Source organism: [Clostridium] scindens ATCC 35704 (genome assembly GCF_004295125.1).
Classification (GTDB): domain Bacteria; phylum Bacillota; class Clostridia; order Lachnospirales; family Lachnospiraceae; genus Clostridium_AP; species Clostridium_AP scindens.
Window position 1 is genome coordinate 952,005 of the sequence record NZ_CP036170.1, and the last position, 115,343, is coordinate 1,067,347.

At 45.0% G+C, this 115,343-nt stretch carries 114 protein-coding genes (2 of these 114 cut by a window edge); 37 read left to right on the forward strand and 77 right to left on the reverse strand.

Annotation, left to right across the window (positions count from 1 at the left end; translation table 11 throughout):
- The 8 genes in view from HDCHBGLK_RS04900 to HDCHBGLK_RS04935 are tightly spaced (at most 44 nt apart) and all read right to left on the reverse strand, a layout consistent with a single transcriptional unit that may run on beyond the window.
- On the reverse strand, nt 1–1,323 hold the 5' portion of the coding sequence (locus HDCHBGLK_RS04900; protein ID WP_004606603.1) for a V-type ATP synthase subunit B. It extends 66 nt beyond the left edge of the window; the window shows 1,323 of its 1,389 coding nt (coding positions 1–1,323); its start codon is at nt 1,321–1,323; its stop codon lies off the left edge, out of view.
- 14 nt (nt 1,324–1,337) lie between these two features.
- Nucleotides 1,338–3,149, reverse strand: coding sequence for a V-type ATP synthase subunit A (locus tag HDCHBGLK_RS04905; protein ID WP_044941794.1), 1,812 nt, complete (start codon nt 3,147–3,149; stop codon nt 1,338–1,340).
- Complete coding sequence (locus HDCHBGLK_RS04910) at nt 3,103–3,690, reverse strand: V-type ATP synthase subunit E (protein ID WP_009248364.1); 588 nt, start codon at nt 3,688–3,690, stop codon at nt 3,103–3,105. Before HDCHBGLK_RS04910 ends, HDCHBGLK_RS04905 begins: the two co-directional genes overlap by 47 nt.
- Before the next feature lie 44 nt (nt 3,691–3,734).
- Nucleotides 3,735–4,043, reverse strand: a complete 309-nt coding sequence (locus tag HDCHBGLK_RS04915) for a V-type ATP synthase subunit F (RefSeq protein WP_004606606.1) — start codon at nt 4,041–4,043, stop codon at nt 3,735–3,737.
- A 1-nt stretch (nt 4,044) separates the two neighbouring features.
- On the reverse strand, nt 4,045–4,479 hold the full coding sequence (locus tag HDCHBGLK_RS04920) for an ATP synthase subunit C (protein WP_004606607.1): 435 nt from the start codon (nt 4,477–4,479) through the stop codon (nt 4,045–4,047).
- Between the two features lie 28 nt (nt 4,480–4,507).
- The gene (locus HDCHBGLK_RS04925; RefSeq protein WP_004606608.1) at nt 4,508–6,448 is read right to left on the reverse strand and encodes a V-type ATP synthase subunit I; all 1,941 of its coding nucleotides are present in this window, start codon (nt 6,446–6,448) and stop codon (nt 4,508–4,510) included.
- The gene (locus HDCHBGLK_RS04930) at nt 6,445–7,491 is read right to left on the reverse strand and encodes a V0D/AC39 family V-type ATPase subunit (protein WP_004606609.1); all 1,047 of its coding nucleotides are present in this window, start codon (nt 7,489–7,491) and stop codon (nt 6,445–6,447) included. The genes HDCHBGLK_RS04925 and HDCHBGLK_RS04930 overlap by 4 nt, the downstream gene beginning before the upstream one ends.
- 3 nt (nt 7,492–7,494) lie before the next feature.
- A complete protein-coding gene (locus tag HDCHBGLK_RS04935; protein ID WP_004606610.1) occupies nt 7,495–7,806 on the reverse strand; it encodes a hypothetical protein in 312 nt (103 codons plus the stop codon).
- Nucleotides 7,807–8,009: 203 nt separating this feature from the next.
- Between HDCHBGLK_RS04935 and trmB the strand changes: the two genes are divergently transcribed.
- The 5 genes from trmB to HDCHBGLK_RS04955 all read left to right on the forward strand — a co-directional run bounded on the left by trmB (nt 8,010) and on the right by HDCHBGLK_RS04955 (nt 12,503).
- The gene (gene trmB, locus HDCHBGLK_RS04940; protein ID WP_039909636.1) at nt 8,010–8,678 is read left to right on the forward strand and encodes a tRNA (guanosine(46)-N7)-methyltransferase TrmB; all 669 of its coding nucleotides are present in this window, start codon (nt 8,010–8,012) and stop codon (nt 8,676–8,678) included.
- A 46-nt stretch (nt 8,679–8,724) separates the two neighbouring features.
- A complete protein-coding gene (locus HDCHBGLK_RS18910) occupies nt 8,725–8,862 on the forward strand; it encodes a hypothetical protein (protein WP_004606612.1) in 138 nt (45 codons plus the stop codon).
- Between the two features lie 29 nt (nt 8,863–8,891).
- On the forward strand, nt 8,892–9,215 hold the full coding sequence (locus HDCHBGLK_RS04945; protein WP_009248367.1) for a thioredoxin family protein: 324 nt from the start codon (nt 8,892–8,894) through the stop codon (nt 9,213–9,215).
- Nucleotides 9,216–9,357: 142 nt separating this feature from the next.
- On the forward strand, nt 9,358–10,590 hold the full coding sequence (locus HDCHBGLK_RS04950) for a DUF1002 domain-containing protein (protein WP_004606614.1): 1,233 nt from the start codon (nt 9,358–9,360) through the stop codon (nt 10,588–10,590).
- Nucleotides 10,591–10,748: 158 nt separating this feature from the next.
- Nucleotides 10,749–12,503 (forward strand): IS1182 family transposase, encoded by a 1,755-nt coding sequence (locus HDCHBGLK_RS04955; RefSeq protein WP_330578474.1) that lies wholly within the window; start codon nt 10,749–10,751, stop codon nt 12,501–12,503.
- Nucleotides 12,504–12,725: 222 nt separating this feature from the next.
- Here HDCHBGLK_RS04955 and glgB read toward each other — a convergent pair whose 3' ends face one another.
- The 3 genes from glgB to HDCHBGLK_RS04970 all read right to left on the reverse strand — a co-directional run bounded on the left by glgB (nt 12,726) and on the right by HDCHBGLK_RS04970 (nt 19,262).
- Nucleotides 12,726–14,636, reverse strand: a complete 1,911-nt coding sequence (gene glgB / locus HDCHBGLK_RS04960) for a 1,4-alpha-glucan branching protein GlgB (protein ID WP_004607660.1) — start codon at nt 14,634–14,636, stop codon at nt 12,726–12,728.
- 111 nt (nt 14,637–14,747) lie between these two features.
- The gene (locus tag HDCHBGLK_RS04965; protein WP_050755147.1) at nt 14,748–17,639 is read right to left on the reverse strand and encodes a hypothetical protein; all 2,892 of its coding nucleotides are present in this window, start codon (nt 17,637–17,639) and stop codon (nt 14,748–14,750) included.
- Between the two features lie 171 nt (nt 17,640–17,810).
- The gene (locus tag HDCHBGLK_RS04970; RefSeq protein WP_233440738.1) at nt 17,811–19,262 is read right to left on the reverse strand and encodes a bifunctional diguanylate cyclase/phosphodiesterase; all 1,452 of its coding nucleotides are present in this window, start codon (nt 19,260–19,262) and stop codon (nt 17,811–17,813) included.
- Nucleotides 19,263–19,554: 292 nt separating this feature from the next.
- On the opposite strand from HDCHBGLK_RS04970, the gene istA reads away from it, so the two are divergent.
- From istA to HDCHBGLK_RS04985, 3 genes are read left to right on the forward strand one after another with little or no spacing between them, the layout of a single operon-like run.
- The gene (gene istA / locus HDCHBGLK_RS04975) at nt 19,555–21,087 is read left to right on the forward strand and encodes an IS21 family transposase (RefSeq protein WP_004605483.1); all 1,533 of its coding nucleotides are present in this window, start codon (nt 19,555–19,557) and stop codon (nt 21,085–21,087) included.
- Nucleotides 21,080–21,853: an ATP-binding protein gene (locus tag HDCHBGLK_RS04980; RefSeq protein ID WP_004605482.1), complete on the forward strand. Its 774-nt coding sequence runs from the start codon at nt 21,080–21,082 to the stop codon at nt 21,851–21,853. Before istA ends, HDCHBGLK_RS04980 begins: the two co-directional genes overlap by 8 nt.
- On the forward strand, nt 21,846–22,088 hold the full coding sequence (locus tag HDCHBGLK_RS04985; RefSeq protein WP_004604852.1) for a hypothetical protein: 243 nt from the start codon (nt 21,846–21,848) through the stop codon (nt 22,086–22,088). Before HDCHBGLK_RS04980 ends, HDCHBGLK_RS04985 begins: the two co-directional genes overlap by 8 nt.
- A gap of 23 nt (nt 22,089–22,111) precedes the next feature.
- Here the strand turns inward: HDCHBGLK_RS04985 and HDCHBGLK_RS04990 are convergent, their stop codons facing one another.
- Nucleotides 22,112–22,495, reverse strand: a complete 384-nt coding sequence (locus HDCHBGLK_RS04990) for a nuclear transport factor 2 family protein (protein WP_130574559.1) — start codon at nt 22,493–22,495, stop codon at nt 22,112–22,114.
- Nucleotides 22,496–23,673: 1,178 nt separating this feature from the next.
- Between HDCHBGLK_RS04990 and HDCHBGLK_RS04995 the strand changes: the two genes are divergently transcribed.
- A complete protein-coding gene (locus HDCHBGLK_RS04995; RefSeq protein ID WP_004607657.1) occupies nt 23,674–24,243 on the forward strand; it encodes a biotin transporter BioY in 570 nt (189 codons plus the stop codon).
- Between the two features lie 18 nt (nt 24,244–24,261).
- On the opposite strand, the gene HDCHBGLK_RS05000 is transcribed toward HDCHBGLK_RS04995, so the two are convergent.
- From HDCHBGLK_RS05000 to HDCHBGLK_RS05015, 4 genes are all read right to left on the reverse strand, one after another.
- On the reverse strand, nt 24,262–26,202 hold the full coding sequence (locus HDCHBGLK_RS05000) for a beta-propeller domain-containing protein (protein ID WP_004607656.1): 1,941 nt from the start codon (nt 26,200–26,202) through the stop codon (nt 24,262–24,264).
- A gap of 18 nt (nt 26,203–26,220) precedes the next feature.
- Nucleotides 26,221–26,697 (reverse strand): RNA polymerase sigma factor, encoded by a 477-nt coding sequence (locus HDCHBGLK_RS05005; RefSeq protein WP_004607655.1) that lies wholly within the window; start codon nt 26,695–26,697, stop codon nt 26,221–26,223.
- Between the two features lie 156 nt (nt 26,698–26,853).
- Nucleotides 26,854–29,133, reverse strand: a complete 2,280-nt coding sequence (locus HDCHBGLK_RS05010) for a hydratase (RefSeq protein WP_009248372.1) — start codon at nt 29,131–29,133, stop codon at nt 26,854–26,856.
- Nucleotides 29,134–29,146: 13 nt separating this feature from the next.
- Nucleotides 29,147–30,232 (reverse strand): PucR family transcriptional regulator, encoded by a 1,086-nt coding sequence (locus tag HDCHBGLK_RS05015; protein ID WP_009248373.1) that lies wholly within the window; start codon nt 30,230–30,232, stop codon nt 29,147–29,149.
- A 207-nt stretch (nt 30,233–30,439) separates the two neighbouring features.
- Between HDCHBGLK_RS05015 and HDCHBGLK_RS05020 the strand changes: the two genes are divergently transcribed.
- Nucleotides 30,440–30,757 (forward strand): FCD domain-containing protein, encoded by a 318-nt coding sequence (locus HDCHBGLK_RS05020; protein ID WP_009248374.1) that lies wholly within the window; start codon nt 30,440–30,442, stop codon nt 30,755–30,757.
- 77 nt (nt 30,758–30,834) lie between these two features.
- Here the strand turns inward: HDCHBGLK_RS05020 and HDCHBGLK_RS05025 are convergent, their stop codons facing one another.
- The 10 genes from HDCHBGLK_RS05025 to HDCHBGLK_RS05070 form a co-directional block, all read right to left on the reverse strand.
- Entirely contained in the window at nt 30,835–31,947 is a 1,113-nt protein-coding gene (locus HDCHBGLK_RS05025) for an ABC transporter ATP-binding protein (RefSeq protein ID WP_004607651.1), read from the reverse strand.
- Nucleotides 31,948–32,090: 143 nt separating this feature from the next.
- On the reverse strand, nt 32,091–32,927 hold the full coding sequence (rsmI, locus tag HDCHBGLK_RS05030; RefSeq protein WP_004607650.1) for a 16S rRNA (cytidine(1402)-2'-O)-methyltransferase: 837 nt from the start codon (nt 32,925–32,927) through the stop codon (nt 32,091–32,093).
- Nucleotides 32,928–32,955: 28 nt separating this feature from the next.
- Complete coding sequence (locus tag HDCHBGLK_RS05035; protein ID WP_004607649.1) at nt 32,956–33,696, reverse strand: tRNA1(Val) (adenine(37)-N6)-methyltransferase; 741 nt, start codon at nt 33,694–33,696, stop codon at nt 32,956–32,958.
- Nucleotides 33,686–34,597, reverse strand: coding sequence for a PSP1 domain-containing protein (locus tag HDCHBGLK_RS05040; RefSeq protein WP_004607648.1), 912 nt, complete (start codon nt 34,595–34,597; stop codon nt 33,686–33,688). Before HDCHBGLK_RS05040 ends, HDCHBGLK_RS05035 begins: the two co-directional genes overlap by 11 nt.
- Before the next feature lie 4 nt (nt 34,598–34,601).
- The gene (gene holB / locus HDCHBGLK_RS05045; RefSeq protein WP_004607647.1) at nt 34,602–35,591 is read right to left on the reverse strand and encodes a DNA polymerase III subunit delta'; all 990 of its coding nucleotides are present in this window, start codon (nt 35,589–35,591) and stop codon (nt 34,602–34,604) included.
- Complete coding sequence (locus tag HDCHBGLK_RS05050; RefSeq protein ID WP_004607646.1) at nt 35,578–36,165, reverse strand: nucleoside/nucleotide kinase family protein; 588 nt, start codon at nt 36,163–36,165, stop codon at nt 35,578–35,580. Before HDCHBGLK_RS05050 ends, holB begins: the two co-directional genes overlap by 14 nt.
- Complete coding sequence (locus HDCHBGLK_RS05055) at nt 36,158–37,612, reverse strand: aminotransferase class I/II-fold pyridoxal phosphate-dependent enzyme (protein ID WP_004607645.1); 1,455 nt, start codon at nt 37,610–37,612, stop codon at nt 36,158–36,160. Before HDCHBGLK_RS05055 ends, HDCHBGLK_RS05050 begins: the two co-directional genes overlap by 8 nt.
- On the reverse strand, nt 37,612–38,961 hold the full coding sequence (locus tag HDCHBGLK_RS05060) for a glucose-6-phosphate isomerase (protein ID WP_039909835.1): 1,350 nt from the start codon (nt 38,959–38,961) through the stop codon (nt 37,612–37,614). Before HDCHBGLK_RS05060 ends, HDCHBGLK_RS05055 begins: the two co-directional genes overlap by 1 nt.
- 73 nt (nt 38,962–39,034) lie before the next feature.
- Nucleotides 39,035–39,979, reverse strand: coding sequence for a hypothetical protein (locus HDCHBGLK_RS05065; protein ID WP_004607643.1), 945 nt, complete (start codon nt 39,977–39,979; stop codon nt 39,035–39,037).
- A 129-nt stretch (nt 39,980–40,108) separates the two neighbouring features.
- Nucleotides 40,109–40,801, reverse strand: coding sequence for a 5'-methylthioadenosine/adenosylhomocysteine nucleosidase (locus tag HDCHBGLK_RS05070; RefSeq protein ID WP_004607642.1), 693 nt, complete (start codon nt 40,799–40,801; stop codon nt 40,109–40,111).
- Between the two features lie 226 nt (nt 40,802–41,027).
- On the opposite strand from HDCHBGLK_RS05070, the gene HDCHBGLK_RS05075 reads away from it, so the two are divergent.
- Nucleotides 41,028–41,270 carry a TIGR03905 family TSCPD domain-containing protein gene (locus HDCHBGLK_RS05075; protein WP_004607641.1) on the forward strand — a complete coding sequence of 81 codons (243 nt, stop codon included), beginning with the start codon at nt 41,028–41,030 and terminating at the stop codon, nt 41,268–41,270.
- A 367-nt stretch (nt 41,271–41,637) separates the two neighbouring features.
- On the opposite strand, the gene HDCHBGLK_RS05080 is transcribed toward HDCHBGLK_RS05075, so the two are convergent.
- The gene (locus tag HDCHBGLK_RS05080) at nt 41,638–42,120 is read right to left on the reverse strand and encodes a hypothetical protein (protein WP_004607640.1); all 483 of its coding nucleotides are present in this window, start codon (nt 42,118–42,120) and stop codon (nt 41,638–41,640) included.
- A 74-nt stretch (nt 42,121–42,194) separates the two neighbouring features.
- Nucleotides 42,195–43,055, reverse strand: a complete 861-nt coding sequence (locus HDCHBGLK_RS05085) for a DUF4367 domain-containing protein (protein WP_130574560.1) — start codon at nt 43,053–43,055, stop codon at nt 42,195–42,197.
- A gap of 177 nt (nt 43,056–43,232) precedes the next feature.
- On the opposite strand from HDCHBGLK_RS05085, the gene HDCHBGLK_RS05090 reads away from it, so the two are divergent.
- A complete protein-coding gene (locus HDCHBGLK_RS05090) occupies nt 43,233–44,300 on the forward strand; it encodes an undecaprenyldiphospho-muramoylpentapeptide beta-N-acetylglucosaminyltransferase (RefSeq protein ID WP_004607638.1) in 1,068 nt (355 codons plus the stop codon).
- A gap of 55 nt (nt 44,301–44,355) precedes the next feature.
- Here the strand turns inward: HDCHBGLK_RS05090 and HDCHBGLK_RS05095 are convergent, their stop codons facing one another.
- On the reverse strand, nt 44,356–44,913 hold the full coding sequence (locus tag HDCHBGLK_RS05095) for an RNA polymerase sigma factor (RefSeq protein ID WP_004607637.1): 558 nt from the start codon (nt 44,911–44,913) through the stop codon (nt 44,356–44,358).
- Nucleotides 44,914–44,941: 28 nt separating this feature from the next.
- The gene (locus HDCHBGLK_RS05100; protein WP_009248382.1) at nt 44,942–45,349 is read right to left on the reverse strand and encodes an HIT family protein; all 408 of its coding nucleotides are present in this window, start codon (nt 45,347–45,349) and stop codon (nt 44,942–44,944) included.
- A gap of 87 nt (nt 45,350–45,436) precedes the next feature.
- Here HDCHBGLK_RS05100 and HDCHBGLK_RS05105 point away from each other — a divergent pair, with 87 nt between their 5' ends.
- A complete protein-coding gene (locus HDCHBGLK_RS05105; protein WP_004607635.1) occupies nt 45,437–46,189 on the forward strand; it encodes a sensor histidine kinase in 753 nt (250 codons plus the stop codon).
- Here the strand turns inward: HDCHBGLK_RS05105 and HDCHBGLK_RS05110 are convergent.
- From HDCHBGLK_RS05110 to HDCHBGLK_RS05170, 13 genes are all read right to left on the reverse strand, one after another.
- Nucleotides 46,130–46,744: a rhomboid family intramembrane serine protease gene (locus HDCHBGLK_RS05110; protein WP_004607634.1), complete on the reverse strand. Its 615-nt coding sequence runs from the start codon at nt 46,742–46,744 to the stop codon at nt 46,130–46,132. The two genes, HDCHBGLK_RS05105 and HDCHBGLK_RS05110, sit on opposite strands and share 60 nt — an antisense overlap.
- A gap of 103 nt (nt 46,745–46,847) precedes the next feature.
- Nucleotides 46,848–47,738, reverse strand: a complete 891-nt coding sequence (locus HDCHBGLK_RS05115) for an Rpn family recombination-promoting nuclease/putative transposase (RefSeq protein ID WP_004607633.1) — start codon at nt 47,736–47,738, stop codon at nt 46,848–46,850.
- 62 nt (nt 47,739–47,800) lie between these two features.
- Nucleotides 47,801–48,520, reverse strand: a complete 720-nt coding sequence (locus HDCHBGLK_RS05120) for a DUF6382 domain-containing protein (RefSeq protein ID WP_039909833.1) — start codon at nt 48,518–48,520, stop codon at nt 47,801–47,803.
- A gap of 2 nt (nt 48,521–48,522) precedes the next feature.
- The gene (locus tag HDCHBGLK_RS05125; protein WP_004607631.1) at nt 48,523–48,963 is read right to left on the reverse strand and encodes a TadE family protein; all 441 of its coding nucleotides are present in this window, start codon (nt 48,961–48,963) and stop codon (nt 48,523–48,525) included.
- Complete coding sequence (locus HDCHBGLK_RS05130; RefSeq protein ID WP_004607630.1) at nt 48,964–49,395, reverse strand: prepilin peptidase; 432 nt, start codon at nt 49,393–49,395, stop codon at nt 48,964–48,966. It lies immediately after the preceding gene.
- On the reverse strand, nt 49,383–50,189 hold the full coding sequence (locus HDCHBGLK_RS05135) for a TadE family protein (protein ID WP_039909832.1): 807 nt from the start codon (nt 50,187–50,189) through the stop codon (nt 49,383–49,385). The genes HDCHBGLK_RS05130 and HDCHBGLK_RS05135 overlap by 13 nt, the downstream gene beginning before the upstream one ends.
- 84 nt (nt 50,190–50,273) lie before the next feature.
- Complete coding sequence (locus HDCHBGLK_RS05140) at nt 50,274–51,623, reverse strand: DUF5702 domain-containing protein (RefSeq protein ID WP_039909831.1); 1,350 nt, start codon at nt 51,621–51,623, stop codon at nt 50,274–50,276.
- An 11-nt stretch (nt 51,624–51,634) separates the two neighbouring features.
- Nucleotides 51,635–51,811: a Flp1 family type IVb pilin gene (locus tag HDCHBGLK_RS05145; RefSeq protein WP_082210554.1), complete on the reverse strand. Its 177-nt coding sequence runs from the start codon at nt 51,809–51,811 to the stop codon at nt 51,635–51,637.
- Nucleotides 51,812–51,891: 80 nt separating this feature from the next.
- Nucleotides 51,892–53,040: a type II secretion system F family protein gene (locus HDCHBGLK_RS05150; RefSeq protein WP_004607627.1), complete on the reverse strand. Its 1,149-nt coding sequence runs from the start codon at nt 53,038–53,040 to the stop codon at nt 51,892–51,894.
- Between the two features lie 59 nt (nt 53,041–53,099).
- Complete coding sequence (locus HDCHBGLK_RS05155) at nt 53,100–53,855, reverse strand: type II secretion system F family protein (protein WP_039909830.1); 756 nt, start codon at nt 53,853–53,855, stop codon at nt 53,100–53,102.
- Complete coding sequence (locus HDCHBGLK_RS05160) at nt 53,782–55,014, reverse strand: CpaF family protein (RefSeq protein WP_004607625.1); 1,233 nt, start codon at nt 55,012–55,014, stop codon at nt 53,782–53,784. Before HDCHBGLK_RS05160 ends, HDCHBGLK_RS05155 begins: the two co-directional genes overlap by 74 nt.
- Nucleotides 55,011–55,928, reverse strand: coding sequence for a P-loop NTPase family protein (locus tag HDCHBGLK_RS05165; protein ID WP_004607624.1), 918 nt, complete (start codon nt 55,926–55,928; stop codon nt 55,011–55,013). Before HDCHBGLK_RS05165 ends, HDCHBGLK_RS05160 begins: the two co-directional genes overlap by 4 nt.
- A 187-nt stretch (nt 55,929–56,115) precedes the next feature.
- The gene (locus tag HDCHBGLK_RS05170; RefSeq protein ID WP_004607623.1) at nt 56,116–56,358 is read right to left on the reverse strand and encodes a pro-sigmaK processing inhibitor BofA family protein; all 243 of its coding nucleotides are present in this window, start codon (nt 56,356–56,358) and stop codon (nt 56,116–56,118) included.
- A gap of 87 nt (nt 56,359–56,445) precedes the next feature.
- On the opposite strand from HDCHBGLK_RS05170, the gene HDCHBGLK_RS05175 reads away from it, so the two are divergent.
- The gene (locus HDCHBGLK_RS05175; protein WP_004607622.1) at nt 56,446–56,685 is read left to right on the forward strand and encodes a YaaL family protein; all 240 of its coding nucleotides are present in this window, start codon (nt 56,446–56,448) and stop codon (nt 56,683–56,685) included.
- An 83-nt stretch (nt 56,686–56,768) separates the two neighbouring features.
- On the opposite strand, the gene HDCHBGLK_RS05180 is transcribed toward HDCHBGLK_RS05175, so the two are convergent.
- From HDCHBGLK_RS05180 to HDCHBGLK_RS05205, 6 genes are all read right to left on the reverse strand, one after another.
- A complete protein-coding gene (locus HDCHBGLK_RS05180) occupies nt 56,769–57,257 on the reverse strand; it encodes a deoxycytidylate deaminase (protein WP_009248393.1) in 489 nt (162 codons plus the stop codon).
- A gap of 30 nt (nt 57,258–57,287) precedes the next feature.
- Nucleotides 57,288–57,917, reverse strand: coding sequence for a uracil phosphoribosyltransferase (gene upp, locus HDCHBGLK_RS05185; protein WP_004607620.1), 630 nt, complete (start codon nt 57,915–57,917; stop codon nt 57,288–57,290).
- 40 nt (nt 57,918–57,957) lie between these two features.
- The gene (locus tag HDCHBGLK_RS05190) at nt 57,958–59,016 is read right to left on the reverse strand and encodes an L-threonylcarbamoyladenylate synthase (protein WP_004607619.1); all 1,059 of its coding nucleotides are present in this window, start codon (nt 59,014–59,016) and stop codon (nt 57,958–57,960) included.
- Nucleotides 59,017–59,027: 11 nt separating this feature from the next.
- Nucleotides 59,028–59,708, reverse strand: coding sequence for an N-acetylmuramoyl-L-alanine amidase (locus HDCHBGLK_RS05195; RefSeq protein ID WP_004607618.1), 681 nt, complete (start codon nt 59,706–59,708; stop codon nt 59,028–59,030).
- Between the two features lie 71 nt (nt 59,709–59,779).
- On the reverse strand, nt 59,780–61,816 hold the full coding sequence (locus HDCHBGLK_RS05200; protein ID WP_130574561.1) for a glycosyl hydrolase family 18 protein: 2,037 nt from the start codon (nt 61,814–61,816) through the stop codon (nt 59,780–59,782).
- 54 nt (nt 61,817–61,870) lie between these two features.
- Nucleotides 61,871–62,143 carry a hypothetical protein gene (locus tag HDCHBGLK_RS05205; protein ID WP_004607615.1) on the reverse strand — a complete coding sequence of 91 codons (273 nt, stop codon included), beginning with the start codon at nt 62,141–62,143 and terminating at the stop codon, nt 61,871–61,873.
- 433 nt (nt 62,144–62,576) lie between these two features.
- On the opposite strand from HDCHBGLK_RS05205, the gene HDCHBGLK_RS05210 reads away from it, so the two are divergent.
- A complete protein-coding gene (locus HDCHBGLK_RS05210; RefSeq protein ID WP_173695194.1) occupies nt 62,577–63,314 on the forward strand; it encodes an adaptor protein MecA in 738 nt (245 codons plus the stop codon).
- A gap of 93 nt (nt 63,315–63,407) precedes the next feature.
- Here the strand turns inward: HDCHBGLK_RS05210 and HDCHBGLK_RS05215 are convergent, their stop codons facing one another.
- A complete protein-coding gene (locus HDCHBGLK_RS05215; RefSeq protein WP_009248398.1) occupies nt 63,408–63,608 on the reverse strand; it encodes a DUF1858 domain-containing protein in 201 nt (66 codons plus the stop codon).
- A gap of 421 nt (nt 63,609–64,029) precedes the next feature.
- On the reverse strand, nt 64,030–64,932 hold the full coding sequence (locus HDCHBGLK_RS05220) for a C40 family peptidase (RefSeq protein ID WP_004607610.1): 903 nt from the start codon (nt 64,930–64,932) through the stop codon (nt 64,030–64,032).
- Nucleotides 64,933–65,203: 271 nt separating this feature from the next.
- On the opposite strand from HDCHBGLK_RS05220, the gene HDCHBGLK_RS05225 reads away from it, so the two are divergent.
- The 3 genes from HDCHBGLK_RS05225 to rbr all read left to right on the forward strand — a co-directional run bounded on the left by HDCHBGLK_RS05225 (nt 65,204) and on the right by rbr (nt 66,911).
- A complete protein-coding gene (locus tag HDCHBGLK_RS05225) occupies nt 65,204–65,599 on the forward strand; it encodes a Fur family transcriptional regulator (protein WP_009248399.1) in 396 nt (131 codons plus the stop codon).
- A 111-nt stretch (nt 65,600–65,710) separates the two neighbouring features.
- Entirely contained in the window at nt 65,711–66,253 is a 543-nt protein-coding gene (locus tag HDCHBGLK_RS05230; RefSeq protein WP_004607608.1) for an NADH peroxidase, read from the forward strand.
- Between the two features lie 121 nt (nt 66,254–66,374).
- Nucleotides 66,375–66,911 (forward strand): rubrerythrin, encoded by a 537-nt coding sequence (gene rbr, locus HDCHBGLK_RS05235; RefSeq protein WP_009248400.1) that lies wholly within the window; start codon nt 66,375–66,377, stop codon nt 66,909–66,911.
- A 78-nt stretch (nt 66,912–66,989) separates the two neighbouring features.
- Here rbr and HDCHBGLK_RS05240 read toward each other — a convergent pair whose 3' ends face one another.
- Nucleotides 66,990–67,592, reverse strand: a complete 603-nt coding sequence (locus HDCHBGLK_RS05240) for an ECF transporter S component (RefSeq protein ID WP_004607606.1) — start codon at nt 67,590–67,592, stop codon at nt 66,990–66,992.
- A 226-nt stretch (nt 67,593–67,818) separates the two neighbouring features.
- On the opposite strand from HDCHBGLK_RS05240, the gene trhA reads away from it, so the two are divergent.
- Nucleotides 67,819–68,481, forward strand: coding sequence for a PAQR family membrane homeostasis protein TrhA (trhA, locus tag HDCHBGLK_RS05245; RefSeq protein ID WP_004607605.1), 663 nt, complete (start codon nt 67,819–67,821; stop codon nt 68,479–68,481).
- A 32-nt stretch (nt 68,482–68,513) separates the two neighbouring features.
- On the opposite strand, the gene HDCHBGLK_RS05250 is transcribed toward trhA, so the two are convergent.
- The 8 genes from HDCHBGLK_RS05250 to lepB all read right to left on the reverse strand — a co-directional run bounded on the left by HDCHBGLK_RS05250 (nt 68,514) and on the right by lepB (nt 79,218).
- Entirely contained in the window at nt 68,514–68,777 is a 264-nt protein-coding gene (locus HDCHBGLK_RS05250; protein ID WP_009248402.1) for a GIY-YIG nuclease family protein, read from the reverse strand.
- Nucleotides 68,778–68,877: 100 nt separating this feature from the next.
- Nucleotides 68,878–69,630 carry a M23 family metallopeptidase gene (locus tag HDCHBGLK_RS05255; protein WP_004607603.1) on the reverse strand — a complete coding sequence of 251 codons (753 nt, stop codon included), beginning with the start codon at nt 69,628–69,630 and terminating at the stop codon, nt 68,878–68,880.
- Between the two features lie 44 nt (nt 69,631–69,674).
- On the reverse strand, nt 69,675–70,559 hold the full coding sequence (locus HDCHBGLK_RS05260) for a SpoIID/LytB domain-containing protein (RefSeq protein ID WP_004607602.1): 885 nt from the start codon (nt 70,557–70,559) through the stop codon (nt 69,675–69,677).
- A 42-nt stretch (nt 70,560–70,601) separates the two neighbouring features.
- A complete protein-coding gene (locus HDCHBGLK_RS05265) occupies nt 70,602–71,222 on the reverse strand; it encodes a hypothetical protein (RefSeq protein ID WP_004607601.1) in 621 nt (206 codons plus the stop codon).
- 2 nt (nt 71,223–71,224) lie between these two features.
- Nucleotides 71,225–73,687 (reverse strand): glycogen/starch/alpha-glucan phosphorylase, encoded by a 2,463-nt coding sequence (locus tag HDCHBGLK_RS05270; RefSeq protein WP_039909845.1) that lies wholly within the window; start codon nt 73,685–73,687, stop codon nt 71,225–71,227.
- 35 nt (nt 73,688–73,722) lie between these two features.
- The gene (ileS, locus tag HDCHBGLK_RS05275) at nt 73,723–76,872 is read right to left on the reverse strand and encodes an isoleucine--tRNA ligase (RefSeq protein ID WP_004607599.1); all 3,150 of its coding nucleotides are present in this window, start codon (nt 76,870–76,872) and stop codon (nt 73,723–73,725) included.
- Between the two features lie 343 nt (nt 76,873–77,215).
- Nucleotides 77,216–78,589 carry a D-alanyl-D-alanine carboxypeptidase family protein gene (locus HDCHBGLK_RS05280; RefSeq protein WP_233440740.1) on the reverse strand — a complete coding sequence of 458 codons (1,374 nt, stop codon included), beginning with the start codon at nt 78,587–78,589 and terminating at the stop codon, nt 77,216–77,218.
- Between the two features lie 71 nt (nt 78,590–78,660).
- Nucleotides 78,661–79,218, reverse strand: a complete 558-nt coding sequence (gene lepB, locus HDCHBGLK_RS05285) for a signal peptidase I (RefSeq protein ID WP_004607596.1) — start codon at nt 79,216–79,218, stop codon at nt 78,661–78,663.
- A 119-nt stretch (nt 79,219–79,337) separates the two neighbouring features.
- Between lepB and HDCHBGLK_RS05290 the strand changes: the two genes are divergently transcribed.
- Genes HDCHBGLK_RS05290 through HDCHBGLK_RS05330 form a run of 9 tightly spaced genes read left to right on the forward strand, consistent with a single transcriptional unit; the run spans nt 79,338 to nt 85,985 of the window.
- A complete protein-coding gene (locus HDCHBGLK_RS05290; RefSeq protein WP_039909826.1) occupies nt 79,338–80,018 on the forward strand; it encodes a GGDEF domain-containing protein in 681 nt (226 codons plus the stop codon).
- Nucleotides 80,019–80,045: 27 nt separating this feature from the next.
- Nucleotides 80,046–81,032 carry an RNA polymerase sigma factor gene (locus HDCHBGLK_RS05295; protein ID WP_004607594.1) on the forward strand — a complete coding sequence of 329 codons (987 nt, stop codon included), beginning with the start codon at nt 80,046–80,048 and terminating at the stop codon, nt 81,030–81,032.
- A gap of 26 nt (nt 81,033–81,058) precedes the next feature.
- Nucleotides 81,059–81,985, forward strand: coding sequence for a transglutaminase-like domain-containing protein (locus HDCHBGLK_RS05300; RefSeq protein WP_050755144.1), 927 nt, complete (start codon nt 81,059–81,061; stop codon nt 81,983–81,985).
- A 26-nt stretch (nt 81,986–82,011) separates the two neighbouring features.
- Nucleotides 82,012–83,061: a type II secretion system F family protein gene (locus tag HDCHBGLK_RS05305; RefSeq protein WP_004607592.1), complete on the forward strand. Its 1,050-nt coding sequence runs from the start codon at nt 82,012–82,014 to the stop codon at nt 83,059–83,061.
- Nucleotides 83,062–83,074: 13 nt separating this feature from the next.
- Nucleotides 83,075–83,407 (forward strand): hypothetical protein, encoded by a 333-nt coding sequence (locus HDCHBGLK_RS05310; RefSeq protein ID WP_009248410.1) that lies wholly within the window; start codon nt 83,075–83,077, stop codon nt 83,405–83,407.
- A gap of 2 nt (nt 83,408–83,409) precedes the next feature.
- Nucleotides 83,410–83,895, forward strand: coding sequence for a DUF4860 domain-containing protein (locus HDCHBGLK_RS05315; RefSeq protein WP_004607590.1), 486 nt, complete (start codon nt 83,410–83,412; stop codon nt 83,893–83,895).
- Nucleotides 83,892–84,362: a type IV pilus modification PilV family protein gene (locus HDCHBGLK_RS05320; RefSeq protein WP_004607589.1), complete on the forward strand. Its 471-nt coding sequence runs from the start codon at nt 83,892–83,894 to the stop codon at nt 84,360–84,362. Before HDCHBGLK_RS05315 ends, HDCHBGLK_RS05320 begins: the two co-directional genes overlap by 4 nt.
- Nucleotides 84,363–84,410: 48 nt before the next feature.
- The gene (locus tag HDCHBGLK_RS05325) at nt 84,411–84,905 is read left to right on the forward strand and encodes a hypothetical protein (protein ID WP_004607588.1); all 495 of its coding nucleotides are present in this window, start codon (nt 84,411–84,413) and stop codon (nt 84,903–84,905) included.
- A gap of 18 nt (nt 84,906–84,923) precedes the next feature.
- On the forward strand, nt 84,924–85,985 hold the full coding sequence (locus tag HDCHBGLK_RS05330; RefSeq protein ID WP_004607587.1) for a type IV pilus twitching motility protein PilT: 1,062 nt from the start codon (nt 84,924–84,926) through the stop codon (nt 85,983–85,985).
- 348 nt (nt 85,986–86,333) lie between these two features.
- Here HDCHBGLK_RS05330 and HDCHBGLK_RS05335 read toward each other — a convergent pair whose 3' ends face one another.
- The 3 genes from HDCHBGLK_RS05335 to HDCHBGLK_RS05345 all read right to left on the reverse strand — a co-directional run bounded on the left by HDCHBGLK_RS05335 (nt 86,334) and on the right by HDCHBGLK_RS05345 (nt 88,863).
- Complete coding sequence (locus tag HDCHBGLK_RS05335) at nt 86,334–86,648, reverse strand: GGDEF domain-containing protein (protein WP_039909825.1); 315 nt, start codon at nt 86,646–86,648, stop codon at nt 86,334–86,336.
- 33 nt (nt 86,649–86,681) lie between these two features.
- Nucleotides 86,682–88,448, reverse strand: coding sequence for a diguanylate cyclase domain-containing protein (locus HDCHBGLK_RS05340; RefSeq protein ID WP_004607584.1), 1,767 nt, complete (start codon nt 88,446–88,448; stop codon nt 86,682–86,684).
- A 154-nt stretch (nt 88,449–88,602) separates the two neighbouring features.
- Complete coding sequence (locus HDCHBGLK_RS05345; RefSeq protein WP_082210553.1) at nt 88,603–88,863, reverse strand: hypothetical protein; 261 nt, start codon at nt 88,861–88,863, stop codon at nt 88,603–88,605.
- A gap of 82 nt (nt 88,864–88,945) precedes the next feature.
- Here HDCHBGLK_RS05345 and HDCHBGLK_RS05350 point away from each other — a divergent pair, with 82 nt between their 5' ends.
- Nucleotides 88,946–89,221, forward strand: coding sequence for a hypothetical protein (locus tag HDCHBGLK_RS05350; RefSeq protein ID WP_009248418.1), 276 nt, complete (start codon nt 88,946–88,948; stop codon nt 89,219–89,221).
- A 464-nt stretch (nt 89,222–89,685) separates the two neighbouring features.
- On the opposite strand, the gene HDCHBGLK_RS05355 is transcribed toward HDCHBGLK_RS05350, so the two are convergent.
- The 5 genes from HDCHBGLK_RS05355 to HDCHBGLK_RS05375 all read right to left on the reverse strand — a co-directional run bounded on the left by HDCHBGLK_RS05355 (nt 89,686) and on the right by HDCHBGLK_RS05375 (nt 92,346).
- Nucleotides 89,686–89,922: a hypothetical protein gene (locus tag HDCHBGLK_RS05355; protein ID WP_039909824.1), complete on the reverse strand. Its 237-nt coding sequence runs from the start codon at nt 89,920–89,922 to the stop codon at nt 89,686–89,688.
- 15 nt (nt 89,923–89,937) lie between these two features.
- Nucleotides 89,938–91,326, reverse strand: coding sequence for a tyrosine-type recombinase/integrase (locus HDCHBGLK_RS05360; protein WP_039909823.1), 1,389 nt, complete (start codon nt 91,324–91,326; stop codon nt 89,938–89,940).
- Nucleotides 91,327–91,339: 13 nt separating this feature from the next.
- Nucleotides 91,340–91,555: a helix-turn-helix domain-containing protein gene (locus tag HDCHBGLK_RS05365; protein ID WP_004607578.1), complete on the reverse strand. Its 216-nt coding sequence runs from the start codon at nt 91,553–91,555 to the stop codon at nt 91,340–91,342.
- The gene (locus tag HDCHBGLK_RS05370) at nt 91,528–91,962 is read right to left on the reverse strand and encodes a helix-turn-helix domain-containing protein (protein WP_004607577.1); all 435 of its coding nucleotides are present in this window, start codon (nt 91,960–91,962) and stop codon (nt 91,528–91,530) included. Before HDCHBGLK_RS05370 ends, HDCHBGLK_RS05365 begins: the two co-directional genes overlap by 28 nt.
- Before the next feature lie 141 nt (nt 91,963–92,103).
- A complete protein-coding gene (locus HDCHBGLK_RS05375; RefSeq protein ID WP_004607576.1) occupies nt 92,104–92,346 on the reverse strand; it encodes a helix-turn-helix domain-containing protein in 243 nt (80 codons plus the stop codon).
- A 257-nt stretch (nt 92,347–92,603) separates the two neighbouring features.
- On the opposite strand from HDCHBGLK_RS05375, the gene HDCHBGLK_RS05380 reads away from it, so the two are divergent.
- The gene (locus HDCHBGLK_RS05380; RefSeq protein ID WP_039909206.1) at nt 92,604–93,782 is read left to right on the forward strand and encodes an IS110 family RNA-guided transposase; all 1,179 of its coding nucleotides are present in this window, start codon (nt 92,604–92,606) and stop codon (nt 93,780–93,782) included.
- 120 nt (nt 93,783–93,902) lie between these two features.
- Here HDCHBGLK_RS05380 and HDCHBGLK_RS05385 read toward each other — a convergent pair whose 3' ends face one another.
- Entirely contained in the window at nt 93,903–94,295 is a 393-nt protein-coding gene (locus HDCHBGLK_RS05385) for a type II toxin-antitoxin system PemK/MazF family toxin (protein ID WP_039909822.1), read from the reverse strand.
- A 584-nt stretch (nt 94,296–94,879) separates the two neighbouring features.
- Nucleotides 94,880–95,080 carry an ECF-type sigma factor gene (locus HDCHBGLK_RS05395; protein WP_004607574.1) on the reverse strand — a complete coding sequence of 67 codons (201 nt, stop codon included), beginning with the start codon at nt 95,078–95,080 and terminating at the stop codon, nt 94,880–94,882.
- A gap of 485 nt (nt 95,081–95,565) precedes the next feature.
- Here HDCHBGLK_RS05395 and HDCHBGLK_RS05405 point away from each other — a divergent pair, with 485 nt between their 5' ends.
- From HDCHBGLK_RS05405 to HDCHBGLK_RS05425, 5 genes are all read left to right on the forward strand, one after another.
- A complete protein-coding gene (locus HDCHBGLK_RS05405; RefSeq protein WP_004607573.1) occupies nt 95,566–96,906 on the forward strand; it encodes an ATP-binding protein in 1,341 nt (446 codons plus the stop codon).
- A gap of 53 nt (nt 96,907–96,959) precedes the next feature.
- Nucleotides 96,960–99,833 (forward strand): DNA adenine methylase, encoded by a 2,874-nt coding sequence (locus HDCHBGLK_RS05410; RefSeq protein ID WP_004607572.1) that lies wholly within the window; start codon nt 96,960–96,962, stop codon nt 99,831–99,833.
- Nucleotides 99,833–102,184: a restriction endonuclease gene (locus tag HDCHBGLK_RS05415; protein ID WP_004607571.1), complete on the forward strand. Its 2,352-nt coding sequence runs from the start codon at nt 99,833–99,835 to the stop codon at nt 102,182–102,184. Before HDCHBGLK_RS05410 ends, HDCHBGLK_RS05415 begins: the two co-directional genes overlap by 1 nt.
- Before the next feature lie 75 nt (nt 102,185–102,259).
- Nucleotides 102,260–104,248: an ATP-dependent nuclease gene (locus tag HDCHBGLK_RS05420; protein ID WP_039909821.1), complete on the forward strand. Its 1,989-nt coding sequence runs from the start codon at nt 102,260–102,262 to the stop codon at nt 104,246–104,248.
- A gap of 14 nt (nt 104,249–104,262) precedes the next feature.
- Nucleotides 104,263–106,008, forward strand: coding sequence for a UvrD-helicase domain-containing protein (locus HDCHBGLK_RS05425; protein WP_004607569.1), 1,746 nt, complete (start codon nt 104,263–104,265; stop codon nt 106,006–106,008).
- A gap of 267 nt (nt 106,009–106,275) precedes the next feature.
- Here the strand turns inward: HDCHBGLK_RS05425 and HDCHBGLK_RS05430 are convergent, their stop codons facing one another.
- A complete protein-coding gene (locus tag HDCHBGLK_RS05430; RefSeq protein WP_039909820.1) occupies nt 106,276–106,704 on the reverse strand; it encodes an ECF-type sigma factor in 429 nt (142 codons plus the stop codon).
- 406 nt (nt 106,705–107,110) lie between these two features.
- On the opposite strand from HDCHBGLK_RS05430, the gene HDCHBGLK_RS05435 reads away from it, so the two are divergent.
- Entirely contained in the window at nt 107,111–108,292 is a 1,182-nt protein-coding gene (locus tag HDCHBGLK_RS05435; protein ID WP_039909242.1) for an IS91 family transposase, read from the forward strand.
- Between the two features lie 35 nt (nt 108,293–108,327).
- Entirely contained in the window at nt 108,328–108,522 is a 195-nt protein-coding gene (locus HDCHBGLK_RS05440; RefSeq protein ID WP_004607984.1) for a hypothetical protein, read from the forward strand.
- Between the two features lie 172 nt (nt 108,523–108,694).
- Here the strand turns inward: HDCHBGLK_RS05440 and HDCHBGLK_RS05445 are convergent, their stop codons facing one another.
- The 6 genes in view from HDCHBGLK_RS05445 to HDCHBGLK_RS05470 are tightly spaced (at most 12 nt apart) and all read right to left on the reverse strand, a layout consistent with a single transcriptional unit that may run on beyond the window.
- Nucleotides 108,695–109,114, reverse strand: coding sequence for a metal-dependent transcriptional regulator (locus HDCHBGLK_RS05445; RefSeq protein WP_004607567.1), 420 nt, complete (start codon nt 109,112–109,114; stop codon nt 108,695–108,697).
- A 12-nt stretch (nt 109,115–109,126) separates the two neighbouring features.
- Nucleotides 109,127–110,836 carry an ABC transporter ATP-binding protein gene (locus tag HDCHBGLK_RS05450; RefSeq protein ID WP_004607566.1) on the reverse strand — a complete coding sequence of 570 codons (1,710 nt, stop codon included), beginning with the start codon at nt 110,834–110,836 and terminating at the stop codon, nt 109,127–109,129.
- A complete protein-coding gene (locus tag HDCHBGLK_RS05455) occupies nt 110,829–112,592 on the reverse strand; it encodes an ABC transporter ATP-binding protein (RefSeq protein WP_004607565.1) in 1,764 nt (587 codons plus the stop codon). Before HDCHBGLK_RS05455 ends, HDCHBGLK_RS05450 begins: the two co-directional genes overlap by 8 nt.
- 3 nt (nt 112,593–112,595) lie before the next feature.
- Nucleotides 112,596–114,068 (reverse strand): ABC transporter ATP-binding protein, encoded by a 1,473-nt coding sequence (locus HDCHBGLK_RS05460; protein ID WP_004607564.1) that lies wholly within the window; start codon nt 114,066–114,068, stop codon nt 112,596–112,598.
- Nucleotides 114,065–114,790, reverse strand: a complete 726-nt coding sequence (locus HDCHBGLK_RS05465) for an energy-coupling factor transporter transmembrane component T (RefSeq protein ID WP_004607563.1) — start codon at nt 114,788–114,790, stop codon at nt 114,065–114,067. Before HDCHBGLK_RS05465 ends, HDCHBGLK_RS05460 begins: the two co-directional genes overlap by 4 nt.
- Nucleotides 114,787–115,343, reverse strand: partial view of an MptD family putative ECF transporter S component gene (locus HDCHBGLK_RS05470; protein WP_039909819.1) — the 3' portion only. Its footprint extends 55 nt past the window's final position; only the last 557 of its 612 coding nucleotides appear in the window; its start codon lies beyond the right edge, outside the window; the stop codon is at nt 114,787–114,789. The genes HDCHBGLK_RS05465 and HDCHBGLK_RS05470 overlap by 4 nt, the downstream gene beginning before the upstream one ends.

Consider the following 115,343-nt stretch of genomic DNA (forward strand, 5'->3'; position numbering starts at 1 on the left):
CTCTTTTGGTAGTAGCCCTAAAAGCTCCCACCCAAGATCTAGGGTATCCTGAATTGTACGGTTCTCGGTAGGGCCCTGGCCGATATAGCGGTGCTCGAACTCCTCTCCAAACTTCAGATACTGCTTATCAATAGGCGACAGTTCATCCTCACCGATAACAGAAGCCAGATTCCTGGCCTCGCCTACTTTTGCATAAGCAGAGAAGAGCTGGTTTGCCAGATCCTGATGATCTTCCCTCGTGTAGCCTTCGCCGATCCCATCCTTCATCAGACGTGAAAGGGACGGAAGGATGCTGATGGGCGGATAGATGGCCTGGCCATGCAGGTTCCGGTCCAGAACCACCTGTCCTTCCGTAATGTACCCGGTAAGATCAGGAATCGGATGGGTAATGTCGTCATTTGGCATGGTCAGGATCGGAAGCTGGGTCACCGAGCCGTTCGCCCCTTCTACAATTCCCGCACGCTCATATATGGTGGCCAGCTCGCTGTACAGATAACCCGGATATCCCTTTCTTGACGGAATCTCTCCCTTCGAGGAAGACACCTCCCTCATCGCCTCCGCAAATGAAGTCATATCCGTCAGGATGACCAGGATGTGCATATTACACTCGAAAGCCAGATACTCGGCAACCGTCAGCGCCACCTTCGGCGTGATCAGCCGCTCTACTACCGGATCATTGGCCAGGTTAAGGAACATGCAGACGTGGTCCGACACGCCGCTTTCCTCGAAAGTCTTCTGGAAGAACTCGGCGACATCATGTTTTACGCCCATCGCTCCGAATACCACCGCGAACTCTCCTTCTGCATTATCTCCCAGCGATGCCTGCTTTACTATCTGCGCGGCAAGCTGGTCATGAGGAAGGCCATTTCCAGAGAATATTGGCAGTTTCTGACCACGGATCAATGTCGTCAGCCCATCAATCGCAGATATACCCGTACGGATATAGTTCCTCGGATATTCCCGGCGAACCGGATTCAGGGGCAGCCCGTTTACATCCCGCCTGTCCGTCGAGGTAATCGGCCCCAGCCCGTCAATCGGCTCCCCGATTCCGTTAAACGTACGCCCCAGCATATCCGGCGATACCGCAACTTCCATCGGATGGCCGGTCAGTTTCGTATGGGTATTGGTAAGAGACATATTCTCCGTCCCTTCAAATACCTGTATAATAGCCTTGTCTTCGTCCAGTTCTACGATACGGCCCATCTTTCTCGTGCTGCCTTCTACCACAAACTCTACAATCTCGTCGAAAAAGGCATCCTGTATTCCTTCCAAGACAACGAGAGGGCCGTTAATATTGCTTAATCCAAGATATTCTATTGCCATGTCCGCTCCCTCCCTTATGCATTCTTCTCAATCACGCGATGGTAGAAATCATCAATATCCTTTTTATATAGATCCAGCAGCTGCAGATTGTCATTCGGTACATCGTACTTGATAGCAATCACTTTTTCATATATGCCTTCCGCCTTCAATACCGACATTGGCATTCCCATAGCCACCAACTGTCTGGACTTCTTATACAGATACAGGATTACATCCATCATCTTGAACTGCTTCTCCATGGACACGCAAGTATCGTCCTTGTGAAACGCATTCTGCTGCAGGAATCCCAATCGGATGACCTTGGCAATCTCAAGTACCAGCTTCTGGTCATCCGGAAGAACGTCCCCTCCGATCAGCTTTACAATCTCCATCAGGCTGCTCTCCTGATTTAGAAGAGCCATCAGGCGATTCCTGTAATCTACGAACTTCGGCGATACATAATCTGAGTACCAGCCGCTTAAGTCATTCAGATACTCGCTGTAACTGGACAGCCAGTGGATTGCCGGAAAATGCCTGGAGTAAGCCAAAGTTTTATCCAGCCCCCAGAAGCACCTGACAAATCGCTTCGTATTCTGCGTAACCGGCTCGGAGAAGTCTCCGCCTTGCGGGGATACCGCGCCGATAATAGATACGGATCCGGTCGACCCATTCAGCGTCTGCATCATTCCTGCCCGCTCATAGAACGCAGAAAGACGGGATGCCAGGTATGCCGGGAATCCTTCTTCTGCCGGCATCTCTTCCAGACGTCCGGACAGTTCTCGCAGAGCCTCCGCCCACCTGGAGGTAGAGTCCGCCATGATCGCCACGTCATATCCCATATCCCGGTAGTATTCCGCCAGCGTAAGCCCTGTATATATAGACGCCTCGCGGGCCGCCACCGGCATGTTGGACGTATTGGCGATCAGCGTCGTCCGGTCCATCAGCTGGTTGCCTGTTCTGGGATCCACCAGCTGGGAGAATTCTTCCAGAACCTGTGTCATCTCGTTGCCACGCTCGCCACATCCGATGTACACGATAATATCTGCGTCAGACCACTTTGCGATCTGATGCTGGGTCATCGTCTTTCCCGTTCCGAATCCCCCGGGGATTGCAGCTGTACCTCCTTTGGCGATCGGGAACATGGTATCCAGTATTCGCTGGCCGGTAATCAATGGCACGCTGGCCGGATATCTGTGATGTACCGGCCTGGGAACGCGGATTGGCCACTTCTGCATCATGGTCAATTCCTTCCTGCTGCCATCCAATAGTTCCATCGTCACGATCACGTCATTAATTGTATACTGGCCATCCGAGACAACCGAGATTACCGTACCTTCCATGTCCGGCGGCACCATACATTTATGCAGGATCGCATGCGTCTCCTGAACCTCCGCGATTACTGTACCTCCATGTAGAACCTCGCCTGGCTTCACGGTAATGTGGGTATCCCATAATTTCTGCGTATCCAGGGAATCTACGCTGACGCCTCGGGTAATGAACGCTCCGCCAGAATCGGCAATCTTCTCCAAAGGCCGCTCAATACCGTCAAATATATTGTTCAAGATACCGGGAGCAAGCGTAACTGATACTGCGGCACCCGTTGCCTCCACTTCTTCCCCTGGCGTAAGGCCGGAAGTTTCCTCATATACCTGGATTGTTGTCAGATCCTTATCCAGGGAAATGACTTCGCCTACCAGTTTTTCCTTTCCCACATATACCATCTCTGACATCTTGAATCCAGTCTTGCCTTTCAGATAGATAACGGGGCCATTGATGCCGTAGATCTTTCCAGTCTTTACACTATTCAACTCCCGCACCTCCCTTAAATACGAATTTATGGTACTCATTGTCTATCGCGCCCTTGAATGCGCGGTCGATCAGAATATTGCGCTCATGAATGACTGCGCGCACCCCTCCGATAAAATCCTCTTTGCTTATGGTCAGCGTCATGCCGGTATGTTCCTCCAGATACTCCTTTTTATCGGCATCCGTAGGATTGATATATATAGTCATAGCTTCCCCGCCCGCGAATCTTGCAGCCTTCTCAATGTACGCAACCAGAAGATGCTTATAATCTTCCGTCTTCATATACTCCTGCACCTTTTCGTCAACTTCCAGGAACAGTTCTTTTTTCAATTCTTTCTGAGTCTTGCTCAATTCCCTCTTAAGTTCCAACTGAGCCTTGGACATCGCCATATTCAGCTGCTGACTGGCATTAATGCCTTCTGCTTTTATCCGGGTCTCCGACTGGCGGAGTGCTTCCGCCCTATGCTGCTCGAACACGCCCTCTAAGGCATCTTCATGCTGCTTCATAATGGCATTGCCTTCGGCTCTTGCCTCTTGCATGGCGGCATCCTTAAGATGTTCGATCTTCTGTTCTAACGTCAAGTGTGTCACCTTCTTTTATTGGAATAGGTTTCCCTTTATAATCATTACAGTTTCAGGCCAATTGCCTCATTTACATATGAAGTGATAAAATCTTTCTTACGTCCGGTTCCGTGCCTGTCAGGAATCTCAATCAGAAGCGGCATGGTACGTTCCAGCTTAATCTCGTCAAGCAGATCGGGAAACTCTCTTCCGAACTTCTCGGTAAGCAGGATAATTCCCACCGTCTTGTCGTTCATGGCATTTTCAATGGCTCCCCGCAGTTCGTTGCGCTCATGCACTACGACGCCGTCCACTCCAGCCAGCCGCATTCCTGTCAGGGTATCGATATTATCACTGATCAGATACATCTTCATATTACAGTTTACCCAGGATCATGAAGGAGATGATCAGTCCGTACAGACATACACCTTCTGCAAGACCTACAAAAATCAGCGACTTACCGAGCGCGCTTGAATCTTCGCTGATAGCGCCAAGAGCCGCGCTGGCGGCGCTGGCAACGGCTATACCGCCGCCTACGCAGGACAAACCGGTGGACAGCGCAGCAGCAAGGTAGCCGAATCCTGTAGCATTAGAAGCAGCAGCCTGGGCCGTATCCGCGGCTTTTACCGGATCGCCGGCGAACATCATGATGGCCGCTATAGCGAAGGCCCCGAAGTAAAAGAATGCGTTCGCCCCGATGGCGCGTTTATACCGCTTCTTTGTCTTCTCCCCAATGAGAAAATAGCCAAATGGAATGATGATGCCAAGCACCAGTGTTGCAATAAGTAAGAGTTTTACCGTTAATGTCATGATTGATATCCTCCTTGTAATTGGATTATTATTTTTCTTTTTTATGATTATTGAATGGCTTGAATTCCCGTCCGCTTCCTTTATAGAACCGGCTGAACATCTCATAGTATTCCAGGCGCAGCACCTGTATGCCCACGATCAGGCCTTCCAGTCCGCATACGACAATATTGCCTATGATGACTCCGATCCAGTTCGGGCTTCCATCCTGCGCCCCGGACAGCATCAGCACGACTTCCATGATCGCGGCATGACTGACTGCGAATGCCCCGATACGCACATAGGAAAGGGTGTTGGAAAAGTAGCTGAGCATCGTCTCAAACAATTCGAAGAATCCCTGTACCAGGAACATCCCCTTGCCCTCTTCCAGCTTCTTATGGTTACGCGTCACCAGATTGGTAAGCGGCTCTTTAAATAGAAACAGTAGGATAGGGATTCCAAGGAATACCACCATCATGATATTGCCCGGCACCTTATGTCCAGTCATATAAAGGGCTACCGTCAGTACCAGAAATCCATAGAATACAAGTCCAGCGATCCCATTATTCGAAAACCAAATATTTTCCGTATCATGCGCCCGTATGGCATTGATGACATGGAACAGCATTACCAGAATATTCAGCGCCATGCCAAAGGCGATCGCCACGATGAATACGGTGTTCAGCTGGCCGATGAACGGCAGATTCGTCATTGCATCCACAGGCCTTAGCCATATGGCTGGCAGAACATCCTCAAATCCAAATACGCTTCCAAACATGAACCCAAAAAACGCAGAAAAGATTCCGGCTATGGAAATGATTCCTGCAAGATTCGCTTTTTTCATCAGGTAGACGAGTCCTCCTATAACGAACAGGCACAATCCCTGGCCAACATCTCCGAACATAGCCCCGAAGATAAAGGTATACGTCAGGGCTACAAAGACCGTAGGATCCATCTCGTCATGGGCCGGAAGTCCATACATCCGTATAAACATCTCAAAGGGCTTGAAGAACTTAGGGTTCTTAAGCTTTGTCGGCGGATCTCCAAAGAACTTCTCCCGATCCTCTTCCACTACCACGAACACTTTGTCATCATTTTCAGACTCCTTCAAGAACGCGGCTACATCTGCTTCTCCCATCCAGCCGCAGAGGATATAATAGTCCTCCTTATTGTCTCCTTCTTCCAGCCTCGCTGCCATCTTCCTGACATCAAAGTTATTGGAGAGTTCCTCCAGCCGCTTCTGTGCCCCTAACAGTTTGGAGGCATGGCTTCTCATCAGTTCCTCGATCTCCTTGTCCACTGCATCGATCTTCTCATTCGTGCTGTCGATATCCTGCTGCAGGCTTTCGCAAGCCAGCGAGGGTGTCCCGATATATTCACCGGAAATGGATATCCGCTCAAAGTGAAGGGAATTGAACACAGAATCTACTCTGCTTGCCTCCGTATTCGACACAAAATAGCATCCATAGACGAAATTCTCGTTTCGGATTCCCTCCAGGAATACGGCATTGAGATCCTCAAACAAATATTTCTCCAGCTTCCTATAATAATCAACGCCGATCCGTCCGAACCGTATCTTCATATACCGGTACCTGAGCGCCTTATGAAGATCCAGTTCCAGCGGCCTGAACGGCTCCATTACGTTTAACTTATCCTTCAGTTCATCCCTGCTCTTCTTAAGCAGTTCTTTCTTCTCCTGCAGTTCCAGATATTCATGGTTGATCTCCCGGATCATGGCAATCATCTCATCCTGGGTCATCATGGAATCCGCCACTGCATCGCTTGGGGGCAGAAGGGCGGCAAACTGTTCCGCCTTGGCCAAGGACTCCTTGTAAGGATTGACTTCCACAAAAGGCAGCAGATTATCTGTCGTCTTAAGTTCTGTGACCGCGTTTTCGAGCTGCATCTCGTATTTGGACAGGTATACGTCGCAGACGCGGTCAATATCCGTCCTGGGTCCGCTGATGCTCAAAAACTTCATCTTTACAATCATTGAATTACACCTCCTAAGTATCCTAACGTTTCTCTTGAAGATAAGCCGTAACGGATACATTCAAGGGCTGTTGTTAGTTTATATATCTCTTCTTCCTTTAAAAATAAGTAGGTATTTATCGTAGCAATAGAATACGGATCGCGCCTGCGGTCAGTAATATACAGATGCATAAGGCATTCCTTATACATCTGCTCCAGAGTCTTGCCTTCCATATGCTGATACTTTTTTGCATAATACGTCTCTTCCAGCTGATGCTCGAATTCCTCCAGCGTCGGGGCCTCTACAAGTCCCTTAAACTCCGCAACGCTTAAGCGGTACTGGATCGGTATAGTCAGGGAATAGATATCCGGAGGCAGCATATGATAATACTTTTTCGCCCGGTAGATCCACTGGACATTCAGCAGGTCGATCTTCGTGCCGTAATCCCTTGTTAAAAGTTCCTTTTCCTTGTTCTTCAGAATCTTTTTCTGCTTTCTCCACATGGTGGAAAAATAGTATAAGTCCAGAGCCAGATTATAGTCGAATAAAGTGGCCGCATTAGAATCTCTCAGTTTCTTAAGCGGCGCATAGTATTCCGTATCCTTCAGGCTATCCACCAGTTCGTCTATGTTCTTGGCCGCGATCATCTTGTCGATGGAAAGTTTTGAATACTTGTCAAAGAATTCCTTTTTATAATCCAGATCAAACGGCTTATCATAATGGTTAAATACAATCCGCAGGCAATAGTTAATCAAGTCAATCTCATACCGTTTCCAGTACACCTTTAAGAACTTCTTCTGCTCCATCCCTGCAAAGCGGAATATCCTTGTATAGTCATCATACAAGGACTGGTACAGCACCTTCTCCACATGCCTTCTATGATACAGGGAGATGTCCATCTGATTCATATACTCCGCATAGGCAGGCTTTTCTTTCAGATAGTCGATTGCCTCCGGCACGCTTCTTAAATTGGCAATGTTCTCAAAATCCTTATCGGTAAGGAGCTTCGCCTGCATAGCCCGGATCTTTGCAACGATCCCGCTATATGACATTACGTTCCCCATGATCTACACCTCTATAATATGCTTTAAAATCTCCTGGGCATATGCGCTATGATTCTCTTCATATTCCTTCCTCAGATTGTCAATTGTGGAGCGGTTCTTCTCCCGCTGCTCCTCTAGAATCTGATCCATCTTCGCTTCCGCCTCTGCCCGGATCTCATCCAGCCTCTTCTGCGTCTGAGCCTCCAGATCCTTGTCGAACTGGTCTCTCTTTGCCTGAATTTTCTTCTCGATCCCATACTTCTGGGCTTCTGCATGTTCTACGATTGCTTCCGCCGTATTCTCGATATCAGACAGTTTCTCAATAATAGAGTCCATATGCCCCTCCGTTCCTGCTTATTTGCATATATCTATACTTATTCTATAATAATACTCCTATTTATTTAAATTACCATAGTCAATTTTAACAAAAATCTTCTTTATTACAAACCCTAAACCAGCTCTTTCCCACATTGACTTTTTCCCCTCAAGAAGATACACTAGGAAATATGCATAAATGCTTGAAAACAGGAGGTATACACATGCGCCTTAGAAATATTCCCCGCGCGCAGAGCGTTCTTAGCCAATGCGCGGAAGTCATAAAGAACGAGACAGAGCACAAAGGATCCTGGCAGGAAATATTTGGAAACAGCCATCCGATCCACATTGAGATTGGCATGGGAAAGGGAAAGTTTCTCTTGAGCCTTGCTTCGCTCCATCCGGAGATCAACTACATTGGAATCGAGCGATATTCAAGCGTTCTTCTGCGGGCGGTGGAAAAGTTTCAGGATGTTGCTTTCGGCACCGAGGTTTCTCGCAATATCCGCTTTCTTTGTATGGATGCCCAGGATATCGCGGATGTATTCGCCCCCGGCGAAGTTTCCCGCATCTATCTGAATTTTTCCGATCCATGGCCTAAGGCAAGGCACGCAAGAAGGCGCCTCACTTCCAAAGAATTCTTCGAAAGATACGACCAGGTACTAGCCGAAGATGGCTCCGTCGAGTTTAAGACGGATAACCGTCTGCTATTCGATTTCTCCGTTGAGCAGCTGGGCGAATCATCCACCTTCGAACTTGCCAGCTGTACCTATGACCTTCACCATGACGAATTCATGAGCCAAGGTAATATTATGACGGAGTATGAGGAGAAATTCTCATCTCTGGGCAATCCCATCTGCAAGTTGATCGCAAAAAGGAAATCCCCGGCATAGGGCTGCATATATTAATAAGGAAGAACTTGTGTCTGGAAGTAAGCATATGGGACGTAGAAACAAAAAGGGCATGAAGCACAAAATATGTGAATTCACTTACCGCAGAAGAGGGCTGAACCAAAAATTGTCCTGTCTGAAAAAGTCTATGGATGAGGTGTATCACACATTGAATCCCAAGTGCTGATTACAGATCCTATAAGAAAGGCTGATACTATGCTACATTTAACAGCAGGAAATTTTGATGCAGAGACTAAGCACAGCCCGCTTCCGGTAGTCGTCATGTTCTATGCCGTCTGGTGCGGCAAATGCGCTATGATGAAGCCAATCGTTGAGGAAATCGAACCCAGGTACCGTAATAAAGTACGGTTCTGCGAGGTGGAAATCGATGAATCCCCCCTTCTTGCCGCCAAATACGATGCGGATATTGTTCCCACATTCGTATTTTTCCAGAATGGCAGGCTGCTTGGCATCATGCAGGGGATTATCGACGAAGTCCAGTTCGAGCAGAGACTACAGAAAATCTTTAGAAATAGTTAAGGCATATTTTCTTTGCAAATATAGCCGGATATGTTATATTAGGGGAGATAAATGAAAGAACCGCAGGCTGCGCGCCTTATATCCGGGCCGCAGCCCTTGCGAGAATAATGAAAAGGGGGCATGGTGAATTACACCAGGCATTATGAGAAAGATGAAAAGAATCATACCCGTCATGATGGCAGCAGTCCTTACCTGTGCCAGCATGCCGATGGTAGCAAAAGCAGACAACTCCAAGGTCGTAACCCTTGGGGCCAACCTTTCGGACGAACAGAAGAAGTCCATGTATGAATATTTCGGGACCTCCTCGGACAAGGTTGAGACCATAGAAGTTACCAACGCTGATGAAAGAAAATATATGGAAGGGATCGCGTCCGAAGAGCAGATCGGAACCCGTACATACAGCTGCTCTTATGTGGAGCCGACTGGCAGCGGCGGTGTTCAAGTAAAGGTGGCTAACCTTACCTTTGTGACAAGTTCCATGATCGCCAGCACATTGCTGACATCCGGCGTGGAAAACTGTAATGTAGTTGCAGCATCTCCCATCGAAGTATCCGGTACGGGAGCATTGACCGGAATTATGATGGCTTACGAAAGCGCCAGCGGAGAGAAGTTAAGTGAAGATCAGAAGGCGGCCGCAACCGAAGAGCTGGTTACTACCGGTGAACTTGCAAACGAGGTCGGGCAGCAGGAAGCCACAAATCTTATGAACGAAGTAAAACAAGACGTTATAGAAGACGGCTTGACAGATCCTGACGATATTAAGGATGCAGTGGAAGATGCCGCGAAGGACATCAACATCACCCTTACAGACGAACAGATGGCAAAGATTGTATCTCTGATGGAGAATATCTCCCAGTATGATTATGATGTAAAGGCCTTAAAAAAGACCCTGGAGAATCTGGAAGGCAAGGACGAAGGCTTCTTTGCGGGACTCTGGAGTTCCATCAAAGGCTTCTTCACCGGTGATTCCGGCGATGGCGGCATCATTAATGATACCAAGGATGACATTCTCGGCGCAGATGCCGTAATAGACAGCACGCTGGATGCCATCAATTCGCAGACAGAAGAAAAGGAAAACTTCTGGGACAAAATCGTAGGATTCTTCAAAGACCTGTTCGGCGGAAGCGATGATGAGGCCGATGACGCAAAAGACGAAAGCACAAACGATGACGCAGATGTAAGCGATACAAAAGACAGCGCAGATGACGCCACAGATTCTACCGATGGAACATCCATTGACGAACAGACAGACGATACGGATGACGGAACCGGCCTGGACGACACGGATGATTCTGGCGATGCCTCTGATGGAAGTTCGGATACAGGCGCCGCCGATACTTCCGGAACCCCAGATGACGGCAGCACCGCACAATAGCATAGTATGAATGAAGGGGCTATCGGGAAATAGATAGTTCCAAATAGGGGCAGATGTGACTCATACCAGGTCACATCTGCCCCTGAAATTTTTCCATAAAAGAGAAAAAGATGGCTAACGACAACCATCTCTTCTCCGTTACATGTTATAATGTAACTATGCTAAACAATAAGTATTATAACGAATTTTTTGAATTAGGGCAACAGAAAATTAACTTCAGTTTCTTCGAATTGTGTTTACCTGACGACGATCCAGTCTATACCCTGAAAAAAGTGATGGAGGAATTAGATTTTTCTGGCTTGTTGGCCAATTGTTCAGATAAGGGAAGAACCGGGTATAACCCAATTATGATGTATGCCGTAGTTACTTACGCAAACATGCGTGGGATTAGAGCTGTTGACCGTATTGTGGAATTATGCGAAAGAGACCTTGCATTTATCTGGCTTACCAAAGGTCAGAAACCAAAAAGGGATGCTTTTTATGAGTTCAAGAATAAAAGACTGACTGCAGATGTATTGGATGAGTTGAATTACCAGTTTCTCCGCCGCCTGCAAAAAGAAGGACTGATCACATTGAAATCCCTTTTTATTGATGGAACAAAAATAGAGGCCAATGCAAACCGCTATACATTTGTGTGGAGAGGGACGATCAATTATCATCTCGCAGGCTTACTCGATATGATTGATTCACTGTATCAGAAGTATAATGCATGGATAGATGAAAATGAGTATGGCATAAAATATGACATTCCCCATGCACATATGTTTGTGATCGAAGGAATGGATAAGGTAAGAGATGTCATTGAAAAGAACCGGAAGCGAAAACTGACAAAACATAAAAAGTTGTCCAATAATACGATCATCGAGATTGACAACTGTTCCCCATTGGAGATTTTGAAACTTCAGAAAAATCTGACTCAGATCGCAGAGAAGGAACAGATTGCGTTTGTTTACGGAAAAGGGAAGAGGAAATCGGAGCTCCAGCAGCTTTATGAGGAATTAGAAACCTGCGGCGAACGCCTTATGGGATACAAAGAATGTTTTGAGATCATGGGAAAGGACAGGAACAGCTATTCCAAAACAGATTTAGAAGCCACCTTTATGAGAATGAAAGAAGATCACATGCTGAACGGACAGTTAAAAGCCGCATATAATGTTCAGATCGCAGTAGAGAATTATTTCATTGTCCATGCTTATGTAAGCAATGACCGGACAGACTATAACACACTGATTCCGGTTTTAGAAAAGCATAAAAATGCATTTGGGGAGATTTTGGAAGAAGTAACCGCAGATAGCGGTTATTGTAGCGAGAAAAATCTTCTGTATTTAAAGAAAAATAAGATATCCAGTTACATCAAGCTGCAGGATCATGAAAAACGGAAAACACGCGCTTACAGAGAAGATATTGGAAAATATTACAACATGAAAACACAGATATTTGAGGATGAACGGTATTATGTTTGTCATGACGGAAGAGGATTGCATCATATCCGCACAGAGACCAAAAAACAGCCGGGTTATACCCAGACTTTTGAGGTATACGGATGTGCAGACTGTAGTGGTTGTGAACACAAAGCGAAATGCTTATATAAATATAACGCAGAAAAAGATGCTGAGAAAAACAAAGTTATGAAGATCAATGAACAATGGGAAACATTGAAAGAGGAATCCCATGCAAACATCCAAAGTGAGAAAGGGATTCTAAATCGTCAGATCCGTTCCATCCAGACAGAAGGACATTTTGGAGATATCAAGGAAAATGATAGTTTCCGAAGATTCAACTACCGAACGTCAGAGAAGGTGTATAAAGAATTCATGCTGTATGCCATTGGTCGGAACATGAATAAATATCATCGTTTTCTTCATGAAGAGATTAAAAAATTCGAAGGAAAAACCGAGGAAAAGACGGCTTAAAAAATGTGCATGTTCAAAAATGCAGTTATGGGTGTTTTGCGCCCTAAAATATATACAGAAAAAGAACAATAAGAATCTCCCAAAGAATATCAAGTATGAAAAACACTGATTTTTATGGGAGATTCTTATTTTAGGATTTAGAGTTTAAAAATCGGTATTAACCGACATCCCCTTTTCTTATTCAAACATCCTTTATTACCTATTCGCTTACGATACGTCTATCTAGAATTCAAAGATCGCCACTCCATATGCAGGCAGCTTGTATGCAAATGAATATGGCCTGCCGTCACAGTCCTTCCTTACCGCTCTATAGACCTCCGGCCTCTCTTCCCCTGTACCGCCATACTTTGCGTCGTCACTGTTCATGATCAGCTTATACTGCTTTCTCCTGGGCACTCCCACTCTGTAATCGTCTCTTGCCACTGGAGTAAAATTGCAAACGAACAGCAGATTCTTCTTATTATTCTTGGAATGCCGGATAAAGCTGAAGATGCTTCTATAAGCATCATCCGCATTGACCCATTCAAATCCTTCCCAGCTCTGATCCTGCTCATACATGGCCTTATTCCGCTTATAGAGGTGAAGCAGATCCCTGACCCAATTCTGCATCTTTAGATGCTCCTCCTCAGCCAGAAGATACCAGTCAAGCTCCCTTTCCTCGCTCCATTCCCTAAGCTGTGCGAACTCCTGCCCCATAAAGAGAAGCTTTTTGCCCGCATGCCCCATCATAAAAGCATAGCCTGCCTTCAGGTTGGAATACTTATCCGCTCCGATCCCAGGCATCTTATTGAGCATCGAACATTTCAGATGCACCACTTCGTCGTGGGACAATACCAGAATATAGTTCTCGCTGTACGCATAACTCATGGCAAAAGTCATCTGGTTATGATGGTCCTTCCTAAAATAAGGATCCAGTTTCATATATTCGGTAAAATCATGCATCCAGCCCATATTCCATTTTAGGCTGAATCCTAGCCCATCCTCTTCTACGTCCCCCGTTACCTTCGGCCATGCCGTAGATTCCTCAGCAATCATTAGTGCCCCCGGATTTCTTCCAAGCACCACAGAATTCAGATGCTTGAAGAAGTCAATCGCCTCCAGATTCTTATTGCCGCCATACTTGTTGGCAACCCATTGTCCGTCCTGCTTGCCATAATCAAGATAGAGCATAGACGCTACCGCATCTACTCGCAGGCCGTCCACATGGAACTGCTCGATCCAAAACAGCGCATTAGATATCAAAAAGTTTCTGACTTCATTCTTCCCATAATCGAATATCTTGGTACCCCAGTCCGGATGCTCCCCCTTCTTCGGGTCGGCATATTCATAAGTAGGGGTACCGTCAAAGTTGGATAGTCCATGGATATCTCTGGGAAAATGAGCCGGAACCCAATCCAGGATCACGCCAATCTTATTCTTATGAAGGTAATTGATCATCCACGCAAAATCTTCCGGCGTTCCATAACGGGAAGTCGGTGCGAAATAGCCCGTCACCTGATATCCCCAGGAGCCGTCAAATGGATGTTCCGCAATCCCCATCAGTTCAACATGCGTGTATCCCATGTCCTTTACATACTTGGCGATCTCTTTCGCAAATTCCCTGTAATTATAGAATCCCTCATCCTCCCTGCCTAGGTGTCTTTTCCATGAGCCAATGTGTACTTCGTATATGGATACCGGCTCCTCTGTGTGATTCCACTGGATCCTTCTGTCCATCCAGGCCTTATCGGTCCATTTCATATCCGTGATGTCCACAACCTTTGATGCGGTGCCCGGTCTCAATTCCGCATAATTGGCATAGGGATCTGCCTTAAATACATACTCTCCGGTGTACGTCTCGATACAGTACTTATACATGGCATATTCCTCTACCCCGGGAACAAAACAGGTATATATGCCAAGAGGCTCCTGTCTCTCCATAGGGTTTGCTTCCATGTCCCACTCATTGAACTCTCCAACCACGGAAACCGAACGTGCATGCGGAGCCCAGACTGCAAAATATACGCCCGTCTTTTTCCCATTCTTTACCTTGTGGGCACCCAGCTTCTTGTATATCTCGTAATGATTCCCCTGCCCAAATAAATAATGGTCCAGTTCGCCTATTTCATATGGTTTCAACTTTTTTTCTGCCATATCTTCACCCCTCACATTCCTGCTGCGATTTACTAATATTATACTTTACGGAAGGGTAAAAAGAAAGGGTTTTGACAAATCTTGCTTGCCAAAACCCTGCTTTTCACTTATTTAGATTTTAAAGTCCTCTTCCTTCAGTATTATCCTGTCAGAATCGTCCGTACTTTTGCCAAATACCCTTCTTGCCAGGTGCTTAACATTGGCTTTTTGGGAGTGCGCGATGGCCTCGTCCATGATCTCTTTCACTTCAGCAACCGTCACCGCATGGTCTTCTCTCTGCATTACATCAATACGGCTATACAATGCGAGAATTCCCATTTCGTCCAGTTTGTAGCCATTCTCTTTCGCGTATGTCTGGCCAAAGGTTACCAGTTCATCATTAATGAATACCGGAAGTTCCAGTTTGGATGTAAACTTCTTCTTAAAATCCGGATTTGCGGTCGAGATACGCTCTAACGGCTTTCTCTGATCTTCCAGAACAAAGAGCAGTTCGCCGGTCTTCTTCTCCATCAGGTAGTTCAATTCCTTAATGGTCCTGGAGTTCAGTTTTCCGGCCTTCTCGATGATAATCGCTCCGCCTCGCAGTTTCTGGATAATATTGGTAAGTTCCTTCTTATTTAAAGACTCGCCTGTAACGATGGCTACTTTTCCTTGCTTCAGATTCCTCTGCTTCTGGATCGCCTTGACAATATCAACCGCAAGCACCGTCTTTCCGGAGCCCTTACGGCCGATAACCATCAGGTTGCCCGTCTTTGAAGTACCTTCCCTCTGGGCTCTGCGGTCATTATCCAGAACCTCTACAATCTGCTCGCTCATACCCCTGACCGGAACGAAGTAGGAGAACAATTTCTTCTGCTCTTCCGTAAGCCCGGCTTTCAGCCCAATCTCGCTCGTAGCGCTAAGGTCATAACGGCCCGTTACCACGAACCCTGTATCAAACGGAACTCCGCCCCCTTTTGACTTCTTGATTCTAGCCTGAATCTCCTCCTCAGAAGGCTCCTCTATCTCTAATTCCTCTTGCGCCGGTTTTTCGTCGTCCTCTTCTTCGTCATCGTCATCGAAGAAATCTTCATCATCGAAGTCAGCCTCCTCAAAACTGTCGTCTTCGAAGTCCTCTTCCTCGAAGTCCTCTTCCTCGAAGTCTTCTTCCTCGAAGTCCTCTTCCTCGAAGTCCTCTTCCTCGAAGTCCTCTTCCTCGAAGTCCTCTTCCTCGAAGTCCTCTTCTTCAAAGTCTTCGTCACTTAAATCACCGATCGCTTCATCAAAATCCGACTCTACAAAATCTTCCGGTTCTTCAAATTCAACCGACTCGTACTCCTCTTCGTACTCGCTTTCAAGTTCCTCTTCCTCAAGAGCCTCTTCCTCGAAGTCCTCCTCTGCAGGCGCTTCTTCAATTACTTCTTCTACAACTACATCTTCCTCGACTACATCTTCCTCAACTGCTTCTTCATCAACTGCTTCTTCTGGCTGCGTTTCCTTTGCATCTTCCCCAACTGCTTCCAGTTCGTCAAAGAGTTCTGCATTAATTGCCAGTCCTTCGTCAGGATGCTCTGGCTCCTGGTAATCGACTTCATCTTCTTCCAGAAGCCCGTTCTCCATCTCTTCTACCAGCCTTACAATATCATCAGGAATTTTCTGCGTCTTTGCCTCTACGACCGGATTAAGCAGCGCTTCTTCCTTTGCTGCCTGGCGCGCGGCTTCTTCCTCGGCCGCCTTTCTGGCTGCTTCTTCTTCCGCTGCCTTGCGTGCCGCTTCCTCGGCCGCTTTTCTGGCCGCCTCTTCTTCCGCAGCCCTACGTGCCGCTTCTGCTTCCGCTGCCTTTCTTTCCACTTCGCGGCGCTCCGCTTCCTTACGCTTTCTGGCTGCCTCCCGCTCCTTGCGGATTCTCTCATCGTCTTTCTGTTTCTGCTTCTCTATTGCTTCAGCATTCGCTTTCTGCTTTGCTTCCCACTCCTGAAGAATCTCCTCGATTCGCATCTGGCCGGTGATCCGAAGTTCTTCTTCCTTTTCTTTCATGGCTTTTTCTTCTATATTAATGCCGCTTGCTACCGCCACCCCATTTGCCAGGGCTTCTTCTAGCGTAGCCCCTTTTACTATCTTGGTAATAGCGGAGTGCTTCTTTGGCTGCTCTTCTACAAAGGCTTCTTCGGCGATCTCCTCTACCACGGCTTTGCCAGCTTCCTCGGACTCCTCTGCATCTTCTTCCGCTTCATCCGGCAGCGCCCGGCTGACCGCTTCTGATACGGATTCCAGTTCTGCTTCATTCAGCGGCGTATCGCCTTCGACCTCTTCCGGCTCCTTTTCTGCTTCCTCTTCATCAGTTTTGGCTTTTTCTGCCACAGCCTTGACTGCCGCCGCTGCTGAATCTGCCGCAACTGCAGCGCGCCTTGCCGCCTGGCTCTTAACGGCAGCCGCCTTCTTCGGCGCTCCCGGACGATTGTCATACTTCTCCTGCTGAAGCGGTGTCAGCGGCTTATACTTCATCTTAAGTTCCATCGCCTGATAGACATACTTGCCTTCACTGAACCAAAGGATCAGGTCATCGCATTCTTCCAGACACTCTGCAGTCATGCCCGCCTCATGATACAGCTTCGCCAGCTCATACGCCCATTTTTCGACATACTCGGCTTTCTTAAAGTCTTCCAGCGCTGTGATCTGCTCTGTAAGCGGCGCGCCCTGCGCCTTCAATATCTTATACTTTAATATAAACTGGTTCGGATCTTTCGGAGCCAGTTTTACAAACTCTTCATAACAGTCTGATGCTTCCTCTATATCATCAATCTTCAATGCCAGCGTTCCCAGCCGGTATACAATCTTCCTGCTCCCGGGGGAACGGTCAAATGCAACGAATAAAATATCCCTGCTCTTCTGGAATTCTCCATTGTACTCATATATCTCGCTGACCGTATTCAGCATTGATGCATTTTTTACCCTTCGCCAGTCTATAGTATCTGCTATCTCCATAGCCTTTTTATACTGCTTTTGCTCCATGTGCTCGAGCATCTGCTCTGTCTTTACCCTATATTCATATTTATCCAAATCGCTCACCTCAAATTATTTATTCAAAAACTGATGTTATCTTACATTTTTACTTATATAAGTTTAGCATAAGGCATGGCTATTGTCAAAATATACGAACAAAATTGTTAAAAATATATTACAAAAGTTACAATTTTATAACCGCCCTTTTATATAGCGTTTTCCGTAGTCTTCTACCTTCATTGCCTTGCCTGCAAGAAATCCCTGGCCTATATCACAGTTCAGCCTGCAAAGGAACTTGCGCTGCTCCTGCGTCTCAACGCCCTCGCACACAACCTTCATATCCATATTATGGGCCATCTCTATCACTTTTTCAAAAATAACCCTCGTCCGCCGGTTATCCGATTCCAGAAGACTTTTGTCAATCTTCAGGATATCCCCCGACACGACGCTCAACATATTCAAAGATGCATACCCCGTTCCAAAATCATCAATCGCAAGTTTGAATCCTTTCCTGTGCAGTTCCCGCGCCAGTTTCATGATCCGGTTCCCTTCCTCGATAAATGCCGATTCCGTAAGTTCAAAGGTGAGATACTCATGGGGTATCTCATATCGGTCCACAATACTGCAGAAGTCTTCAAAGAAACTGTCCTGTTCTATATCTGCCCTGGACTGGTTTACGCTGACCGGCTTTAACTGCTTTCCCTCTTTCATCCATTTATTCATATATCTGCACACAAGTTCCAGCATATACAGGTCAAATCTATATATCAGGTTATAATCCTCAAAAAGGGATACAAATTCATTGGGCATAATCACCAAGCCATTGGATAGTTCCCAGCGGCACAAAGCCTCTCCCCCCACAATATTTTCCGTCTTCATATCAAACTGCGGCTGAATATAAAGTTTGAATTCCTTCTTCTCTATGGCTGATGAAGCCCATTCCAGGATCTGGCTGTTGTTATAATGCTGCTGCAGCATCCATTCGCTGTAATATGCATAACGGTCCTCCTTCACATATTTTTGAATGCTCTGCATTGCCATCAGCGCCTTATCAAGCATCCCCTTGACCGTTTCTGACCTGGTATCTGTCGGTATGTAGATGCCCGCATTCAGCCACACCTCTAACTCAATCTCCTTAATCCATCCGTCTTTCGTCAGTTCCCTGCGGATCTCCTCCATCCTGCGGCGCATGCTGTTCTCTCCCTCGTAAACCAGCAGAATGGAAAAGATGTCTTTCTCTATACGTCCACATACTTCCCTTCTGCCGCACGCCTCTTCCAGGTTTCTCGCTATCGTTTTTAATAGCCGGTCCCCGGTAGAAAAGCCATAGGTCCGATTGATAAACCGAAAATCTCTGATACCGAATTTTATCACGGCAAATTTCTGATCGGGATAACATTTAAATATATATTGCGCCTGCTCCACAAAGCCTTCCATATTATTAATTCTTGTCATGGAATCAGTCCGGGCTTCCTTCTTTATTACGTCATTAATCTTATTATATGTATTTCTGGCCACCTCAGCGTTAAAGGCAGCAAGCCCTGCCAGCCTGTCATCCGGAGTTGATTGATGAATATGTACGGCCTTCCAGTCCCCATCCTGCCTTTTCCATACAATGGATATCCGTGTATCTATTTCGGTCATGTACAATTCTTTCTTCGGCGTCCTGACCTTCAAGATCGCAAGCGTGTTTATTGTAAAATAGAATTACCGAAAGTTGCAAACGGGAATTGGAGAATGTTGCATCTCCAAATTGGAGAAAGTTGCAAGGCATTCGCTAGAAGCGCTCAGGAACGGTGTAGCGCTTGAGTGGCAGCCACCAAGTATGAGCATTCCCATGAAAAGATCCATTGCAGGTATATCCAAAAACCATTAACCTTATCTTTATTGTAGTCCAAACAATAAAGACAAGGAGGAAAGGAGAATGTCAACTACAATGGATCAGATACATCATATCAGAGATATGTTCTACCGGCAAGATAAGAACATTTCTGAAATCGCATCTGAGACCGGCCTTAACTGGAAAACGGTCAAAAAATATGTGGATATGGAGGACTTTAACAATCCATCTCCCAAACCTGCATCATCAGAGGTTCACGAATCCAAGCTTGACCCATTCAAACCTTTGATTGATGAATGGCTGCAGGCAGACAAGCTTGCACCAAGAAAGCAACGGCATACAGCCAAAAGAGTATTTAAACGCCTCAAGGATGAAGCAGATGGTTTCGGCTGCAGTTATCGGCTTGTTGCCTTATACGTCAAACAGAAGAAAGAGGAACTACGGCTAAAAAGAACCGATGGCTATATCCCTCTTAATCATCATCCCGGCGAAGCCCAGTCAGACTTTGGAACAGCCGATTTTTATGAAAATGACAGGCTTCATCACGAGGCTAAGTACCTTGTGCTCAGTTTTCCCTACAGTAACGGAGGTTTCCTCCAGCTTAATTATGGCGAAAACATGGAATGTCTTCTGGAAGGACTGGTTGCCATATTTGAGCACATCGGTGGTGTTCCCACGGAAATCTGGTTTGACAATACCAGAACCATTGTTACCGAAATCATCAAAGGTGGCGGGCGTAATGTAACAGAGCGGTTTCAACGCTTTTGTGAACACTACCGCATTAAGCCGGTTTTTATGAATCCTGAATCCGGATGGGAAAAAGGAAACGTGGAAAACAAGGTTGGCTACCTGCGCCGCAACGAACTTGTACCGGTACCCCGCTTTGATGATCTTGTGAAAGAAAACAAGCATCTTCTGGATCGTTGTGAAATCGATATGCAGCGTGAGCACTATGATGACGATGATGACCGCTTTATCAGTAAACTGTTTGAAGAAGATAAGGCTCGTTTACTGCCGCTTCCTTCCGTTCCGTTTGATACGGCACTTTACACAACGGCAACAACGGATAAATATGGAAAGTTTACTCTTGACGCAGGAAAGCACCGTTATTCTGCTTCACCGGCTTTCTGTGAGTCCATTGTAAATCTCAAGATTACATCCTCTGATGTGATTGTCATGGACAAAGATATGCACGAAGTGGTGCGTCATAAGCGCCTTTACGGCAATGAACATGAAAGAATGGACTGGCTGCCATACCTTACATATATCGCCAGGAAACCCCGTTCTCTTCGAAACAGCGGCATATATGACATGATGCCACAAACCATGCAGATATACATGGATAACTGCGAAAGCAAGGAACGCGGACGTGTCCTGAAGGTGCTTGCAGAACTTACGGAAAGAACCGGGTTTGCTAGTGCTGTCAGAACAGTTGACGAAGCAGTCCGGCTGAATGCCACAGATCCGGACAGTCTGCAGAGCCTTTACAGGCGAACCTATGCAGATGTACCGCTTCTGCCTCCGCTTGAAAACAAAGTTTTACTGCCACAGCAGAAGGTCATTCCGTTCAGAAATGATCTGAAAATGCTGGATGCCGCCCTTAAGAAGGGAGGTGTCTCAAATGGCTGATATAGAAAAATCCATTGCAGCATGCTGCAAACAGCTCAAGCTGTCCACGAACTTTGCAGGGCAGGCTTTCGAGCAGAAAGGAGACACACCGCAGGAATACCTTTTAAACCTCCTGACAAACGAAATTGAATACCGTACAGCAAAAAGGAAGAGCAAGTTCCTCAATACCGCCGGCTTCCCACGTAGATACCGCGTGGAGGAATTCAGGGCAGATGAGATAGATTTCCCGGAAGACGTCAGCTTCCAAAGCCTGTTAGACCTGGAGTTTTATCATACAGGAAAAAATGTCATCATGTATGGAGGAACAGGAACCGGTAAAACAATGCTTTCCATTCTGATTGGAATGTCTGCATGTAATCAGGAAATTCCGGTAAGATTCTACCGCACTGCCGGACTTATCAATCTCTTTTCCGAGAGTCAGAGCAGCGGAAAGCTTACTGCACTGAAAAAGAAGCTTAACAGTGCCCGGATACTGATTCTGGATGAATTCGGATATGTTCCGTATGACCGCACCGGTTCACAGCTTCTGTTTGATTATCTTTCTGAGATACACGAGCAGAAATCGGTGATTTTAAACACGAATCTTGAATTCTCACAGTGGGTGAACGTTCTTTATGACCAACGGATGACAACAGCACTGATTGGCAGGCTCACCCACCATGTGGAACTGATTCTGTTCCCGGGGATCAATAATCGGTTACGTGAATCAAGCATCAATGCAACTCTTTCAAGAATCAGCAGTCAGGAGGCAGGTAACAATGGCTAAAAATAAAAAAGTTATCAAAGAACAGAAAAAATATCAAAATCTTCAGGAACGCTATGAGGAGATGAATGATTATCTTCTTGATCTCATAGAAGATCACCGATGCGCAGAAGAAGATCTGAGATATCTAAATGATTTTATCCATTATAAAGAGCTGGATGAGGAGTTCCGCTATTTCAGGGAACATGCACATGAAGATGAAAACTCGGAACTTCCGTTTCCATATCTCACGCTATAACAACTAAATATGGTCTGCAATGGCTATGTAGCTGGCAGAATAGCTGCCAGCCGAGGCCTTGCAACTTTCTCCAATTTGGAGATGCAACATTCTCCAAAAATATTTTGCATTTTTCTCCAAAAAGTGCTTGCAAAAAACATCGCAAGCGTTACTCCTACTCGTTCTGATACTTCTATTCCATAGTGCCATTCCTGCAATATTTCATATATCCCGTCAGTCACTTTCATCTCCATTTCCATGACTTTAAGGACCTCATCTTTTGTCAGGCATATTCTGTCCTTGCTGATGCCAATCCAGGTAACGTCATCTGCCAGGTACTCCGCCATCTGATGGTAATCGTGCTTTCTAAAATACAGATCAGCCAGTCTTGCTGCCCTATTTTCTAACTCTTCCCCTTCGTGATTCATGCGTATACCTCCTGACGCCGCATCCCCATGCCTATCCTTAAGTCATGCTGGCTGCTCATCTCCATTATGTCCGAAATCCATTGCTTTTTCAATGGAAACATCATATATTATCAAAAAAATAGCCATCACAATCTTTCATGATTATAATGGCTATTTCTTATTTAATTTTATCATATTCTTTTATTCTAATCGGAGGGTCTGCTTTGATTCTATCGTTCCCTTATGCCTTTCTCCTTTTAATCAATTAATAACTCAAAGTCTTAGATCATTATATCTCAGCATCTACTATAAATATTTATAATAATAACTGCTATATTAACCTTTGATATCATTATTTATATCCCTCTGGTTACTATATAATCCAGCCTGTGATGGTTATTAATATCTATAACCGTTTCAATTATAGCCAGTATCCTTATCATTTGTCTATAATTGTATTAAGTTATTCCTTCTATAACCCTGGCTTACATAGTTATATAATTCTGATATATTAGGTAATGTTTCTTCACACATCTTCTAATATCTTTGAACTATTATGTGGTATTATTTTCAATATGTCTGCAAATATGAATCTTATATTCTTTCCGGTTTGTCTTCTCCGACTTCACTTTCATTCAATTATCTACCGGTTAATATCCTCTATGGTTAAGGCTTATTCTACGGGAACTTTTATTTGCCATACCACTAACATATTGAGATATTGATTCTGTTAAATTGTCCAATGGATTAAGCCTCCTTTAATCTAATATTTCCAAATGCAATTACATCTCACCGACATATGAAATATAATTTCTCAAATCCTTTAAAAAACATCTCCATACATTATTGATAATATATGCGACATCTTTCCAATTCCCTTTCTCGTCAGGAACTTTTTGGATCTCCCTTGGATTGACTTTATAATATCACCGCGCTCCATATTTGTCAACACTATTTTTAATTTTTTATTATTTTAATTTATAACTCAAAATTATTATATAAATTATCTGTTTTTTCAAAAATAATCATTAAATTCATGCAATAATGTCGCTTCCAATTGTTAACCTTGTATATTTAACAGTTGACATATTGGCTTCTTTCTTTTATACTTCATCTATAGCAATGCAGGATAATTGCGCGCATGTCCTGCCTCATCTTTTAGAAAGGAGTCCGTACTATCTTCTGTACGGTAAGATATTATGAATAACATTAATACTACAAACGCAGCTGGCAAGCCCTCTCCACGCAGACTGGTACTGATCGCAATGATGACCGCCATCACCTGCATCCTCGCCCCATTATCCATACCAATCCCCGTAAGCCCTGTACCAATCAGCCTTACCAATCTGGTATTGCTGATAAGCGTATATATCCTAGGCTGGAAGGATGCCAGCATCAGCTTCATCATCTATCTCCTTCTTGGCCTGGCCGGGCTTCCTGTATTTTCCGGGTTTTCCGGCGGATTGGGAAAGATCGCCGGTCCCACCGGCGGATACCTGGCGGGCTTTATCTTCATGACTGTGATTGCCGGCCTGGCCGTGGATATCTTTTCCGGCAGGCGTCTTCCCGCAGTCATCGGTATGGCGCTGGGCACTGCCGTGGCCTATGCGTTTGGCACTGCTTGGCTTGCCATCCAGATGGATCTTACATTTATCTCCGCACTCTCTATCGGCGTACTCCCCTATCTGGCCGGAGATACGCTAAAGATCATATTGGCCGTAATTGCCGGTCCCATGCTTCAGAAAAGGCTGCGCCCCTTAAATCTCTAAGGGGGGCAGCCTTTCTTCTTACAGAATAATGTCTCCGATCTTCTTATAATCCTCCAGGCTATATGCCTCTATGATATTGCCCTGCACCACATACAGTACCTCCTTAATATACACGCCTCTGGCGCCCTGCACTCCATTTCCGTTAATCTCCTCATCCATATTGCAGACAAATCCGCTGTTGTCGTCATAAGAAAACAGATAATAGTGCCGGCCTCCCTGAGTGTATCCGGCAAATCCGATCAGATTGCGTTCCTGGTCAACCAGCGCCGCCTTATAATCGTATGATACATCCGTGCTATATACATTTTCCAGCACGTAGGTGTCTGCCTCTTTTACATCCGCTTTATTGGAAATGTCGAACATCGTCAATTTGATTCCATCCGTTGACTGAGCCTTTTCATCCACGTCCATTCCAATCCCAAGCAGCCTGTCTTCGCCATAGAAATGAAGATACTCTGAAAAACCGGGAATCTTCAATGCCCCAAGAATCTTAGGATTCTTCGGATCGGACAAGTCCACGCTAAAGAGCGGATCCATCTGCCTGAATGTCACGATATATCCTGTATCTCCCATGAATCTGGCGGAATATACCTGCTCATCTTCAGCCAAACCTTCAATGGAGCCTATGACTTCCAGGTTCTTATCCAGCACATAGACGCTGTTATCATCACCTTTTGTCGTGACCACGCGCAGATTTCCTTCGTATTCATCGATACAGAAGGAATCCTTCAGATAGCCGTCAAACTTGCCCTGGGCGATCGCCTTTAGTTCTCCGTTTTTGTAGGCTACTTTACGGACCGTCGTAGTATCTCCCTTCGGATATCCCCACTGCGTCTCGTAGAAATAGATATTCTCATTGCTGACATATGCCTGGCCGCCATTGGAGAATATGGCCTTACTGTCCTTGGTTTCTTTCGGATGATCGAGATCAACAGATGTAATCACTTCATACATATTTGCCTGCAATACCGGAGGCAGAAAGATGTCGTCTTTCGCTAAAACTTCTCCATTAACCATTGGGACAAATGTCCCAGGCTCGCTCTTTCTCAGTTCCTGGCCCGTATAGAATTCGCTGAACAAGTACAAGTATCCGTTCGCCATTCTTGAGGAACTATAGTTCCCACTCTGGGTCACCCGTCCCTCCTCCCGGGGTGATGAAGCGTCCCGGACATCATAGGTGACGGCTTCCACAGATTGCGTATTATAAAAGCCTCTGCCGGAAGGATAGTCCCCATCTTCCAAAACATCGAATTTGCTGCAGATCAATACCAGTTTTCCGGAATCCGGCTGCAGATAAATCTCCTGGATCTGGGATGCATCGTCAGCCTTAATAGAGCCGGCCTCTTCCATATCCTTGCCGTCTGCTTTTACGATCGACACTTCCTGCCTGCTGTCTTTCAGCACATACAGATATTTTCCATCCGTCTTAACCACATCGCCTTCGTCCACGCCTTCCTGCCTGACATTGGTCCGGGAGTATTCGGCGCTTTCTTCATGGGCCACGCCCGCATCCGATGACTTAGTTCCGGCATTCGGCGCTGATGACGCGTTTCCGGACGCGTTATCTGGCGCTGTGCTTTCCAAAGTCTTGGTTCCTGAATCCGATGTGACGAATTCCCTCGTCTTCATCTCCTTCTGGTATCTCTCAATATACTCGTAGATCTCATCATAACTGTTCGCACTGGCAATCTGCTTGCTGTCGCTGATCTGACTGCTTCTAGAGCCTGACGGCTTGCTTTTATCAGGGGTCCCATCCCTACTTCCCCATACGGCTCCCGCAATCACGACAGCCAGGCATGCCGCGGCCAGCGCTGTGACCTGGTATGGACGCAGCCGCTTTTTCTGCTTCTTTCCTTCCAGCATCTCCTTAACATGATCCGGGCTCAGACTGTCCGCAGCCTTTATCTCGTCTGCCCGGTCCTTGATTCTATCGATGATTTCCCGCTCTTTTCTATCCATACAACCGCCTCCTTCGACTCATTTCAAGATACACTCCATCTTCTGCAATGCACGGCTTCGCTTGGAACGCACCGTGTTCGGGTTCATGCGAAGCATCTGTGCGATCTCCCGGCTATTATAGCCCGCGAATACCGACAGGCCCACAATCTCCTGCTCTTCGTCCGACAAGATAAAGAATGCCTTTCTGACATCGATCATCTCACTGTAGTCCGGCTCTTCGGAAGCAAACAGTGTAAATGCCTCCCCGGACTGTTCCATCTTCCTGGACGCTTTTTTTATTTTTTTTCTGCATATATTAGCCAGGATTGTGAATATCCAGTTCTTAAAGGCGTCTCTGCTCCGAAGCTTCCCGATATTCTCGTAAGCGGCTACCACAGCTTCGCTGACAGCATCCTCCGCCTCCTGCCGGTTTCTCATTATGCACACGGCAAACCGGTACAAATCCATATAGACCGCTTCATACATCTGCGCAAATGTCTCTGCATTACATCTCATATCTTATCCTCCCTGTCAGATATGGCTTATGGTTCTGGTCAGGTTCCTGTTATATATTAGAGTCGAAAAACAGCCTAACTGTTGCAATTGGGGACGCAGTAATTTTATTCTACCGCGTCCCCAATTATCTTTTTTATCCTGTCTCTATGAAATAGATTAGTCTCTGTAGTAATTGATCAGGCAGCCCTTCAGGATAATCTCCCTTTCCGCGTCCGTCATATCGCCCAGCTGCAGATGGATTTCCTTCAGGTCTTCCCCTACCACGTAAGCCTTAATATCCGCCGCCTTCTCTTCCACTGCCTTTCTGATATCCGGCACGAACAGATAGTCTCCATTCTTGAAGCTGAGGCTCTCATGATCTTCTTTGGTAATAAACGGAAGCATGCCCCAGTTGATCAGATTGGAGCGGTATCTCTTGGTAGCGTACTCATTGGCAATGTTCGCCCATCCTCCCAGCACTTTCTGGCAGGACGCCGCCTGCTCCCTGGCGGAGCCGTCTCCAGGCTTCACTGCGAATATGGTGCTTCCTACTCCCAGGTTGCCTTCGCCCGCCTCCGGATAGGCCTTACGCACCTTGTCCATAACCGGCTTTAATTCGTCCAGCACTTCCAGCGGGCACTGTCCTGCCTCGATCGCTTTCTGCGCTTTCTGCACTTCCTTGGCTCGTCCCACATAAGCCGGGTCTTTCCTGGATAGTGCAAATTCGGCCAGCCCCAGCGGATTGGAACGATAGGAAGACGTCTCGCCCGACGGTATCAGTTCATCCGTCGTGGTTACCGGGTCATGAATCTCTGAGACAACCTTCAGCACCAAATTCTCCGGCAGCGCAGGCATCTGCGGCCAGTCCTTAATATTCGGCCCGAACTTGATCTCCACGGACGGATCTGCCACGCCCTTGCTGTCAAAGACACGGTTCGCATAGATATTCTTATCAAAATGATATTTCCGTCCCACGTACTCCACATCCATCGCTGTGGCAGGGGTAAGGAATCCCTTGTTTGCAGCCGTCGCCGCAATAGAGCGGGCATCCATAAGAGCCACGGAAGCAATCTGTCCGCTCTGGAGTTTGGAGCCTTCTCTGTTCGGGAAGTTTCTTGTCGAGTGGCGGATGGAGAACGCATGATTGGCAGGCGTATCCCCGGCGCCAAAGCATGGTCCGCAGAATGCCGTTTTAACAATGGTTCCTGCTTCCATCAAGGTTGCAACTGCCCCGTTCTTCACCAGTTCCATATAGATCGGGGTGCTTGCCGGATATACGCTGAATGTGAACTCATCCGCGCCGATGTAACGCCCCTTGATGATATCCGCCGCCGCACAGATATTCTCAAATCCGCCGCCCGCGCAGCCTGCGATGATTCCCTGCTCTACATACAATTTGCCATCCACGATCTTATCCTGAAGTGTATAGTCTACCGCTTTGTCCAGGCTGACCAGCGCCTTTTGCTCCACGTCATGAAGCACATCCTTAAGGTTGGCGTTTACCTCGTCGATGGTGTAGACGTTGGACGGGTGGAATGGCATCGCGATCATTGGCTTGATCTCGCTTAAGTTCACGTATACCATGCCATCATAATATGTAATGGCCCCCGGATTCAGTTCCTGATACTCTTCCACTCTTCCGTGGATGTCATAGAATTCCTTAATCTTCTCATCCGTCCGCCAGATCGAAGACAGACAGGTGGTCTCCGTCGTCATAACATCTATGCCGATACGGAAGTCGGCGCTTAATTTGGAGACTCCCGGTCCTACGAACTCCATAACCTTATTGTTCACATAGCCATTTCCAAAAGTCGCCCCAATGATCGCAAGCGCCACGTCCTGCGGGCCTACGCCCACTGACGGCTCGCCATCAAGGTAGATTCCCACTACGCCCGGCATCTTGATATCATAGGTCTTATTCAGGAGCTGCTTTACCAGTTCCGGTCCTCCTTCTCCCATAGCCATGGTGCCCAATGCGCCATAGCGGGTATGGCTGTCGGAGCCAAGTATCATCTTGCCGCCGCCTGAAAGCATCTCGCGGGCATACTGGTGAATGACTGCCTGATGAGGCGGCACATATACGCCGCCATACTTCTTGGCACAGGTAAGGCCAAACATATGGTCATCTTCATTGATCGTGCCGCCGACCGCGCACAGAGAATTATGGCAGTTTGTCAAGACATAGGGAATGGGAAACTTCTCAAGGCCAGACGCCCTTGCCGTCTGGATGATTCCTACAAACGTAATGTCATGGGAAGTCAACTTATCAAATTTAATCTGAAGCCTCTCCATGTTCCCTGATAAATTGTGAGCTTCAAGGATCCTGTATGCCATCGTATTTCTGGCTGCCTCTTCCTGGGATACTTCCTGCCCGGTCTTTGCCTTTGCCTCTTCGGCGCTTTTAGCAATCTCTGTTCCATTTAACAGATAGACTCCTTTATCAAACAGTTTCACCATATCTTGTCTCCTCCTAATCATTCATATACTTCATGTGATCTGCTACCATCATGGCAATCTTGAATGTCAGCGCATCCTCAAACACACGGACATCCAGTCCTGTCTTCTTCTGGATCTTCTCCAGCCTGTACACCAGCGTATTGCGATGCACGTACAACTGCCTCGCAGTCTCGGATATATTCAGGTTATTGTCAAAGAATGTATATACTGTCGTCAGTTCTTCCTCCTCGAACTGGACGGCCACATCCCCGTCAAACACCTCTTTTAAAAACATCTCGCACAGGGACGCCGGAAGCTGATGGATCAGCCGCCCGATTCCCAGTTCACTATATGCCAGAATGTTCTTATCCACATAGAATACTCTTCCCACCTCAAGCGCCATATCTGCCTCTTTGTAGGATCTGGATACCTCTTTTAACTCATCCACAATGGTTCCGTAAGATATCCGGACGCTTACCATGGCTTCCATATTCAGCGTATCCACAAGCACTTTCGCTATCTGGTTCAACTGTCCATAGCCATCCGTATTCTCAAGGGCCTTTACCAGAATTACATGCCTCTCGTCAACTGCTGTCACAAAATCCTTCGTGCCGGTGGCATATAACCCTTTAAGCGTCTCCAGAATCAGGCTCTCACCCTCATTCTTGGCCTCGATCAGAAATACCGTCCGTTTAAGTTCTGTCGGAATCTTCATCTTCTTCGCCTGGTTATATACATCTACCAGCAGCATATTATCCAGAATAAGGTTCTGGATAAAACGATTCTTATCCATTCTCTCCTTATATGCATACAGAAGGTTGGCAAGCTGGCTGGCTCCCATCTTTCCCGCTATGGACATCCGGGGATCCTGCCCCGCCAGCGCCAGTATATAGGCCGGCTCGTCTTCGTCGCATACAAGGAACAGCCCGGCGTCTTCCCCCGCCTGTTCCGGCTCTTTAAGCGCCTTCCGGCAGAAAGAGGCCACCTCTTTTTCCAGCCCCAGCATCCTTTCGCTGGTCATTACAAGACATTTGGCATCCATATCCCAGACGCCGCACTCAAGCCCTGTAATACGCTTTATATCCTGTACTGTTTTATGCAATATCTGATTCGATAACAATCGTTACCCTCCTGTTCTGCTAAATGCATGTTCTATTCTACCATATGTTAGAAATCATGTCTAATATTTTGCCCTTTCCCTTTGGAAGTAAATCACTGTTTTCAATCCAATTGTTTCATTTTCTCACTTATGTTATACTTTAAGAAAATAAGGGTGGAAAATTTTGTCAGCAGGCAATATCAAGACATCAAAAAAGAGTTTGCTTACATGCAATGTATCGAAAGTTTTCAAAAGAATGACCTTAAAGCGGTAAAGGAATATGACGCGGAATTTCACCGTTTTATAATCCATACCACCAAGAACAGTCGTATAGAAGCAACCATCAGAAATCTAATCAAACTTAGCAAATGCATTGTTGTCAAATCCGATGACAGCCTTTCCAGCCAGGATATAGATGCGCTCCGGCAGTTTCTGAATGCCCTCCGGGATTCAAACGAATCTTTGGCGGAGGAACTTATGCGAAAGCGCGTAGCTGCTTCTAAAAAGTATCATTTCAATCGGTATTATATGGGAGAATATAATTAACATTTTCAATATCATCAGTAAGGCCAGGGATTCGTAACTCAACCCCTGGCCTTTTTCTCATAATTATCAACACTCTATTAGTTTGTAATCGTCAGTTCTGTCTCTTTGTCAAATACATGGATCTTCTCAGCATCCAGGGCAAACTTGACTGTATCTCCCGTTCTTGCTGTCGTTCTTGGATCAACTCTTGCGGTCATGTTAGAGCCTTCATAGTCAAAGTACAGATATACTTCCGCGCCAAGCATTTCATATACACGGATTGTTGCTTCGATTACCGTGTTCGGAGACGCTTCAATAAACATCTGCTCATCATGAACATCTTCCGGACGGATTCCAAGCACTACCGTCTTTCCGTCATAGCCGCCTTCGATAAGCTTCTTGCCCTTTGCCGGAGGAAGCTCGATCTCGGAAGGGCCTGCAGCAAGCCATACCTTATCGCCTTTTACCTTGCATATGGCGTCGATAAAGTTCATCTGCGGAGATCCGATGAATCCTGCTACGAACAGGTTGCAAGGATAATCATACAGTGTCTGAGGAGTATCTACCTGCTGTACGATACCAGCATTCATAACTACGATTCTTGTACCAAGGGTCATAGCCTCTGTCTGGTCATGCGTTACATAGATAATTGTGGTTCCCAGTCTCTGATGCAGCTTGGAGATCTCAATGCGCATCTGTCCACGAAGTTTTGCGTCCAGGTTTGAAAGAGGCTCATCCATAAGGAATACCTTAGGATTACGCACGATAGCACGTCCCATAGCAACACGCTGTCTCTGTCCGCCTGACAAAGCCTTTGGCTTACGGTCTAACAATGGCTCAAGATCCAGAACCTTAGCCGCTTCGCGAACCATCTTGTCAATCTGATCCTTTGGCACCTTTCTTAGTTTCAGGCCAAATGACATATTATCATAAACGGTCATATGAGGATACAGAGCATAGTTCTGGAATACCATCGCGATGTCTCTGTCCTTAGGCTCAACGTCATTTACAATCTTGTCACCAATCTTCAGTTCTCCGGAAGAGATCTCTTCCAGGCCGGCGATCATTCGAAGCGTTGTAGATTTGCCGCATCCGGAAGGTCCTACGAAGATGATGAACTCCTTGTCTTCGATCTCAAGGTTGAAGTCTTTAACCGCCTCAAATCCATTTGGATACACTTTGTTAATATGTTTCAGTGATAAACTTGCCATTTTGAATTCCTCCTAAAAATACTTTCGTATCTATGATATCGTTTCGTTCTGTTACAAAGTATATAAAAAAAGTCCAACTTGGGGTATGCCCAAATTGAACAATTTTTTTCTGGTTTTCTATACAAGTTGACCAAGGAAGAATTTTACAGCAGCGCCTGGTAGATATCGCGCTTGCTTACGCCCCGGTCCTTGGCTACTTGCTTCATGGCTTCCTTCTTACCCATGCCCCGCTCAAGATAATATTCCATATGCGCTTCAATGTCCATTTCTTCCCACTGGGCCTTTTCCTCTGCCCTGATCTCTTCGCGGCTCTTTCCCTCGATCACCATCACGCACTCGCCTTTCGGCTCCTGGCTCTCGTAATAGTCAAGCGCATCCTCGATCGTGGTGGCAAATACCGTCTCATGCTTTTTCGTCAATTCCCTGCATACGCTGAGCCTGCGGTTACCCAAAGCCTCGTAGAGAACCTTAAGCGTCCGGGTCAGCCGATGGGGCGCTTCATAGAGAATCATGGTCCGGGTCTCCCCTTTTAGTTCCTCCAGTATGGCCTGGCGCTCCTTCTTATCGGTCGGAAGAAAAGCCTCAAACGCAAATCTTCTGGTAGCCAGTCCGGATATGGTAAGCGCCGTGATACAGGCTACTGCTCCCGGAAGGGCAGTTACGGTTATTCCCGCCTCCTGGCACATGCGCACTAATTCTTCTCCCGGATCCGAGATGCCCGGCGTCCCCGCATCCGTAATCAGGGCTATATCTTCTCCACTTTGAAGCCGTTCTGCCAGCCTGTGCCCTTTTTCTATCTTGTTGTACTCATGATAACTGGTCATAGGGGTCTTAATCTCGAAATGATTCAGCAGCTTGATGCTGTTTCGCGTATCCTCGGCCGCGATCAAATCCACCTCTTTTAGGACACGGATGCATCTAAGCGTCATATCTTCCAGATTGCCTATCGGCGTTGCGCATAAGTATAATGTTCCTGACATGTCTTCTCCTTTTAGCCCCTTTTAAAGGCTAGTCCATCCCATATATTTTCATCATTTCTTCCGTATATTTTCCATCCTGCTCATACGAGATGAGAGGCGGCTCTACCTTCATTCTGGGATTGCCTCCCCGCAGACCTTCAAGCAGCACCATATTGGGCTCTTTATCCACGAATGGATACACCAGCCGCATACGCTTCGGCTCAATTCCTGCGGCTGTCATCTTAGAAAGTATCTCCGGCAGCCTGAATGGCCGGTGGATCATATAGAATCTTCCCTTCGGCTTCAGAAGCCTGGCGCTCTCCCTTAAAATATCATCCAGCGTACATAGGACCTCATGGCGGGCAATATACAAGGCTTCATTTTCATTCTTCAGCCCGTGATCTCCGATCATATAGGGGGGATTTGTCGTAATTACATGAAAAGAGGCCGCCCCAAATATGGCGGATGCCTCTTTGATATCTCCTGTGATAATGTCCACCTTGTCCTGCAGATGATTATGTCTAACGCTTCTGCGGGCCATATCGGCGCTTTCTTCCTGAATCTCAAGGCCGGTATAATGCGCCCCTTCATTCTTCGCTTCCAGCAGAATCGGAAGTATTCCAGTTCCGCTGCCCAGATCCAGCGCCGTCTCGTTCTTCTTCACCGTGGCAAAAGAAGACAGAAGTATGGCGTCCATGCCAAAGCAGAAGCGTCCCGGGCTCTGTATAATCTCATATCCTTTAATCATCAGATCATCCAGGCGCTCGTTAGGCTTTAAACTATTCATCATCCAGTTTTGACGCTCCATTCTTCTCTTCCAGCGCCTTTAGCTGTGCCAATTCTTCTTTGGATAATTTCACATCCTTCTTCTTGCGCTTTGGCTTGAATCTAAGTTCGCTGGCTTTATACTCACGGATCTCTTTTTCATCATTATCCAGGGTTACGATAACCTTCACCTGCTGCCGCAGCACATTAACAGACTGCACATCGCCTCTCAGGCCTTCCGGCGTAGTTACATGATCTCCATTGGAAGGAAGTCGGCTGTTCAATTCTTCATAAGTCTCTTCCTCATTGGTCAGGCAGCACATCAGCCTGCCGCATACCCCTGATATCTTAGAAGGGTTCAGGGATAGATTCTGCTCTTTCGCCATCTTGATGGATACCGGCGCGAATTCAGACAGATACGTATTGCAGCAAAGCGGACGGCCGCAGATCCCGATTCCTCCCCGGATCTTCGTCTCATCTCTTACTCCGATCTGTCTCAGTTCTATCCTGGTCCTGAACACGCTCGCCAAGTCTTTCACCAGTTCCCTGAAGTCAATCCTCCCGTCTGCGGTAAAGTAGAAAAGCACCTTATTGTTGTCAAATGTATACTCCGCGTCGATCAGCTTCATCTCAAGGCCATGCTTGCGGATCTTCTCAAGGCAGATGCCAAATGCTTCCTTTTCCTTTTCCCTGTTCTTTTCTTCCTTGCGGATGTCATCCTGGGTCGCAATACGGATGACCGGCTTCAGCGGCTGGGTGATCTTGTCATCCTCTACATCCTTCTGGCCGGTGACTACCGTGCCAAACTCAACGCCTCTGGCCGTCTCGACGATCACCTTATCCCCTGTATGAATATTATATTTCCCCGGCGCGAAGAAGTATATCTTCCCTGCCGGGCGGAACCTTACTCCAATTACTCTTGTCATATTGTTAATTCTCCTTTATTGTCAGGAACAACAGTTCCATTACCAGATCAAAGTTTACATTGGCCTTTAATCTGGCTTTGGCTTTTTCCAGGCTTTCTATGATAAGCTCGATTCCTTCATAGGAACTTCTCTTAGCCCGTTCTTTGATATATTTTATCTGGTCTTTGAATACGACCTTATCCATATCCTTGGTTGCTTTATATAATAAGACATCCCGATACCATATCATGATAATATCCAGATAGTCATTGATTTCCAGCTTATATGCCGTGATCCGGCTTACCGCCTGCACGATCTCGCTTAACTCCATCTCATTGATGTACTTCAGCAGCTGCACCGCCTCATCACGGATCTCATTAAAATGTTCGGAATTCGCCAGCATAATGGCACGTCCCATATTTCCCTGGGCAAATGCAGTGCACATATCCGCCTTATAATCCGGAACCTGCATGGTCTCCATCAGATACTTCTTAATCAGGGTATCCTTAATATTACGCAGTTTCAGCATTACGCACCTGGAATTAATCGTCGGCAGCAGCGTATCCGCATTCTCTGTAAGAAGCATGATTACCGCATATTCCGGCGGCTCCTCGATCGTTTTAAGCAAGGCGTTCTGCGCCTGGGTCGTCATCATATCTGCCTGGGGAATAATGTATACCTTATATGGTCCCTGGTAGGGCTTTATCATAATCGTATTATTCACCTGTTCCCGGATGTCGTCCACACTAATAGAATTCGGCTTCTCGTGTGTAACCTTTATAATATCCGGATGGTTGCCGCTTTCTGCCTGTCTGCAGGAATGGCATTCATTGCACGGATCCGGCCCGCCTTTCTCGCACAGCAATGTGGCGGCAAACAGATTCGCCAGCATCTTCTTGCCGGCTCCCCGCTCTCCATTCAATATATAAGCGTGGGACACCTTGTCCTCTCTTACCGCATTCCTGATATAATTAATAATGTCTTTGTGGCCAACCACATCTTTAAACGTTCCCATGTCGTATTTCCCCTATAATTTCTTCTAAGCATCGTGTTCTATTATCATTCACAAATCTTTTCTGTATCCCAAGGCTTTTCAGATTCTCTTCTGCGAAATCCTTCGTGTCTGCAAGAAATCTTCTGCATAATTCCGCGTATTTGGGCGTCTCCTGCTCCCGCTCCCGCGCCAGAGCCCTGGCAAGCCGCTCGCCGTCTTCTACCTCGATATAGATCGGCGCCAGTTTATCAGGCCCATAAAACTTCTGCATCCGTTCATAAGACTGAAGGGTTCCGATTACCAGATAGTCCGATGTATCAAGGTTGATCTGGCCATCATCAACGGTGGCATACTTCCAAATGCCGTGCACCGTATCATAGGCGCGTTGCTCTATCACCTTCCCTTGATTCTCATATGCATTTAATGTATCCTCTGAAACGAAAAAGTATTCTACGCCGTCCCGCTCTCCTTCCCGGATTGGCCGGGTAGTATACAGCGTAATCGTCTGAAGCCAGGGCAATGCCTTCTTGACTTCCTTAAACAGCGTATCCTTCCCGGAAGAACTCTTTCCCATCATATAATAAATCTTACCCATGCATCCAAACCTCAATATACTGGTCTTCTTTCAATCCTTCGATAGCGAATCTTAGATTATGATACCATTGTAACATATCTACCGCCTCTTGTGATACCCTTTCTCCCGGTACGATCAAAGGACTTCCAGGAGGATAGAGATATGCATACTCCGTGGATATATACCCTACACTATCCCTCCACGGCAAACGCCGGACCTTGCTTCCAGGTACTGCGCTGATTGCAGCCTCATCCAGCATATTCTCCATCACAGAACTGTTATATACCACTTCCGGCCTGGGCAGGCTCGCCCCTATAATCGTGGGCGTTTCTTCCAGACAATTCCCCGACCGCATCCGTTCGTCCGCCTGGGCGTCAATCTCTTTCAGCGCCCTTGCCAGACGCTCCATGCCATCCTCCGTGTCTCCTATGGATGTCATTGCCAGAATATAAGTCCCGGCTACCATCTCCATCTGTAGATGGTATTCATTCAGCAGTATCCTGTAGAGCCTTTTACTACTCATGTCAGCATGCCGGACGGATATGACGATCTTGGACCTGTCAAAATTCTCCGTCTCCACCAGTTCCAGGCGTTTCAGCTGTCTAAGCCTCCCCCGCATCTTCTCCAGCATCTTGACATAAGGATCGAATAGTTCTTTTCTTCTGTTTTCCAGCATATCGATGCAGGAGTCTATGCTGGACATCAACACATAAGACGGGCTGCTGGACTGGAGCATCCGCAGATATTCCCGGACTCCCTTGCGGCTTGCAAGGCTTCCATTGATATGCAGAAGCGCAGTCTGCGTCAGCGCCGGCAATGTCTTGTGAAGGCTGTGGATCACGATATCCGCCCCCCTCGTATTAGCGTTCTGAGGAAAATATGGATGAAAGCCAAAATGCGCTCCATGGGCTTCATCCACAATCAGTGGTATGCCTTTTTCATGGACCGCTTCTGCTATGGCTTCCACATCCGATACCACGCCGTCATAAGTGGGCGACACGATGACCACTGCCCGGATGGAAGGATACTTATCAAGGGCCTCCCTCACATCGTCTACGGAAACCTCTGTATTCAACTGCGCGCAATGATTGAATTCAGGATACAGATACACTGGATTCAATTCATTCATGTATATGGCATGATACACAGACTTGTGGCAATTTCTTGCCACAAGTATGGTATCTCCTTTTTTTGTTACGCCGGCAATGGCGCTTAAAATTCCTACGGTACTTCCATTGATTAGAAAATGAGTCTCATCCGCATGGTATATCCTGGCTGCCCGGATCTGAGCCTCCTTCAGGATCCCCTCCGCATGATGAAGGTCGTCAAATCCCTCAATCTCCGTAATATCAATCTTATAGGGAACCGTGGACTTGAGCATGTCCAGATTCCGCTTATGGCCCGGCATATGGAACCCATAATAGTCTGAGTCGCTATAGTCTTTTAACTTATCATATATCGTGCTCATTATAATCTCTTTAATAATTCTTCTCTTTCCTTTTCAAAGCCAGGCTTTCCAAGCAGCGCGAACATGTTCTTCTTATAACTCTCCACGCCTGGCTGGTTAAATGGATTCACGCCGGATATATATCCGCTTACGCCAATGGCAAATTCAAAGAAGTAGAACAACTGCCCCAAAGAGAACTCATCCTGCCTTGGAACATTAACAATCAGGTTCGGAACATTTCCATCCGTATGGGCAAGAATCGTGCCATTCATGGCGCTTTTGTTGACAAAATCAACCGTCTGCCCCGCCAGATAGTTCAGTCCGTCAAGGTCGACCGGCTCTTCCTGGATTCTAATCTCCTCGGCAGATTCCTCCACATTCAGGACCGTCTCAAACATGATACGGCTTCCGTCCTGGATGAACTGACCCATGGAATGAAGGTCTGTGGTAAGGTCAACAGACGCCGGATAGATTCCCTTCTGGTCTTTGCCTTCGCTCTCCCCGCAGAGCTGCTTCCACCACTCGGATACATAGTGAAGGCTTGGCTCGTAGTTTGCAAGAATCTCGATGGATTTCCCTTTTCTGTGGAGAATATTGCGGATCGCCGCGTACAAAACTGCATCGTTGCTCTCATAAGGATCGCCAATCGCCCTCTCTCTTGCAGACGCTGCGCCTTCCATTAGTTTCTCTATATCCGCGCCGCTGACTGCGATCGGAAGAAGTCCCACCGCCGTCAATACAGAGAAGCGGCCTCCTACGTCATCCGGAACTACGAAGGTCTCATATCCTTCTTCTGCAGCCAGGTTCTTAAGCGCTCCCCTTGCCTTGTCGGTGGTAGCGTAGATCCTCTTTGCCGCTTCCTCCTTGCCGTACTTCCTCTCCAGCATCTCTTTAAAAATACGGAAGGCAATGGCTGGCTCCGTGGTTGTACCTGACTTTGAGATAATATTTACGGAAAAGTCCCTGTCTCCTACCACATCCATCAGATGCTTGAGGTATGTACTGCTGATGCTGTTGCCTACATAATAGATCTCCGGAGTCTTACGAATTTCCTTAGATACCATATTATAAAAGTTGTGGCGCAAGAACTCGATTGCTGCTCTTGCTCCAAGGTAAGAGCCACCAATGCCAATTACAAGGAGCACTTCTGAATCCCCCTGAATCTTTGCCGCTGCTTTCTGAATACGCGCGAATTCTTCCATTTCATAATCCACCGGAAGGTCGATCCAGCCAAGGAAATCATTCCCCGCCCCTTCCCTGCCAAGAAGTTCTGCCTTCGCCTGTTCAGCGATCTTCTTCATAGATTCAATCTCATGCTCTGAAATAAATGTCTTTGCTTTAGAATAGTCAAATGTTACTTTACTGTTCATAGTGACCCCTTCCTTCCATCTTTCCATCTTATAAGTATGTACTATTTTATTTTATCAAATCGGCCACTTTTAATCAAGCCATAAACTCCTCCAGAATCTGCCGTATCAGCACGTCTTTTGCTACTTCTTCCTTCTCTTTTTCCCTTCTTGCCTTCCGGTCTGCCGATGCAGCCTGAATCTGCGGAGCCACATCCGGCACCTCATATGGTTCCGGCATGGTCGGACTGGTAATCTCAGGAGGCGCCGTAGGCGACGGCACTTCTTTTCTCGGCATTGGCCTCTCCGGCTCTCCCCTATCGTTCTTATCTGTTCTGGAGGATTTCTTCTGATCCTCTTCTTCCCTGGCTGCCTTCACTACCTTTGCCGCCTTCTGGCGCGGGGTCTCCGGCTCATTCTCTATCGTAAATATGTCCTCGCCATCCCCTTCCTCCCAATCCGGCACTACTCCAAATTCGGATACCGGTGTCTCCGGAGCCATTACCTTGATCTCTTTCTGGTACGCCTTTTCATAACGGTGCAGGCATACATTTTCCAGATAGTCAACCATATAGTTCTGCACTGCCTCCATGCGGTATTCCTCGTCCGTGGTCAGATGGACCAGATAGATCAGAATGGCAAGCCCGGCGCCAGCAGCCCCTGTCTTAATCACCATGTCGCCCATTCCATTTACCGCGTACTCAAGAAGCGCCCCCGCCGCTCCCAGTATCAGGCACAGTCCGGCCGTGGCCTTCTCCATCCGCCTCCAGCTGTGCAGCTTCATTCCTACAACCTTGTACTCATACAAGTACTTGTCTACAAACACCCTGACGTTCTCCACCGTATCGCTGATCATGCAGGCATGTTCGAATTTGGCGCGCACCAGGCGCATAAGCGGGTGGGTACTTTTATTCATATTCCCGGCTGCGCGCACTAGCTGTTTCAAAGTTACATTTGCAATCAGTTTACTCACAATCCCTATGACCGTCAGGATTCCCATTAGCACGAATATCACGTGCTTGTCCAGTATAATTTCTAACATAAAAAAGCCCTCCTTTTGCTTAGAATTATACTTGAAATTCCAAAGGAGGGTATAAAAACCGTTCTACAGATTCTGACCCCTGATGTGGAGGAATCTGTCAGATTCTTAAGAATCTTCGTCCGGCCGTAATTATATCATTGTCAGCAATTCCTTCATAAGCCTTACGCTGTGGGCGATCGCCTGCCTTTCAAAGGTAGGGTAATCCATGGTCGCGCTGTTGTCGGCTTTGTCCGAAATGGCACGGATTATGACATACGAAACTTTGTTCAGGTACGCTGCCTGTGCAATCCCGGCTCCTTCCATCTCCACGCACAGTGGATGGAAGTTCTCCACGATCTTTTCTTTTGCCTCCCTGGATGAGATGAACTGGTCGCCGCTTGCCACCTTTCCGGTAAATGTGCGGATGTCCGGGTTCGCCTTCTCATTAGCCTTGGCTGCCTTGCGCACAAGTTCTTCATCTGCTGGAAACGCCAGCGTATCCATCCTCGGTATCTGCCCGATGGCATCCCCGAATATAGTAGCGTCCATATCATGGTGAAGGGCATCCGTGGAGATAACCATATCGCCAATATCAATTCTCGCATCCAGAGATCCTGCGATTCCGGTATTGATCAGCATATCTGCCTGGAACCTGTCCACAAGTATCTGGGCACAGATGCCAGCATTGACTTTGCCGATTCCGCTTCTAACTACCACCACGTCCTTGCCGCACAGTTTCCCCTTGCAGAAAACCATAGATGCCTGCTCTACCGTCTCCTGAATATCCATATCTTCCTTCAATGCCGCAACTTCTTCTTCCATTGCTCCGATAATTCCTATCATATCAACCTCTCCTCCTTATATCACGATTACTCCATGTAGGTAGTTTATCACAACTAAATCACGATGCCAACTTATATAACATTTAGTATCTGTGATTTAAAATATTACATTTTTCTGAAATATCATAAAAGATATAGAAATCCTATGATTTCTTTGCTATAATCCGTATTGAATATTTGTTATATTAATAATCTATAATGAAGAGCAAACAAGGGAGGCAATATTTATGGAATACAGACCACATGGTGTCTGTTCTCAACTAATTCGTGTAGAGTTGGACGGAGATATCGTTAAAAACGTAGAATTTGTAGGAGGCTGCAACGGCAACACCAAAGGTATCTGCAGCCTGATCAGAGGAATGAACGTACACGATGTTATTTCCCGGCTGGAGGGCATCACATGCGGCTATAAGTCTACATCCTGCCCGGATCAGCTGGCATATGCATTAAAGAAAGCAATCGGCCAATAGACATCGCTGCCAGGAAATCTGCGACTACCAATTTCCTGTAGAAAAAGGATACGAGGCCTAGCATATAACCTCGCATCCTTTTCTGTCCTTTTTGTCTTATACGTTTTTCTCTTGATTCCGGAGAGATTGTGGGAAGCACCGTCTACGACGACTTTAACCCGTCTCGTGGGTCTACGGTTTCTCAATGTAAGGTCGAAATTATTGTTAATAGTTTCTCCTGTTGCACCGCGGACGGCGCTTCCCGCAATCTCCCCGGATATAGCATATTGGCATTTTTGTTTTCTAAATTTGTTTTTCCGATTGCAAAATGTTTTTCTTTTTTTCTTTTTGTTTTCTTCTTTTTCTTTTATACTTTGGTTTTCACATTTTATGGCTCTTCCACATAGATGCCATTCGTAAAGGAACTGCTTACGTCACTGTTTGCCGCATGTGTACTTCTTGCTCTATAATAGTAGCCTCCCTCAACATCTAAACTTCTATTAGAGCCTACTCGATCTGTGTTGAGGCTTTCTTTGTGCCAACCATCATATATTTCCCATGTAGTATCGCCTTCTTGTGCCCTTTCTATCGTTACTGCTACTTGCACGCTTTGCACGGTATGCGCCGCAATAGTTGTACCACCAGCATACAATTTTCCAGGCCCCATCACTACACACTTTGAATATCCGGTAAGCAAATCTTCGCCTCGAGTAATTTTAGTATCATAACCAATAGACTCATTATCATGCGTCAAATAAGAACCATCTATAATAGGCCTATTTTCCGCAGCATACAAACTTCTTGTTGATGTAAAAAACATTCCAATAACTAACACGATCAAACATCCTGTAGATGCCCATTTGTTCTTCATCTTTCACCTCCATCCTCACAATTTTCCTTTACCCTCATATATACAAACACATAACTCGACAAATACTGACGCATTTATTTTGAAAAAAACAAATTATTTACAATTAAATTAAAATCCTCCTTGGGCATAGTCCCGATTAAGAAGTATTCTAACCCTTTATATTCAAAGCGAGCTGAATATCGCTCTTTATTCGTTTTCGGCGTTCTATACTCTTTAATTGTAATCTCACAATCATTAACCTTTTCTATATACTGCTTCCGAAACTCATCTTCTACGTCTACTCCCCAAGATGTATTGCTAAATGATGCATTAACAAAATAAACAACTTTTGATCCATTATAATTATAAATAAACTCAGCCGTTAGGAGTTCCTCATCCATTTCCATTCTATCAAACTTCATTTGAGCCGGTCCTAAAACAATCTTAACTGGCATAGTACCAAATTCATCATCGACTTTCTGATATGCTTTTTCCTCGCTTTCTTCTAAAATTGTCAAATTATCTTCGCTAGAATCTACTTGCTCAACTTCTCTATCTCCGACTATCCTTTTCATCATAGATACAATTCTCTTAGGTACGCCTATACTAGTCACACTAATGGCCATCACCAACACAAGTGATGCCGCCAATGTAAGATACAGTTTACGCCGTTTCTTTTTACGCGTAACTTCGATTTCAACTTCTTTATTTTTTTCTTCCTCTAGTACCTTGCGCCCTACTTCTAATGCAAGCCTGTCTTCCTCTGATAGCTTAGAGTATAGTTCTTCTCTTTCCTTCTCCTTGATCTGCTCTTCCAGTTTTGCTCTGAGTGATTCTTTGAACCCTTCCGGCATCTGGATGCTGTCATCCTTCAGGATTTCTTCTTCCTCTTCCTTCGCTAGCTGCTCAAAGTCTTCGGTTATCATGTATTCAAACTGGTCCTTTTTTCCCTTCATTACTTACCCCTATATTTCTATTTATCCTTGATTAGAGAACTTCTATATACAAAACTGTCAGCCCCTGCCCTAAATCTGCTGTTTCTCTTGACCAATTCCGTTGTAAACGTATAATATAATTATAACAAGTGTCCTTATGGCATATTTTCAACCTACAAACAAAATCGGGAGGTCATTATGAAACGTATCATCTTAACAGGCGGCGGCACCGCTGGCCATGTTACGCCTAACATTGCCCTTTTGCCACGGCTCAAAGAATTACAATATGATATCCATTATATAGGTTCCTATAATGGTATCGAAAAAGAACTGATCCAGCAATTCGGGATTCCTTATCACGGGATATCCTCCGGAAAATTGCGGCGCTACTTCAGCGTACAGAATTTTACAGATCCTTTCCGTGTTATCAAAGGACTTGGAGAAGCACGCAAGTTAGTCAAGATACTAAAGCCAGACGTAATCTTCTCCAAAGGCGGCTTTGTCTCTGTTCCGGTGGTATTGGCCGGAAAGAGCCATCACGTCCCAACGATTATCCATGAGTCAGACATGACCCCTGGTCTTGCCAATAAGATATCCTTATCTTCGGCAACCAAGGTCTGCTGCAATTTTCCCGAGACTTTAGAGCATCTTCCAGAAGGAAAAGCCGTGCTTACAGGCTCCCCTATCCGTCAGGAACTGTTGTCCGGTGACAAGTATAAGGCAAAGGAATTCCTGGGATTTACCACTGACAAGCCTGTTATCATGGTTGTTGGCGGAAGCCTTGGCTCTGTCGCCGTTAACGATGCAGTGCGAGGCATCCTTCCCGAACTTCTGAAAGACTTCCAAGTCGTACATCTATGCGGCAAGGGAAAGGTTGACGAATCGTTGAAAGGCTTGGAGGGATATGCTCAATTCGAATATGTCAAAGAAGAATTAAAAGACCTTTTTGCATTGACAGATATAGTAATATCCAGAGCTGGCGCCAATGCTATCTGCGAATTGCTGGCTCTCCATAAGCCAAATCTTCTGATTCCTCTTTCCGCCAATGCAAGCCGTGGGGATCAGATACTCAATGCCCGTTCCTTCGAGCGTCAGGGATACAGCATTGTGCTGGAGGAAGAAGAACTTAATAAAGATGTCCTTCTTCAGTCCATCCTGCGTTTATATGAGAACCGGGATTCTTACATAAGCGCTATGAAGAACTCCCCACAGCAGAATTCTATTGATACTATTATAGATTTAATAGAAGCCGTATCCAAAAAATAATCCGTGCTTCAGCACAATGGCAATATATAAAACAGGTGTCGCTCAGGCACCTGTTTTATGCTTTGTTCAAGCGGTCAAACTGTTCCTCGAAATGCTTCCGAATCCATTTCTTTGCTCTATACAACATACTATGAAGCGTCTCCAGTTTCACACCCATGATCTCTGCAACTTCCTTTTGCGGCTTTTCCAGAACATATGTAATTGTGACTGCTTCATACCAACTGGGATTCAGATCATACAAGGCCGAAAATATATCTTTTACAAGTTCCCTACTTGCCCGTTCTTTTAATTTTCTGATAAATACGTCCTCTGTACTGTGATCAAAATCGGAGGGTGCCTTTTCATGCTTTTCATACAGCAGGTCATCAATCAAAACTTCACGTTTCCGATCTCTAATCACATTCAGCGCCATATACTTAGTTGTCAAAACTAGCCACGGACGCACTGCATCAAGATTTACATGATCCATATTCATATACAATTTAATGAAAACACTTTGTGCAATCTCTTCCGCTGTGTGATGATTTCCACAATATTTTGCTGCTACCTTATACACAAGCTCGACATTGTCCTCATAGATTACATCAAAGGCCACTTTTCCTATCGACTCCACACTCACTTGTTTATCCTTCGCTTCCTTATTATTTTAACTTTGATAAGATATCATTTTTATCTTCTTCTGTCAATTCGCCCATCTTCCATCCCAGGCCCACGCCGTCGCCAGTATGTCTTGGAATCATATGCATATGGAAGTGGAATACGGTCTGCCCTGCCGACTCGCCATTGTTCTGGACGATATTATAACCATCACAGTCCAGGATGCCTGTAAGCTTCGTAATCATCTTCTTGGCAAGCACAAGCGCTTTTCCAGCCAACTCATCATCCAATTCATACAGATTAGCATAATGCTCCTTTGGAATTATCAAAGCGTGACCTTTTGATGCCGGACTTGCATCCAGTATTACCCTGAAATCCTCATCTTCATATAATGTAGCTGTAGGTATTTCACCATTGGCAAGTTTACAGAATATGCAGTTTTCGTCCTTCATTTTTATCATCCCTCTCTCTTTAAAATAGTGATTGATTATTTTACCCGCCAATGCTAAACTGTTAATTCAGAAAGGGCGGTAATAACTATGTTTACAACGACAGACTACGACAAATTGCAACAAATCATGGCAGAAAGTCCACAGAAAAAAGAACTTCTCACTCGACTCCTGGAGTCCCATCGCGTGGACATCAGCACCATCAGCCACGAAATCCGTAACCCATTGACGCTGGTATACAGCACATTGCAATTAATTGAATCCCAGCATCCGGAAGTATTAACCTTTCATCATTGGGAAGGAATGCGGCAGGATATTGAATATATGAAGCAGTTATTAGAGCAACTCTCCTCATATAATAACGGCGAGCGCTTGGAATGCGCTGCAACAGATGCACGAACTTTTTTGAGAAAGATCGCGCTTTCCTTCGCTTCCACCCTTGTGGATTCACAGATTGAATTTACTTCAAGGATTCCTGCCACGCTTCCATCCATAAGCATTGATCCTATGAAAATGAAGCAAGTACTTCTAAACTTGCTTAAGAATGCCAAGGACGCGGTTCTTTCATGCCCGGATAGGGATAATGCGGCCATCTCTTTGACGGCTGCCTTCCAGAACCAGCAGGTCGTAATTACTATATCTGACACCGGCTGCGGCATCGCGCCAGAAGACTTGTCCACAATATTCGAGCCATTCATGACCCATAAGCAAAATGGCACCGGCTTAGGCCTTGCCATAGCCAAGCGTATCGCTTCGGCCCATCATGGTTCTCTTACGGTGGAATCAGTATTGGATAAAGGGACTGTCTTCACGCTTACGCTTCCAGTACAGCAGGATGCATAGAAGGAATCCCGTCGTCAATCCGCCGATATGTGCCATATTGTCAACTCCTCCGCTGGAGTATCCATAATAAAGCGTAATAAAAATCATAAAGACAATGCCTCTGCCTGATATATCGCCGATCCGACCTCTGTTGCGGATTGCTACATATAATAAAGCCCCGATAATTCCAAAAATTGCTCCCGAGGCTCCGGCAGCTATGGCATAGTCTGCCAAGCGGATGTCCCACCATGAGGACAGGATATTTCCACCCAGACCGCTTAGAATATATATAACCAAAAACCTGATGCTGCCAATCTCGACTTCCAGGTTCCAGCCGATCAATACCAGCGTAATCATATTGTTAAAAAGATGCTCGAAGCCAAAATGAAGAAACATGCTGGTAAACATCCGGTAGTATTCTCCCTGTTCGGTAATAAAGGGTACGTACATTGCCCCATGTTCCAGCATAAAAAGCCCGTCTTCCGTCGCGCCTTGAAAGGACAGCAAAAAGAACACTGCCACATTGGCAGCCAGTAATAAAATTGTACATGGAGCCTTCATCTTCTTGCTATTCATATATCACTTAACCGCTTTCTGACATCTCTTCTGATTTTATTCTCTATCAGTATAGCATAAGATTGAAAAATAGTAACCTCCAAATCTATTCTTTGTTGATTATTCACAGATTTTCTTTCTCTATCTCATCAATAAGCCCCTGGATCATGCCCAGTTCCTCTTCCAGTATATCCGCAATCTCCTCTGCCGAACAGCCCTTTTTTAATTTTTTCCTAATTAAATTTTTAATGGCTTCCTGTTTCCCCTCCTGTTTTCCTATTTCTCTTCCTTCCTGCCTGCCTTCTTCCAGTCCCTCCTGCCTTGCCTCTTCTTTGTCGTAGTATCTTTCTTCCCATGCCTGCATATACTTCACCCCTACTTCTTCACTGGCTTTTACCTTACGCAAACGGTTATGGATACGCTTAATCCGTTCGCTGTCCATATCTGCAGCCATTTCATCCGTAGTGTCTTCCACATAACGCAGGAATCCCACTAGTTCTTTGGATACCTCGCCATCATTCTTTCCCCGGGTATTCAGAAATATGCGAACCGCTCCATCTTCAAGACAGCAATCGGGCTCTTCCAGGCATCCAGCACGAAACGTGTACACATATCTGCCATACCCAAACAGATCGAATGGCGTGATTATAATAATATACGAATTATTTAACTGGTTATAATCCGGAATCCCCGGTTCCAGAAGGCCTGCGTCTATCATAGACTGGTAATATCTGCTGCGCTTTGCCAAGTCCGTCCTTTTCTTCTGCTGCATTTCTGTGTTGTAAACTGATTTTTCTTCATCCATGGCGTATACATCCATCCGAACTGCACGCAGATGCGGCGATACCCTCAACTCTTTCTCCGTCTCATTTTGTTCCAGCAAAGGAATATCCCTTCCAAAGATAATACTGAGAATATCCTGATGTGTCTGCGGATCTTCCAGCACTTCATCAAACAGAAAGCGGTTCGTAAGGTTTAACTCTTTTAATGGTATCAAATCTTTTGTTTTCCCCATATGTTTCTCCTTTATTTTACCACAATCTCGTTCCTCTTAACAATCCATTTTTCAGATTGTATTTATAGTTCTTCTTCCTCGATATGCAGCCCATCCCAGTCGCCCCACTTAGGCTTTTTGTGCTTATTGAGAAATCGTTTCACAGGCGTCCACAGGTTTTCTGTTTCTTTCATAATGGAACTTCCCATCTCCTGTTCCGTAATCCAGTCATGTTCCTTTGTATCATATTCCATTTCTTCTATCTCCTCTACTGTGTCTACTTTTTCGTCCTTTTCGGGACGTTTCAGGCATTCTGCCATAATCTTTTCCAGACTATAGTTTTCTTCCATTGTGGCTTTATGAAGCAGAAAGACCAGGCGGACGCACTCCTGGTCTTCATAATCCCCCTGTCTGACAAAATACTCTGTCAATGTATGGAACTCTTCCCACAGGTCCTGGGCTGCCAGAGGATAATAGCAGAAAAAGAATCTGCTCTCCTCATAAAAGATGTATTCCGGCTTCAGCAAGATACAATGTATATTCAGCAAATACGCCTCCACTTCTTTAATAACTGCCTTGAACTGCGTCAGAAACAGTTTAAGGTCCTCTCCGCTGATCTTGCTTCGCTCATACATTGCTTTCATGGAAACTTTCCCACTGACATCATAATCATAATAACTGCTGCCGTTCATTCCTCTTGCGCCTACCTTAAGAATCCCATCCAGCGAATTTGCCTTCAGCATCCGTATTTGATAGTCTTCTTGATATAAGTCATGTTCTTCAATTGTAATCTTACGTTCCATCTTCACTTCTCCTTCAACCTTTGCATATCCCTAATATGCTTCTCGGGTTCTGTGACTGCCGCCTTTGTTACCACGGATATCTTCATCTGCCCGTAAGAAGCAATGGCATTCACTTCAATCTCGTCCTTTCTGACCTTCACATTCGCCTGAGCATTGCTGGCCAGAATACACTTTCCTTTTACCCTCTGGACGAAAAGGCTTTCCAGCTGTCCTGCCTTTACCCCGTCTTTTTCCCGCGCTTTTGTGCTGCCTGCCACAGCCGTCTCATATGCCGCGCCGGTTAAGATGAGTTTGTCATGGTAATAAAAAGCCGCCAGGATGCATCCCATAAGCAGAAAAAGGATCATTGGCATAAGAAATGACATTTCTACCGTCAGGCTGCCTTTTAAGCAGCCCCTGCTTTTTACCCGTTTTTTCATTTTCTTATATGACTCTTCCCCCATTTATCTCCCCCTTGCCAGCACGCTAAGCAAATATCCTGCCGCCAGAAAGGGAATGAATGGAATCGTATGTTTTCTAGACATTTTCTTTGCCGTCAGACAGACCAGAGCGGCCACGGCGAGGAAGCAAAATGTCCCCACCAGCACATCCAGCACTCCCCACAGCCCCAGATATATTCCCAAGGCCAAAATCGCCCAACTATCTCCGTAACCAAAACCTTCCCGCGTAACCTTGCTGACCAGGAGAAACAGAATTCCTACACCAGCGCCTCCTGCTGCCATCCACAGATCCGGCTGCCTTGTTATCCCCTGATAGGCCAATGCTGCAATACTCGCCATGACCAGGATATCCGCCGGTATCCTTCGGAAATGGATGTCAATCACAGAAAGGCTTAGCAATATGCCCATGCAAATCATCTGGCTTATTTCCCACATCTTGAGCAAGCCCCCTTTCCTGCCACCTCTGACAGCGGCACTGCATAGATGGTTCGCTTTAGGCCGCTGCAGGATAGCGAACTATGGTAACGGTCGCCGGTATCTGTGATGTACACCCCGCCTCCGGCTCCTTTCATACAATGCTGGCAAGGATGATACTTTCCACCGCCTTCATTTCTTAAGGATTCTATCTCCGACTGGAGCACCATATGTATGGATAGTTCCAGGTGCGTGCAGTGGTAATCACGATGATACACCAGCCCAGTCTCCGTTACATAGACCGTATCATCGTCATCACGTCCAAATCCCTGCTTCTCATAGCCTGTCCAAGCCTTGATACGCAGTTTTTCTTCATGCTTTGCCGGAGAGATTCCAAATATAGGAAGTGGGACGCGTATCTCGTACGATGCCACCAATTCTCCGATTCCCGTACGGGGCGACATTCTGGACTTGTCACAGTGAATCCCTCCGCTACCTCCCGATATGATACTCCTTTCCAACCGATCCTGGCCGATCGAATTCACAACATCGCTCTCTATGCGGTAAGGCATTATGACCGCCGTGCTGCTGGCTTCATCTGCCGCTCTCTTTCCGCCTGCCTGGAGCCCACACCGGACGGAGGCCTGGATTGCCATCGTCTCCATCAGATACAGAAGGCTCACAATTGCAAGGAAAAACAGCGGGACTGCCATCGCTGCCTCCACAGTTACGCTGCCTTTCTTAGAGACAGATGCAGATGCCCTCCCGGTCCAGACAGAATAGATAGGTTCTAAGGGGAGTATTTTACTATTCATGGTACGAATCCTTCTCCTTTCTTTTATGTTTAACTTTTTGTTGGATGAGTGCCTAAGAATCCGGAAGGACATCTGCATCCGCCTCTACTGATATCCAAAATAAATTGGAAATTCATAATGGATTCCTCTTCTTAACCTGCAGACTGATCGAAACTCCACCCTGCTGATACACAAATCCGCACGAAAATATGCCTGTCCATATACTTTTCTCAGATTCTGCTCAATGATTCCAAGCGCCCGTAATCCAGATGTTTGTTTGGGCGCCAGAAAAAGCAGCATCCTCAGATAATCTTTATATTCAAGACCTTCCGGCGCATCGGCTCCTTCTTTTGTGTCCTCTTGCGTACCCAGAGTAAGCAGAGAAGATAACTGGAGCTGCCAGGTTTCCCTGGACTTTACCAGCGGCACGCGGTTTCCCTTTAACAAAGACCGCAGATCCATAACCGTCTCTCCATATGCCCATGCCAGAAGAATCGCCTGGGCAGCCGCGCTCGTGATGGCAGGGACGGCAAGAAGCATGCACAGCGTTGCGGCCATCGCCTCTGCTTCTGCCTTCATCTCTCCATCCGTTTGAATATACGCATAATTAGGAACGAACCTAAGCATCATTAACTTCCTTGCCACCTTCTCCAGATTCTCTTTGTCACTGCCTGCGCCCGCCAGGATGTACTCCAATTCATAATCTAAGGCTCCTCCCCTTCCTTCATCTGTAAAGGATAAGAAATTCTCCAGCATATATTCTCCGAAAAGGAGAGATGACACAGTTCCTCCCGCCTTAGCCACATCGGAAAAATCTCCATATCCCTCCTGTCTGGCTCTAGCGGAGAGCATTTCCTTTTCATCGGCCTGCTTCTCTGATAATGCCCTGTCTTTGGGCAGTACCAGTTCCAGCAGTGGCTGGGCCTTCAATCGACCTACGTGGTCAATGGGGTTATCTTCTTTGGGCAGTTCGCTGTCATTCGAAGCGAGCAGATCTTCCAAGCCTTTTTGGGTTTTGGCTTCCTCCCTTGCATACTCCGCTCCTTTATCCTGCTGCTGCCCCCAGACGGAAGTCATCCCCAGCATATCCTTTACCGAATCTATTCCATACTTGTGCTCCATATATGCGGTAATCTGATCAAAGAAAGATTGACAGCCCTGGTCCGTGAGGAACTGTATCCGCTTTATCTCCTGTTCCATATTTCCCGCACCATAATACCCTAAACGCTCCATCAAGTTTGACTGCTCATATTGCCCTGTCTCATAACTACCGTCCAGTGCAAATATATGGTACTCGTCCAGCAATTCTTTCTGATATTCTGCAAACATGCACTCGACTGCCCGGTTCATATCTGCCCGTCTGTAATTCTTCGCCATCTGTATCGAGGCGCTTTCCATCAGTCCCCCTACCAATGTTATAAAGAGGATGAAGACCAGGCTTAAATATGCTGTCACTTCTCCGCGGACTAGATGCCTGAACTTTCGCTGGTTATCTTCTGGAAGATTATCTGCACCAGGCTGGTAAGCTGGGACTTGAATATAATGACCAGCCCAATCAGCACGACCAGTATCAATATAACTTCTACGACTCCGATTCCTCTCTTTTCTCTTAATACTTGCGATATATACCATATTCTCCACATACACGTTCTCCTCCTAAGTTTATCTCTGCTTCTGGCTTCACATCTGCTCCTTCGTCAGCCCGTTCCTTTACTGACATACACTAAATCTGAATAGATAGGAACGCAGGCACTATGACTATGATCAGCACGATTGCCAGCATCAGGAACATGGGAAGCAGCAATTTCGTGCCTGCTTCTTCTCCCAGCCTTTTTGCCCTGGCTTTGCGTTCTTCGAAAGCCTGGATGGATTCCAGCCGTAATAGATGAGTGAGGCCTTTCGTTCCCTTGCGAAGATTCTGTGACAGCAGCGCCCCTAATCTGATATAAGACTGCACGTTGCATCTCCTTCCAAAATTCTCATAACTTTCTGTCTCCATAACCCCGCTTTCCATCTCGTAACACGCCTTTTTCATCTCTTCATATGCATGTCGGGCATTTCCATCTGTCTTATGTCGTTCATAATCCTCCACTACTTTTCTCCACGCTCTTTTTACAGTCATGCCTGCCCCCAGGAACAAAGCCAACTTATTGACAATTTCCGGATAGTCAAGCATCATCTGCCGCTTCTTTTCTTCTCCTTCCTTCCGGATATTCTGCTGCTTTAAGGCATACAGCAGGATGGCTATCAATATTGCCATCACGATCAAGACCAGTCCCCGGTAGTCCATCTTCTTATAATAGGAGGCTGCCTTTCCTTGTATCTTCTCCGGAAGCAGCCATACCCTTTTGGTCTTGCTATCTGCCTCCCGCTTCATAATTTCCTGCATGACCCGCTGCCCCTTTTGTTCTTTCCCGGTCAAGGCCTTCGGAAATATATTTGCCATGCACTCATATAGTGCCTGTTCCTTCGGATCTTCGCTATAGGTAAGGACAGCGCTTAGCTTTACAAGCGTCCCCTCTTGATCCAGCACGTTCTCCTGCAGTTCTCCCCTGATATTCATCACATCATAACGATCCAGCTCCCACTCAACTCCTACTGGCTCGCCCGGCACCTGCGTCACAAGATCCATGTCATATTCTATCCTGTCCAGGCTCTCATTTTTCCCGAGAATCAGCCTGTCCAGTCTACGCATTACCCTCTGAAATAATCCCCGGACCTCTTCTTTGCTATATTGCTGCTCAGATACTTTAATCTCCACAGGTATCTTTTCTGCCGCGCCTTCCAGCAATACCTCCAGCATCTCCGTGCTCGCGCCTTGCCCATGGCTGTTCCTTACAATTTTCCCCACTGTCCTGGTAGACGCAGACATGTAATCCACAATCAGTAGGAGGATTCCCGCCAGCAGGATGGCTCCTACCGCCAGAATCTTTATACCTCGATCCTTATGATCCTTGCTCCAAGATAATATGCGCCCAAATACATTGTCAGGCAAGCCGACATCACCCCGATTCCCATTATGTTCCCATACAGGCTGTCCATAAATTCCGGGAAACTTAATGACATATAGCCGATAATCGCATACGGGATTGCCGCCATTACCCGAAACTCATACTTCTTCGCCGCCAGCACGGTATCTATCTCTCTTTTCACATCAATCTTGTCTCCTATCTGGTTCGCTGTATTGCGGATAATAGAAATCATATCTCCTCCGCTTTTTCTTGCAGCTGCAAATACTGCCACGAAGTTCTCCACATCCTCCTGCCCGGACCTTCCGGCAAACTCCTCCAGGATCTGCTCCATAGGTACATGAAGCCTTAGTTGTCTTGCCATCACCAGGAATTCTCGTGATATCCTTGCATCCTCAGGGTACAGAAGCCTTAATTCCTTCTGCGCCTCAAGAAGGGCATTCTCTACGGAATATCCTGTATTCAGGGCTGATGCCATGGCTTGGATCGCTTCCTTGAACTGCAGTAGGAATTCCTGATCTTTTTTGCGAGCCACCTCTTCTGCCATCATCTTAAAATGCCAGGCCCATACGGGAAGCAGTGGCAGCAACATCCAGAATGAACGGTAGTACAGCCAGGCGGTCACTAAGGTAACTGCGCCTGACTTAATTGTGATCATCGCAAGTTCCTTCTTGGTCATATCCTGCCATCTTGAGTTTCTGATCGTTCGTAATCTCATGTATCTTCCTCCAATTCCCCGTGATTTTCCCTGCCTTCTCTCCTTCTTCTTCATACTTATACAATGACTGAAGGCATATCTTTCCGTTCTCATATCCCAGAACCTCCGACACTTCAAGCAATTTTCGACTCTTATCCCGCAGTCTCCCCAGATGGACGATGATATCAATGCCCGAGGCAATCTGCCTTTGAATTGCCGGCAAAGGCAGATTCATCCCCATCAATACCATCGTCTCCAGCCTGGCAAGCATATCTGCCGTACTGTTGGCATGTCCGGTACTAAGACTGCCATCGTGTCCGGTATTTAGGGCCTGCAGCATATCGATCGCCTCCGCTCCCCGGACCTCGCCCACAATGATCCTGTCCGGGCGCATCCTCAGGGCCGACTTGATCAGGTCGCGGATCGTTACGGCGCCAGTCCCCTCCACATTGGGATTCCTTGCCTCAAGACTGACCAGATTGGGGATATCCTGCAATTTTAATTCTGCGTTGTCTTCAATGGTTATAATTCTTTCATCCTTTGGAATATACTGCGATAATGCATTTAAGAAAGTGGTTTTTCCGGAACCAGTCCCTCCACTTATGAATATGTTATATCCGGCTGCCACCAGAGCGGCCAGAAAATCAGATATTTCTTTACTGATGGAATTCCATGCAATCAGCTGATCCATGGTAATGGCATCTTTTCCAAATTTTCTTATCGTAACAATTGGCCCGTTCACTGCCACTGGCTCTAGCACAACATTGACCCGGGAGCCATCGGCCAGCCTGGCGTCCACGATAGGAGATGCTTCATTTACCAGACGGTTAGAACTCGCTACGATCTGCTGAATGACATCTTCCAGTTTTTCCTTCGACAGGAACCGCTTGTCCGACTTATGGATTCTGCCATCCCGTTCAAAGAAGATACTTCTTGTACCGTTAATCATGATCTCTGTAATTCCTTCATCTTCCAGAAACTCTTGAAGCAGGTCCAGCTTGCGGAATGCATTGAATAATTCCTTGCCCAGTTCCGTCTTGCGCGAAAGAGAAAGATACTCTTCTGAAGACGCTTCCTGAAGAACCCGGTAGATCAGTTCCGTCAGTTCCTCATCTTCTATCTCCCTGGTCATATCCAGTTCTTCCAGAATCCTGGCATGCAGCTGTTCTGCCTGTATCATCGCTCCAGCTCCTTTTTCACCAGTTTCTTCTTCACATCCTCATAGCCAAGCAGCCTTAGTTCCTCTTCAAACTGGAACAGTTTGGCCCTGGCAGCCGGATCCCTCGCCACGGGCACCATCACTTCCGTACATTGCCTGAGAACTCCATATACATCCTGTATTCCTTCGTCTATATCCAGTATCAGGACATCATAGATGGCGCACTGCTCAATCTGCATAAGAAGGCTCGTCCATTCCTCGGGCGTGACTGCCTTTATGTCTTCGGATACCCGGAACGGGAGCAGATAGTCCAGCGATTCCATATGCTTTGCCAGCGTGGTAAGTATCATTCCGAAGTTCCGGCTTTCCTGGCGGGAATAGTAGATCAGATCTGCCAGCGTCTGCCCTTCCTCTGGAAAATGACCGCCGATCCCTCCATACAGTTCCATATTGATATACAGGACATTATAAGATACGGCCAGTTCCTTTCCCATTTCCAGCCCATAACCAGTCTTTCCCGTGCGGTGTACCGGCGAGAAAATCCCGATGATCCGCATCTGCCTTTTCTTTGCCGCTTGGAGAAATAATCCTTCTTCTTCTCCTTTTAGGCCACACTGGCAGATGACCTCCGCAAGAATGGCCTCCCCCGATTGATATCGGTATACCGGGATTTCTAGAGGCCCAGTACTCGCACTTGCCGTCTCTGTCAGGACGAACACGCTCCCCGCCTGGATCTCCTTTCTCATCTCCTGCGAATAACCGCTACTGATAAGAAGGATATCAATCGCCTTCTCCTGCTGGATTTTCCGTGCTTGTTCCGGGTCGCTGCACACCTGCACTTGCAGCGCGAGTTCCTTTTTCTTTGTCAGATACGCCGCGAACGCAGAGGCATACTTCTCTTCCTGGTCGCAAATAACCAGACTCTTGCTGCTCACGTAAAATCCCTCCTCTGTTGCTGTCTTATCATGTCTGTGTGATCTTCCGCCGATACGGCATAGAATCTATCAATAGAATTAGATAATCAGATACAAGTCACCAGATGTAACTTGTAGAACGATTATAAACCACATATTTCCTGTTTGTCCATCCCTTTTTTAAAAAAGGTAGAACTTTGTGCAACCCTTACAAAATCTGGTAGAAAGTAATGCCGTAAAGTAGCGCGACCCCTGGTATTCCAAAGACCCCGGACGTCAAAAATGTCATCGGATTCATGCCAACCTGCGCAGAAATCCCCTTAGAAGCCAAAAACTCATTTACAAAAAAAATAATTGCAATGCCTATGATTGCCCGTACTAAAAAATTAACTAAAATATGAGGTTTCTGCTCCGGCATATTCACCCTCCCAAATTCATTTCCTAATTCCATATATATCCTCGTATCTGGTATTTTATTCTTCAAATCTGCCTATACTAGAAAAAAGAAAACCAAGCGATACAGCAATGGAGGTGGATTATGAGATTATTTGAGCGAGGAAGTGCTGCCGAAGAAGATATATACAGGCGCTTATCCTTCGATCCCCAGTGCAATACTTTGATTGAAGAGATCGCCCAGGCAAGGCAGGAAATCGAAGATGCATACAACAACTTTCAGAATGCCTCAGACCCGGACTTGATCGACTGCTATATCTACAAAGGCAATGCTGCCTGGAAACGCTACCGTTTCCTTCTGCGGCAGGCCAAGATGATTTCATAAGCATAGTTTTATAAGCAAGAATAAAGAAAGGGAAGATCCCACCTGACCGGCCGGGATCTTCCCTTTCCTTATTCTTGCCAGGCTTACAGCCTGATGGTAATCTCTCTTTGCGTACGGTGGTACTGATGGTAATTCACGCCTGCCGCATCAAACATCCGCATGGATGCCTTCACAGAGGACGTATCTTCATATTTATTGCAATCATAGATCACTTCCTTAATCCCGCTTTGAATGATCGCCTTGGCGCATTCATTGCATGGAAAGAGAGACACATACAGTTTCGCTCCTTCCAGGCTTCCGCCCCGGTAGTTAAGGATCGCATTCAATTCGCTGTGCACCGTATATACATATTTGGTCTCCAACGGGTCGTCCCCTTCCCTCACCCATGGGAATTCATCATCAGAGCATCCCATCGGCAGTCCATTATATCCCATGGACAGAATCTTGTTATCCTGGCTTACGATACAGCAGCCAACCTGCGTATTCGGGTCTTTGGAACGCATGCCGGATAACATGGCTACACCCATAAAGTACTCGTCCCAACTGATATAGTCTTTCCTCTTGCTGCCCATATGCATTACCTCCTTACCGCAGATATGCCATTACTTGGTTCCAAAGATACGGTCTCCCGCATCCCCCAGCCCCGGCACGATGTATTTCTGCTCATTCAGATGATCATCCAGAGCCCCAATATACAGATCCACATCCGGGTGTGCCTTTGTCATCCGCTCCACGCCTTCCGGCGCCGCAATGATGCACATGAACCGGATATTCTTCACGCCCTTGTCCTTCAGCATCTGGATCGCCGCAACGCTGGATCCGCCGGTAGCCAGCATGGGATCCACCACGAAGACTTCTCTTTCATCACAGTCAGCCGGAAGCTTGCAGTAATACTCCACCGGCTCAAAAGTCTCAGGATCACGGTACAGGCCAATATGCCCTACCTTTGCGGCAGGTATCATATTCAGTATGCCGTCCACCATGCCGATCCCCGCTCTCAGGATTGGCACTACCGCCATCTTTTTTCCACTTAATTCCTGGCCCACCGTCTCGCAGATTGGAGTCTTAATCTTTACATCCTGAAGCTTCAGATTCCTTGTAGCCTCATAGCACATCAGTGCCGCAATCTCTCCCACAACTGCCCGGAAATCCCTGGATCCTACGTTCTCCTGACGGATATAGCTGATCTTATGCTTAATCAGCGGATGATCCATGATCTGTACGTTAGACATCTTTTCTTCCTCCTCATTTGTCCTTATTATTTATTAGTGTTTATATATGAATCACGTGATGTCCGGCTGCCTTCAGCAGGCGGTTCATAATCGCGCTCCCAATCCCTCCTGTGGCAAATGCCTCGCTGTAGATATAATCAACGCCGTCATTGTCAAATTCCCGCAGGATGCCATAGAGGCTTCCCGCTATAGTCGCTTCATCCTCCCTGGTGCCTATGCTCTTTACATCTCCTGCCGGATAGCATCCTACCGTCTCCTCGGTTCCAATGATCCCCACCTTCAGACCTTCTTCCAGTTTCTCTGCCGCCAGGCTGTTGATCTTGGCAATTACCTCTTTGATTTCACCCTCTACAATAGTCAATTCCGCTTTCGGCGCATAATGCCTGTATTTCATGCCCGGAGCCTTGGGGGTCTTTTTACTGTCCGGCGTTATCAATGTCTTGTCCACCGACACTTCTCCGATCAGTTCTGTCAGCATCTCCCGGGTAATGGCGCCGGGACGGAGGATCATTGGCGGCACAACCGTCATATCCAGTATGGTAGACTCCACGCCTATGTCCACGGAGCCTCCATCAATAATCATATCAATCTTCCCTGTCATATCTTCTTCCACATGCAGGGCTGTCGTAGGGCTTGGCCTTCCCGATGTATTCGCGCTGGGGGCAGCTATATAGCCGCCTCCTGCATCGATCACTTCCCGGGCTATCTCGTGGCTTGGCATGCGGACTGCCACCGTATCAAGACCGCCGGTAGTTCCATATGGGACAATGCCGCTCTTATCAAAGATCATGGTAAGCGGCCCCGGCCAATACTTGTCGGCAATAACCTTAGCCGCCTCCGGTATGAAAGAGGTAATCTTTGCAAGGTCATCCATGTTGGTTATATGGATGATTAAAGGATTGTCGGATGGCCTTCCCTTGGCAGCATATATTTTTTGCGCTGCGTGCTCATTCAGCGCGTCTGCCCCCAGTCCATATACGGTTTCTGTCGGAAATGCCACCAGGCCTCCTTCTCTTAGTATGCGTCCGGCTTCTCTTATAATATATGTATTTATTTTGTTTTTATCTATTTTCTCTATTATTGTTCTCATAGATTTCATTATACTACACTCTACTTCGACAGACAAGTTCGGATTCCCTGAGTAATTGCTTCCGCCAGCTGCTGCTGATACTCCTTCGTGACTAATTTTTCCGCCTCTTCATTGTTGCTCAAGAATCCGCATTCTACAATTACTGTCGGAACCTCCGTTCTCTTAAGCATATAGTATGTATCATTGGCCTTTGCCTGCCTGGTATTATCGCTATCCACGGCCAGCAGCGCTTTCTGCATGATTACCGCCGCCTTTTCTCCATCGCTGGAATGGGAATAGTAGAATACCTGGGCTCCATGGATCCCCTCCTCATGATAACTGTTCTGATGAATGCTGACTACCATTGCCGGCTTCGTCTTGTTGATCACATCGACCCGCGCCTTCATATCCTGGATCTTCTGATTCTGGTCACTTTCCTTAGCCAGCGTGGCATCCTCCTTACGGGTCATGACTACGGTCACGCCCTCTTTTTCCAGAAGCTTCTTGACCTTCTTGGCAATCTTTAAGTTTATGTCTTTCTCCAATGCATCATTCACTCCGATTTTGCCCGGATCGCTCCCGCCGTGTCCCGCATCTATGACTACGGTAGCGCTTCCTTTCTTTACATCCCCGCTGGATACATATTTCTCCAAATTCTTGCTGACGGCCAGCAGCCCTGCCAGCGCCAGCACCAGGACTGCGAACTCTACTTTTTTACGCAAAAAAATACCTCCTGACAGTCTATATATTGATTAAATATATGACTGCCGGAAGTATTTTATATTTTATTTCACTAATTTACGTATTTTAATATCAGATTCCAGATGTCTGGATTCTCTTGTCCCAAAGCCCATGCTGCCGTACCTGCAAGTTTATTCTCTTTCATCAGCTGCAGTTTAGGCTCGATAGATTTCTCATTCTCCAGCCATATCTCGTATGTCACATTATCTACGGTCCATGTGGCATAGTTCTGCTGCGCCTTATCATCCCAGGTAATCTCTGCCCCGGCCTGGGCCACCTGATCGCTTGCGCTGGTCATTCCCAAGGCCTGGCTGTCCACATTCATGGTATATTCCGCGGCATCCGTTCCTGCCTGGCTTGCCAGTTCTTCCTCCGTCTTCGGAGTCTCCGACCATAGCCTGGTGAAGAACGGGATTCCACTGATCACCTTTTCAGCCGGAACTTCCTTGAGCGTCTCTTCGATGCCTTCTTTTACAAAATTATAAGAAGAAACCGGGCCTGCCTCCGGCGAGCCTGCAAAATGCTCATCATAGCCCATGATAATTACGTAATCTGCAACGATTCCCTGCTCCTTACGGTCATATTGCATATTATAGCCCTTAGGAACATAATTGTCGACAGACAGCACGATTCCATTCTGCCGGCATCTTACAGACAATTCGCGGATGAACTGTATATAATGCTCTCCGCATTCTTCTGAAATCTTTTCAAAATCAACGTTGATTCCATCGATTCCCACGCGCAATGCTTCGGAAATCAGTTGGTTGATCAAATTCTCCCTCTTAGAGGTATAACTTAGCAATGCATAGGATTCATCATAGGAGTTGATGCCCCCGTCAAAATCCCTGATAGTCGCCCACACTTCTATGTTGGCCTGATGTGCATAATTTACATAATCCGCGGAAGCTATGGAGTCCATATTCCCATCCGTATCTTTTACATGGAACCAGGTTGGCGCAATTGTCGTCAGACCCTTACTCTCTGCAATCTTCTGCAGCACGCTTCCATTTGCGTCACTGTTGGTCACGTTGTGCCATGCCATGTTGATCGTATAATCCTTGGAAATACTGGTAAATTCCTGCTCTTCGAAATCTCTGGATATCGTCTTGGTCTCTTCATTCTTCAGGTCTTTGTTCCTGACGTATCCGATAAATCCGTCCTTCGTGCGGACCTTCTTCCAGTTCTCCTCGCTCTCTACGATCGTAACTTCGTCCTTTTTCGATACTTCGGTAAGGATCGGACTCTTGACTCCGCCCTGATAGCGAACCTGAGTGTCTCTTTTTATTGTTGCCACTGTAGTCTTTCCCCAGTCGCTGACGATCATGACTCTGCTCGGATTATCGTAAACCTCATACTCCATATTGGTATACTGGCTGATAAAATCAAGTGCGATATATGCCGTGCTTCCTTCGGTCTTTAGGATGACGTAGTCTTCGCTTTTCTTATCCTTCGACACCATATAGTCCTTGCTGCCTACTTCTACAGAAACCATGTCTTTTGGAAGCGTGTACAAGAGGATATTCTCATCTGGATCCCAATAGAATCTGCTGTTGATGTATTTTCTTACGACATCATACTGGATATATGCCTTGCCATCCACAATCATGCCATGGGGTTCTACGACCTGATTATTAACGGTAATAGCCAACTGTCCTTCCTGTTCAATCCCATAATACTTTTTCAAATCATACTTTTCTTTTGAAGGACTGTATCGTTTCCATAAAAATGCTGCCACAACAGCTAATATCGCTAATATAATCACAAGGAATATCTTGATTCCCAAGTTTCTCTTTCTTCTCCTCTTGGATTGGGGCCCTCTCGCCGGCGTCCGCTTGCTTCCCGGTCTCCCGGACTGCGATCTTCTCGCCTGCTGCCTTCTGGCCTCCTGCTGCCTTCCTGCCTCCTGCTGTCTTCTGGCTTCCTGCTGCCTTAGCGCATCCTGCTGCCTTCTGGCATTCTGCTGCTTTGTCGTATCCTGTCTGCCTGTCGCGGTTCGGCTTCTTGCTGTGCCAATTCTTGGCGTCCCCGGCCGGCTTGTGCTTCTTGTTCGGTCCGGAACTGTGCGGCTTCTTCTTTCTCTTTCTTCCATGCTGCACCTCCTACTAGACCTTATTATAGCAAAAGCATTGACACACGTCATTATTTATTTCGACATTTTATTGATTTTTCGGGGTATTTGCGTTTCTTCGTTTTTCTGGTTTTCTTCAGTTCTTACGCCTTGGAAGTCCAATTCGATAATATCGCCCTCATCATCCAGTATATAGTCCCTCATATAAGTCACACCCTCCCGCATCTCGTGAGCCAGGACTATCTGCATGGGGCTTGCGGGTATTCCCTCCATCTTCAGGTCTATCTTTTTCTTCTCATAGCCTGTCAATTCCTGGAACATCCTTCTTAAATCTTCTTCCTTCCCCATGTACTAGCCTCCTTTTCAATGCCATATGATAACTACGGCTGCGATTGCATATAATAATATAAAAGGAGATACTCGTGATACATTTCCGCCATATATGCCGCAGCTGGTAAATATAGAAGATAGTTTTGGCATTATAGTACTTTTCCATAAGTTCCTCTAAAAAATAATGTGATAATTATGCCTGAAACGGCAATCTCTGATTTGTCTATGATAGATTCGCGGATCGTCTTACATTGAGAAATTAAGATAAAAATAAAATTAAGAAATTCTCCCTCCTTTGTTCTAAGAACGTAGCTATCAGGGAAAACTATCTTCTAGTATCGTCATTATATCCGATAGATTCAGCGAAATCAAGCACTTTTTTATTTTATACTTATTTTATTGAACATCCCATATTTTCTATGCTATACTAAATTAGAAGGAAGTGATGAATATGAAGATTGAGAAACTCAACGACAATCAGATACGCTGCACTTTGACACGTGCCGATCTGGCTGCACGCCAGCTTCAGTTGAGCGAACTGGCCTACGGAACCGAAAAAGCGAAGTCACTTTTCCACGATATGATGCAACAGGCAGCCTTTGAATTTGGATTCGAAGCAGAAGATATTCCTCTTATGATAGAAGCAATACCTGCTTCCGCTGATTCAATCGTGCTGATAATTACTAAAGTCGAGGATCCAGAGGAACTCGATACCCGTTTTTCAAAATTCGCTCCGTCACCGGATGGCGACTGGGATACTAAGAAAAAGGACGCCCCCGCTAAACTGGAAGGCGCTGAGACATTACTGGATCTGTTAGGCAAGGTCAAAGAAAAACTTGGCACGGCCGAGGCGGCGGAAACTGCCAATGAAGAGCAGTCATCCAAAGCACCTAAGGCTACCTTGCGGCTGTTCTCATTTGCAACAATGGATCATGTGTTAAAGGCCGCGCGCCTGCTTAGCACGATGTACTCTGGTTCCAATACCTTGTACAAAGATCAAGGCGAAGACGTGTATATCCTTGCGCTGACACAGTCAGACCTCACCACTAATGATTTCAACCGGATATGCAACATGCTTTCAGAATATGGATCTTTGGAAAAGGCTTCCGGCGCTACACTGGCATTTCTGGAAGAGCACTGCGAGGTTCTCGTATCTGCCAACGCAGTTCAAAAGCTTGCGGCAGTTTAACCTGCGGATTACAATAACCGCGCTTATATGTCAAATAACAAGAAAAGATGCACGGGCTTGTCCCGATGCATCTTTTTGTTATTTGCTGTCATATTATGCATTCAAAAATGCATTGATCTTTTCGACCAATAATTCAGCATCTATACCATGAACCATTGCAGCCTCTGCCAAAGACTCTCCCTGTGAAGCCGGGCATCCTAGGCAATGCATCCCAATTTCCTGAAGGATTGGTGCAATCCCCGGGTTCATGCTGAGTGCCTCGCCAATAGTCGTATCTCTTGAAACCTGTGCCATCATAACTCCTCCTTTTCTCTTCAATGTTTCCATTATAGCTGGTTTTTATCATTGTGTAAACATTTTCTGCAAATTTATTCTTAATATTTGACTTCTTAAAAGTCAATAACTATTTTGGTTTTTTTCGACAAAATCTAATTTTTATTATAACTTCACAAAACATCCGTTCTTTTATTTGCCTTGAATAATCCCCCGTTTTTGATGCTTTTTATGTGGATAATGTGGATAAAATTTCTAAAACATCATTTTTTCCACCTTTTTTGGCTATTTCAATGTGGAAAACTTGGATAAGTCGTTTTTCCAGTATTTTACAATTTTTTACAATTTTGTACAATTTGTACATTCACCTGACAAAGTTTTTAATCATGGAAAAGTCCCGGGATTTTTCCTGGGACTTTTCTTCTCATAATTCGTGTATATTCTAAATTAGTCTTCTTACTGTAATAATGCTTGTATAAGTGGCAGGCAAGATTCCAATACCTCTGGAACTGTTGATCGCATTTACAATCTGGCCGTCTCCCATGTATATTCCCACATGGCCATCATACAGGATGATGTCTCCGGCAATTGCCTGATCATAACTTACAGGCGTCCCTACATTCTCCATATCCCACGTTGTACGTGGAAGACTGATTCCAAAATGGGCGAACACGGACTGTACGAATCCGGAGCAGTCTGCCCCATTTGTAAGGCTTGTACCTCCCCAAACATAGGGGTTTCCAATAAACTGACAGGCGTAGTCCACAATGGCTTGTCCCGTACCGGCCTTTGCACTCGCTTCTTCTTCGGCCTTTGCGGCTGCCTCGCTTGCTTCCTTCTCAAGCCTTGCTGCTTCTTCTTCTTTGGATTCAGCATAAGTAAATGCTTCATCAGGACTTTCGGTTCCTGAATTCTGTACCATCTCCTGTGCCTTTTGCTCTGCGTTCTTTCCTATTAATATATAGTCGGAATACACATAGCCTGTTACCGAGCCTGACTGGACCTGCGTCCATTCGCCTACCGGCCCGATAATCTTAGCGGCATAATCAGGATACAGCTTGCCTACCCACTCACTGTCCGTCGTCGGCTCGCTTCTTATATATAGAAACGATTGGACATTGGCGAACGCCATATCTAAATACTCACCCTTCTGCGTTGGTACCAGATAATCTTCTACTTCAATCTGTTTATCGGATAAGTAGCAGTCACTTAGTACCTCCTCGATTCCCACCTGCGGCATTATATTGTCAGTTACTGTATCTGAAGCCTTTACCGTGGCAGGAAATGCTGTCATAGCTCCTGTAAAAGTAACTAGGAACAATCCTTTCCTAAGAATAGAATCCATAAACTCCCTCCTTTATGTTTTCTTATCTTTAGTAAATGTTACAGAATTGTTACATATGTTACGTTGATATTATATCATGTGTGTCATCAATGTCAACCCTATTTATCAATAATATTCTCGCCATATTATACGTTTTTATGCGAAAATAATACTCTTTTTTCACATCTAATTATTACAAATTGTTACATCTTGGAATTAATCGTTGACAGTTGCTCTATTCTGCTCTATAATAATGACAGTAATTATTATCATTATTGAAAGGAGGGCGCAGATGGCAAACTTAAAATACAGCAGGCAACGAGCTTCTATTAAAGAATATCTGGCCAATACCACCTCGCATCCAACTGCTGATACCGTATATCTCCATGTCAGGGAAGAGTTCCCGCGAATTAGTCTCGGTACAGTATACCGCAATTTAAACTTATTGGCAGATATGGGGGAGGCCATTAAGATCTCCACTCCTAACGGCGGCGACAGATTTGACGGCAGAACTGAGCCTCACTATCACGTTGTGTGCACATCCTGCGGCAATGTATTTGACCTGGAGCTGGATGAACAGCACATCCAGGGCATCAACGCACTTGCCAATGAGCATTTCCAGGGAACCATAGATTCCCACACGACTCTGTTTTATGGAACTTGTAAAAAGTGTCTGGAAAAAAAGTAAATAAAATCATAAAATAAGGATTGACAATTAGAATCAACTGTGATAAATTAATATCAGTAACAATTACTAATATTAAAAATTAAATTTAAATAAGAAAAGGAGAGTTTTATTATGAAAAAATTTGTATGTACAGTATGTGGTTATGTTCACGAGGGAGACGCAGCACCAGCTGAATGTCCGGTATGCCATGTAGGCGCTGATAAGTTCAAGGAGCAGACAGGCGAAAGGGAATGGGCTGCAGAGCATGTTGTAGGCGTTGCTCAGGGCGCAAGCGAAGATATTATGGCTGATTTAAGAGCTAACTTCGAAGGAGAGTGCTCAGAAGTAGGAATGTATCTTGCAATGGCAAGAGTTGCTCACAGAGAAGGATATCCGGAGATCGGCTTATACTGGGAGAAAGCTGCTTACGAAGAGGCAGAGCATGCATCTAAGTTTGCGGAACTGCTCGGCGAATGTGTAACAGACAGCACCAAGAAGAATCTCGAGATGAGAATCGATGCTGAGAATGGCGCAACAGCTGGCAAGTTTGATCTGGCTAAGCGCGCAAAGGCCGCTAACCTGGACGCTATCCACGATACAGTGCATGAGATGGCAAGAGACGAGGCTCGTCATGGCAAAGCATTCGAAGGACTGTTAAAGAGATATTTTGGCTAAGATTTAAAAAATCATTTCCAAAATCATACAAATAGAGATATAATGATATCAGATATATTTTAACAGCAGGGTGCGGCACTTAAAGGCTGCACCCTTAAATTTCACAAAGGAGGATTTTAATATGTCAAAATACGCAGGAACCAAGACCGAGAAGAACCTGATGGAAGCATTTGCAGGCGAATCACAGGCAAGAAACAAGTATACTTATTACGCATCCGCAGCAAAAAAAGCTGGATATGTACAGATGGCTAATATTTTTGAAGAGACCGCAGGTCAGGAAAAAGAACACGCTAAGATGTGGTTCAAGGAATTCCACGGAATCGGCGATGTAGAAGCTAACCTGGAAGATGCCGCTGCCGGCGAGAATTTTGAGTGGACGGATATGTACAAGCGCATGGCAGAAGAGGCAAGAGAAGAGGGATTTGAAGAACTTGCCAAGAAGTTTGAAGGCGTTGCAGAGGTAGAGGCCGCTCACGAGAGACGCTACCGCAAGCTGCTGGAAAGCTATAAGGCAGGCGCAACCTTTAAGGGAGAGGCTCCTCTTGGCTGGAAGTGCGGAAACTGCGGATATATCTTTATTGGCGAGGAAGCCCCGGAAGAATGTCCGGTATGCGCTCATCCTAGAGCATATTTTGAAAGAAAAGTTGAAAATTATTAAAACTGGATAACGAACAAAAGCCCGTTAAATGCAGCTATAAGCGAATGCATTTAACGGGCTTTTGTATTGATTCTGGATCTATTTCCCAGCGCTCTTTGTTAGAATCATCCCGCTTCTTAGCAGAATCGGACGTAGTGCATTGTACAGGCATGCTACCAGAACCGTAGAGATCACGGCATTCACAAAAGTAGCTGCTGTACTCCACTTTGCCAGCACTTCCGCCATTTTCTGAGGTTGACCCAGTATATACATCTTATAGAAATATCCTACGATCGGATCAGCCACCACGTTAAATCCCAATCCTGCTACAGAGGCAATCATACTCCACTTAAAAACATATTTCTTATCGCTGCTATCATTAATACGCGCGATTCTGTGCGCCACCAGTCCTACAATCAGGCCAATGCACATCTTTAATATAAATGTCTTTGGCGCCCCTGTTATATAGATCGGGTCCATGAGATCCGCAACGCCCATGCCGATGGCACCCGCAAGCCCTCCATAAGCACCGCCTAAAAGCAATGCCGCCAGCACGCAGAATGCGTTTCCTATATGAATGGATGTGGCATCTCCTCCGGGCATAGGGATCTTGATCTGCAGAAATGTAAATGAAACGTAGCAAAGCGCTGCCAAAATCGCTGTCTGTGCAAGTTTTATTACCGTCTGATTCTTCTGTTCCATAATGACGACTTCCTTTCTCTTATGACTGCACCTATACTATCACCAAAGTGGTCATGTAGAAATGTCCAGTTATTTAATTTTTAACCAGTCCAGTTGTTTCCATATTATAAGTTTTAATATAATGCTTGATTTTTAGGAATCAAGGGTATAATATACATATATAGATAATGTAGTTTTAAAAACTACATGTTGTATTTTTTATTCTCATCATCTAGGAGGCAGTATTATGGCACAGATTATTAAAAAACACATCAAAGACCCTGGAAGCGCAATCACACATTTCATCGGAATGCTGATGGCAATATTTGCGGCAGTCCCACTACTGATAAAGGCGGCTCATGAGCCCAGCAGGATATACATCATATCCATTACGGTGTATGCGATAAGCCTGATATTATTATATGCAGCCAGCACGACTTACCATACAATTGACAGATCCGAGCGGGTCAACACAATCCTTAAGAAGATTGATCATATGATGATCAGCGTGCTGATCGCCGGCAGCTATACTCCTATATGCCTTCTGGTTCTCAAGGGCAGGACGGGAATTATCCTGCTTGGCATTGTATGGGGAATTGCAGTGATTGAGATGCTGATCAAGGCATTCTGGGTATTCTGTCCAAAATGGGTTTCTTCCGTACTATATATCGGGATGGGCTGGACCTGCGTGCTTGCATTCACCCAGATACTCAACGCCTTATCGCCCGCAGCCTTTGGATGGCTTCTGGCTGGCGGAATCATCTACACTGTAGGCGGTATTATCTACGCATTAAAACTTCCATTTTTCAACACCAAGCACAAGAACTTTGGAAGCCATGAGATTTTCCACCTGTTCGTAATGGGCGGAAGCGCATGCCACTTCATCTTAATGTATGCATTTATACTGTAGATTTAAAGGGGACGAATCGAGCCTTTAATGCCCTACTTCGTCCCCTTTTCTGCACGGCCATTTCTTAATAATTCTTCTTTTGCCCTGCGGGTCATATGCTTGATGGCATATTCCCGTTTCATCGCTTCTTCCTTCGTCTCGTATTTCTCATAGTAGATGAGCTCAACCGGACGCCTGGATTTGGTATATTTGGCGCCTTTTCCGTCATTATGCGCCTTAAGCCTCTTGTCTATATCATTCGTCCATCCTGTGTACAGGCTGTTATCTCTGCATTTAAGTATATATGTATAGTTCATATATCCGTCTCCCTTTAGGCCCATTTACACCTTTATTATAGAAAGATGTCCCGCAGATGTCAAATAAGGACGCGACACATCTAATGTCACGCCCCATCTGCTATTCTTCCATATATTCTATTGGGTTCACCGGCTGTCCGTCTTTACGCATCTCGAAATATACGTTGCAGCCCTCCACGCTGTAGTATTTGGTCGGCTGGCTTACATAGCCCAGAACTGTCTTGGCTTCTACATAGTCGCCGACTTTCACTGGTACTTCCTTTAACTGTCCATAGAACAACTCATATCCATTACCGATATCAATATTAACGGTTGTCCCCGTCTCTGCGGTTACATCGATGGATTTAACGATTCCGGTTGTTGCTGAGATTACCTGATCCCCCTCCGCACCGGAGATGATTACCGCCGGGTTGTACTTGTACTGGTCCAGTGTTGAGAAATATACGGTCTTGTCCATACTGTAGTTCAAAAGTATGGTGCCGTTCACCGGCCATAATAACTTGCTGTCTTCATTAAAGCTTACGGATGTGCCGCCACCGGCTGTCGCTTGTGTTCCTGCGCTGCCGTTTTCTGTCTCATTTGTGCCGGTTCCTTCATCCGCCGTATTCTCCTGCGTATCTGTATCTGCCTGATTGCTGATTACCAGGTTGTTGGCCTCTTCTGAAGGCTCCTTTGTTTTTTTCTCTTTTGTGTCATTGGTTTCTTCCGCCCGTGCAAGTTCTTCTTTTCGCTGCGTCTCTTTGTAATCATTGAATGTATATGTTCCAACTATTGCAATTGCTGCCACAAAGCACAATACTGCCGCGACGGTAGCACCTCTCTTTTTTCGTGAAGGTCTTTGCCTCTTATTCATCTTATCACCACCTCTGACTATATTTTTGCCAGATAGTAATGGACTTATTCTGTGTCCAGCAATATTTCTGCTACTTCTTTGATTTCCGTCCCCGCGAAGAAAAATTGCAATATTTCTTTATAAGTCTTTCCTTTTTTTGACATTTTATTGGCTGTATGCTGGCTCATTCCCAGTCCGTGTCCGATTCCTCGCGTAGTTATCCTCATTTTTCCGTTATACCGCTGCAGGGTGAAACAGCTGGATGCAAGATTATAAGTATTGCGGAATTCCTCTCCACTCACATTCTCCTGCCCCACCCGTACATTTATAACGTATCCGGCGGTATCCAGCGCTGTTATCTCCGCGTCCATATCATCCACCGTCACCGTCTGTATCTGTTTCGTATTCTCGATATCAAGCGGGCAGTCCACAATCTTAAGATACGCATAATCCCCATTTCCAAGGACTTCGGCTCCATCCCTGGTGCATCCATTGCTTAGGCGGAAAAAGGGTGTCAATGCCAGGTCTTCCCCATAGAGCAGCACCTGCCCCTCCGTCTCGCTCCAGGCGTCCTTCAGCTTGCGGTAGTATTTGGAATATTTCGCTCCCCACGCGTCCTCCATCTGCTTCTGCGTCCAGAACTCCCCTTCCAGTACCGTATTGCTCCCTGACTCTTTGATCTTCTTATAAACGTCCGTACGCACCAGGACTGACTGGGCCTTCAGCGCTTCCTTATCATAGGATGCAGGAATCTCTTTGGCCAGGATGCCGATGCAGTATTCTTCTATTGGCATCTTAACCTCTTTTTTCCCGGACTTTACCTTTATATAAGTACTGTCCACATGCGAATAAGTAGTAATGCTTGGCCCATTTAAAAACACGGTGACCACATATGGCAACAGTACGATGATGATGATATAGCATCCTAGTTTCTTTAAATTCTGCCGCATAAAAAATACCCTCCCATACACTGTATGGAAGGGTGTCCTTTTTTATTCCTCGCGATTACGGATAATGAAAAAGTAGATGGAAGTGTACAGCGGCACGAAGACTCCTGCAACCGCATGCACCAATGCATAGTTCTTGTCGGTATATCTTTCGAAGATCTGATGATTGACCAGGACCAGAAGCGTCTTGACCAAGGCGCCCACCAGCACGGAAATTATCCCGATAAGCGCAATCCCCGCCATCAGCATTCCTATTCCCGTGCCGGAAAACATGTTGGCTAATGCTGATCCTGGATCATGATAGCCAATGGAACTATAGTTCACGCCCAGCCTGGCCATGCTTATGGCAACGCCTCCAAAGATCAGCCCTCCAAAGATTCCTGTTACAAAGTTGCTGACGATCGGAATTACCAGTATCCAGATGCCCGGATTACGGATCTCCTTCTCTTTAAAATGCAAAGTGCCGCATAATTCTCCCTGGAAATAGGTTCTTGCGTACGGTATGAACGCAAGCCATGGATAATTCATTCCACGTCGTTTTCCAAGGGTATACATCCCAATTCCACGCAGCAGGTAACTGGCAATGCAGCCGATCGCCAATATTCCCAGAATAACTAAATACGATAATAAAATTGTCACTGCCATATCTCCTGCAAAACGCTCCATTTTTATACCTCCACTGTAATCTTATCCAGATGCCAGATATCCTCAACATATTCCTGAATGGTTCGGTCAGAAGAGAATTTGCCACAGCATGCAGTATTCAAAAGAGCCATTTTTGCCCATCTGTCTTTATCCCGGTATGCTTCCTCTACCTCCTGCTGCGCCTGTGCATATGCCCTGAAGTCCTTAAGTATAAAGTACATATCTGCCCGGCTGCTGCTCTTCGTATTCAACAGAGAATTATAAAGGTCGCGGTATAACTCCGTGTTGCCATGAGCATAAGTTCCGTCAACCAGCTGATCTACGACACGGCGGATATCCGGATCATTGTTGTAGATATCCATCGGATTATAGCCGCCGTTTAGTTCAAAGTGAATCACTTCATCCGAACTTAGGCCAAAGATAAACGCATTGTCTATTCCTACTTCCTCAACAATCTCTACATTGGCTCCATCCATCGTTCCAATGGTAGGAGCGCCGTTGAGCATGAACTTCATGTTGCCTGTACCGGATGCTTCCTTAGAAGCAGTGGATATCTGTTCGCTTACATCTGCTGCAGCAAAAATCCACTCCGCGTTGGATACACGGTAATCTTCAATGAATACCATCTTAAGTTTCCCATTGATGCTGCGGTCATTATTCACTACATCCGCAACAGAGTTGATCAGCTTGATAATCTGTTTTGCGCGGATATATCCTGCGGATGCCTTTGCCCCGAAGATAAACGTTCTAGGATAGAAGCTCTTCTCGGGATGCTCCTTCACCTGGTTATACAGATACATCACATGCAGGATGTTCAGCAGCTGGCGCTTATACTCATGAAGTCTTTTTACCTGTACATCAAAGATGGATCTCGGGTCCACTTCTATTCCATTGTGCTCCAGTATGTATTCTGCCAGGCGTTCCTTGTTCTTATACTTGATGCTCATGAATTCCTTGAGAGCCTCTTCGTCATCTGCCCATCTTTTCAGGCCTGACATTAAGGACAGATCGGTAATCCAGTCCTTGGTGCCAAGCTTGTCGGTTACCCAGTCCGCCAGCAGAGAGTTTCCATGCATAAGGAAACGTCTCTGGGTAATGCCATTGGTCTTATTGTTGAACTTCTCCGGCATCATCTGGTAGAAATCCTTCAGTTCCTGGTTCTTTAATATCTCCGTGTGCAGGCGTGCAACGCCGTTGACCGAATATCCTGCGACGATGGCAAGATGTGCCATCTTAACCTGGCCGTCCATAAGGATAGCCATGCGTTTTACCTTGCCTTCGTCTCCCGGATAAGTCTTTCGAATCTGCTCTACAAACCGGCGGTCAATCTCCTGGATAATCTGATAAATACGCGGAAGCAGCCTTGAGAACAGATCGATTGGCCATTTTTCAAGCGCTTCTGCCATGATGGTGTGGTTGGTATATGCGCAGGTCTTTGTGGTAATATTCCACGCCTCATTCCATCCAAGCCCTTCCTCGTCCAGAAGAATACGCATCAGTTCTGCTACAGCCACCGTTGGATGGGTATCATTCATCTGGAAGGTGACTTTTTCACAAAGTTTTGTAATATCATCATGCTTCTTCTTATATTTCACAATTGCTGCCTGAATGCTGGCAGATATGAAGAAATACTGCTGCTTCAGTCTTAACTCTTTACCTGCGTAATGATTGTCGTTCGGATACAGGACCTCCACAATATTCTTAGCAAGATTCTGCTGCTCTACCGCCTTGTGATAGTCGCCTCTGTCAAAAGAATCCAGCTGGAAGTCCACGATCGGCTCCGCATCCCAGATGCGCAGGGTATTTACCACGTGGTTATTGTATCCCACGATCGGATAGTCGTACGGTATAGCCAGTACAGACTCATAATTCTCCTGAACGAAATGAGTCCTGCCCTCTTCGTCATACTCTACCCGGATATTTCCGCCAAAGCGCACTTCCTTTGCGTATTCGGGCCTGCGAAGTTCAAAGGGATTGCCATCCTTGAGCCAGTTATCCGGCTTCTCCACCTGATATCCATCTTCAATCTTCTGCTTAAACATTCCGTAATGATAACGTATGCCACAGCCGTATGCCGCATATCCAAGGGTTGCCAGCGAATCCAGGAAGCAGGCTGCCAGACGGCCAAGGCCGCCGTTTCCAAGAGCCGGATCCGGCTCCTCGTCCTCGATGGCATTTAGGTCTATTCCCATCTCGTCCAATGCTTCCTTTACTTCCGTGTACGCCGTCATGTTAATCAGGTTATTGCCAAGCGCTCTTCCCATCAGGAACTCCATGGACATATAGTAGACCATCTTCGGATCATCTTCATCATACTTCTTCTGGGTTGCAAGCCAGTCATCTATAATGACCTCTTTCACCGCATAAGATACCGCCTGGAACAACTGCTGAGGAGTGGCCTCATCAACCGTCCTGCGAAACAGCGTCTTTACATTATTCGTAACTTCTTTTTTAAATGCTTCCTTTTCAAATCTCGGATTATACATATTCATTTCCCTTCTCTTTCTAAGCCTGAGCATTCTTATTTCTTCTCTACTCCAAGGGTTACGTTCTCGCCATTGATCTTCCAATCCTTTACATATCCCTGCGGCGTCTCTTTCGTTACCTTGAGCGCGAGCGTCTCATCCCCAATCGTAGCGGCATTTTCTGCAAATATCTTCTCGGCTTTCTCTGTTCCTTCGTAAGAGATCTCGATCTTATCCATGACCTCAAATCCTGCCTCCTTACGCATGGTCTGGACCTTGCTGATAATCTCGCGGACGAATCCTTCTTCCAGAAGTTCATCTGACAGGTTTGTATCCAGAACAACGGTAATGCCATTGTCATTCTCTGATACATAGCCCTCCATCTGGGCCGTCTCGATCAGCAAATCTTCTCTGAACAGTGTGACTTCCTGCCCATTAATATCCAGTTTCAGGGCATCCGCAGCATTCAATTCATCCATGGCAGCGTTGCCGTCGATCGAACTTAAGGCTGCTTTGATGCCTCCTAACATTTTACCATATTTTGGCCCCACTGTCTTTAACTGTGGCTTGAAAGAATAAGAGGTAAAATCGCGTACTTCTTGTGTAAATGTCATAGTCTTTACATTCAGCTCGTCTTCTACGATCTCCTGGTAGAATGCCGGAAGATCAAAATCTGCCTTTACATACATCTGCCCGATCGGCTGACGGTTTTTAATGTTCGCCGTATTCCTGCATGCGCGGCCCATCACGACCAGTTTCAGCACACGTTCCATATTGGACTCCAGATCTTTATCAATATAGGAGTTGTCTGCGGCCGGGAAGTCGCACAGGTGGATACTTTCCGGCGCGCTCTGGTCGATGCTTCTTACCAGATTCTGATAAATGTCTTCTGTCATAAACGGGATCATCGGCGCAGCTGCCTTGCATACTTCTACCAACGCGGTATAAAGCGTCATGTAGGCATTTATCTTATCCTGCTCCATTCCCTTTGCCCAGAAGCGTTCGCGGCTTCTTCTTACATACCAGTTGCTCATATCATCCACGAAGTCCTGCAATGCTCTTGCTGCCTCCGGAATCCTGTAATTTCCAAGATTGTCATCTACTTCTTTAATTAATGTATTCAGTTTGGACAGCAGCCATTTGTCCATTACCGATAATTTATCATAATCAAGCGAATATTTTGTGGCGTCGAATCCATCAATATTGGCATACAGCACAAAGAATGCATACGTATTCCATAAAGTTCCCATGAACTTACGCTGTCCTTCCGTAACTGCTTTTCCGTGGAAACGGTTTGGCAGCCAAGGTGCGCTGTTGACATAGAAATACCAGCGGATCGCGTCTGCTCCGTATTTTTCCAGCGCATCGAAAGGATCTACGGCGTTTCCTTTGGATTTGCTCATCTTCTGCCCGTTCTCATCCTGTACGTGGCCGAGGACGATCACGTTCTTGTACGGCGCTTTATTAAATATCAATGTAGAGATTGCCAGCAGGGAGTAGAACCATCCACGGGTCTGGTCCACAGCCTCAGATATAAAGTCAGCCGGGAACTGCTTCTCGAACAGTTCCTTATTTTCAAATGGGTAGTGGTGCTGTGCAAATGGCATGGATCCAGAGTCAAACCAGCAGTCGATCACCTCCGGAACACGATGCATCTCTTTGCCGCAGATCGGACACTTAATGGTAACCGCATCAATGTATGGGCGGTGAAGCTCGATATCTTCCGGGCAGTTATCAGACATTTCCTTCAATTCCGCAATGCTTCCGATGGAATGCTGGTGACCGCACTCGCACTCCCAGATATTCAGCGGAGTTCCCCAATAACGGTTCCGGCTGATGCCCCAATCCTGGACATTTTCAAGCCAGTCCCCAAAACGCTTCTTTCCAATACTCTCCGGGATCCAGTTGATTGTATTGTTGTTTGCGATCAGGTCATCCTTTACCTCCGTCATCTTGATGAACCAAGATTCCCTCGCATAGTAAAGCAGAGGCGTATCACATCTCCAGCAGTGTGGATAACTATGCTCGAACTTAGGTGCGTCAAATAGAAGGCCTCTTGCATCCAGGTCCTTTAGAATCTCTGGATCAGCATCCTTTACGAATACTCCTGCACATGGAGCATCCTCTGTCATGCGCCCTTTCTCGTCTACCAGCTGAACGAAAGGCATGTCATACTTGCGTCCTACCTTGGCATCGTCCTCACCGAATGCAGGCGCGATATGGACAACGCCTGTACCGTCCGTCAACGTTACATAGGAGTCACAGGTAATAAAGAAGGCTTTCTTATTCTGCCTTGCAGCGCAGTCTGCCGCGCACTGGTACAGAGGATCATATTCTTTGTATTCCAGGTCCTGTCCCTTATATGTCTCAAGAATCTCGTAAGCTGGATTTCCTTCTTCTGCCAGTTTGCCAAGGACCGTATCAAGAAGAGCGACTGCCATGTAGTATACGTATCCATCTGCTGCCTTCACCTTTGCATAGTCTTCCTGCGGATTTACGCAAAGGCCGATATTGGATGGCAATGTCCAAGGCGTGGTAGTCCATGCAAGGAAATACGCGTCTTCGCCTACCACCTTGAAACGAACGATCGCAGAGCGTTCCTTCACGTCTTTATAGCCCTGGGCTACTTCCTGTGCGGAAAGCGGGGTTCCGCAGCGCGGGCAGTAAGGCACGATCTTAAAGCCCTTGTAAAGCAGGCCCTTATCCCAGATCTGTTTAAGCGCCCACCACTCGGACTCAATAAAGTCATTATGATAGGTAACATATGGGTTTTCCATATCAGCCCAGAACCCTACCGTTCCGGAGAAATCTTCCCACATACCCTTGTATTTCCATACGCTTTCCTTACATTTGTCGATGAATGGCTCCAGGCCATATTCTTCAATCTGATCTTTTCCATCCAGGCCCAGCGCTTTTTCTACTTCCAGTTCTACCGGCAGCCCATGGGTATCCCATCCTGCCTTGCGCGGCACCTCATATCCCTTCATCGTGCGGTATCTTGGAATCATATCCTTGATAACGCGAGTGAGCACATGGCCGATATGCGGCTTGCCGTTGGCTGTGGGCGGGCCGTCATAGAACATATAGATATCATTGCCATCACGCTCTTTCATGCTCTTTTCAAAGATGCCATTTTCTTCCCAGAATTTTTCAATTTCTTTTTCTCTGTCTACAAAATTCAAGTCCGTTGAAACTTTCTTGTACATTTTGAAACCTCCTTAATCATGTATCTTAATTAAAAATAAAAAAACTTCCGCCCTGAATAGGACGAAAGCCAAGCCTGCGTTTATAAACCACCTAAACATACTATCATATGCCTTCCCTGTAACGGGGGAATGCCGTCAGCATCTACTTGGCCGTCCTCTGGCCTTTCGAACGCTGCAACTCGGAAGTGATATTCAGATATACCTTACTTGTACCAGGCTTGCACCGTCCCTGGCTCGCTATGCCTTTCTGATCTATCCTACTGTCTTCGTCAACATCTTTCATATATGCTGTTCTATTATAGTAAAAAAGCCCCTGAATAGTCAAGGGTTTTTTACAATCTTTCTATCTTCTGCGCCGCCTTTTCCTTATGCGGCTCCTGCGCATGATCACGCTGATGAATATAGTGATCAGAATTGCCAGCACCACCGATGCGCATGCAACAGCCATCTTCTTTGTCTTGCCTTTCTTTTGGCCATCATCCTTTGGCTTCTTTTCCTTCTTCGCAGCCGTAACTTTGGCCGAATGCTCATCCTTATAACTGTCGCTCAAGGTACATCTGGCAGAGCCAACAGGATTGCCTTCATATGTATATTGAAGTGTTGCCTCGCTGCTGATTCCTCCGTCCGGTACCAATTCCATATCCAAATCTTCAAACTTCACGCTCTGCGGAAGCATTACGTAATTGCAGCTTCCATCCTCCAATATCTCTCCTACATCCTTGGATGACTCATAATCTGCCACCGGCACTTTTCCAAAATTGTTAAATGCGTACTCGAACAGGCCTGCCGTGTCCGGGTAGATATGCACCCCATGGGTCCTTAAGACTACACATACCAGCTGCATGCCGCCATTATCTGCCATGGTTATCAACGTAGACAATGCATCCGATGTAAACCCCGTCTTCCCTCCGATCGCATATGGATAATAATTCGAATTCTCCGGTATCAGCATCTTATGCTTCTGCTGAAAGATATGTTCTTCTACCGTCTCAGATGCAGGAATTGCATAGTTCAGCGTCTGGACGATGCGGAAGAAATCCGGATGCTTGAAAAGTTCCCGTCCTATAAGCGCCATGTCCCTGGCACAAGTATAGTGATTCTCATCGTGAAGCCCGTTCGTATTGGCAAAATTAGAATTCTCCCCTCCAAGTTCCCTGCACCGGATATTCATCTGTTCCATAAACCAGTTGTAATCATGGCCTGCATTGATGCCTACGCTCTCGCCTACCGCATAGGCCGCCTCATTGGCGGATGCCAGAAGCGTTGCGTGCAGCGCTTGCTCCAGGGATATCTGGTTTCCCTCCTTCAGGCCTACGGAAGAATCTCCCGGCTTAAGGAATGCCACGCTGTCATGGGAAAATGTCACCGGATCTTCAAGCTGCCCGTTTTCCATCGCTACCAGGGCGGTCAACACCTTGGTAATGCTGGCCGGATATTGGTGGGAATCGATATTCTTCGCATACAGGATTGCCCCTGTCCCCACTTCCATTACGATTGCCGCCTCCCCGTAGGTTCCCGGCCCTTGCGGCCAATTCTTCCAGTCATTGCTATCAACCTTCATCTCATAGGCTGCTTGTTCAGCCTTCTGTTCTTCTGACAGTTCCTCTGTCTGTTCGGCCGCATCTGGCTCAGTGGCAAATGCGGTCGTTTCCCTGCAAGCGCACATGACTGCCAGTAGTATTATTGCTGCCAGTATCTGCCTGCCTCGTCTCATCATCCCGTCCTCCGTATAACTTTTTCTTGCATTACATTTTACCATAGCAGGAGTCATTGCACCAGTAAAACAAATTACAGTCTTCCCAGATACCAGATGATCCTTCCTTTTATATCATTGTTCTTCACCGCGCCAAATTCCCGTGAGTCTTCTGATATTTCCCGGTTGTCTCCCAGGACGAAGACTTCCTTATCTTCAACCACCACCGGATACTCGATGCAGTTCCCAGTCCTGCTGGTCTTCCCAAGCGTTCCTTTGAATTTTGCTTCTTCTCCATTCACATATACCTTGCCCAACTGGATATTTACCGTATCTCCGGCTACTGCTACGACTCTCTTTACGAATTCCTCTCCGTCCGATCTTTTAAACACGATAACATCCCCTGGCTTATACTCCTTTCCCAGACGGGAATAAGCTACAATATCCGTGTCATGGAGGGTGGGATACATAGAATTGCCTGTCACGGTGGAAAATCCCATCATCAGATAGAAAACCAGCAGGATCACGGCAGCCAGCGCTAAAAACTGCAGGGAAATCACGAGCCTGGCCCTTCTCATTTCCTTTTTCTTCTGACTGCGCAGCTGCGGGTCTACATCTTCCAGCACCTTTTTCTTAATCTCATCTATCTCCATAATATGACCTTCTGTTCTGCAAATTTATTATCTTACTATTATAATAGATTGACCAACTGAATACAAGTTATGATATAATGGCTTATAATATTAGCAACTATCAAAGGAGTCTGATTGTCATGAAGAAGTTAAGCGTGTTTAAGATCATCCAGCTATCCATCCTGGCTGTGATCACCCTTATCAGCGTCTTTTTCCTATTAAAGCCAGAGGTAAAGCAGTTCGTGTTTTCCTCTTCTTCTGCTACCACATTATTCTTTTTAATTTGGATTATTTTAATAGCAAGTTTTTTGTTTATTATGATAGATTTAAGTATTATATCTTCCATTAAACTTCATTTTCATAATTTGTATGGGGTGGCATATTCAGATCCTTTATCCGGCATACCCAACCGCTTCAGCTGCGATACGCTGATTGAAAAGTATATTGATTCCGAATTGCCCGAGGATATCGGATGCATTATGATTGAACTGGCCAATCTGTCTGAGGTCAATTCGCTGTATGACCACGCTGCCGGCAACCGTCTGTTAAAAGATTTTTCCGCCATCCTGTCTTCATCCGCGCTGTCGCTTGGCTTTGTAGGGCGAAACGGAGGAAATAAATTTCTTGCTATATTTGAAGACTGTACCCAGGAAAAATTGGATGCATTTCTTACGAGAGTTTTTGAAAAAGTACAGCGCCATAATGCAAAGGCAGATTCCATAGACATGGAATACAAAGTCGGGGCCGCCCTTAACAGCAAGGAGCATCTTGCGAAGATTACCGGGCTTATCGCTCTTGCCAATAACCGGATTTACAAATAATCATAATATAGGAGGGAGTTTTGTTTTATGGCTGAACTGGATTATGAATATTTGGACAGACTGTTAAAGAAGGCAAAAGAGAACGATAGCGACGCCCTTGCCGAATTGTACGCAGCCACCTACAGGAAGCAGTACCGTTACGCATGCCAATATATCAAAGATCCTTTTCTGGCGCAGGCTATCTTGAAGGATGTCTATACATGCGCCTTTGAGAATATAGAATTGCTCGATGACTCGCGCCGCCTTGCATCCTGGCTGGAAGAGATCAATTATCGAATCTGCCATGAAGCATCCATGCAGGATCATGTTCCCTCGCACTTTCTCCGAGCCAAGATTCCAGATCTGGAGCCGCAGGCTGCAGGAGAATTGCTTAATCATATTTTTGCCAGGCGTGATATGGAACCCGCCACAATCCCTGTGGAGATTCTAGAATCTTGGGAGAATTATAAAAAGCCTGGATTTATATGGGAGAAGGCTGCTGCCTGTATATTCCTGCTTCTTCTTCTGCTTCTGCCCTGCCTGTTTCTTAAGCCTTCCATTGTGGCAGAACGCACGAATGTAGACTCGGCATCTAATGCACTGTATGTGATCCGCATCCAAAGTTTGCTTCCGGTGCGCTCCGTCAACGCAACGCTTGATAACAGCACACCGGTTCATCTACGCAAATCCGGTTCCAAAGAGTATACAGCCGAGATCATTTCCAATGGGAAGTTAAAGATCAAGGCAGTATCTATGAACGGGCAGACAGCAGTCAAGACTTATACCGTAACGCATCTGGATATGGATAAGCCTGTATTTATTAAATCTTATACCAAAGACGACCTGATATATCTGGTGGTCCAGGATACCTATTCCGGTATAGATTACGGAAATATCCGCGGCCTTAAGCCAGTATCCTATGACATAGAAGAAGGAATCATTACCTTCCGGATACCAAAAACGCCTACATCTGTAATCATTCCGGACCACGCAGGAAACGAACTGAAGCTTCTTGTCTCTCCAATTGAAGAATGATGATTGAATTAAGGAGGAGTACCGACATGAGCCGTATTACAAGTCTGACTTGTATCACCTTTATACTGTCATGTATTCTCCTTTGCAGTTGTTCCGGCAAGGAATCTGTTGCCAAGAGCGAGCATAAGGTCCCTCCCAGAGATTCCGCTCCCAAGGTTCTTACGCCTTGTGCGGATGGGACAGTCGTTTACAATAATGACTATGCATCCATAGATGCATCAAACACATCCCAGGGCTACATTATGGTCAGCTACTCCGGGGATTGCCCAAAGGTGAAGGTACAGATAACCGGATCTGATCAGATTCCTTATACCTACCTGCTGATAGACAGGGGAGCCTATACCACCTTCCCCCTCTCTGCCGGAAATGGCGCTTACACGATACAGGTGCTGGAAAATGTGGAAGGCGACTCTTACCTTATCGCCTTATCCCAGGACATCGATGTCGCTATTGAAGATGAATTCCTGCCATTTCTCTATCCCAATCAATATGTATCCTTTACTGCCGGTTCAAAGACGGTTATCAAAGGGAGCGAACTGGCAAAGAATGCTTACAGCGATCTGGAAGTCATCCAGAACATCTATCACTATGTCATCGAGAATATCTCTTATGATACTGCAAAGGCGAATAGTGTTACTTATGGATACCTGCCTGACATTGATGATACGCTCAAGTCAGGGACCGGCATCTGCTTCGACTATGCTTCTGTAATGACCGCCATGCTTCGCTCCCAAGGCATGCCTACAAAACTTGAAGTAGGATATTCCGGAGAAGCCTTGCATGCCTGGATCAGCACTTATACCAAAGACACTGGCTGGATAGACGATATCATTGAATTTGACGGCACTTCCTGGGAATTGATGGATCCCACGCTTGCTGCCAATAACAATACTTCCTCTGTCGGCAAATACATCGGCCACGAAAGCCATTATGTACTAAAATACTCATATTAATACTATGCCTAAGGAAAGGAGCCCTTATGCCTAAGAAAAATATTACGCCACTATCAAATACAGAGATTGCTTCCTTCTGTTCCCAGATGGCAATGATCTTAAAGTCCGGAATCTCTTCCATTGAAGGAGTTTCGATCATGCTGCAAGATGCGCGGGGCAGCGATGAAAAAGAATTGCTGACCGTTATGAACGATGTGCTGACCCACACTGGCATTCTTCATGAAGCTTTAAAAAAGACGGGCGCTTTTCCCGGATACCTGCTTAATATGGTGCGTATCGGCGAGCAGACCGGACGCCTGGATGATGTCATGCAGTCGCTGGCCGAGTACTATGAAAAAGAGGCCTCATTGGCACAGACCATCAAGAACGCGGTTACTTATCCGCTTATCATGATATTTATGATGATTCTCGTAATTATCGTCCTGATTACAAAAGTCATGCCTGTCTTCAATCAGGTATTCAAGCAGCTTGGCAGCGAAATGACTGGCCCTTCCGGGGCCATTCTGCATATCGGAGCCTTTCTTGACCGGCATTCCGTTATTTTTATCGGTATTCTTATAATCATTGCCGTCCTGGCTGTCTATGCCTTTAAAACTACCAGAGGACAGAATGCATTCCGAAGCCTGATTGTTCGATTCAGGAGAACCCGGAATATATCTGAGAAAATTTCCTCCTACAGATTTGCAAACGGCATGGCGCTGACATTAAGCAGCGGGCTTACGCCAGAAGAGTGTCTGAATCTGGCAGCGGATCTGATCGAGCAGGATGAGTTTTGTAGGAGACTGTCCAAATGTAAGGAAGCGGTTTCCTCCGGCGAAGATCTCTGCAATACTCTGCTGGAAAACGGCGTATTTTCAGAAGTATATGCAAGAATGGCATCTATTGGATCAAGAACCGGCATATTAGATGATGTCATGAACAAGATCGCCCATCAGTATGAAGAAGACATCGACACTCACCTTTCCAGCATCATTGCAACCGTTGAACCCACGCTTGTCATCATACTGTCCATCATCGTAGGAATTATACTGCTGTCGGTAATGCTTCCTCTTATGAACATTATGGCTGCCCTATAGCAAAGGAGTTTTTATGACGCACCGTTTTGAAAGAAACCGAAAAAGTTCATACATTAGAAATATTATTATTTCTTTATCGTTCTTTCTAGCCATATTACTGTGTTTCTATCTCTCCGTAATGTCCGTCTCCAGCGAATCTGACAAGGAAGAGTATCAGACCCTTGAAACCGCATTGACGCGAAGCATTACCCAGTGCTATGCCGTAGAGGGGAATTATCCGGAGAGTCTCGACTATCTGAAGAAGAGTTACGGGCTCCACTATGATGAAGAAAAATTTTTTGTAGACTATCAGCCTCTGGGCTCCAATATAATACCTGACGTAACGATTATCAAAAAGGAGGAGTAGGCGTGAGATTCCGTAGTCAGAATAGACATGTCATAGATTTTATATTTCCATTAGCGGTATTTTTTGTATTCGCGGCTTCTTCCTTTGCCGTGCTGGTTCTCTCTGCCAACATTTATAATACGCAGACAAAAGAATCCAACAGCAATTATGTTGCCCGCACCTCCCTTGCCTATGTCAATGAGAAGATACACCAGAATGATGAAGGAGGCGGCATTTCCATCCAGTCTGTAGACGGACGCGACTGTCTTGTTCTTGCAGGAAATTCTGACGGAATTGCATATACCACCTATATCTATGAATACGATGGAAGCCTGAAGGAATTATTTATACGCGACGGCGTGTCAGCCTCTTTGAAAAGCGGGAAAGACATTATGGAACTTGAGTCATTCCAAATGGAAGAAATTGAAGAAGGGTTATTTCGATTTGTATTTACAGACAAGGATGGCAGGAAGTCTTCGTCTCTTGTCGCAGAAAGGAGCACGCCATGAAACAGTCATTAAACCGGCACTCCAGCATGTTCCTGATGGAGATCATGATTGCAATTCTTTTCTTTTCCCTGGTAAGCGCCATCTGTCTGCGTATTTTTACTGCTTCCCGACAGATGGGACAGGATACCAATGATCTGAATATGGCTGTGAACCAGTCCGAGAATATCGCGGAACTTTTGACCTATTCCTTGAAATCCCCGGAATCTTCCTCCATGGACATGAAAGGAACCTCCGGCTTTCTTACTTCTGAATACCCGGATATCGCTGTAGATGGCAATTGTTTAACCATATACTATGATGCCAGCTGGAACTGCTGTACTTCCGGAAACGCGACATATTATATAAAGGTCAGGAAAACGCAGGAGGAATCCCTTTGCGTGTTTTGCATAGATGCATATAAGACTTCTGAGAAAAAGAAGCCTGTCTATTCGCTTAATGTAAGCCTTCATCCCCCTCTTCATCCATAGCCAGCACTACATTAGGATGAAAAAGGGAATATTTTATAAGGAGCTTCTATGAAAAAGAAAAACTTTTCGATTACAAATATAGGTAACGTATCACTGCTGATGATTTTCATCATCCTTTGTATGGTTACCTTTGCCGCGCTTTCCTTATCATCTGCCGCGGCAGATCACAGGTTCAGCCAGAAGATGGCCGACCATTCCAAAGAGTATTATAAGGCTTCCGGACAGGCGGAGACAAAACTTGCGGAAATTGACCGTATATTGGACATAGCATATAAAGGCGCCGAGTCTGATGATGATTACTATCAGCAGATCAAAGACAGCCTTCCAGAAATCTCCCAGACGTTTACGAAAGAGAATCCCCTGATCTCATACCAGGCTGAGATGAATGATTCCCAGGCAGTCTTCGTAAAGTTAAGAATCTTGTCGCCTACGGAAATAGCATCCAATGGATCAAGCAGTTATTATCAGATTGTCGCCTGGAAGGAAATCAATACGAAAGAATGGAAGGGCGACAATAGCATCAAATTAATCGGTGAAGAATAAGTAGGAGGAATATCCATTATGAACTTGAATACATCGCAATTACTAGAAAACGCCGTACGGGCAGGTGCCTCCGACGTGTTTATCGTAGCCGGGCTTCCCGTTTCCATGAGGATTAACGGGATGATCGCCAGAGAAGATGAATGCCGTCTTTTGCCGGAAGATACCAGAATGGTTATCGGGCAGATCTACCATCTTGCCGGAAATCGCCCGCTATCCAATCTTGAAGATTCAGGAGACGATGATTTTTCATTCGCGATTCCCGGACTGTCCAGGTTCCGGGTAAGCGCATATAAGCAAAGAGACGCCCTATCCGTCGTCATAAGGATAATAACCTTCACTCTTCCTGATCCAAAGGAAATCGGACTGCCGGACAAGATTATTAATTTCGCCCACTATTCAAAGGGGATGGTTCTTGTTACCGGTCCTGCCGGCAGCGGAAAGTCCACCACTCTTGCCTGTATTATTGATCATATTAATAAGAGTTACGACAAGCATATCATCACGCTTGAAGACCCTTTGGAATACCTTCACCGGCACAATAAAAGCATCGTTAGCCAGCGGGAAATCAATGTAGATACTCAGAGTTACGTTACTGCGCTTCGGGCATCGCTTCGTCAGAGTCCGGATGTCATCCTTCTGGGAGAGATGCGGGATTATGAGACGATGCAGGTAGCCATGACGGCAGCCGAGACCGGCCATCTTATCTTTTCCACGCTTCATACCATTGGAGCCGCCAATACCATTGACCGGATCATCGATGTGTTTCCGCCTAACCAACAGCGTCAGATTGCCGTCCAGCTGTCCATGGTGCTTCAGACAGTCGTATCTCAGCAGCTCGTGCCATCCATCGATGGAAGGATGGTCCCAGCCTTTGAAATCATGACCGTTACTCCTGCTATCCGTAATATGATCCGTGACAACAAGATTCCTCAGATTGACGGCATCCTCTATTCTTCAGCCAACGAGGACATGGTATCCATGGATTCAAGCCTCCAGAAGCTGTTCAAGGAAAATATCATATCTGCTGACACAGCGCTTGCATTTGCTACCAATCCTGACATGCTTAGAAAGAAACTTTAGACATAAATGATGGCCGGCGCGATAAACGCCGGCCATTATCTTTTTTATCCTAATGGGTAGATATCATACTCTATATCAGAACGTATCTTTCTCTCTAAGCCGGCCTCATACCTGCTTTTTATGCATTCTCCTATCTTTCTGGCATTCTCTGAAGAAGTTCCCATAACCATCAAAAGATACTGACTGCTGCTATACTGTGTAAAAGCATCCCCTTTGCGCAATGCATTACGTATTATTTCATACAGTTCTTCCATCAAGCCTTGCTTCTTTTCAGGATCAAACTTATCTTCCCCTTCTTCCAGCGTAAGCAGAAGAAGATAAGCAGAATCTCCACTCCGCCTTTTTCCTTCAATTTCTCGCTTTATTATTGTAATCCTGATAGACCTGCTCCCTTTTCGCTTCTTCTGTAAAAAATATAGCAAATATATCCAATCCTATCCTTGCTGCAACTCCACATCCTTCAGCCATTTTTTCTGCGATCTGCGCAACTCTTTTTAATAGCCTGTCCCCCATCTGATATCCGTATTTCAGATTAATTCCCCGAAAATCATGTATATCGATTTCAAGAAGCATCCCTGAGTACCCATTTTTTAGGTGACTGCTCATAAAATCTTCCAACTCGTTCCTGGTACTCAGCCCGGTCAGCAAATCTTTATATGCCATACTTTCTCCTTTCACATCCCACACATGCTGCTTTTAATCCGATGGATGCATCATTCCTTCCTCAAAAACCATATACCTGCCTCGCCCATTCTGTTTTGCCTGATATAATGCAATATCCGCCTGATGATATAATCGTTGAAAGTTTTTTGCTATATCATCATCAATCACAATTCCTATGCTCAGGCTTAATCGATCGGGAATGTCGTCCCTGATACTATAATTTTCTGCCATATCAAGCATCTTTCGAGCCTTCTCAAGAACAATTTTCTGATCATATATATCGCGCATGAAAATCATGAACTCATCGCCGCCCAGCCGTGCGATGATATCCGTTGAACGAAATAAAGCCCTGCACATCTTTACGACTTCTATCAATACGCAGTCTCCCTGCAAATGCCCGAACTTATCATTAATCTCCTTAAAAAAGTCTATGTCTATCAGCAGGCAGGCGTAGTATAAGTCAACGCCTTTATTTCTTATAGCCTTTTTTACCGCCAGTTCCAGATAGCTTCTATTATAGGCGCTGGTAAGAAAATCTGTGTTAGATCGAAGCATAAGCTCCTTTTCTGAACTGATATCAACCACTTTCCCAACTACTTTTGCAAGATTTCCTTCAGAATCAAATACTCCTCTCATCAGCACCCTTCGCCAAATATTCTTGGCATTCCAATCAACTATCCGGTATTCTGCCTTAATCGTCTTATTGCTGATCTTATCATTAGATATATCCATTATTTTCTTATAAATTTCTGCCTCATCTTCCGGTGACACTCCTAACTCTTTCCACCCATCAGAAACTCTGGCAGTTTTTATGATCTTTTTATGTTTCTCCCCAGCAATAGATGCCGGATAGAATACCTGTAGTTCATCTTCTCTCATATTATAATCAAAGATAATGTCATCCGATAATTCTGAAACTATTTCATTTCTCTCCTTTTCCATCTCCAACTGTCCGATCGTCTCCTTGATCTCTGAGATATCAGTAAGGATACTATTAATAATAACCTCCTGATTTGCATCCCTTACCTTTTTTCCGTAATCCATAACCCACAGCAGGGTGCCATCCCTTTTTCGTATTCTGTATTCCGTCTTATATTCGTCCCCTTTTTTGAAGCATTCCCTGCAATCTCTCATAGCCTTCGGGACATCTGGCGGATAGATAGCCCCTTTTGCTGTTCCCCCGCTCATCTCCATAAATTCATCATAGGTATATCCTAGCATATTGCAAAGTTCATCGTTTACATAGAAGAACGTATAATCTTCATCATCAAGGCTTCCTTTCATCCCTCCAGCCGTTGTCTGGGCAAGGATTTCCATCTGCTGTGTCTTTTCAATCAGAAGCCTTTTCAGGAGCCTGTAATTTTCTACGCTCATCTCCTCCGGATAATATTCTTTCTCTTTTACAATGGAATTGGGGGCGGATACATGCATATGCGTCACCTTCCATTGGCCGCCGCATAGATGGAATATAAATGAGGCTCTCTGTCTCAGACTAAAAAATCCATTTTTATCCACTCTGGAATTAATTAAAAACTGTGCTATGACTACAGCAAAATCTTCTCCTTTGCTCACCATGCTATAGTTCTCATTCAGAAGACGTATTTCATACTTGCTGTTGCACCCCTTCTCGAAAAAGACTTTTAGCTTATCATAATCAAGGGCCATTGCCTGATCGCTGACCCCAATCCACGATACCTGATTCCGGTCGAAATATGATAATGCAGCATTCCAGTCCTGATCAAGATAATAGGTATGAATTAATCCTTCTGTCATTTTCTGAAAGTATCCGGAATCCTGCATATGTCTACCTCCCTAATAAAGATTACCAAAATATTGATATACGGAAATTATACATCATCTTTCAGCATTTGTAAAAGAAAATAAAATAAGAACCCCCTTATCTCTTTCTTCCTCGTATCTTCGAATCATCTTAGCGATCTCTCTGTTTAATTCATTATCTTCTACAAGAAGAATATGGCAGGCAGAAAGACTGATATCTTCTTCCTCCTTCTGGTCTTGCGCAGACACGCTGGTCCTGCCTTGCCTTCTCTGCCCTCTGCTCATCCAGTATACGAAACAGATCCAATGATATTCCCCGTCGTTTCCCATCTGCAGGATTTCGGTATAGATCGATCCAGTCCGTCTGTTTCATCACATCCAGATTGTGTTCGATCACCACAAGGGTATTTCCACGGGATACGGTCAGATCGAACAATGAACTGGCGCCTGAGGATGTTGCTCATATTGCTAACAACATATCTCATTCTCCTTAAATTCTTGTTATGGAGGAACAAAAAGTGGCTGGTATCCATGGAACCGTCTCACTCTTTGATAACCAGATTCCAGAACTATGGGAGGAATTTCACCGTTTTAATAAGAAGTATCTAAAGACGGCGGGTGCGGTCTATAGCATCTGCGAGACGAAGCAGACTACCTATACGAAAGATGGAAATATCTCATTTACAGTTATCGTAGTAAAGAACTGGATGGCCAGGAGGATTTTGAAGTTTATGAGCGCGAGATACGGTCATTTGATGACCCGGATAATCAGGTTAAGATTTATATTCCAATAAAATAGGAACAAAAAGAGTCTAACAAAAATAGCGCCTTTCATCTTCCATGAAAAGCGCCGCTTTTAGCGTTCCCTGCGAGAATCGAACTCACAACTAGTGCTTAGGAGAAGCACTTCTAAAGGTCAATCAGCTACCTTCTAAGTTTAAATAATCCCCGTATTTACTGGGTTTTCACGGCATCAGGATGTTATCCTGTACCTCGGTATTTTTGCTGATTTTAAAGTGTTTTAGACCTTCCAATTTGCAGGTGATTAGCACGAAGTTCGAATTTTGGAAAATGCTCAATGGTAAAAACAAGCCGCTGTTGTGTGGGTGCGTCCCTTCTGGTGTTAGGACGGCTCTTCTGATCTGGAACTTCTCAAGAACAGTATGTAAATAATAGACTGAAAGAAAGAGGACAACCCATGTTGGATTGTCCTCTTGTGTTTCTTTGGGTGCAGATGCTTGCTCTATGATCTATTACTTCAATCTGCACACACTTTTCTTTTATGGCTCATTATATCTTTTTTTTGCAACGCTTCCTGTATAACGGTATAAGGCACATCGAATACATAGCGTGAAAAATCTTCTAACTGTTTTTTAGGATAGGCAGACAGACAAAGGCGTTTCATCTCAAGCCAGACGGCCCGCTTATGATAGGTCAGGTCGGATATATACTGACATCCTATTTTGGCCTGCATATCCGTAAAAATATCTTTCAATCAATCACTCCAATCTTAATACGATATAGCAGAAGGAGCCAGTGATTTCAAAAGGGCTGCCATTTCTGGATTGGCAAGAAGTTTCTGAAGCAGCTCCTGTTCAGTCTGTGTTTCTTTAGGTTCGGTTGTTTCCTCCGGTTCTTCAACTGCTGGGGTTGATTTGCTCTGGTAGAACTGCTCCTCAAATCGTTGCGCATTTAAACGTCTGTCCTCGTCTATGATATGAGAATACACATCGGCTACCATCTTGACCTGTGCGTGGCCGGAATCCCCCTGTACGGATTTCATATCGCCACCGTTGAGTTTCAGCTTATAAGTGATACTTGAATGTCTGAAACTGTGAAATACGACAGGCGGCAAGTCGTGATCTTTGATCAGCTTCCCTAAAGCTCGATTGATAACCTGTCCTTCAATCGGTCTGCCGCAGGAAGAAGCGAATACGAGATTAAAGTCCAAGTATTCGTCTCCAAACAGTGCCTTGTAGTTTTCAATTTCCTCATGTCGATCAACAAGCATTTCCGCAACTGTTTTCGGAAGAAATATCTTTCGGATACTGGTTTTAGTTTTCGGCTCTTTCAGCACCAGCGCTGTGTGTGTACTTGCCAGCGCAGGCGGAAATTTAAAGACAACTCCTTTTTCACCCAACTGTTCCAACGCATTGCGATTAACACGCTGAAGCTCTTTGTTGACAAAGATGTAGGCACATCCATTTTTTATGCTGTCCTCCGAAATGTCGATACAGTCCCAGGTCAGTCCGAGAAGCTCACCCATTCGCAATGAGCAGGAAAAAGCAAGATTCAGTGCCAATGCCAGATTGTCATCGTCACAAACTTCCAATGCTTTGAGCAGTGTTTCTGCTGTCCAGATTGCACGCTCTTTATGTTCTTCTTTTGGAAGGGTAGCATTAAGAACAGGATTCCTTGACATCAGTTCCCATTTTACTGCCTGATTAAAGGCATTGCGGAGCAGCTTATGAATCTCTCTGACCGTATGAGCCGTGAGATATTCATTGTTCGGCCTGCGGTTATTTACCACCTTTGCCTTGACCGATAATAAGCTCTGATAGAATTTGTCCATCGTTCTCGGTGTCAGATCTTCCAGTTTAATATCTCCAATCAGCGGAGTAATATAATTGAAGATCAGGCTTCGCCTTGCTTCATAGGTCGATAATGCCCAGGTATTCACACCATAAATAGACATGTATTCTTCCAGAAGATCACTGACCGTCTTAGCGGAAGGGGTAATAAAAGTACCTGTCTCCTGTTCAAATTCAACCTGCACTTTGCGCTTTTTGGCTTCGGCATTAGTAGCAAATGTTTCCCACTTTTGCCTCTTTACGCCGTTTTCATCCGTATAGCTGTAAACCACAGAATAGCGGTTTTTTCTCTTAACAATAGATGCCATGTAAAACACCTCCTTATTCTCTTGTTTCGAGCCATGCATCAAAACTGCTTTTTACGATTCTGATGCCACGATTCAATCGAACACTCTGAAACACATTCTGATTTATCAGCTTATATGCAGTGGGGCGGCTTATTCCAAGAATCTGCCGAATTTCTGCAACAGTATAGCTTTTCTTATTCGGAGCAGTTTTTGAAACTCCATTTAATTCAGCGATGCGATCTTCAAACATGCTGCCACCTCCTCATTTTTGATAACTTTCTTATAGTGGGATTGAGAGTTGTACCAATCCTCGAAGCTATCTATGTAAATACGGGTATACATGCCAACCTTTACCGTTTTGAAGGGTTTCTTCTTCATCAAGTCATATAGGGTTCCTTCAGCAATCCCAAGTAAGCGGGCAGTTTCCTGAATTGACATTGTGATGGATGTCCAATTCTTTCCCGGTGCTTCACCAATTATTTTCTTATAATGAAGCTGGTTGGCATACCAGTTTTCAAAGCTCTCGATCATCACACGCATCTTACCGGCGATGATGACCGTATCAAAATAGTTCTTTTTCACGAGCCAATATGCTTCCGTCTTGCCAAGCCCAAGGAGCCGACGCATTTCTCGCACGGACATGCTTTTCTTTTTCATTGTATTTTCCTCCGATTCATATTTTTTTCGGCTCGTCAGCCGTTAGGGTATGCTATATAGCCAAGCATCTCTGCTTGGCTATATAGTATGGAAAATCGGAGAAAAAGTGAAATGTGCAAATCCGACAGCTCAAGGGATTTTTCACATTTGACAAGTATCCATCTGTTTATCGAGCCAATCGTCAAAGCTCTTTTTTGAAATACGGATATTGCCGCCGATACGGACACTGTGGAATACGCCAGATTTCACAAGATTATAGGCAGAATTCCTGCCGATGCCTAAAATGTCCTGGATCTCATCAACTGTATAAATTCTTTTCTCATATGGAATACTCGGCATAGCTTCTGTATCCTTATTTAATGCTGCAATTCTATCCTCAAACATGAGAAATCCTCCTCGTATTATAAAGTAGTAGTGTTTATAGTCCCTCTCCAAGGACTGTATGCTATACTGTTGGAGATACTGTGGATTGTTTAATCACTCCTACCACTTGATGGTTTCAGAAAGGCTACAACCACAGTCTCTTTGTATAGTTGTTAATCAGTTAGATACCGCATGACGGTTTATTTAGAACGAGGTTACAATCGCAAGGAGTACCTGTGGCTCTAAACAGTATCAAATTTATTCAAAGGAGATTTCTTATGATTTACGTTGGAATTGACGTTGCCAAAGATAAGCACGACTGCTTTATTACGAACTCAGATGGCGAAGTATTATTTAAGCCCTTTACCATCTCTAATAATCGCGAAGGTTTTGAAACCTTATTTGAAAGAATCTCATCCGTATCAGATGATTTAAACAAAGTAAAAGTAGGACTGGAAGCCACCGGACACTACAGTTACAATCTTCTGGGATTTCTTCTTGATAAAGGTTTGCCGACCTATGTTATCAATCCGTTACATACGAATCTTTACAGAAAAAGTCTCAGCCTTAGAAAGACGAAAACGGATAAAGTTGATTCCCGTACCATTGCTACTATGATGATGTCTGACATGAACTTAAAGTCCTACTCAAACACATCTTACCACAATGAGGAGCTAAAGTCACTCACTCGTTATCGTTTTGATAAAGTCAAAGAACGGGCAAAGCTGAAAAGTTCTGTTTCAAGACTTGTGTGTATTCTTTTCCCAGAACTGGAAAAACTCGTTCCTACGCTTCATATGGCATCCATTTATGCTTTACTTTCTGAATTTCCAAGTGCAGATGCTGTTGCAAACGCACACCTCACAAGGCTTTCCAACCTGCTCTCTGAAAGTTCTAAAGGCAGATATGGGAAAGATACTGCTGTCATGTTTCGTGACGCTGCAAGAGGTTCTATCGGTTCTCATATGCCTGCAAAGTCTTTGGAACTAAAACACACCATCAAGCTCATTCAGGAATTAACGATTGAGATTAATGAAATCGAAGCAGCCATCAAACGAATCATGGATGAAGAGATCCATTCTCCCATCCTTACCATTCCTGGTATCAGTTACCGGATGGGCGCAATGATCATTGCTGAGATTGGGGATTTCTCTCGTTTTGATTCCGCAGATAAGATACTCGCATATGCAGGAATGTCTCCCTCCACTTATCAATCGGGACAGTTAGATAACTGTTATTCCCATATGGAGAAACGAGGTTCCAGATACCTTCGGTATGCCCTTTACAATGCCACAAAATATGTCTGCCAGTGGGATGAATCCTTTCGTGTATATCTAGAAAAGAAACGTTCAGAAGGCAAGCATTATAATGTTGCATTATCTCATACCTCCAAGAAACTTGTGCGATTGATTTTTGCACTGGAAAAATCAGGACAAGCATACCTTCCAACAACTTAATTCTTTTCTGTAAATATCTCCTTTTAGAGCACCTGTAAAGATGCTCTTGTTGTCATGCAGTTTTCAAGGTTCAAAAATATCTGAAATGCATTTCTGCAATTCATTCATAAAACTTTCATTTTAGACTTGACTTTTAATAGTTAGTCTTTCTGCTTTCAGCTCTTTTTCTGCGCCCATGCTGATAAATAGGGGTAAAACAATCTTTTCCATAGATTGTTTATCAAGCTGTGTTACTTTCTCTTTGAGACGGCTTTTGTCAATCGTGCGCACCTGTTCAAAGAGAATAATTGAATTTTCGGGAAGCCCGTCAACATCTTCCAAATAGTAATGTGTCGGCAGCTTCGTTTTCTTTCGTACTCGGCTCGTAATGGCAGCAACAATGACCGTAGGGCTGAACCTGTTTCCTGTATCATTGGAAAGAATGAGGACAGGTCTTGTGCCGCCCTGTTCAGAGCCGATATGCGGATCAAGTTTTGCGTAGTAAATATCTCCACGCCTGACAGTTCTTTTCATTATAAATGCCCTCCAATCTATATTTGACATACAGTTTCTGTCTATGTAATAAGCCAGACGAAAGGCTTTGTGAGGTCGGGAGCATATAAAACAAAGCTCTGTTCTCATTGATAACCTTGTATCTGGCTTTATGATCATGGCATTTCTATTTGTCCTCGACACCCCGAAATGCAAATGCGTAAAAGCGTAGGGAAATCGCCAAACGGTCAGCAGCGAACTGACTCCACGGGAGTTTCACCCCAACTGACGGTCTGCCAGAGCCGCCCTCATTGCCTGCGGCGGATTGGATACCGCTCGGACTGTGACTGGACGGGAGTACCATTATGCTCTTTGTGGGTTATGGCGAAACCGGGGGCTACCCGATATTTGGAGTCAGTATAGGCTCGCTCACCACCTTTCATCGCTATTTGCTTGTCGGCAGGTCTTGGCGTACTGCTCCGTACGCTTATGCTCATCACAATCACAAAGAGGAAGTATTTGGCGAATGACTTATTTGGTTGTCAAGGAACAATCCTGTTTTCGCCACACAAAGGAAAACAGGGTGGAGGATTTCGTCCTCTCACCCTGTCGCCAGTGGGAAACTATCAATTTCCCCTCATATTAAAATATTTTTTTATTTTTTCTTTCAACCTGTCCATACGCCTGTAAATCGCCTTTTCGGTAATCTTTAGATACCTGGCGATTTCATGGGTGCTATACCCCTGGATCTTCATCAGAACAATCTGAAGGGTAAGCCTGTCCACTGTGATCAATACATGATACAATTCCTGATTGTCAATTACCATCTTTGATATAGTGCCAATATTCTCGAATTACCCTTTGACAAAATTACCTCTGAGGATTTCTCAGCATTTATGAGGATACTAAGCCTGTTCAAACTACTAAAGAATCCCAATAATATGAGGAGGAAAGTCCGGTCACAAGTCTATCACAGTGCTAAGAAAAGAAAGAAGAGATAAGACTAAATGAAGTGATGCCGACTTGACCATTTGACTTTCTATGTTTTAGAAAACATCATGAGTCAAATATGGCAGAAAATGTGTAGTCAAAAACATATCTGTTCTGGATGAGAGGCAATTGACCGTCTCCTGTATAACTCTATAGTTACTCTCAAAGCAATCTGACCGAGACTATCAATAATAATGTGATTCAACCGTCTTAAAACACATATAATTTTGTGATTTAGCTTGTATTATTTGCTATTTTTGTATATAATAAAAGTGTGATTAAAAACACTAAATTTATCATAAAAGCGTGATGGGGTGTATATATGGAACGATTGATTTTAAGGGAACTGCTGAACTGGAAGAATTCTCCCTATCGCAAGCCTCTGATTTTGAAAGGTGTGCGCCAAGTAGGTAAGACCTGGATTCTGAAAGAATTCGGCAAACGCTACTACGAGAATACTGCTTATTTTAACTTTGATGAAAACGAAGAATACAAGCAATTTTTTGAAACCACAAAAGATGTAGACCGGATTTTGCAGAATCTGATGCTGGCAAGTGGTCAGAAGATTCTGCCAGAAAAGACCCTTATTATTTTTGACGAGGTACAGGACTGCCCCAAGGTCATCAATTCCATGAAGTATTTCTGTGAGAATGCACCGCAGTATCATATTGCCTGCGCTGGTTCTCTCCTGGGTATTGCCTTAACAAAGCCTTCTCCCTTTCCGGTAGGTAAAGTCAACTTTATGCAGATTGACCCCATGACTTTTACAGAATTTTTGTTAGCCAACGGGGATGCGAATCTTGCAAATTATCTGGAGACAGTAAACACTATCGAACCGATTCCTGATGCCCTTTTTAATCCTCTATATGAAAAGATGAAGATGTACTATGTAACCGGTGGTATGCCGGAATCCGTCAAGATGTGGACGGAGGCACGGGATGTAGATGCCATGCAGGAAGCCTTGTCTGGAATTATTGGCGCCTATGAGCGTGATTTTGCCAAACACCCCAATATCAGCGAATTCCCCAAGATTTCGATGATATGGAAATCCATACCGTCCCAGTTGGCAAGAGAAAACAAAAAGTTTATCTATAAGGTAGTCAAAGTAGGGGCACGGGCCCGTGAATACGAGGATGCCTTGCAGTGGCTGGTGGATGCCCGACTGGTGCATAAGATCTACCGCAGTACTGCTCCTGGCCTGCCTATAGCTGCCTATGATGACCTCTCTGCCTTTAAGATTTATCTGGTAGATGTGGGACTGCTCCGCAGACTGGCGCAACTCGCACCGACTGCCTTTGGCGAGGGTAATCGGTTATTTACCGAGTTCAAAGGTGCATTAACCGAAAATTTTGTGCTTCAAACTTTGATTACACAGTTTGAAGTGACTCCTCGGTACTGGACGCAAACAAATCCTCCTTATGAGGTGGATTTCCTGATTCAGCGTGAAAACGATATTTTCCCTGTGGAGGTCAAGTCCGAAGCCAATACCACCAGCAGGAGCCTTAAGAAATTCAAAGAGTTGTTCCCGGATCAAGTTAAACTCCGTGTCCGATTCTCACTGGATAATCTGAAACTGGATGATGATGTACTGAACATCCCACTGTTTATGGCGGATCAGACTGATCGGCTGATTGGCTTGGCAATGGAGAAACGGCTAAGATAACTCACATTGACCAATTTCTCTCCATAATTCAAAAAATCATTGAGGCGAATAGAATGAATCAATATAATGAAATCTCTACACTTCAATATATGGGAAGTAAAGCACGTATCATTTCTCATATATGTGATCCAATAATTAAGAATAAGTCAATTAAAACCGTTGTTGATCTATTTGCAGGAACAGGTTCTGTTGGCTATGCTCTTAAGTCATATAAAAATGTCATTAGCAACGACATTGAGTACTACGCATATATCATTAACCAGGCTATATTGAACGGATGTAATTTTTCTGAGTTAGAAGAAGCTTCATTTTGGGCAGTTGTAGAACAAAAATATACGCTTCTGCAAGAAAAAGTATCGACTGCTCTATTCGCAGAAAAAACCTTTTTTGTTGATAACGTAGACTATAAGCTATACCAGACCTTTTGCGAAAAAACACCATCTGTATTTGAACCTCATAGCGACGATCCCCGAATGAAAGAACTTACAGAGTTGGTTTCTCATGTAATTCCAGGGAATGAGCCTGCTCTCGACTTCCCCTGCTTATTTTTAACTTACTTTGCTAATGCTTATTTTGGCATTGCACAATGTTGTCAAATTGATGCGTTGCGTAGCGTCATTGAACAGGTAATGGATAAACATACCAAAAATGTTCTATTAACCGTCCTAATGTCTGTCATGAGCACAGCGGCTTCTACAACAACACATTTTGCCCAGTTCTTAAAAGTGAAAAGCAAATCAACATGCAATAATTTGCTTACCAAAAGAAAAATCAACATCATTGAAGAGTGTAAGGTATTAATGAAAGAGTACCGGAAATCGGGATTGTGCTCCCAAAATGAATACACAACATTTGATTGTTATAACCTTGATTTTTCTGAATGCTTAGATTCTATTGTTTTAAACAAAAGCACTCTGGTATACGCTGATCCCCCTTATTTCAAAGAGCATTATTCCAGATACTACCACGTGCTAAATACACTGTGCTTATACGATTACCCGGCAATGGCTATTAATCCTCAGACGCATGAACTTTCGATTGGTAGATATAGAGAAGACAGACGGGTATCAGACTTTGGCAAAAAGGCTAAAGCTTTAGGAGCATTTGAGACGCTTATCACAAAATGTGCCACAGCCGGGACGTGGTTAATGATTAGTTACTCTGATAATTCCATCGTAGACATTACTGATCTACAAACATTGGCTGAAAAACAATACGATGTTCTTATTGAAAAAGTAGAACTTAGCCATTCAAAACAAGGTCGCAGTTCGATATCAAAGGTTGATGAATACATTTTCATTTGTCGTCCTAAGGAGTTTGTTCACGACGTGAATGAGAAATTGTTAGTGGTCAAAGAACTCAAACCAATCGTTGATAACCCCGCTGGCTTTATGCACAACTATATGGCACGTAAACCATATAATGTTGTCTCTGAAATAATCAAACGGTTTTGTCCTGATAACGGATGTATATATGATCCTATGTTTGGTTCTGGTACTACCATCATTGAGGCAAGCAAGCTCGGACGGAAAGCTATTGGTACAGATATCAATCTTCTCGCATATAAGCTGTGTAAAACATCTCTTTCGAAATGGGACCTGAACCAAGTTGAAATAGAGATTGATTCGTTCTGCGAGGAAGTTCGTTCTGCATGCAATCCTCTATATATGTTTGTTGAAGAGGATGAAAATCGCATATTAGAGAGATGCCATTTTGATAGACATGGTGCAGAACTTGTTCCGACGATGTATTGGTATAAATTACAAAAAAAGGGGAAGTTAACTGGTCGAAAAAAAGCAGTTGCATCAAATGAATTTATTGTGCAGTATAAGATGTTTAAACACAACGATAAGCAAAATATTGACGATCAGGCATTGATCCCTAACTCACGAATTGCTATTAAACCTAATGCGACAGTGTACAGTTATTTCTGCAATAGAAATTTGGTTGCAATCGACCGAATAATCGGTATTCTTCATTCGCATCAAAACAGTTATTGCTACGATATTTTAGAATTGCTTGTTTCGTCGGCAATCAATTTGATTAAGTTATCGGATAAAAAAGCATCCAGTCAGATGCCATATTGGCTTCCCCAAAAGGATGTTACTTCAAGAAATGCTGTCATGATAATAGAACAAAAAGCGACTGCTTTTAAGGAAGGATTAAAATATCTTAGCGAAAAATGCAAAAGCTTTGTTGATGAGAAAAATATAGTTCTCAAGAATATGCCTGCGCAGAACATTTCAATAGATCTACTTCCAAACGAATCTGTTGATTTAATTTTGACCGATCCTCCCTATACAGATCAGGTTCCGTATCTCGAGTATAACCAGCTTTGGTATAAGGTGATGGGATGGCAAGGATTTACGGACGAGTCATTAGAAGATGAACTGGTTGTTTCTGATGCCCCAAGTCGAAATAAGAATGGTGACGATTTCAATCGTGTTTTCGAGGCGATTCTTAGCCGCATTTCTCCTGCCTTGAAAACAAACGGATATTTCATAATGTTTTACCATTCGTTTGATTTGAAATCGTGGAGCGATATTCTCAAGACGATGCAGGAACATGGTTTGGCATATTGTGGTCAGATTCCAAGTGCTACACCAAGAAAGTCCTTTAAAACAATTATGACTCCTAAAGGCACGCTTAATGGTAACTATATCGTTGTATTCCAGAAAAGAGCAATCAGTGAAGCACCACAATTTAACGGAACTATAGACGAGGCAAAAAAGCTTGCGGTTGAATGCGCAAAGAGAATCATTACAGAACGTAAAGAGGTAACATCTCAAGATCTGTACGATTGTGGTATGCTCAAAGAATCTTTTGAACGCGGATACCTGCAAATTCTGTCGACAAAATATAAATCTTTTGTCGATGTCATCAATGATTGCTTCGTGTTCCAGGATGGGTTATGGAGGTGTAAGTAATGTATTGGTTATTAGATTACGCAGAACAGGAAAACCTGCGCCAGCGAATGATTCACTTGCAAAGCACAATTCTCAATAGGCAGCCTCGAGATCAATCAGAGCAGATTTTTCCTTTCATTGGTAGAAAGAGCCGCACTATTGCAAGAACATTGATTGAGAATCTCACGGATGAGAATGGGCTCGTCGTAGATCCTTTTGGCGGGTCTGGTACATTTGCATACGCTGCACTTGATGCTGGTCGTCATGTGCGATTTAATGAATGGGAGCCGTACGCCTATAAATTGTCTACTGCTCCGTTTCGTGGTGTTCCATCTTCCGAGGAATATTGTGCAGCTTTGCGTTTTATTGCGCAGCGGGTAGAACCTACTATGAACGCCATCTATAAAACAAGATGTCCAAACTGTGGAGCTGAGTTGTCTTTTGATGGTTTATTCTTTGACCGTGAACCGCTTGAGTACTACCATCCAACACAGCACGAACGCCTTGGAGCAAATGGCGAAAATGTAATTTTTAGAAATAGACGATACAGATGTCATTGTGGCTGCACAGAAAAACATTATGATGATTTTGATGAAGCTGTACGCCTCCAAGTGGAGGCTATGCCTTGCAACTTTCCCAATGTAGAGTTGATCGAAAATTCTCGATTGAATTTTACAGCCCCGAAGTATACGGCATATCAGAATCTATTCTCTAAGCGTCAGCAAATTGCATTGATGACACTCAAGGATGCCATTGCTGAACTTCCGGATGCTACACGTACCTTCTTTGAAGATGCTTTTATTTCGATTGCACACTGCGGAAAATACACTGACTATCGTAGTAAGAGTCAAGATAATCATTGCCCTGAAAATCGCCTAAAGGAGACCAATTTATATCATAGATTTTTAGAGAAACTGGAAGAACGCAGAAAGTATATCGCTGCGCAAGACTTTGACCTAAATTTGTTAGAAGCAAGTTCTATGGACTATAGATGCTTTCTGCACACTATTCTGCCCAACACAGTCAATCTTCTGCTGACAGATCCTCCATATGGTGATAACGCTCAATACTTTGAGCACGCCCAAAGAATCCATCCGCTTATGGGGTACTCGTTAAAAGACGATGATGACAGACTTCGCAACGAAGTCGTGATTAGCAATGCTCCCTCCAGAGTAGATAAGCATAGTAAAGATCAATTTCTTAACGATATAGAAAGACTATTTATTGAAGCGAATCGGATTGTTGATGACCATGGATTTATGGTGTTGTATTTTAGGCCGCAACAACGAGATTGGGTTAGCGATCTTAACAAGTTGAAGGATTTTGGGCGACGTCATGGTTTCGAGCCGCTTCTAACTATTTCTGCGGGAATTTCAGATCCTTCTATGCGGGCATTGGCTTCTGCTGCTTGGACATTCAAAAATGATGTATGCTTTATTTTCCTGAAGCTAAAAGAAAACGAGCGCCGATGGTACGAGGGCGAAACTGATATTGACGAACTTGTTTTCTTAGCCGCCACAAGTGCTGCAACAGATCAAGGCAATCCGTTTGTCATTACTCAATTTAATCAGGAGTTCTTGTCTCAATTGCGTAGATGTGGATTGATGAGATTGGCTCATCCGATGTATGAAGCCAAAATTAGAAAAACTTTAGATCGATTTACAACAAGAAATGGTGCGCAGTATCGACTGACTGGCCTATCTCCGTATACTCTGATGAACCGTGAGATGAACGCTGAGATTAGGCTTCGTGAGTTTGCTCCAGTCGTAATTGAGGAATTAACATCTAATGGACAAGGTTTTACTTTTGAGGAGTATGTGATTCACCTTTCTTCCTTCATGGAAAATGGTAGTCGAGAAATCATCAATCAATTGCACACCGCCAATAGACTAATTCCAGAACTGCTGAATGTTTATGCTGTAGAAGATCCCGAGCAGGGGAAATTTTTTGCTCGTAATACAGTCAATACCGATTATGACACTAATGGTCGAGAGCATTTGTGCACAATGGATCCTTATGACTTTGAAAGATTGATTGCAGACTATTTTGTTCGGAGAGGTTTTGTACATGCAGAAGTCATTGGGCGTTCTGGAGATAGAGGCGTTGATGTCCTTGCTACCAATATTCACGGAGAATATGAATTGATCCAATGCAAAAGGTATCGTCAGGGCAATAATATTGGCTCCACACCTATCCAGCGTGTCCATAGCTATATGCGCACACGAAATGCAAGTAGGGCCTGGGTAATTACAACTTCCGATTTTACTCCTGAAGGCCGTGATGAAGCTCGTATTACGAATGTGACAATTATGAATGGTCATGACCTATTGCAGTCTTTGGAAATATACTATCCTGGACGTTTTTGCTTGTAAAAATCTTTTTGTGTACAAAGGGCAATCCCGATGGCACTTACATCATATACCTGTGCTATCAGAAAGGAAATTGGCATGCGATTATCAAAGATAAAAATAAAAAACTACAGATTGCTTATTGATGCTGAATTGGAAGTTGATTCGAAAACAACCTTAATTGTGGGACGCAATAATACTGCCAAAACCTCGTGCTTCGAGTGCATCGGTAAAGTATTGGATGGAACTCCGTTTTCTTTCAATGATTACCCGTTGTCAAAAAGAGAAAATCTATATGCTAATATTACTTCGTTCATGGCAAAGGAAATTGCTTTTGAAGAACTCTGTGAACGGCTGGAACCAATATCTATAGAGTTCCTTGTAGACTATTCCCTAGATGACCCGGAGGATAACTTAGGTGCATTGTCTCCGTTTATCATTGATGTAGATATCGATACCACTACAGCATTGATTCGTGCCGAATACAAATTGAAAGCAGACGAGAAAGGTATTTGGAAAATTTTAGAGCCAAACTATTATGAAAATGGGAACTTTTCTCCTGCTGATGATGTCCATAATGCTATTATAAGCAATTTCCACAAGCTTTTTGAAATGACGATTTATGCAATAAATCCCCAAAAACCAGATGAAAAGCAGAGTAAAAAGCAGGCAGAGCTGGCCGATTTATTTCCGTTTCACATTATCCAGGCAGAGCGCTGCCTTGGTGAGGACGGAACCCAAGACAATTCTTTGTCTTCGCTTATCTCTGATTTCTTTGACATGAGTGAAGATGAATTAGATCCAAGTGTTGCTGAAAAAGTCAAGGAACTTCGAGCTATTGTTGAAAACGCTAACAAAAATGTTCAACAGCAAAGCGATAGCATCCTAAGTGCTCTGGTCAGCAGCGCAGTTGGGTTTGGTTATCCCAATGGTGAAGAACTACAGTTAGGAGTTACAACCCAACTAAGCATTGATGACCAGATAAAGAATCAAACACAACTTTCTTATACTGCTGGAACAAGCAAAGAGCGACTCCCCAGTACCTATAATGGTTTGGGATATAAAAACCTAATCAAAATGGAATTTCTTCTTGCAGCATTCGCCAAAAAGGTAGAAAAATGTGGGGACGCCTGTATACCGTTGCTTTTTATCGAAGAACCAGAGTCCCATATGCATCCGCAGATGCAACACGCCTTTGCAGAGTACTTAGAAGCGTTTCTTGCGAAAATTACTTCTGTAGGAATTCAAACTTTTTTAACTTCGCATTCTGCTCATATTGCGAACACAATGGTTTTCTCTAAAATTCGATATGCGCAAAAAACAAAGGCCGGTGTTATCTATAAGAACCTAAATACGTTTGCTCAGGAAAATCCTTCCAACACCGATTTCATCCGAAAGTATCTTACTCTAACCAAATGCGATTTATTTTTTGCTGATAAAGCAATCTTTATTGAAGGGGCGTCAGAACGTTTGTTATTGCCCGACATGATCGATAAATGCGCTAAGGCGGGGGACTTTGATTCTCGAGAATATAAACTACCTGCTCAGTATTATGCCTTGGTTGAAATTGGTGGTGCTTATGCCTATAAATTTATTCCGTTCGCTGAGTTCTTGGGAATTCCATGCCTGATTCTTACTGATTTGGATTCTGTATCTGGCCAAAAAGGCGCGAACGGGAGAATATATTATAATTCCGTTCCAGTTTCATGCGGTGAAACAACATCTAATGAAACTCTAAAATGGTGGGTCCGGAAGAACAAAGGACTTTCAGAGGATGATAATACTCAAATCGCTCTAACTGATATTACATCGATGTCTCCTGCTGATAAAACTCGATGCAAATGTCACATTGAATTCCAAACAACAGAGAACGGGTTGTGCGGACATTCTTTGGAAGAAGCAATTCGGAATGTCAACCGTGCACATTATGAATTAGGAGATACTCCTACTGAAAACGATCTTGAGTTTTCGGGGAAGAGTAAAACAGATTTTGCTCTTAATCTCATTTGTGAATGTGAGGATTATGCTATTCCAGCCTATATTAAAGATGGGCTGGTGTGGCTCAATGACCAACGGGTGCTTGAGTAAGGAGGTGTAAGTTCGTGAGTGAAGAACACAAAAGGACAAACTACGACCTTGCAAAAGCTGAAGCCGATAAAGTAGATGAACAAATCATTTCCGCACTTCAGGATGGGATTAGCTTCCGTGTGGAGGCTGGTGCAGGCTCAGGTAAGACATATTCGCTAAACAAAGCCATTGAATGGATTCAGGCAAACAAGTGGACGGAGTATCGCCGAAAGAAACAAACTGTAGTTTGCATCACATATACTAATGCTGCAGTGGATGTCATTGCTGAACGACTATCAAAAGATTCATTTATTCTTCCATCGACAATCCACTCCTTTGCATGGAACGCTATCAAACAGTATCAAAGCTTTCTCATTGATATTGTCACAAGCGATCCTGACTTCTTGCCAGATGAAGGAGATTTTTTCAAGGTCACAGAAGTTACATATACCTTGGGGCACCGTTACAAGGAAAATGGAATTCAATATTTATACCACGATGACGTTCTAAAGCTCTTTTGTCTGCTTTTAGATAATGCAAAATTCCGGCATGTATTTGCAGGCAAGTATCCTTTAATTTTAATTGATGAGTATCAAGATTCCTATAAACCAATCATTGATCGCTTTATTAACTTCTTTATCGCAGAGAAAAAAGGCCCTCAATTCGGTTTTTTTGGTGATGCCTGGCAAACCATTTATCAATCCAACAAGGCTTGTGGTCTAATTGAAAACGAGAACCTCGCAATTATCAAGAAAGGCTCAAATTTCAGATCTGCACCACGGATTGTTCAGCTTCTAAATGATTTGCGGCCTGACTTACCCCAAACATCTGCAATAGATAATTTTGACGGAGAAGTGATTGTAATTACCTGTGACGATTACACTGGCCCTCGCCGGACAGAACGTAATCTAAAAGGCGAATTACCTGCACAAGAATTAAAGATTCGTCTAAGTAATGTCACAGAGAAGATCAAGCGTGAATCATCCGAAGAGGATGATCTAAAAGTTCTAATGATAACGCATAAAGTCCTCGCTACGCAGCAAGGGTACGAACAACTTTTAGAAATTTTAGCTGACGGGCTGAGAGATAAAGAAGATCCGTTCCTGCTGTTTTTTATGGATACTGTTGAGCCAATTTATAAAGCACTTAAAGATTCAAATATGCAGTTGCTTTTTGATACACTCGGAATTAAACGCTTTCCCATTAAGAAAAAATCCGAAAAAGTCAAGTGGAAAGAGCTACAGCAACAGCTGGAAGATGCTCGCACCAAAAGAGCAATTGATGTATTTGAGTTAATCAAGCGGACCAAATTGATTCCTATTCCCCCAAAACTGGACGGATGGTATCATCTATATCAGAAAGCACCAGACACCGTGTATGTTTCTAAAGCTTCAATTCAGTCATTTTTAGAATTGGACTACCTTCAATTTACCGCAGCAATCGATTTTTTGTTTCCTGATGCTATGTTTTCCACTGAACATGGCGTTAAAGGCGAAGAATATGACAATGTTGTCTTTGTTATCAGCAAAGGGTGGAATCTATATCAGTTTGAAACCTATGCACCGATGATAACAGGACACTCTGATGTTCCCGAAGGAAAGCAAGCTTCTTATGAAAGAAACAGAAATCTATTTTATGTGTGTTGCTCAAGACCCAAAAAGAGATTGTTTTTCTTTGTGTCGGTTCCAGTAGATACAGTGTTCAGAGCTTTTCTTACTAAACTGGTTGGAGCTGATAATATCTATACCTATAGCCAATATCTTGAAACAGATCTGAAATAATCAACACGAAATAGCGCCCATCGATCATTTCTGACGACCGGCGGGCGCTGCCATTTATATTGAATTATATTAGCGTCGGGAGTTCCCAGCCATATGGGGTTAGTTACTCCCGACCGAACAATGTTATAAAATCAAGATACAAATATTTCTTTAAATTTGTCTAATAATTATCAACTACATAACTAATGATGGTACCGAATTATTATATTTCAAATCACAAAGCAGGGGGGAGATTGTTCTCACACCCTGCTTTGTGATTATCATAAATTATTCAAAGATCTTTTTTACCTTTTCTTTCAGCCTGTCCATACGTCTGTAAACCGCCTTTTCGGTAATCTGCAGATACCTGGCGATTTCATGGGTGCTATACCCCTGGATCTTCATCAGAACAATCTGAAGGGTAAGCCTGTCCACTGTGATCAGTACATGATACAATTCCTGATTCTCAATATGATCCAAAAAATCCTGTACTGTTTTCGGTTCCGGCTGATCTGTGGATGCTGCTACGGTATCAAGGTATGTACCTGTTTCCTGCACACGCTCATAATAGCGTCTGTCTGAATTAAATGCCTGACGGTCATAAAGACGGATTGCTTCAATCGTATCTTCAGAAACACCGCTGTCTCTTAAAATCTTTTCTTCTTTCTCTTTCCAGAGCTTCCATTTGCGCTCTGTTTTTCCATGGTTATATGCCATTTTCCTACCTCCAATCTGATTTGTTTGAACATTCAGATTGGAAAGGGCGGAGAACGGCAGCCGATACCAGAAGAAGGCTTGTCCTTTTTCCCGACAAATATCGACAAACAAAAAACCGCAAAGGCTGTTAAACCTTTGCGGCAGTGAGAAAAATAAGAGCTATGTTGTAGAACTAAAACTTCTACATTAGGGGCGTGAGAGTGCCACCAACAGCAGAAGATTTTTTTGAGAGGCTATCCTCATTCCTGTATGAAATTATGTAGGTAATTGCTGCTTTGGATAAGCAGCGGGGCAGCTGAAGCAGACCAGCACATAAAAATAGTGTCTTCGACACTTCAACTCCCCTGCCCCTCAATCATGAGGGATAGGGGTTTCTTTTTGCTTCATTTTGCTTCATAATGGTCTTATGAATATCTTACAAAAAATTTTTATCGAACATTATGAAGAAATGATTTATCTTCAACATCCTCGTGATGCTATTGTTGAGAATGTAGAAAAAATGATTCATTGTGGCGATCCATCTTATGGTGGCGCCATGTATATTTGTCCCAATTGTGGTAATTTCAAATTTACTGCTTTTCGTTGTCATTCTCGCTTCTGTCCAACTTGTGGTAACATGTATTCCATTGACAGAACTACTGCTATGTCTTTTAAGATTATTGATGTACAACATCGGCATTGTGTTTTTACCATTGATGATTCTTTGCGGCCTTTTTTTCTTAAAGACCGTTCTCTTCTTAACTGCCTTTTTTCGGCAGTCAACAGCGTGATTTCTCGTATGTTCCATAAAGAAAATAAATCTGAATTATTTACTCCTGGATTTATTTGCGTCCTTCATACCTTTGGCAGAGATTTAAAATGGAATCCTCACATTCACTGCCTTGTTTCTGAAGGTGGTGTTGGTAATACTCTTTCCTGGCGACACTTCAAACATTTTAACTATCATTTTTTACGTGATGCGTTCCAAACTGCTCTTTTAAATGAACTCCATCAAAAAATAGGTCCAGCTTTCAAAAAAGTAAAATCTGCTATCTATGCAAAAGATAAAAATGGTTTTTATGTTCGCGCCATGCCTAACAAGTGTAATCCTTCTCAGGTTATCAAATATATCGGTCGTTATCTTGGCAGACCTGTTATTGCTACTTCTCGCATTGATTCTTACGATGGTGATTTTGTCACCTTCCATTACAACCGTCATGAAGACAATAAACTTATTACAGAAACTGTTCCTGTTTTGGAATTCATTGACCGCTTAACACAACACATCCCTGAAAAACATTTTAAAATGATTCGCTATTATGGTATTTACGCTCGTCACCGTAATTCTGACAATTTTTTACGAAAAGCCATTTCCAGAGAAAAACATAACTTTTTTCTTTCACTCAATAGGTGGCGTGATTCAATCTTACATTCTTTTGGTTACGATCCTTTAAAATGTCCGAACTGTGGAAAAACCATGCTATTTTTAGAACTATATTTTAATCATAATCCTGTTCCTTTGCATGAATTATACGAAAAGGCTATGCAAAAACATAGATGTCGTTCGCCTGCCTCGTTTTCATATCTTCCAAAACCTCTTTTCTCATGATAAACTCAATATATCTTAAGAACGGAGGCCACACTATGAAACGTATAACAGAAGCAGAACTCGCAAAGGAACTAAGGGAACAGTACATTAAAAATCCACCAGAAGGTATGACTTCTAAAGAAGTCCATGACATGAGTGACGACGAACTTCTGGATATGGATTATTTCTTACATGAATTTGATAACCTTGATGATGACGATTTTGGTGAAGAGGGCTTTTACATCTTTTAATCCAAACCGTCTGATTCACTATGCCCGCTTTTGAGCGGGCTATTTTAGTCCCCAAGTTCTCCGAAAGGAGAACTTTCCTATAAAGTAAAAAATCCCTCCAAACCCAAAACGGGTTCAGAGGGAAGATGTGTAATCAGGCATGATGAATCCGCCCACCGAAACACCGTTTTTTTTATTCGGCGGGCTTATCCTTTATCGCTTTTGACAGGGCAGAAATCTCGTTTTTCTGATTTCTAAAGGCGGCTTCTTTCAACCGTTCAAAACTTTCATTACTGATTACATGTTCTATCCGGCAGGCATCGACTTCTGCAGTTTCAGGATCAACACCTGCTGCGATAAGCTGTTCCGTAAAGAAGCAATGACGTTCATAAATCTTTTCGGCAACCTCCCGGCCCACATCGGTCAAATGGAGAAGGTGATCTTCTTCCATCGTAAGAAATCCGCCGTCTTTCAGGGTGTTGACCGCCACACAAACGCTCGGTTTTGACACTCCCATGTGCCGGGCAACATCTACGGAGCGTACCATGCCAAGTTTCTTATGGAGAACAAGGATGGTTTCCAGATAGTCCTCCCCAGACGCATGAAGTTTCATTAAGACCTCCCATCAAACTGATAATTTTTGCTCCGCGTTCCACATAGCAGTATATTTCCCGCCTTTAGCCAGTAATTCGTCGTGAGTACCAGCTTCAGCAATTTTTCCTTCAGATACCACAAGAATTTGATCTGCGTTTTTGACGATGGAAAGGGTATGAGCAATCATTACCACAGTCTTTTTCTTTTTCAGCAGATTAGCGATGGCCTGCTTTACTGCCAGCTCGTTCTCAATGTCAAGGGACGCTGTTGCTTCATCCAAAAGCAGGATCGGGCTGTTTTTCAAGATAGCACGGGCTATTGAAATTCGCTGACGCTCACCACCAGAAAGAAGGTTTCCGTTCTCACCGGTTGGCGTATCGTATCCCCTTTCCAGCTTGCGAATAAAACCGTCACAGTTTGCCTCCCGGCAGACGGCCTCGATTTCCTCGTCCGTGGCATTGGGACGGGCGTGCCGGATATTGTCCCGGATGGTATCGTCAAAGAGAAATACATCTTGATCTACCATAGAGATTTGTTCCAACACACGCTCTGCGGCTACATGGTTGATCGGTTTGCCGCCGATTGAAATGGTTCCTCCATTTGCCTCATAGTATTTTGCAATCAGGTTCAAAATCGTAGATTTGCCGGAGCCGGAGTCCCCGACAATGGCAGTCAGCTTTTGGTCGGGGACTGAGAAGGTCGCGTGTTTCAGCACTGGCTCGCCGGGAACATACGAAAAGTTCACATTGTCGAAGGTGATTTCATGGGTAACTGTTTGAAGCGGTTCCATACTGCCGGTTTCCTCTGGTTCGTTCATCACACCCAGGATTTTGTTTTTGGAAATCATCAGGTTCTTATAGCTGGTGAGGTCTACAAAAATCGAGTTCGCCAGTTTTGCACAGAACAGGGGCAGCATACAGATCAAAAGGAAGTCTACCGTGTTCAATGTCCCGTCAGCCCAGGGCGCATAAGCCGTCCAGATAACCAGTGGGCAGGACAACCAACTCAAAATACCAAATCCAGCTCCGATAGGCAGCACCTTTGCTTCATATACAAAACTGATCCGGCAGAACTCCTGCATGGCGTTGATAACGGTTTTATTCTTCATACCGCCTATGCCATAGGCCCGGAAGGTCTGAATGCCAGAAACATACTCCACAATGCTGCTGACATTTTCCGCGCATATATCGTTCTTTTCTTTTCCATATTTCCGCACCATGCGGAAAGAAAGCCACAAGCCAGGGATTAAGAGAAGGTCGGCAATCAGCAGGATAATCCCAGCCGGAACATAGATGGTCATAACAAAGACGATCAGCATCAATGACAGCGAAAAACTCTTTGCCAAATCCCCAATCTTATGGGTTAGGATTTTTTCATAGTTGTTTACATCGCTTGTGATAGTGTTAATGTAATCGCCGGTCTGTCCTTGGGTAAACTGGGAAAGCGGAATGCACTTCAAATGGTCGCCCATAAAAAGCCGGATATTCTTGCTGACCTCTGCGCCGCCAATCTGCGCTTTGGTATAGCCGTAGCTGTAAATCAGGATACGGAAAAGAAAAACCAACGCAATTATGCTGGTCAGAACCAGGACACGGTTCATGTCAAATTGCCCCGACCACAAAAACTGCATAACAGAGTAAAGCAGCATGAACAAGCTGCCGGAGAGAAGCCCTTCCAGAACAGTTCCGACAACGCCAACATAGAAATTGCGGTTCTTCTTCAATACATCATGCTCACTCATGCGGCTCGCCTCCTTCCAACTGATAAGTAATATTCCGGGCTGTTTCGTAGTCCTCCCACGCTTTTCGGTAATAGGCGTTGTTCTTTCTGACTTCCACATGGGTGCCAACACTGGTAATCGTATGATTTTCCACCACAGCCACCCGGTTGCACATTTTCAAGGCACTCAAACGGTGTGCTACCACAATGACCGTTTTGCCCTTGCATAGATTTTGAATGGCCTTATCAATCTCCATCTGATTTTCCGGGTCAGAGGCGCTTGTAGCTTCATCTAAGATTAAGATAGGGGCATTTTTCAAAATAGCCCTTGCAATCGCAATCCGCTGTTTTTCACCGCCGGAGAAACGGGAACCGAAACTGCCTACCTTCGTATCATATCCATCTGGCAAAGACATGATGAAATCATCAATCTGTGCCTCTTTTGCGGCTGCCCGCACTTCTTCCAAAGTAGCGTTGCTACCCATACGGATGTTTTCCAGCACACTGTCACGGGTGAGAAAAGTCTTTTGGAACACAATGGCTACATTTTTCAGAATGGTATCGTAGTCAAGCTCCTTGACATTTTTTCCGCCAATAAGCACCTCGCCTTCCTGCACATCATAGAACCGGGAGATCAGTTCAATCACTGTGCTTTTACCAGCACCAGATTGTCCTACAAGCGCCATGCGTTCCCCGTCATTGATTTTGAGATTGACGCCTTGCAGTACATCGGTCTTGCCGTCATAGGAAAACCAAACATTCCTAAGCTCAATATCGTGATTTTGAGGAAAGTCTGTTCCACCTTCATAGATTGGAATATCCAGTATTTCTTTAGTCTTAGTAACAGCGTTCAGTACATTTGCGAAATTTGTTCCTAATTCCTGCAAAGGTCGGATTTCTGTCAGATACATAGAGCCGACATAAACAAACAGTAGGAACGCACTGGCTGCCAGTGTGCCTTTCAAGAAAAACATTCCGCCTATCGGAACCATCAGCAACATTCCACACTCAATAATAACGACAAACGCTGCATACGGTGGCCCCATACGCCGTGAGGTTTCATTCCACATGGCATTTTCCTCTTGGATCGCACCCGAAAACTTCTGGAATGACTTGCTCCCCATGTTATAGGCTTTAATCAGTTTCATTCCGCTGATATATTCAATCATAACGGAGTTCAATGTAGTAATGGAGCGGTTGGCTCGTTCCATTAGAGCATCTGTGTTGCGGAACATCATCCCCATTACCAGTACGGCCAAAACCAGCGGAACAAGGGAGATCAAAGCCAGCGGAACATTGACTGTTACCAGATAAATAAAAATAACAACCGGCCCGACCAGATAGCAAACAAGGTCTGGAAGGTTATGGGCCAGGAACAGCTCCAACTTTTCAATATCTTCATTCAGAACCGTTTTAATATCTCCTGTGCGCCGTTCATTCAAGGCACCCAAAGGCGCTCTCGCCATGTGTTCCGCCACCATACAGCGCACTTTGAACAGTGCGCCGTATGCGCCTTTATGAGCTGCCACACCGGAACAGCCAAACAGTGCAAAACGCAGGGTGACAGCAGCGGCAATCATTGCCACAGTCTGCACCACAAGTTCTTTTGTGCAGGCATTGTTGATTGTGGCGTCCATCAGCCTGTAAATCCCAATATACGGAACAATAATACAAAGGCCGCTGCACATGGACAGCAGGATTGCCAGAAACAGCCAGAACTTCTGGACTCCAGCCCAATGGAGCAGCAATGCTACTCTATTTTCCTTTTTCTGCTTCATAGACTACCTCTCCTTTCCATCTGAAACAGAGAACAGCTCTCTCAATTTCGGGAGGGCATCCATTGTAACTGGTACATCATCGGGCATTTCGCCCTCGTCAAAATGCAAAACACGGGAGCAGGTGCGGCAGACAAATTCAAAATCATGGGTGACAACGAAAATAATCTTTCCCATATCGGACAACCGGCGGATCAGCCCTGCTACCTGCGTCATGCTGTCAAAATCCAGGCCGCTGGTCGGTTCATCGAATACCAACAGGTCTTTCCCACAAACCATACTGACGGCTACCGCCACCCGTTGTTTTTGGCCGCCGGAAAGTGTGTTTGGATGGCGTTTTCGGTGTGGGCTAAGCCCCAATTCCTCCAAAGTCGCATTTACCAGCGTTTGATCTGGATTGCGGATGCCAAAGGAACACTCTGCCTCTACACTATCAGCAAAAAGCTCATAATTTACATCCTGCATAACCATATAAGAGCGTTTCAGCCTTGCCTTGCGCTCCATCGGCTTGCCTTCCCACAGGAATTGCCCCTCGAAGTCTTTATGAAGCCCGCAGAGGGCGCGGGAAAATGTAGTCTTTCCGGCTCCGTTATGGCCGACCACGCCAATAACTTCACCCTTTCCTGCGGATAGGCCAATATCATGCAAAATGGTTCGCTTCTTGTAACGGAGCGTCACATTCCGCAGTTCCAATACCGGGGTAGTGGCAAGCAAGTGGGTTTTGGGTGGAAACACCGCCCACAGATTGACTGCCCGCAGGCCCATGTGTTCACGCTCTTGTTCCGATAGCTGTCGAAATTTCTCCGGAGTATAAATCCCTTTGATTTCTCCTTTTTCCAGATAAACAATCCTGTCGGCCAGTTCCATCAGGTAGTACAGCCGGTGTTCCGCTATCAAAACCGTTTTTCCTTGTTTTTTTATCAGCCGCAAATGTTCCCTCAACTCCTGAATGGAAGTCATATCCAGATTGGAGGACGGTTCATCCAGCAAATAAATCTGCGGGTTCATGGCATAAACAGAAGCAAAGGCGATTTTCTGCTTTTCACCGCCGGACAGCTCAAAAATGTTCCTGTTCCGCAGTTTTTGAATACGCAGATCTTCGGCTGCCTCTTTTACTCGCTTTATCAGCTCTTGTGGAGGACGGGTCTCGTTCTCAATGCCAAAGGCAATCTCGCTGTCTGTGTCCACATTGAAAAACTGTGTCCGTGGATTTTGGAAAACGGAGCCGACCTTAGCAGCAATTTGGTACATGGGGAGGCTGCTGATTTCATGACCGTCTACCAGCACACGGCCATGGAATTCTCCTTGGTAAAACTGAGGGATCAATCCATTTACCAGCCTTGTGATCGTTGTCTTTCCGCACCCGCTGCGGCCACAAAACAGGACACATTCTCCTTCCGAAATTTTCAGATTAATTTCATGCAGCCCGTCATGTTCCTGCCCCGTGTAGGAAAACGATACATTTTCAAACTCGATCAACCAATCACACCTCCCCCCACACACAATTCAAAAATCAGAAAAGCTACGGCAACAGCCATAACTCCCCAATCAGCAGCTCCGCATTTTATCTGGATAAGACAGGTGCGGGGATGGGGATTTTCAATTCCACGAGTGACAGAGGCGATGGAAAGTTCATCCGCCGCTTTTGAAGCCGCCATCATCAAAGGCACATAGATACACTCAACTGTCATGCCCGGATGCGCCAGGAAGCCTGCCAGAGAAGGTGAAACATCTCTCATCTGCATAGCATCCTTGATGTAACGCCAGTCCTCTTGAATGGTTGGAATATACCGCAGCATGACTGCCAGGGGAATGACTAACTTTTTCGGCGCATGGACACGGTTCATCGCTGACAGAAACTCATTAACTTTTGTGGTAGTCAGAACAATTCCGGCCAGAGTCCCGCACGCATAGACTTTATGGAACAAACCTAAAAAGGCGATGAACATTGTTCGTAGCGTGCCAGTCAATTCTGCCATAATCCAAACTGTCAGGGCGCAGATAACCGCATAAAAGCATACTGCCTTAATGACATATTTCCATTTTCCAAAGAAGGCCCCTAATACCGCAATCAGCACAACAAGAGAAAATTGATAGGCAAGCGAAGGGGCGAACATGGAAGATAAAACACACACAAGAATGAGAAAAAGTTTTGCTCGTGGATCGAGCCAAATCCCTTTCTTATGGCGTTCACCGCTCATGCCGTGATACCAGCCTTTTCAAACTGTTTTTTCAGCATTTTGCAGCCTACAAAGGCGCTGATCGCAGATGTAACGATAGCGGCGGCAAACATGGCAACAAGGATGCCGGTGTTAGCGGTTGCCTGCATAGTGTCGATATAGCTCTGCTCGGTTCCATTACCCAGCATAGTCTGCGCCCAGCCGTTGGGATCGGCAAAGAAAACGATATACGATCCAGTACCGCCGAGAGAAAACAGGATGTATGCAAGACTGTTCAGCTTCTTGCTTTTGTACTGGCCCGCACCGGAAACAAAGTCAGCGACAATCGCCATAATCAGATAGCCCAACGCAAAAGCCCAGTGCATACCGGTCACGAACCAGATAATGCAGATTACAACACCCATGATAGAAAGGCTCCACCGTTTCTGAACCTTTGCGATCATCAATAAAAAGACTGGCCCAGTAAGCAGGCCGCTCCCGGCTGGCATGAAAAATGTAAGCACGGGGTTAGGCGCAAAAAGGATACCACCCACTAAGATGAAAACGAATACCAGCGCAGTAAAAATACCTGTTG

Excerpts from the sequence above, each read along its gene's own strand:
- HDCHBGLK_RS05450 (WP_004607566.1), bottom strand. The coding sequence starts at position 110,836 with ATGAGTGAGCATGATGTATTGAAGAAGAACCGCAATTTCTATGTTGGC.
- HDCHBGLK_RS05120 (WP_039909833.1), bottom strand. The coding sequence starts at position 48,520 with ATGGAACGTAAGATTACAATTGAAGAACATGACTTATATCAAGAAGAC.
- HDCHBGLK_RS05300 (WP_050755144.1), top strand. The coding sequence starts at position 81,059 with ATGAGCCGTATTACAAGTCTGACTTGTATCACCTTTATACTGTCATGT.
- HDCHBGLK_RS05080 (WP_004607640.1), bottom strand. The coding sequence starts at position 42,120 with ATGAAGAACAAATGGGCATCTACAGGATGTTTGATCGTGTTAGTTATT.
- HDCHBGLK_RS05340 (WP_004607584.1), bottom strand. The coding sequence starts at position 88,448 with ATGCAGGATTCCGGATACTTTCAGAAAATGACAGAAGGATTAATTCAT.
- holB (WP_004607647.1), bottom strand. The coding sequence starts at position 35,591 with ATGGGAACGTTTAAAGATGTGGTTGGCCACAAAGACATTATTAATTAT.
- HDCHBGLK_RS04965 (WP_050755147.1), bottom strand. The coding sequence starts at position 17,639 with ATGCTCGAGCACATGGAGCAAAAGCAGTATAAAAAGGCTATGGAGATA.
- HDCHBGLK_RS05065 (WP_004607643.1), bottom strand. The coding sequence starts at position 39,979 with ATGTTAGAAATTATACTGGACAAGCACGTGATATTCGTGCTAATGGGA.
- ileS (WP_004607599.1), bottom strand. The coding sequence starts at position 76,872 with ATGTACAAGAAAGTTTCAACGGACTTGAATTTTGTAGACAGAGAAAAA.
- HDCHBGLK_RS05305 (WP_004607592.1), top strand. The coding sequence starts at position 82,012 with ATGCCTAAGAAAAATATTACGCCACTATCAAATACAGAGATTGCTTCC.
- trhA (WP_004607605.1), top strand. The coding sequence starts at position 67,819 with ATGGCACAGATTATTAAAAAACACATCAAAGACCCTGGAAGCGCAATC.
- HDCHBGLK_RS05035 (WP_004607649.1), bottom strand. The coding sequence starts at position 33,696 with ATGATGAATAGTTTAAAGCCTAACGAGCGCCTGGATGATCTGATGATT.
- HDCHBGLK_RS05325 (WP_004607588.1), top strand. The coding sequence starts at position 84,411 with ATGAAAAAGAAAAACTTTTCGATTACAAATATAGGTAACGTATCACTG.
- HDCHBGLK_RS05385 (WP_039909822.1), bottom strand. The coding sequence starts at position 94,295 with ATGAAAAGAACTGTCAGGCGTGGAGATATTTACTACGCAAAACTTGAT.
- HDCHBGLK_RS05075 (WP_004607641.1), top strand. The coding sequence starts at position 41,028 with ATGGAATACAGACCACATGGTGTCTGTTCTCAACTAATTCGTGTAGAG.
- HDCHBGLK_RS05230 (WP_004607608.1), top strand. The coding sequence starts at position 65,711 with ATGAAAAAATTTGTATGTACAGTATGTGGTTATGTTCACGAGGGAGAC.
- HDCHBGLK_RS05210 (WP_173695194.1), top strand. The coding sequence starts at position 62,577 with ATGAAGATTGAGAAACTCAACGACAATCAGATACGCTGCACTTTGACA.
- HDCHBGLK_RS05010 (WP_009248372.1), bottom strand. The coding sequence starts at position 29,133 with ATGGTGAAACTGTTTGATAAAGGAGTCTATCTGTTAAATGGAACAGAG.
- HDCHBGLK_RS05405 (WP_004607573.1), top strand. The coding sequence starts at position 95,566 with ATGGAACGATTGATTTTAAGGGAACTGCTGAACTGGAAGAATTCTCCC.
- HDCHBGLK_RS04925 (WP_004606608.1), bottom strand. The coding sequence starts at position 6,448 with ATGATTGTAAAGATGAAGTTTTTGAGCATCAGCGGACCCAGGACGGAT.
- HDCHBGLK_RS05280 (WP_233440740.1), bottom strand. The coding sequence starts at position 78,589 with ATGATGAGACGAGGCAGGCAGATACTGGCAGCAATAATACTACTGGCA.
- HDCHBGLK_RS04905 (WP_044941794.1), bottom strand. The coding sequence starts at position 3,149 with ATGAGTACCATAAATTCGTATTTAAGGGAGGTGCGGGAGTTGAATAGT.
- HDCHBGLK_RS05000 (WP_004607656.1), bottom strand. The coding sequence starts at position 26,202 with ATGGATAGAAAAGAGCGGGAAATCATCGATAGAATCAAGGACCGGGCA.
- HDCHBGLK_RS05370 (WP_004607577.1), bottom strand. The coding sequence starts at position 91,962 with ATGAAAAAGAAAAGCATGTCCGTGCGAGAAATGCGTCGGCTCCTTGGG.
- HDCHBGLK_RS04995 (WP_004607657.1), top strand. The coding sequence starts at position 23,674 with ATGAATAACATTAATACTACAAACGCAGCTGGCAAGCCCTCTCCACGC.
- HDCHBGLK_RS05260 (WP_004607602.1), bottom strand. The coding sequence starts at position 70,559 with ATGCGGCAGAATTTAAAGAAACTAGGATGCTATATCATCATCATCGTA.
- HDCHBGLK_RS05200 (WP_130574561.1), bottom strand. The coding sequence starts at position 61,816 with ATGGAAGAAAGAGAAAGAAGAAGCCGCACAGTTCCGGACCGAACAAGA.
- HDCHBGLK_RS04980 (WP_004605482.1), top strand. The coding sequence starts at position 21,080 with ATGGCTGATATAGAAAAATCCATTGCAGCATGCTGCAAACAGCTCAAG.
- HDCHBGLK_RS05105 (WP_004607635.1), top strand. The coding sequence starts at position 45,437 with ATGTTTACAACGACAGACTACGACAAATTGCAACAAATCATGGCAGAA.
- HDCHBGLK_RS05215 (WP_009248398.1), bottom strand. The coding sequence starts at position 63,608 with ATGGCACAGGTTTCAAGAGATACGACTATTGGCGAGGCACTCAGCATG.
- HDCHBGLK_RS05110 (WP_004607634.1), bottom strand. The coding sequence starts at position 46,744 with ATGAATAGCAAGAAGATGAAGGCTCCATGTACAATTTTATTACTGGCT.
- HDCHBGLK_RS05190 (WP_004607619.1), bottom strand. The coding sequence starts at position 59,016 with ATGAAATCTATGAGAACAATAATAGAGAAAATAGATAAAAACAAAATA.
- HDCHBGLK_RS05365 (WP_004607578.1), bottom strand. The coding sequence starts at position 91,555 with ATGTTTGAAGATCGCATCGCTGAATTAAATGGAGTTTCAAAAACTGCT.
- HDCHBGLK_RS05170 (WP_004607623.1), bottom strand. The coding sequence starts at position 56,358 with ATGGAATTAGGAAATGAATTTGGGAGGGTGAATATGCCGGAGCAGAAA.
- HDCHBGLK_RS04950 (WP_004606614.1), top strand. The coding sequence starts at position 9,358 with ATGAGAAAGATGAAAAGAATCATACCCGTCATGATGGCAGCAGTCCTT.
- HDCHBGLK_RS05330 (WP_004607587.1), top strand. The coding sequence starts at position 84,924 with ATGAACTTGAATACATCGCAATTACTAGAAAACGCCGTACGGGCAGGT.
- HDCHBGLK_RS05125 (WP_004607631.1), bottom strand. The coding sequence starts at position 48,963 with ATGGGGGAAGAGTCATATAAGAAAATGAAAAAACGGGTAAAAAGCAGG.
- HDCHBGLK_RS05455 (WP_004607565.1), bottom strand. The coding sequence starts at position 112,592 with ATGAAGCAGAAAAAGGAAAATAGAGTAGCATTGCTGCTCCATTGGGCT.
- HDCHBGLK_RS05335 (WP_039909825.1), bottom strand. The coding sequence starts at position 86,648 with ATGGCATATAAAGATTTGCTGACCGGGCTGAGTACCAGGAACGAGTTG.
- HDCHBGLK_RS05265 (WP_004607601.1), bottom strand. The coding sequence starts at position 71,222 with ATGGAGCGTTTTGCAGGAGATATGGCAGTGACAATTTTATTATCGTAT.
- HDCHBGLK_RS05465 (WP_004607563.1), bottom strand. The coding sequence starts at position 114,790 with ATGAGCGGTGAACGCCATAAGAAAGGGATTTGGCTCGATCCACGAGCA.
- HDCHBGLK_RS05020 (WP_009248374.1), top strand. The coding sequence starts at position 30,440 with ATGCAATGTATCGAAAGTTTTCAAAAGAATGACCTTAAAGCGGTAAAG.
- HDCHBGLK_RS05420 (WP_039909821.1), top strand. The coding sequence starts at position 102,260 with ATGCGATTATCAAAGATAAAAATAAAAAACTACAGATTGCTTATTGAT.
- HDCHBGLK_RS05055 (WP_004607645.1), bottom strand. The coding sequence starts at position 37,612 with ATGAGCACGATATATGATAAGTTAAAAGACTATAGCGACTCAGACTAT.
- lepB (WP_004607596.1), bottom strand. The coding sequence starts at position 79,218 with ATGGAGATAGATGAGATTAAGAAAAAGGTGCTGGAAGATGTAGACCCG.
- HDCHBGLK_RS04955 (WP_330578474.1), top strand. The coding sequence starts at position 10,749 with ATGCTAAACAATAAGTATTATAACGAATTTTTTGAATTAGGGCAACAG.
- HDCHBGLK_RS05380 (WP_039909206.1), top strand. The coding sequence starts at position 92,604 with ATGATTTACGTTGGAATTGACGTTGCCAAAGATAAGCACGACTGCTTT.
- HDCHBGLK_RS05225 (WP_009248399.1), top strand. The coding sequence starts at position 65,204 with ATGGCAAACTTAAAATACAGCAGGCAACGAGCTTCTATTAAAGAATAT.
- rbr (WP_009248400.1), top strand. The coding sequence starts at position 66,375 with ATGTCAAAATACGCAGGAACCAAGACCGAGAAGAACCTGATGGAAGCA.
- HDCHBGLK_RS05295 (WP_004607594.1), top strand. The coding sequence starts at position 80,046 with ATGGCTGAACTGGATTATGAATATTTGGACAGACTGTTAAAGAAGGCA.
- HDCHBGLK_RS05130 (WP_004607630.1), bottom strand. The coding sequence starts at position 49,395 with ATGTGGGAAATAAGCCAGATGATTTGCATGGGCATATTGCTAAGCCTT.
- HDCHBGLK_RS04915 (WP_004606606.1), bottom strand. The coding sequence starts at position 4,043 with ATGAAGATGTATCTGATCAGTGATAATATCGATACCCTGACAGGAATG.
- HDCHBGLK_RS05290 (WP_039909826.1), top strand. The coding sequence starts at position 79,338 with ATGAAGAAGTTAAGCGTGTTTAAGATCATCCAGCTATCCATCCTGGCT.
- HDCHBGLK_RS05025 (WP_004607651.1), bottom strand. The coding sequence starts at position 31,947 with ATGGCAAGTTTATCACTGAAACATATTAACAAAGTGTATCCAAATGGA.
- HDCHBGLK_RS05115 (WP_004607633.1), bottom strand. The coding sequence starts at position 47,738 with ATGGGGAAAACAAAAGATTTGATACCATTAAAAGAGTTAAACCTTACG.
- HDCHBGLK_RS05415 (WP_004607571.1), top strand. The coding sequence starts at position 99,833 with ATGTATTGGTTATTAGATTACGCAGAACAGGAAAACCTGCGCCAGCGA.
- trmB (WP_039909636.1), top strand. The coding sequence starts at position 8,010 with ATGCGCCTTAGAAATATTCCCCGCGCGCAGAGCGTTCTTAGCCAATGC.
- HDCHBGLK_RS04930 (WP_004606609.1), bottom strand. The coding sequence starts at position 7,491 with ATGGGGAACGTAATGTCATATAGCGGGATCGTTGCAAAGATCCGGGCT.
- HDCHBGLK_RS05435 (WP_039909242.1), top strand. The coding sequence starts at position 107,111 with ATGAATATCTTACAAAAAATTTTTATCGAACATTATGAAGAAATGATT.
- HDCHBGLK_RS05445 (WP_004607567.1), bottom strand. The coding sequence starts at position 109,114 with ATGAAACTTCATGCGTCTGGGGAGGACTATCTGGAAACCATCCTTGTT.
- HDCHBGLK_RS05160 (WP_004607625.1), bottom strand. The coding sequence starts at position 55,014 with ATGATACAGGCAGAACAGCTGCATGCCAGGATTCTGGAAGAACTGGAT.
- HDCHBGLK_RS04970 (WP_233440738.1), bottom strand. The coding sequence starts at position 19,262 with ATGACCGAAATAGATACACGGATATCCATTGTATGGAAAAGGCAGGAT.
- HDCHBGLK_RS05090 (WP_004607638.1), top strand. The coding sequence starts at position 43,233 with ATGAAACGTATCATCTTAACAGGCGGCGGCACCGCTGGCCATGTTACG.
- HDCHBGLK_RS04935 (WP_004606610.1), bottom strand. The coding sequence starts at position 7,806 with ATGGACTCTATTATTGAGAAACTGTCTGATATCGAGAATACGGCGGAA.
- glgB (WP_004607660.1), bottom strand. The coding sequence starts at position 14,636 with ATGGCAGAAAAAAAGTTGAAACCATATGAAATAGGCGAACTGGACCAT.
- HDCHBGLK_RS05005 (WP_004607655.1), bottom strand. The coding sequence starts at position 26,697 with ATGAGATGTAATGCAGAGACATTTGCGCAGATGTATGAAGCGGTCTAT.
- rsmI (WP_004607650.1), bottom strand. The coding sequence starts at position 32,927 with ATGTCAGGAACATTATACTTATGCGCAACGCCGATAGGCAATCTGGAA.
- HDCHBGLK_RS05220 (WP_004607610.1), bottom strand. The coding sequence starts at position 64,932 with ATGGATTCTATTCTTAGGAAAGGATTGTTCCTAGTTACTTTTACAGGA.
- HDCHBGLK_RS18910 (WP_004606612.1), top strand. The coding sequence starts at position 8,725 with ATGGGACGTAGAAACAAAAAGGGCATGAAGCACAAAATATGTGAATTC.
- HDCHBGLK_RS05255 (WP_004607603.1), bottom strand. The coding sequence starts at position 69,630 with ATGAATAAGAGGCAAAGACCTTCACGAAAAAAGAGAGGTGCTACCGTC.
- HDCHBGLK_RS05175 (WP_004607622.1), top strand. The coding sequence starts at position 56,446 with ATGAGATTATTTGAGCGAGGAAGTGCTGCCGAAGAAGATATATACAGG.
- HDCHBGLK_RS05150 (WP_004607627.1), bottom strand. The coding sequence starts at position 53,040 with ATGTCTGCGTCTACCAGGACAGTGGGGAAAATTGTAAGGAACAGCCAT.
- HDCHBGLK_RS05375 (WP_004607576.1), bottom strand. The coding sequence starts at position 92,346 with ATGTTTGAGGATAGAATTGCAGCATTAAATAAGGATACAGAAGCTATG.
- HDCHBGLK_RS04990 (WP_130574559.1), bottom strand. The coding sequence starts at position 22,495 with ATGAATCACGAAGGGGAAGAGTTAGAAAATAGGGCAGCAAGACTGGCT.
- HDCHBGLK_RS05320 (WP_004607589.1), top strand. The coding sequence starts at position 83,892 with ATGAAACAGTCATTAAACCGGCACTCCAGCATGTTCCTGATGGAGATC.
- HDCHBGLK_RS05100 (WP_009248382.1), bottom strand. The coding sequence starts at position 45,349 with ATGAAGGACGAAAACTGCATATTCTGTAAACTTGCCAATGGTGAAATA.
- HDCHBGLK_RS05395 (WP_004607574.1), bottom strand. The coding sequence starts at position 95,080 with ATGGTAATTGACAATCAGGAATTGTATCATGTATTGATCACAGTGGAC.
- istA (WP_004605483.1), top strand. The coding sequence starts at position 19,555 with ATGGATCAGATACATCATATCAGAGATATGTTCTACCGGCAAGATAAG.
- HDCHBGLK_RS05135 (WP_039909832.1), bottom strand. The coding sequence starts at position 50,189 with ATGAATAGTAAAATACTCCCCTTAGAACCTATCTATTCTGTCTGGACC.
- HDCHBGLK_RS05085 (WP_130574560.1), bottom strand. The coding sequence starts at position 43,055 with ATGAAGGGAAAAAAGGACCAGTTTGAATACATGATAACCGAAGACTTT.
- HDCHBGLK_RS05145 (WP_082210554.1), bottom strand. The coding sequence starts at position 51,811 with ATGTGGAGAATATGGTATATATCGCAAGTATTAAGAGAAAAGAGAGGA.
- HDCHBGLK_RS05155 (WP_039909830.1), bottom strand. The coding sequence starts at position 53,855 with ATGAGATTACGAACGATCAGAAACTCAAGATGGCAGGATATGACCAAG.
- HDCHBGLK_RS05050 (WP_004607646.1), bottom strand. The coding sequence starts at position 36,165 with ATGGGTAAGATTTATTATATGATGGGAAAGAGTTCTTCCGGGAAGGAT.
- HDCHBGLK_RS05070 (WP_004607642.1), bottom strand. The coding sequence starts at position 40,801 with ATGATAGGAATTATCGGAGCAATGGAAGAAGAAGTTGCGGCATTGAAG.
- upp (WP_004607620.1), bottom strand. The coding sequence starts at position 57,917 with ATGTCTAACGTACAGATCATGGATCATCCGCTGATTAAGCATAAGATC.
- HDCHBGLK_RS05240 (WP_004607606.1), bottom strand. The coding sequence starts at position 67,592 with ATGGAACAGAAGAATCAGACGGTAATAAAACTTGCACAGACAGCGATT.
- HDCHBGLK_RS05430 (WP_039909820.1), bottom strand. The coding sequence starts at position 106,704 with ATGGCATATAACCATGGAAAAACAGAGCGCAAATGGAAGCTCTGGAAA.
- HDCHBGLK_RS05440 (WP_004607984.1), top strand. The coding sequence starts at position 108,328 with ATGAAACGTATAACAGAAGCAGAACTCGCAAAGGAACTAAGGGAACAG.
- HDCHBGLK_RS04945 (WP_009248367.1), top strand. The coding sequence starts at position 8,892 with ATGCTACATTTAACAGCAGGAAATTTTGATGCAGAGACTAAGCACAGC.
- HDCHBGLK_RS05360 (WP_039909823.1), bottom strand. The coding sequence starts at position 91,326 with ATGGCATCTATTGTTAAGAGAAAAAACCGCTATTCTGTGGTTTACAGC.
- HDCHBGLK_RS05060 (WP_039909835.1), bottom strand. The coding sequence starts at position 38,961 with ATGAACAGTAAAGTAACATTTGACTATTCTAAAGCAAAGACATTTATT.
- HDCHBGLK_RS05270 (WP_039909845.1), bottom strand. The coding sequence starts at position 73,687 with ATGTATAATCCGAGATTTGAAAAGGAAGCATTTAAAAAAGAAGTTACG.
- HDCHBGLK_RS04920 (WP_004606607.1), bottom strand. The coding sequence starts at position 4,479 with ATGACATTAACGGTAAAACTCTTACTTATTGCAACACTGGTGCTTGGC.
- HDCHBGLK_RS05180 (WP_009248393.1), bottom strand. The coding sequence starts at position 57,257 with ATGGGCAGCAAGAGGAAAGACTATATCAGTTGGGACGAGTACTTTATG.
- HDCHBGLK_RS05250 (WP_009248402.1), bottom strand. The coding sequence starts at position 68,777 with ATGAACTATACATATATACTTAAATGCAGAGATAACAGCCTGTACACA.
- HDCHBGLK_RS05040 (WP_004607648.1), bottom strand. The coding sequence starts at position 34,597 with ATGACAAGAGTAATTGGAGTAAGGTTCCGCCCGGCAGGGAAGATATAC.
- HDCHBGLK_RS05205 (WP_004607615.1), bottom strand. The coding sequence starts at position 62,143 with ATGGGGAAGGAAGAAGATTTAAGAAGGATGTTCCAGGAATTGACAGGC.
- HDCHBGLK_RS05310 (WP_009248410.1), top strand. The coding sequence starts at position 83,075 with ATGACGCACCGTTTTGAAAGAAACCGAAAAAGTTCATACATTAGAAAT.
- HDCHBGLK_RS04985 (WP_004604852.1), top strand. The coding sequence starts at position 21,846 with ATGGCTAAAAATAAAAAAGTTATCAAAGAACAGAAAAAATATCAAAAT.
- HDCHBGLK_RS05410 (WP_004607572.1), top strand. The coding sequence starts at position 96,960 with ATGAATCAATATAATGAAATCTCTACACTTCAATATATGGGAAGTAAA.